The sequence below is a fragment of the Streptomyces sp. NPDC045998 genome (genome assembly GCF_056430285.1).
Genome location: NZ_JBWKLJ010000004.1, coordinates 1 through 110,010, shown reverse-complemented (window position 1 = coordinate 110,010; position 110,010 = coordinate 1). Strand labels below are relative to the sequence as shown.

Here is a 110,010-nt window from a genome sequence, read left to right as displayed (position 1 = left end):
CTCACCGGCACCGAGCGCAGGCGGTTCGTCGCCGCCGTGCTGGAGCTGAAGCGCGCCGGCCGGTACGACGACTTCGTCCGTACGCATGTCGCGTACTACCGCTCGGACGGCGACAAGGGGCTGCGGGTCGCCCACATGGCGCCGTCCTTCCTGCCCTGGCACCGGCAGTACCTGCTGGAGTTCGAGCGGGCGCTGCGGGAGATCGACCCGAAGGTGACCGTCCCGTACTGGGACTGGACGCGGGACAACACCCCCTCGGCCCGGCTCTGGGGCGAGGACTTCATGGGCGGCAACGGGCGCCGGCGTGATCTGCAGGTGATGACCGGCCCGTTCGCGTACGCCAACGGGAACTGGACCATCAAGGTCGGGGTGACCGAGAACCGGTTCCTGACGCGCGACTTCGGCAATCCGGCCGACCCCGTCGACCTGCCCACCCGGCGGGAGCTGGCCGACGCGATGGACGAGACCGTCTACGACTCGTATCCCTGGAACTCCACGAGCCGTACGGGCTTCCGCAACAAGCTGGAGGGCTGGACGCGGGAGCGCGGCAGCGGACGGTGGCGCAACCACAACCGCGTCCACCGGTGGGTCGGCGGGCTCATGCTCGGCGGTGCCTCCGTCAACGACCCGGTCTTCTGGCTGCACCACGCCTTCGTCGACCTCCTCTGGTCGCGCTGGCAGTCCCAGAACCCGAAGGCCGGTTACCTGCCCGACACCCCGCCGCCGCGCGGCTCGGACCAGTACCGGCGCGTCGTCGCACGGAACGAGCGGATGCCCCCGTGGGACGTCACGCCCGCCGAGCTCGCCGATCACCGGGGCATCTATCGGTACGGATGACGGTCCGGACAGCGGTACGGACCAGGGGGAGACAGCCGAAGGTCCCCCGGCCGGTGTAGCGCCGGGGGACCTTGACGGGGTGGAACGCGGTGGAGCGGAGCGCGGCTGGGGCGCGGTCGGGCGCGGGTGGAGGTCAGCGCATGTGGCTGTCGCCGCCGTAGCCGTTGTCGCCGTTGTTGTAGTCGCCGTGGCCCTTGCCGTTGTCGCCGTTGTTGTAGTCGTCGCCGGCGTCCTTCTTCTTGTCGCCGCTCTTGTTGATGCAGACGTTGCCGAAGGTCGGGTTCAGGAGGCCGATGATGTCGATCGTGTTGCCGCAGAGGTTGATCGGCACGTCGATCGGCACCTGGATGACATTGCCGGAGATGACACCGGCGCTGTTGACGGCGGCCCCATCGGCCTCCGCAGCGACGGCCATACCGGCTCCGCTGAGGGCGACAGCGCCCGTGCCGGCGATGATGACGGCAGCCTTCGCGATGCGAGACATCACAAACTCCTCGTACAGGGGGAAAACGGACCGCGGGCCTGCGGTCGTCACTTCTCTTACAACGTGGCCGTTATGGGGAGGTAACGGCCGAATTCGCGGGAAGAGCGCATAACGCGCTCAATGTCCCTCTTTTGGACGCGTTCGGTTACAACGGCGTCAGCTCGTGGATTCCGAGGCGGCGCCGGTCAGACCGAGGTGAGACTCCAGGATCCCGGTCACGGCCGGCGGCAGCACGCCGACCTGGGGCAGCTCGACGTTCGGCAGGCCCAGCGCCTCGGGGCGCGGCAGCGTGATCGGGGCCTCGACCTTCGCGCCGGGGGTCGTGGTCTGCAGGTCGGAGGCGGGCGCCGAGAACAGCGCCTTCGTCACCGGCTGGTTCTCGACGACCTCCGGGAGCGAGGCGGTGATGAGCGTCTCCGGCAGCGTGCTCGTGAACGGCACCTGCGGCAGGTGCAGCGGCTGAACCCGGCCCTGGGCGGCCGAGGTCGGCCCCATGGGAGCGCCGGGCATGGGGATCGGTACGCCGGTGCTCACGGTCGGAGGCGCCATGGGGAGCACCATGCCGAGCGGCTGGAGCGGTACGTCCACGGGGGCCGACGGCGCGGCGGCCGCGGGAGTCGCCAGGGCTGCCGACGCGGCCGAGGCCAGGGCCGTGACGACCATTCCCATGCCGACCTGAGTTTTCGGGTTCATGTGCTGCGTACGCCTTCCCGGGCTTGTGAGTACGTTGCTGACTGAATGAACGAGCACGCGCCGACAAACGCGTCAGAATTCGCCTGGTTGCAGCAATGGCAATCACGGCGCGGGCGCGCATTTCGGCGCCGGACATGCGACGGGGGCCGGGGCCGGAACGACGTCGTTCCCGCTCCGGCCCCCGTACGGTGCCGCGTGCGACGCTTACTTGCCGCCGAGCGGAAGTCCGCCCAGCAGGTCCTTGTTCTTCGGCTTGAGGTCGCCGGCGGTGTCGGTCACCTTGCCGACGAGGTTGCTGTCGGCCGCCTTGCTCACCGCGTCGCCGGGCACGGCCTCGGACAGGCCGCGCTTGCCCAGCGTGTCGACCGCGCCGTTCAGGCTGGTGGGGGTGAGGCTGTCGGCGGCGAAGGCCGGGGCGGCAGCGCCCAGAGCCATCACGGAACCGGCGACGACGGCGGCAACCTTCGTGGGCTTCATGGGTGGTGAGTCCTTCCTGGAGTGGCGTCTGATCACGACAACTCGCGCCTGGCGCAGGTCACTTGGCATTCCCGCTGTGTGGCGCCCTGTCCTCTGTAACGAGCCCTCCGCGCGGCGGAAACTCCAGAAGGAAGGAATTCTTGGTACTGCACCCGAATGATGAGGAGCGGTCGTATTCTCCGATCAAAGGGCAAGAGGAAAACAACAGGAGAACCCTGTTGGCTCAGCGTTACTGGGCCAACAGGGTTCATCCGGTGCGGCGACGCGTCAGACCATCGGCGTCTGCGTCATGTCGTTGGGCGCCGGAAGGTTGGTCGCGGGCGTGCCCTGCATGTTCTTGGCGGTCGCCGCGAGGAAGTCGGCGACGGCCTTCAGGGTCGACTGGACCTGGTTCGAGACGGCGGCCGTCTGGCCCTCGGTCGAGACCTTGATCAGCTCGTCGACCCGCTTGTCGATGTCGGTGAGCGCCTGGTCCATCGCGTCCATGGCCAGGTCGATCTGCGTGTCGTCGGCGGTCGTCTCGTCGACCGGGGCCTGCGGCGCGGCCGGCTGGGCGGGCTGGCCCGGCTGGTTCGGCTGAGCGGGCTGACCCGGCTGGTTGGGCTGGCTCGGCTGGCCCGGCTGGTTGGGCTGGCTCGGCTGGCCGGGCTGGTTGGGCTGGCTCGGGGAGGCCGGGGCCTCCGCCGCGTTCGCCTTCTTGATCGCCTCGATGACGGCGTCGATGTCGGCGTTGTACTTCGAGGCGACGGTGGTGCTCAGCTTGCCGCCGTCCGCCTTGATCACGGCGTTGAGCAGGTCCGTGACCGGGATGACGAGGTCGCCCGTGTTGTCGAGCGGCTGGACCTGCTTGAGCAGCGACGGCGCCTGCGGCAGCGGGGCGGCGGAGTCGGAGTGGGCGGAGGCGGCCCCGGCCGTACCGAGGGTGAGGGCGGCGCAGATGACCGAGGCCGCCGTACGGCGGGATGTCAGGAGACGCATGTGTTGTCCTTCCGGTGAGGATGCGTCGGGAACGTGACATCACCGTGTGTCGAGCCAACGCGGTTCGCAATCGCATCCGTTACGGAGGGTGACTCGGCTCCGTGGGTGAATCGGTGCGCCTGACCTGCGGGAAAGGCGGCGGAGGCGCCGCGCGGGGAATCGGGCGGAGCGCCGCCGATAGGGGGAAGGAACCCTCGACGAGGGCGGTGGCACGGGCCGGAAACGCACGGTGCGCCGCCCCGGAGGGGGCGGCGCACCGAATGCGTGACGCGGAGAGGCGTCGACGCGGCTGACGACGGACGCGGACGCGTTCGTGGCTGCGGCTGCGGCTGCGGCTGCGGTTCGTGGGTCAGTCGTTGATGCAGACGTTGCCGAAGGCGGGGTTCAGCGCACCGATGATGTCGATGGTGTTGCCGCAGAGGTTGATCGGGATGTGGATCGGAACCTGGATCAGGTTGCCGGAGATGACACCGGGGGACCCCACGGCCGCGCCCTCCGAGACGGCATCGGCCGACGCGACACCGGCGGTGCCGGCCACGGACGCGGCGATGGCGGAGGTCAGGACGGCGGCCTTCGCGATACGGGACATGGTGAAGAGCTCCTAGTTCGATGATGCTGCGGGTCGACGTGCCCGGCTACATCAACAACGCCTCACCATTTCCCCGGTTGCGCTACCGAACGGGTGAACCGTCGGACCGGCACGCGGGTGACGCGGCACGCCGCGCGTGGTGAAAAGCGCCTGGAAAGTCGGACGTTGGGGTGACCGTGTTTCACGTCCTTCGTCAGTCCGGTTGTTGAGTTATAACGTTCTTGCTCGAATCCTTCCCGGATCCTCCATATTCGGCGCGCTTTGACATGGTGCAGCGGAGCAGCTCGCCGATCTCGCGAAATTCGCGCGCGCTTCGACAGCGCCGACCCCCTCACTGCCACCCGATTCGTCAAAAGGCTTCGTAGAAAGGGTCACGCGTGCGTCTTCCTTTCACCGCACTGCATGTTGTCCAGCCCGGCGACGGTGGGGTGGCCCGGGTGGTCACCGACGTGGTCGGCGCGCAAGTGGCCCGGGGAATGCGGGTGGCCGTGGCGTGCCCGCCCGACGGGCCGCTGGCGGTGGCGGTACGCGCCGCGGGCGGCGAGGTGCACCCCTGGCGCGCGGGCCGGGACCCGGGGTGGCGGCTGCCCGCCGAATGCCGCCGCGTCGCGGAGATCGTCGAGCTCGTACGGCCGGACCTGGTGCACGCGCACAGCGCGAAGGCGGGGCTCGCGGCCCGGCTCGCCGTACGCGGCCGCGTCCCCACCGTTCACCAGCCGCACGCCTGGTCCTTCGAGGCGGTCGGCGGACTGACGGGTGCGCTCGCCCGGCACTGGGAGCGGTGGGCGGCCGCCCGTTGGACCGACCGCGTCGTCTGCGTGAGCGAGGCCGAGCGGGAGCGGGGCGTCCGGGCCGGGGTCCGGGCGTCGTGGTGCGTGGTCCGCAACGGCGTCGACGTGGCGAGGTTCGCCGGCGGCGCCGGCACGCCCGGGTGCGCCGGCGGCGCCGACGAGGAGGATCGATTCAGCCCAAGTGACGGCGGTGTGCGGGACGGTGGTGTGCGGGACGGTGGTGTGCGCGGCGACGCCACGCGGGGCGGCGGTTCGCGGCAGGTGCCCGTGCCGCCACCCGTCACGGCGTCGCCGCTCGTCGTGTGCGTGGGGCGGCTCTGCCGGCAGAAGGGGCAGGACGCGCTGCTCCAGGCCTGGCGGACGGTGGTCGAACACGTCCCACGCGCCCACCTCGCCCTCGTCGGTGACGGCCCGTCCGGGCCCGCGCTGCGCGCCGCCGCGCCGCCCGGGGTCACCTTCGCCGGAGCCGTCGACGACCCGGCGCCCTGGTACCGCGCCGCCGACCTCGTCGTCCTGCCGTCCCGCTGGGAGGGCATGGCCCTCGCGCCGCTGGAGGCCATGGCGAGCGGGCGCCCCGTCCTCCTCACCGACGTCGACGGCGCCCGCGAGAGCCTGCCGCCCGGCCAGGAGGCGCACTGCCTCGTACCGCCGGACGACCCCGACGCGCTGGCCGCCGCCCTGATCAGGCTCCTCCAGCGGCCGCTCCTGCGCCGGACCCTGGCCCGCCGGGCCCAGCACCACGTACGCGACGCCTTCGACGTGCGCCGCGTCGGGGCCGCCCTCGCGGACGTGTACGACGAGGTGACCGCGCGGCGCTGCCCGCCCGTGCTCCGAGAGCCGGTCGCCCGGTGACCGCGGAGACCGAGAGCACCCGTTCCGCCGCCCCCGTCACCGTCGGGCCGCCCCGGGCGGCGGCCGACCGCGTACCCGTCGGCGGGCCGCCCCGGCGGCTCCGCGCCGAGCCGCCGTTCACGGCGTCGCTGGTCGCCGTGGACTGCGTCGCCGTCCTGCTGGGCGCCCTGCTGCTCACCGCCGAGCAGCGCGACTCCGCCCTCCTGATGCAGCTCACCCTCGGCGTGGCGGCGCTCAACGCGCACGCCGGGCTGTACCGGTCCGCCGCCTTGGCCCCCGTCCCCTCCGTACTCGACGAACTGCCCGCCCTCGCCGCGCGCGCCGCCGTCGCGTGGTGCGCGGCCGCCGCGCTGCTCGCCGCGCAGGCGCCGGACCGCGCCCTCGGGCCGGCGGCGCTGACGTCGGCGTACGCCCTGCACCTGGCGTGCGTGACCGGGTGCCGCGCCGCCCTCCACCACCGGCGGCGCCGCGCCGCGCGCGCCCACCCGCGCTCCGTGCTCGTCGTCGGGCCCGCCGCGGCCGCGCGGCGCCTCGCGGGCACGCTGGCCCGGCACCCGGAGTACGGCATCCGGCCGGTCGGCATCGTCGCCACCGGCGGCATCGGCGGCGGTGCCGACGGTGCGCAGCACGAGCTGTCGCCGCTCCCGGAGCTCACCACGACCGAGGAGATCCACCGGGCCGTCATCCAGAACGGTGTCGGCGACGCCGTCTTCACCGGCCCGGCGGCCGAGCTCGTCGCGCTCTTCAGCCGGTACGGCTGCGCCAGCTGGCAGGCCGCGGCCGACCCCGGCCGCGACACCGCGATGCACCGGCACCTGTGGGGCTTCGCCTGCCGCCGCCTCGACGTGCCGCACGAGCGCCGCGCGCCGCTCGCCAAGCGGATCCTGGACGTGTCCGTCGCCGCGCCGATGCTGCTCGTCCTGGCGCCGCTCCTGCTGCTGTGCGCCGCCGCCATCCGGGTCTCGGACGGGCCCGGGGTCCTCTTCCGCCAGGAGCGGGTCGGCAAGGACGGCCGGCTGTTCACGCTGCTGAAGTTCCGCACCCTCCGCCCGGCCGACGAGATCGAGGCCGCCACCCGCTGGAGCGTCGCCGACGACGAGCGGATGAGCGCCGTCGGCGCCTTCCTGCGCCGCACCTCGCTCGACGAGCTGCCGCAGCTGTGGAACGTGCTGCGCGGCGACATGAGCCTGGTGGGCCCGCGTCCCGAGCGGCCGTACTTCGTCGCCGAGTTCAGCCGCGCCCACCCCGGTTACGCGGCACGCCACCGGATGCCCGTGGGGCTGACCGGCCTCGCCCAGGTGCACGGGCTGCGCGGGGACACCTCCATCGAGGACCGGTGCCGCTTCGACAACCACTACATCGACCACTGGTCCCTCTGGCAGGACGTGTGCATCCTGCTGCGCACGGCGGCCTCCCTGTTCCGCCCGGCGGGCAGCTGATGCCGGTACCCGGGTGGGCACCGCTCGTGCCGCTGCCGGCCGTCGTCGCGCTGCTCGTCGTACCCCCCGGCGCCCGCGAGGGGGGCACGCTCGCCGACCTGGCGTCCGCCGTCCTCGTCGTCTTCTGCGTCGTCCGCGTCGTACGCGCCCGGGCGCGGCCGCTGGACCGGGTGGCGGCCGTCGTCCTCGGGCTGCCCGTGGTGGGCGTGTGCGCGGCGGCCGTCACGGCCCACGACCCGGTCGGCGCGCTGCCCGGCGTCGTCCGCTACCTCCAGGTCTTCGTGCTCGTACCGGCGGCCGTGGTGCTGCTCGTACGCGACCGCCGGGACTTCGCGCTCGTCGGCTGGGCGATGGTCGGGCTCGCGCTCGTGGAGGGCGCGGTCGGCGTCGTCCAGTACGCGACCGGCACCGGCGCCTCGTACCAGGGCGAGGACGTACGGGCGGTGGGGACCTTCGGGCCCACGGACGTGATGGGCATGGCGACGGTCGTCGCGTACGGGCTGGTGGTCGCGCTCGGCATCGCGCTCGGGGCGCCGGACCGCCGGGCGCGCGTCGCCGCGGGGGTCTGCTGCGGGCTGCTGGTGGTGCCGCTCGCGGTGTCGTTCAGCCGGGGCGCGTGGATCGCGACCGTACTCGCCTGTGGGCTGCAGCTGGCCCTGGCCGGCGTACGCAGGGCCGTGCGGATCGGGCTCGCGGCGGCGGCGCTGGGCGTGGTCCTGGTCGCGGGGTTCGGCGTCGGGTCGCGGATGCTGGAGGAGCGGGTGGCGAGCATCTCGCAGGTCGCGGCGGCGCCGGACCAGTCCGTCACCGACCGGTACGCCCTGTGGGCGGCGGCGGCCTCGATGTGGCGCGACGAGCCGGTCACGGGGGTGGGGCTGAAAGGCTTCCCGGAGTACCGCGACGGGCACGCCTCGCTCGCGCTCTCGTCGGGGAGCGACACCGCGGGTGCGGGCCAGGGCTTCACCCGGCAGCCGCTGCTGTCGCCGCACAACATGTACCTGCTCGTCCTCGCCGAGCAGGGGCTGCTGGGCGTGGTGACCGTGGTGGGGAGCTGGCTGGCGCTGCTGGTGTGCGCGCTGCGGAGGAGCGCCGCGCTGGCCGGGGCCGCCGCCTGCCGGTCGGTCGCGGTCGGGCTGCTGGTCTGGCAGCTCGTCGACTTCGCGTACGCCGACATCGGCGGGCCCTCGACGGTCCTGACGGCGGTGGCGCTGGGGCTCGCCGCCCGGTGGGCGCTGAGGCCCTTCCAGGATGCCGGAGGGGCGGCCGGCGGGGTGGGCGGCGGAGCCATCGGCGGGGCGGTCGGCCGGGCGGTCGGCGGGGCGGTGGTGGCGCGTGGCTGACGACGCACCGCGCCCCCAGGCCGTCGCGCTCGCCGGGCCCGAGACCGAGATCGAGACCGAGGCCGGGCCCGAGACCGGGACCGAGGCCGGGCCCGCGGACCCCGCCCCGTGGCGGCCGTCGAACCGCCTGCTCGCCCGCGCGGCGCTGCTCACGGCCGTGCTGACGGCGGCGGGCGCGGTCTTCGGGCTGGTCCGGGACCAGCTGCTCGCGCACACCTTCGGGGCCGGCACGGACACGGACGCGTTCCTCGTCGCGTGGACGGTGCCGGAGTTCGCCGCCACGCTGCTCATCGAGGACGCGATGGCGCTCATCCTGGTGCCGGCCTTCAGCGGCGCCCTGGCCCGGCGCGCCCTCGGGCAGGACACCGATCCGGTCCGCGCGCTGGTCCGGGCCACCCTGCCGAAGGCGGTCCTCGGCATGGGCGTGGCCGCCGGGCTCACGGTGCTGGCGGCGCCCTGGCTCGTACCCGTACTGGCCCCCGGGCTGCCGCAGCAGGCGCTCGCGGTCGACTGCACGCGGCTCACGGCGACGTGCGTGCTCACCTTCACGCTGGCCGGGTACTGCAGCGCGGCCCTGCGCGCCCACGGGCGGTTCCTGCCGCCGGCCGCGATCAACGTCGCGTACAACGCCGGCATCATCACGGCGGTCGTGCTGCTCGGCGCCCGGTGGGGGGTGCGCGCGGCGGCGTTCGGCGTCGCGGCGGGCGGGGCGCTGATGGTGCTGGTCCAGGGGCCGTCGCTGTGGCGGCAGTTGTGGGGGAAGGCGAGCGGCCGCACCGCTTCCACGGGGCGTACGACCGGTGCGCGCGCCGGCGGGCTCGTCGTCGCGCTGCTCGCACCCGTGATCGTCTTCGCGGTGACCCGCCAGTCGCAGGTCCTGGTCGAGCGGTTCCTCGCCGCGCCGCTGCCCGCCGGGGCGATCTCGCACCTCAACTACGCGCAGAAGGTCGCGCAGTTGCCGATGGTCCTCTCGCTGATGATGTCGACCGTCACCTTCCCCGTCGTGGCGCGCGCGATGGCGGCGGGCGACACCGGCACCGCGCGCCGCCGGGCCGAGCACGACCTGCTGCTCGCGGGCGTCATCGTGCTCGCCGGGGCCGCGACCGTCATCGCCGCCGCCCCTCAGATCGTGGAACTGCTCTTCCAGCGGGGTGCGTTCGACCACGCGGACACCGCCGCCACCGCCGCCGTCATGCGGGTGTACGCGCTGGGGCTGCTCGGCCACACGCTCGTGAGCGCGCTGGTCCGGTGCTACTTCTCCGCCTCCGTGCCCCTCTGGTACCCGGCCGTCGTCATGACCGTCGGCGTCACCGTGACCGCCGCCGCCGGGCTCGTCCTCGTCGGCCCCTGGGGCGCGGCGGGCATCGCCGCCGGCAACGCCCTCGGCATCACGCTCTCCGCCGCCCTCCTCCTGCTCGGGGTCCGCAGGCAGAGCATCCCGCTCGACACCGCCCGCCTCGTACGGGGCCTCGGCAGGCTCACCGCGGCCGCCGCCGTCGCCACCGCGGCGGGGTGGTCGTGCGCGGCCGGCCCGCCGCTCCTGGCGGCCCCGCTGGCGCTCGTCGCCACCGCCGCCGTCTTCCTCGCCACCGCCGGCCTGCTGCGCGCGCCGGTGGTCCCGTCCCTGATCCGCTCCCTGACCCGAACCGTCCGTACCGCTGCGCGGAGGCCCGCCCATGCCCCCTCGGAAACCCCGGAGCCCCCGGAACCCACGCCCGTGGATCGCGATGTACCACTCCATCGACGACACCACCGATGACCCGTACCAGATCACCGTCTCCCCGGCCCGTCTCGACCGCCAGCTGCGCTGGTTGCGCGACCGCGGCCTGCGCGGCGTCGGCGTGCGGCAACTGCTGCTGTACGCCGCCCGGCACGGTGACACGCGGGGCCTGGTCGGCCTGACCTTCGACGACGGGTACGCCGACTTCCTGGAGCACGCCGTCCCGATCCTGCGCCGCCACGACTGCACGGCCACCGTCTTCGTCCTCCCCGGGCGGCTCGGCGGCGACAACGCCTGGGACCCGCGCGGCCCGCGCAAGCCGCTGCTCACCGAGGCGGGCATCCGCCGCTGCGCCGCCGCCGGGATGGAGGTCGCCTCGCACGGGTTGCGGCACGTCTCGCTGACGTCCGCCCGCGACGCCGTCGTGCGCGAGGAGGTCGCCGACAGCAGGGAGCTGCTCCGTACGATCACGGGCAGGGCCCCGGAGGGCTTCTGCTACCCGTACGGCCACCTCGACGTCCGCGTGGCGGCGGCCGTACGGGAGGCGGGGTACGCGTACGGCTGCGCCATCGACCCGCCGGCGGAGCCGGCCGGCGTGCTCGCGCTGCCCCGGGTGCACATCGGGGAGCGGGACGGCGGCTGGCGGCTGCACGCCAAGCGCCGCCTGCACGCGGTACGGCGCGCCGCGGTGGACCTCGCGGAGCTCACCACCCTCGCCGACCCGGTCCCGGTGCCGTGACCGGCCCCGCCGCCCGGCCCCTCAAGGTCCTCCACGTCATCACCGGCCTCGGCATCGGCGGCGCCGAGCAGCAACTGCGCCTGCTGCTCCCGCACATGCGCCACGCCGCCACCAGCCGTGTCGTCACGCTCACCAACCCGGGCCCGGTCGCCGACGCCCTGCGCGCCGACGGCTTCCCCGTCGCGCACCTCGGCATGCGCGGCAACCGCGACCTGACCGCTCTGCCGCGCCTCGCCCGGCTGATCCGGCACGGCGGGTACGACGTCGTCCACACGCACCTGTACCGGGCGTGCCTGTACGGGCGGATCGCCGCCCGGCTGGCCGGGGTGCGCACGGTCGTCGCCACCGAGCACTCGCTGGGCGCGGACCAGATCGAGGGCCGGCCGCTCAGCGCCGGCGCCCGGACCCTGTACCTGGCCGGCGAGCGGCTCGGCACGGCGACGGTCGCCGTCTCCGACGCGGTCGCGCGGCGCCTGACCGCGTGGGGCGTGCCCCCCGCGCGCGTGCGGACCGTGCCGAACGGCATCGACGCCGCCCGCTTCGCCTTCGACCCGCGCGCGCGGCGGGCGGCGCGGCGGCGGCTGGGCCTGGCGCCGGACGCGTACGTCGTCGGCGGGGTGGGCCGCCTGGTGCCGGGCAAGCGGTTCGACACGCTGATCCGCGCACTGGCCGACCTGCCGCCGGAGGCCCGGCTGCTGCTGGTCGGCGAGGGGGAGCAGCGGGCGGCGCTGGAGCGGCTGGCCGGGGAGTGCGGGGTCGCGGAGCGGGTGGTCTGGGCGGGGGCGGTGTCCCGCGGGCTGCCGGAGCTGCTGTCGGCGATGGACGTCTTCGTGTCGGTGTCGGCGGACGAGGCCTTCGGGCTCGCGTGCGTCGAGGCGCTGGCCGCCGGGCTGCCCGTGCGGTACGTGGCGTGCCCCGCGCTGGACGGCCTGCCGCCCGGCGAGGCGCCGGGGGCGCGGCGGATCGGCGGGTCGGTCGCCGAGGTGGCCGCCGAGGTGGCCGCCGCGCTGGACGTCCGTCCCCGGGAGCGGCTCCCCGTACCCGCCGCCGTACACCGCTACGACATCGCGCGCACCGCGCGGAGGCTGCTGTCCCTGTACGACGAACTATCGCGAAGTGAGTGAACGATGACCCCTCATTCCCTTGTCGTACGCCGGGTGATCGGCTGGCTGACCAGACTGAGGAGCACCGTCCTGAGGAGCACCGTGGCGAAGGCCCGCAGCCGCCGGTGGTTCGTTCCCGCGGCCGTGCTGCTGGGCATCGCCTTCGGTGGCGCGTACGGCCTGCTGAAGACGCCGGAGTACGCGGCGACCAGCCATGTCGTCGTCGTGGCGACCGAGGGGTCCGACCCGGCCGGGGCGATGGGGCTCGCGCAGGCGTACGGGCGGGTCGCCGCCGACATCGCGGTCACCGGCGACGCCCAGGTGGAGGCGGGCGTGACGGCGGGCACCCTGCGCGCGAGCGTCCAGGCGGCGACCTCGCCCGACGCGCCGATGATCTCGCTGACGGGACGGGCGGCGGACCCGGCGACCGCGGCCGCCCTCGCCGACAGCGTGGCGAGGGCCCTCGTACGGAAGGGCGGCCACACCGAGGAGAGCACCGGAGTGAAGGTGCTGCAGTTCACCCGGGCGGCCCGGCCGACGAGCCCGGTCTCGCCGTCCGCGCCGCTCGCCGCGCTCGTCGGCGGCTGCGCGGGCGGGCTGCTGGGCGGGCTGGCGCTGCTGACCCGGCCGCGCGGGGGCCGGGGTGCGGGGCGCGACCGGCACCCGGCCCTGCCCGGCCCGGTGCCGCCGCCGGCGCCGCATCCGTCGGCCGCCACGCGGCCGGAGGCGGTATGAGCTGGGAGACGACCGTCTGCCGGGACGGCGAGGAGTTCGGCCGGCTCGCGGACGAGTGGGCGGACCTGTACCGGCGGTGCGAGGCCGCCACCCCGTTCCAGGCGCACTCCTGGCTGCACTCGTGGTGGGTGTCGTACGGCACCCCGGGCCGCCTCCGCCTCGTCCTGGTACGCCGGCACGGGCGGCTCGTCGCGGCGGCGCCGCTGCGGCTGGTGCCCGGCCCGGTGCCGGTGCTGACCCATCTGGGCGGGACCATCACCGACTTCTCGGACGTCCTGGTCGACGACGCGTGCGCGCAGGCCGTGCCCGAGCTGGCCCGGGCGCTCGGCGCCCTCACCCGTACCGCCGTGCTGGACCTGCGGGAGGTACGCGCGGGGGCGGCCGCCGAGCGGGTCTACGCGTGCTGGCGCGGCCCGCGGCGCAGGCTGCCCGACTCCATCTGCCTGGAGCTGCCCGCTCTCACCATCGACGGATTGGTCGAGCGCCTCCCGTCGGCACGGGCGCAGCGGTCCCGTTCCAAGCTGCGCAAGATCGACAGGCTCGGCGTCCAGCAGCGTGTCGTCCCGGCCGCGGAGGTACCGGTGGCGCTGCGGCGGCTCCTGCTCCTGCACCGGCGGCAGTGGGCGGGGCGCGGGGTGACGGCGGAGCACCTCAGCGCCCGGTTCGCCGAGCACCTCGAACGGGCCGTGCGGCCGATGGTCGAGTCGGGCAACGCCATGGTGACGGAGTTCCGCATCGGCGGTGACGTGGTCGCCGCCGACCTCACCCTGATGTCGCCGCGCCTGTGCGGCGCCTATCTGTACGGGGCCGATCCCGCGCTGCGCGCCGGCAAGGTGGACGTGACGACGATGCTGCTGCGCAACTGCGCGACCGAGTGCAGCGCGAACGGCCGGGCCACGCTCAGCCTGCTGCGCGGCACGGAGCCGTACAAGCGCCAGTGGCGCCCGGCGCCCGTCCGCAACCAGCGGCTGCTGCTGGCGCGCCGCCGGATGGCCCCCGCCCTGCTGCTGCGGGCGGCGTACGCGGGCGTCCGCGGCTGGGCTGCGGACGTGGCGCGCGAGCGGCGCGGCGAGGGCTGAGCGGGCGTCCGGGCGTCAGGCCCGGCTGAAGTGCACCCACTCGACGGGGACGCAGAGCGTGGTGCCGAGCCATTGGCGGATCCACGGGCCGAGGTCCATCACCCGGCACGGGGGCGGGGCCGGTGTCACGGGCGGTCCCGGTTCGACGGGCACCGGCTTGGGCTCCACCGGCTCCGGCGGGGGCGTCGCCCCGCCCCCGGGCTCGGTCTCGTCGGGCTTCGGCTGAGGCCTGGGCAGCGACAGCTTCGTACGGAACACCTCCGACGACCTCGGATTGTCGTCACACTGCCAGACGCCGTGCGGGCAGTAGTCCGTGATGGTGTGGTACAGCGGTTTGTGCTCGTCGATCCACTCCAGCATCCGCCGCATGAACTCGGGATTGTCGCCGTTGCGGAACAGGCCCCACTCGGGGTATGAGATCGGCTTTCCGTGAGCGGCGGCGAATTCCACGTGATGGCGCAGCCCGTAAGGCTGCTCGACCATGTCGTCGAAGGTCTCGCCGGGCGGCTGGTCGTAGGAGTCCATCCCCACGATGTCGACGACGTCGTCGCCGGGGTAGCACGCGGTCCACGGAACGGCGTCCGTCCCGCGGCTCGGCGCGAAGTCGAACCGGAACCGCTGGCCCGGCACGGCCCGCATGGCGGTGACGATGCGGCGCCAGTACGTCTTCCACGCCTCCGGGTCCGGCCCGCACCGGTGCGTGTACGTGATGCCGTTCATCTCCCACCCCACGACGAGGACGGTGTCCGGCGCCCCCAGCCGGACGAGCCGCTCGGCGAGCGTCCGGAAGTGGTGGTCGAACGCCCCGGCCGCGCCGAGCCGCAGCATCTGCCGCACGACCGGGTCCGGCAGGTGGTCCTCGTTGCGGGGCAGCATGGGGACGTTGAGCACGAACAGCCGGTCCTCGCGGGCGCGCCGCCACTCCGCCCACGGCTGCAGGAACCCGGGAAGGCCCTCGATGTTGCTCCACAGGTCACCCGGCAGGTAAGTGTGCCCGACCCGCAGCTCGGTGCCGCCGAGCCACCGCTGCAGCTCCGTCATCCGCCGGATCCCGGGCGGCCCGTAGTGCAGGTACGCGCCCAGCGCCGGGGCCGGTGCCGGAGAGGGGGCCGGCGGCTCGGCGGCGTGGGCCGGAGGCGTCACGAAGGCTCCCGAGAAGACTCCTGGGACAAGGAGACCGGCGGCGAGCGCCGTCGGCCATGTACGCGTTCTCCGCTTTTTCCGATCGGCCATGTCTGCTCCTTCGCGCGGCACGGTACCGGGGCCGTCCGTCGGATGGATCAAAAGTATGACCAAGGGGCCGATCGGGAATGCGGGTCCGCCTTTCCGTAGACCGTTGGTGGAATTCATCGCCCGCTTGGGGCAGCGGAGCCCCGCGGACGCACGAAGCCGGCCCCGGATCAAGCGTCCGGGACCGGCTTCGGATCTCGCTGACCGATCGGGGCAGAGGCGCTACATCACGCCCGCCGCGCTCACTTCTCCTTGTCGGAGCCGTCCTTCGAGGAGTTGATGCAGACGTTCCCGAAGGCCGGGTTGAGCAGGCCGACGATGTTGATCGTGTTGCCGCAGATGTTGATCGGCACGTGAATCGGCACCTGGACGACGTTGCCAGAGAGGATCCCCGGGCTGTTGGCGGCGACACCGTTGGCCTCGGCGTCAGCGGCGGCGGGCGCGGCCGCGCCCAGCGCCATGACCAGACCGACGATGGCCACCGCAGCCTTCTTGCACTTCATAGTTCGGCTTCCTTTCCGCAGGAGGAAGTCATGCCACGGATCTCGTGACGATCGAGCCCGTGATGAGGGGCTCGGCTTCCACTGCGAAAATCAGAACGAATGTGAAAGCGGAAAGGCGTCATTGAGGCTGATTTCCGCACTGATTCACTCGAATGCGAACCATGTGCCCCGACGAATGGCTCAACGACTGGGCCAGACGGGGCGGGAGATCAGGGCCTGCCATTCGTGGTCCGGTACTCCGGGCACCGCACGCCCCTGTGCTCTCCACTCACGCATCAGCGTGGAATAGAGGGGCGACGGTTCGGTCCCCGCCGCCTGCCTGCTCTGCGGAATGAGGGGTACGCGCTGCCATTTCCCGGAGCGAGGAGCCATGCCGGACCTTTCCGTTCACAGCCGTGGCGAGGCTCTCGCATCATGTCACAGCCACCCGCGCGAAATGTGCGGAAGTGCCACAAAGCGCAGGCCGAAGTGGTCGAGGGTGCGGGGCAGCGGCCGGTCGGGCCGCAGCAGGCCGGGCCGGTACGGCAGGTAGGCGTGGCGCTCCAGCAGCGCGGCGAGCGTCGTCGAGGCGACCAGCAGCACCAGGTCCTGGCCGGGGCACTCGCCGGGGCCCGCGCTGAACGGCATCAGCGCCTCGGTGTCCTGCGCGGTCCCGTCCAGCCAGATCTCCGGCGTGAAGCGGTCGGAGTACGGCAGGGCCTCGTCCCGGTGGAAGAGCGGCGCGTAGATGAGGAACTCCGTCCCGCGCGGCAGGGTCTGGCCACCCCAGACGGTGTCGCGGACCGACTCGCGCACGAGGAACGGCGTGGTCGGCCACAGCCGTACGGACTCCAGGACGCAGGCCCGCGTGTACGGCAGCAGGTGCGGCTCCGTGAGGTCGGTGACGGCCAGTTCGCCGCGGACCTGTCCCGTCTGCGGCTCGTGCGTGGCGAGCACGGCGAGGGTGCGGAACGCCGCGACGCCCGCCGCGTCGAAGGCCGACAGCCAGTGCGGCACCTGCCCCACCGGGTCCGCGGCCCCGGCGCCCGCGCCCTCCGCCGCCCTCGCGATCTCCACGGCGAGGCTGCCGGGTTCCGCGTGGTCCAGGTGGTCGCGCAGCCGGCGCTCGAAACGGTCCCGGAGCCCGGCCGGCGCCCGGGTGGAGCGCAGCCGCCCCAGCGCCGCGCCGAGGCCGGTGTCGTCGCGGGCGGCGTCACCGAGCACGACGCGCCGCGCGGTGCGGTCCCACGCCTCCCGGAACGCGCTCCAGCCGATCTCGCCGTCCCCGGCGGTGGTCGCGCCGAGCAGCCGCCCGGTCTCCTCCCGTACCGCCCGTACGAAGTGCGGAGCCAGGCTGTGCAGCTGCTGGCCGTACTCCAGGACGCCTTCGTTGAACGCGCGCCGCTCGTAGCGCCGCGTCCCGTGCGAGGTCAGCACCCCGTGGGGCTGGAAGTGCGCCGCCGCGGCGCTGCCCGGGCGGCCGGCGGGGGAGTACGGGTCCGGCGTGCCGTCCAGGACGTGCCGGGCGTCCCCGGCGTCGAGTACGACCGCGAGGCGCCGCCCGGCCAGGTCGAGCCGCAGGGGGCCGGGGCCGTAACGGTCGCGCAGCGCGGTGAGGAGCCCGGTCGCGCGCCGGTCGACGGCGTACCGCTCGGCCAGCGCCATCCCGGCGCGGCGCCGGACGGCGAGGCCCGTGGCGAGGGCCGGTGCGATGACCTGCGCGGCGATCCGCGCGGCGTCCCGCCCGTCGGCCCGCGCGGGCGGGTGCGCCGGGCGCGCCCCGACGTCCGTACCGGGGCCGCGGGCGGGGTCCGTGCTGGGCATGCCCCCCGGGTGCCCGTGCGGGCCACCGCGAAACGATGCCGGATCGACCCCGCCCGCGGTGGTCCGGGCGGGGTCGATCCGAGGTGGCCGGAGGCCGGACGGCCGGGAGGGGGAGCGGTCAGCCGCCCGTGGTGGGGCCGCCGCTGCCGAAGCCGCCGCTGGGCGCGCCGCGCCACTTGTGGTCGTGCTCGGTGCGCGGTGACGTGTCCGGCTCCGTGTTCTCGTGCTTCAGCTCGTACGGCATCACCCGGTCCTCACGCTCGGCCAGCTCGGCGGGCTTGCGGTAGCCCTCGGCCTCGCCCGGCAGGCCCGCGTCCGCCGGCCGGTGCGGCTGGTCGGCCGGGTTGGGCGGGGCCGGCTCCCGCGACCGGATGCGCCGCCCCAGCCAGAAGGCGCCGATCAGGAAGCCGACGAGGATGATCCCGGCGACCAGCGGGCCGATCCCCACAAGATGGTCCCTCTCGGCCAATTCCATGCTGTGCGTGATGAGAGCGTCCATACCGGATGTGTACCCGCTGAGGACGGGGTCAGACAAAGACAAAACTATGGTCGTAAAAACGGTGAGTCCGTCTTTTCGTGATTGAGCTCTTCGAGTGACAACGCGCAACTGAAACCGCGCTGGGCTGTTGATCAGGGCGACCCAAGTACACGGGTCTCTCGACGAGAAGGATGGACCATGATCAAGAAGGTTCTGGCTACCGCCGGCGTGGCTGCGGCCGTCCTGGGCGCCTCCGCGCCGATGGCCGCCGCCGTGGGTGACCGCGGGGTCGACACGCAGAACGGCAACTTCGCCACGCAGTCGTACGGCAACACCTACACCGGCGGTTACATGAGCCCGCAGATCGGGCTCATCCAGGGGTCGCTCAACAAGCCCTGCATCGCTGTGCCCATCGAGGACGTGCAGAACATCGTGGCCCTCATCAACATCGGTGTTCAGGACATCCTCAGCGACCAGCAGAACCAGCAGTGCGCGGAGAACTCCACGGCGGTCAAGGGCGACGCCCCGCTGTCGCACATCCTCGAGGACGTGCTCTCGGAGAACGCCTCCGCCTCCGTCGACTAAGAGTGTGGCCACCGGCCCGCGCGACGTCCGCGCGGGCCGGTCCCCTCTGCGGCCACCACGGCCGCACTCCCGAAGACTTCAGCAACCGCATGGCGCCCTCCCCGAGTGGGCGCGGCAGGACGACCCGAGCAGCGGGTCTCTCGACGAGAAGGATGGACCATGATCAAGAAGGTTCTGGCTACCGCCGGCATGGCCGCGGTCGTCCTGGGCGCCTCCGCGCCGATGGCCTCCGCCACGGGCGACCGCGGGGTCGACACGCAGAACGGCAACTTTTCGAAGCAGGTGTACGGCAACACCGTCACCGGTGGCCACATGAGCCCGCAGGTGGGCCTCATTCAGGGGACGCTCAACAAGCCCTGCATCGCCGTGCCCATCGAGGACGTGCAGAACATCGTGGCCCTCATCAACATCGGTGTTCAGGACATCCTCAGCGACCAGCAGAACCAGCAGTGCACGGAGAACTCCACGGCGGTCAAGGGTGACTCCGCTCTGTCGCACATCCTCGAGGACGTCATCTCCGAGAACTTCAGCGCGTCCGTCGACTGACGCAGGCGCAGCCTTCCGGTGTGACCACCAGGGCGGGCCCCGCATCCGAATCCACGGATGCGGGGCCCGCCCCGTTGCGCAACCCGGTGTACGACCCGGGCCGACGGCCGGGCGCGGTGCTCACTTCGCGTCGGCGTAGCACTCCACCGTCGCCGTCGTGAACGGAAACCGCACCGGTGTCTCCCCGAAGGCGACCCGCCCGGCCGTGTCCCCGGCCGCGCGGATCGCTTCCGCGACCGCCGGGGCCTCCTCGGCCGGGCAGTGCACGATCACCTCGTCGTGCTGGAAGAACACCAGCTCGGCCCGCATGCCCGCCAGCGACCGGCGCAGCGCGGCCAGCATCAGCAGCGCCCAGTCGGCGGCGCTGCCCTGCACCACGAAGTTCCGGGTGAACCGGCCGCGCGCGCGGGCGTTCACCGAGGCGTAGCCCGGGGTGAACTCGCCGTCGGACACCGGTTCCTCGGTGCCCTCCTGGGGGAGGCCCGCCTCGTCCGCCTCGGCCGCGCCCGCCGCGCGGGGGCTCGTCCGGCCGAGCCAGGTGCGCACCAGCCGCCCCTCCTCGCCCGCCTTCGCCGCGTCGTCCACGTACGCCACCGCCCGGGGGAAGCGGCGGCGCAGCGCCGCCAGGTTCTTCAGGCCGTCGCCGCTGGTCTGTCCGTAGATCGCGCCGAGCAGCGCCAGCTTGGCGTGCGTCCGGTCGCCGGAGAAGGCGCGGTCGGACAGGCGCGTGTAGAGGTCGTCGTCGTGGCCCGCCACCTCCATCAGGCCCGGGTCGCGGGAGATGGCCGCCAGCACGCGGGGCTCCATCTGGTCCGCGTCCGCCACCACCAGCCGCCACCCCTCGTCGGCGACGACCGCGCGGCGGATCACCCGGGGGATCTGGAGCGCCCCGCCGCCGTTGGTCGTCCAGCGGCCGCTGACCGTGCCGCCCGGTACGTACTCCGGGCGGAAGCGGCCATCGTGCACCCAGTCCTGGAGCCAGCCCCAGCCGTGGGCCGTCCAGATCCGGTACAGCTTCTTGTACGCGAGGAGCGGCTCGACCGCCGGGTGGTCGAGCTTCGCGAGCTCCCAGCGGCGCGTCGAGCGCACCTTGATCCCCGCCTCCGCGAACGCCTTGACCACCTCGGCGGGCAGGTCCGGGCGCACCCGGCGCCCGAACGCCGCCGACACCTCGTCCGCGAGCTCCGCCAGCCGGCGCGGCTCGCCCCCGCCCGCGTACCGCTCGCCCAGGAGCTCACGCAGCAGCGCCCGGTGCACGTCGGCCCGCCACGGCAGGCCGGCCCGGGGCATCTCCGTGGCCACCAACCACCCCGCCGACTCGGCCGCGGTCAGCAACCGCATCCGGCCCGGGTGCTCGGCGGCCTCGTGTCGTCGCCCCTGGTCCGCGTACACCTCCAGCAGGGCCTCGAAGGGGAGCGCCGACGGCCGCGGCTCGAACAGCGGCGCCTGCGAACCGGGCTCGGCGGCCCTCGGCGGCGGATCGGACGGCACGGGCAGGCCGTGCAGCCGCGCCCACGCCGCGGCCGCGGAGCGCGGCTCCCCGAGGCGCCCCTCGTGGCCGAGCAGCAGCTGCTCGGCGGCCTCGATGTCGTAACACCGCTCCACCCGGACGCCGGCGGCCAGCAGCCGGGGGTGGAGCGCGGACGTGGAGCGCCACACCCAGCGGCCGACGTGCGGGCGCGAGCGCACCGCCTCGACGAGGTCCGGCTCGGTCAGCACGGGCCCGGCGGGCAGGCCGTCGCGCCCGAGGGGGGCGAGCCGCGCCCCGCCGCCCTCGGTGCCGTCGACGAGCCAGCGTTCGTTCACACCGGCGAGTCTCGCACCCGGCACCGACAATCCCGGGTGCCGGTAAGGTGGCGCGGAATTCCGGGACGGACGAAGGGTGACTCATGGCGCGTGCCGGGCTGACGGCCGACCGGCTGACGCGGGCGGCGGCGGATCTGGCGGACGAGGTGGGCCTGGACAAGGTCACCGTGTCGGCCCTGGCGCGGAGCTTCGGAGTCAAGGACGCGAGCCTGTACTCGCACGTCAAGAGCCTCGCCGACCTGCGCACGCGGGTCGCGGTCCTCGCCGCACGCGAGTTCGCCGACCGTCTCACGGCCGCGGTGGCCGGCCGCGCGGGCGGCGACGCGCTGCGGGCCTTCGCCGACGCGTACCGGGCCTTCGCCCTGGAGCACCCCGGGCGGTACGCGGCGTACCAGCTGCGGCTGGACCCGGCCGTGCTCGCCGAGTCGCCCGGCCACCTGCGCTCCATCGAGACCACCACCGCCGTGCTGAGCGGCTACGGGCTGACCGAGCCGGACCTCACGGACGCGGTCCGGCTGCTGCGCAGCACCTTCCACGGCTGGGCCGGCATCGAGGCGGCGTCGGGCTTCGCCCACCCGCGCGACGTCGACGCGTCCTGGCGGCGCGCGGTCGACGCGCTGGACGCGGTGCTGTCCCGCTGGCCGGCGCCCGCGGCCTGACGGCGGTTGTCAGTGGTGGCTGCGACCATGGTGTCCGGTGGTGAAGCGGCTGGTGAGGAGGCGCGTCGATGGCGGTGGGGCACACGGGCGGACGGGCGCGGGTGAGCCGGGCCGTCGGTGAGCGGCGGCCATGAGCACCGCGGTCGACAAGGCGCTGGCCGCCGCCCTGTACGCCGAGGGTGACGCGGCCCTCGACACCGGCGCGTCCCTGCTCGCCGCCGAGCCCGCCGCCGACGCGGAGCTGGCGCGGCGCGGCGAGGAGTTCGTACGCCGGGCCTGGCAGCGCGGCTGGCAGCCCGCCGACGTCGTCCGGCTGGTGCGGCGTGATCTCGACGAGCACCATGTGCGGCTGGTGTCGGAGCTGATCGCCGCCGAGGCCCGGGCGTACGCCGACCCGCCGCCCCGCTGGGCCGCGCAGCTCGCCGAGCTGCCCGCCGGCCCCGCGTGGCGCGCCGACCGCTTCTCGTACGCCACGGCCGTGCTGGAGCTGTACCGGCTGCTGGCCCGGCTGCCCGCGATCGAGCCGGTCGGCCCCGCGCCGGGCGCCGCCGTGCCACACACGGTCCCGGTGCACGGCGAGCCGCGCATGCTCGCCCGAATCCGGGCGCTGCTCGCCAAGGCGGAGGCGACGGGGTACCCGGAGGAGGCGGAGGCGTTCACCGCGAAGGCGCAGGAGCTGATGGCGCGCCACAGCCTCGACGAGGCGGCGCTCGCGGCGCGCACGCACAGCGCGGACGCGCCCGCCGCGATACGGATCGGCGTCGACGCGCCGTACGAGACCGCGAAGGCGATCCTGCTGGACGCCGTCGCGGCGGCGAACCACTGCCGGGCCGTGTGGAACGAGGCCTTCGGCTTCTCGACGGTCGTCGGCTACGAACCGGACCTGGACGTCGTCGAGCTCCTCTACACCTCGCTGCTGGTGCAGGGCACGGGCGCGATGACGAAGGCGGAGGCCGGGCAGAGGGCGGGCGGACGGAAGCGGACGAAGACGTTCCGGCAGGCGTTCCTGCTGGCGTACGCGCAGCGGATAGGCGACCGGCTGGCGGCCACGTCGCGCCGCGTCGCCGCCGGCGAACCGACGCTGCTGCCGGTCCTGGCCGCGCGGGACGTGGCGGTGACGGCGCAGACGGACCGGATGTTCCCGGCGACGACGACCACGCGCGTGCGCGGTGCGGTGGACGCGGCGGGCTGGGAACACGGCCGCGACGCGGCCGACCGGGCCCGGACCGACCCTCCGGGAGGCGCGCTGCCCCGCTAGGCGTGCCTGGTGTGTGGTGGCACGCGTCCGGTGGGGCTTCGCCTGGTGTGGTGGCTTGCGTCCGGTGGGGCTCTGCCTGGGGTGTGGTGGTTCGCGTCCGGTGGGGTTCTGCCTGGGGTGTGGTGGTTCGCGTCCGGTGGGGTTCTGCCTGGGGTGTGGTGGTTCGCGTCCGGTGGGGTTCTGCCTGGGGTGTGGTGGCTCGTGCCGGTGGGGTTCTGTCTGGCGTGGCGGCACGCGTCCGGTGGGGCGCTGCCTGGTGTGTTCGCGCCGCCGCGGCGCTGTCCCTGTCGCGCCGCGCTTGCTGCCCGGTGGCTGGGTTTCCGCTGCGCGGTGGCTTGCGTCCGGTGGGCTTCGGGCGGGTGCCGGGGGTTCCGGTGGGGGGTGGTCGGACTCTCGTTCACCGCGCTTCGCGCGAGTTCGGTCGTTTGACGTCCGACCGCCCCCCACGCTCCACCCCCGACCCCTCACGCGGGGGGTCGTTTCCGCCGCGGGTGCGTGTGTCCGGTATATGGCGGTATGCCGTTACCCTCGTCCCCATGACCTGGCTCCGCGCGCTCAAGGCGACCGCCCGTGCGGGGCTCACGGTGGAGCGGCGCAGGCTGGAGCCGCTGATCGCGCTGCGGGGAGCCGCCGGGCTGGCGCTGGTCGTCGGGGCGAGCCTCGCGGCGTTCGGGACCACCGTGGCGGTGAGTTCGGCGTTCGGGGCGTTCCAGGCCGCGGTCGCCACGTTCCAGCGCAGCTGGCGGCCGCGGCCGACGCTGGCGCTCGCGTCCGGGGTGAGCCTCGCCGTGTCGACCTTCGTGGGCTACCTGACGGCCGCTCACCCGGTGCTGTTCCTCTGCCTGCTGGTCGCGTGGACGTTCCTCGCCGGTCTCGCGTGGGTCGCCGGGCCCACGGCCGGGGTCATCGCGTCGTCGAACGTCGCCATCATGCTGGTCACCGTCACCCTCCCCACCTCCGTCGCCGCCGCGGCCGGCCACGCGCTCGTCATCGCCGCCGGCGGGCTCGTCCAGGCCGCGCTCATCGTGCTCGTGCCCCTCCGCCGCTGGGGCCCGCACCGCGACGCGCTCGCCGACGCGCTGGCCGCCGAAGCCGACTACGCGCGGCGGCTGCGGCACGATCCGCTGGCGCCCTTCGACCCGGTGCCGCTCATGACGGCCCGCAGCGCCGCCGCCGTCACCCGCCGCCAGGCCCGCCGCCGGCCGGCCGAGCTGCACGGGGCGCGCGGGCTCGCCGAGCGCATTCGGCCGGTGCTCGCCTCGCTCGCCGACCCGGCGATCGGCGTCCCGCGCGAGGGTCCGCAGCGCGCGCGGGTGCGCGAGCTCCTCGACGCCGCCGGGGCCGTGCTCGACACCGCCGCCGGCGCGATCCGCCACGGCCGCCCGGCCGCCATCCCGCCCGCCGCCCTCGCCGCGCTCCGCACCCCCGACACCGGGGCGATCCTCACCGGACCGGCCCGCCGGGCGGCCGTCCGCCTCGCCGCGCTCCTGGAGGACGTCGTCGAGACGGCGGCGCCCAGCGGCCGGGCCGAACCGGGCGAGGCGCGCTCGCGCCCCTCGCTCCTGAGCCTGCTGCCCGGTGTCCTGCGCGACCTCCGGGGCGAACTGCGCGGCGGCTCGCCCGTCTTCCGGCACGCCGTGCGCGTCTCGGCCGTCGCCGGGCTCGGGTACCTCCTCGGTACGGCGCTGCCCCTCGGGCACGGCTACTGGGCGCCGATGGCCGCCGTCATGGCCATGCGCCCCGACTTCACGCAGACCTACGCCCGCGCGGTGGCCCGCTTCTGCGGCACCCTGCTCGGCGTGGCGCTGGCCACCGCCGTCGTGCGGACCACGACCCCGGGCACGTACACCTCCGCCGCGCTCGCCGTGGCCTGCGCCTTCGGGATGTTCCTGCTGATGCGCACGGGCTACGCCGCCGCGCAGGTCTGCGTCTCGGCGTACGTCGTCTTCCTACTCGGCATGGGCGGCGAGAGCTGGGACCAGACCGTCCCGGAGCGGGTGCTGCTGACGCTGCTCGGCGGGGTGCTGGCGATGGTGGCGTACGCCGTGTACCCGGCGTGGGAGACGCCCCGGCTGCGCGCCCGGCTCGCCGACTGGCTGGCGGCGGACGGGCGGTACGCCGCCTGCGTGCTCGCCCACTACGCGCACCCGGCCGCCGGCCGCGACGCCGCCGACGTACGCGAGGCCGTGCTCGCCACCCGTACCGCCCGGGTCGCCTGGCAGGAGGCCCATGCGCGCGCCACCCACGAACCGGTCAGGCACCGGGGCCTGTCCCACACCGCCGCCGACGGCGCGGAGCAGGCCCTCGCGCAACTGGGCCGGGCCACGATGCTGATGGAGGCCCACCTCCCGGACCGCGACGCCGCCCCGCTCCCCGCGGCCGCCGCCCTCGCGGACGCGCTGCGCCGCGCGACCGAACGCGGCGCCAAGGACATCCGCGAGGGCCGCGTACCGCGCTGGGACGAGGTCCGGGCCGGGGACGACGAGGTCCCCGAGCCGGTGGTACGCGAGGGGGTGCGCCTGCTGCGCGAGGCGCTGGAGTCGCTCTCCGACGCCCTGCGCGCCCCCTAGGGCTGTGGCGGCAGGGACGGCAGTGACGTCGGGACGTTCTCCCCGGTCGGCGCCTTGGTGAGGGTGTCCGTCGTGCCGCTCTCCCACGTCACGACGAGCTTCCCGCCCCCGGCCTCCCGCGCGGTGCCGCGCGCCCGGCCGGTGTCGCCGTCCCGGCACTTGACCGTCAGGGACACCGCGCCCGGCCCCGCGTCCCTCGCGGAGCCCTGACAGAGCCGGGACTCCGCGAGGACGACGACGTGACCCTTCTTGACGGTGAGGTTCACGGCCTTGCCGTCGGTGACGCCGAGCCACGCGCCTTCGAGGGCCGGGGCGGGCGGGGGCGTGTCCGGGGACGCGGCGGGGGAGGACGGCGTGGTGGCCGCGTCGCCGTCGGCCTTCCCCTGGCCGTCGCCCGTGTCCGCGCCGCCGCCGCCGCCGCAGCCGGTCAGGGCGAGCGCGGCCACGCAGCCGGTCGCCGTGACGGCCGTGTTCCGTACGAGCCTCTGTACGTTCACGCCGTCAAGCTACCAGCCGGTACGCGCCGTTGGCGTGCTACCAGGAGGACTTGCGCACCCCCGGCAGGAACCCGGCGTGCGCCTGCTGCCGCACGTTCACCCGCGACATGCCGAACTTCCGCAGGTGACCGCGCGGCCGCCCGTCCACGCTGTCCCGGTTGCGTACGCGCGTGGCGCTGGCGTCGCGCGGCTGGCGGCGCAGCTCCGCCTGGGCGGCGAGGCGGTCGGCCTCCGGCGTCGAGGGGCGGCGGATGAGCGCCTTCAGCTCGGCGCGCCGGGCCGCGTACCGCTCGACGACCGTCTTGCGCTGCTCGTTGCGCGCGATCTTGCTCTTCTTCGCCATCAGACCTTCACCCCGCGGGCGCGGATGCGGGCCACCGCCGCCTCGATGCCGATGGCGTCGACGGTCTTGATGCCCTTGGTGGACAGGGTCAGCCGGACGTACCGGCCCTCGCTCGGCAGCCAGTAGCGCTTGCGCTGGATGTTGGGGTCGAAGCGGCGTGACGTACGCCGGTGCGAGTGCGAGATGCGGTTGCCGAAGCCCGGCTGGGCGCCGGTCAGCTGGCAGTGGGCGGACAAGGTGACCTACCTCTCGTGAGCCTTCCAAGACTGTGGCTTGGTAATGGAAACCATTTTCACATACTCTCGCCGCATGGCCCGCAACGAACTCCGACCGGTCATCAAGCTCCGGTCCACCGCCGGCACCGGCTACACCTACGTGACCCGCAAGAACCGCCGTAACGACCCCGACCGCATGACGCTGCGCAAGTACGACCCGGTCGTCGGGCGGCACGTCGACTTCCGAGAGGAGCGCTGAGCCCAGCGATGAAGCCCGGAATCCACCCCCCGTACGAGCACGTCGTCTTCCGTGACAAGGCCGGCGGCTTCGCCTTCCTGACCCGGTCGACCGCCACCAGCGACAAGACGGTCGAGTGGGAGGACGGCAACACCTACCCCGTCATCGACGTCGAGATCTCCTCCGCGAGCCACCCCTTCTACACGGGCCAGGCGCGCGTGCTGGACACGGCCGGGCGCGTGGAGAAGTTCCAGAAGCGCTACGGGGCCGACGGCCGCCGCGGGGCGCGCTGATGCTGTCCGTCGCGATCGTCGGCGGGCTGCACGCGGACGCCCGCGCCGCCGCCGTGGAGCGGCTGCTCGCCACCGTCCCCGGCAGCGTGGCGCTCCACCACGACCTGTCGACGGCGCCCGAGGGCACGGTGACGCGCACGGTCCGGGACGCCACCGGCGTGCTCTCGACGGGCGAGACGCCGCTGGTCAACGACTGCGCCTGCTGTGCGCTCCGCGAGGACCTGGTGCCGGAGCTGGAGCGGCTCGCGGACGCCGGGCTCACCCGGCTCGCGGTCGTCGAGCTGTGGGACTCGGTCGAGCCCAAGGCGATGGCCGAGGTGGTCGCGGCGGCCGGACTGCGCGTCACCTCCGTCATCACCGCCGTGGACCCGGCGCTCCTCCTGCCGTACCTCGGCAACGGCGACGACCTGATGGACGCGGGTCTCGCCGCGGCCGCCACCGACCAGCGCACCGTCGCCGACACCTGGGCGCGCCAGCTGGAGTACGCGCCCGTGCTCGCCGTCCTCGACAGCCCCGAGGCCGACGACGAGGACCGCGCGCTCCTCGCCCAGTTGCACCCGACCGCCCGCCGGGTCCCGGTGGAGGGCGACCTGGCGGCGGCCGCGCTGGGCGGCTTCGACGTGGAGGCCGCGGCGGCCGCGCAGCACCCGGCGTGCGCGCTGCTGCCGCAGGACGCGGACGCGCACGGCGTCGGTACGTACGTGTGGCGGCGGCGCCGGCCGTTCCACCCGGGGCGCCTGTACGCGGCGCTGGAGGACCTGTGCTGCGCGGCCGCCCGCAGCCGGGGGCGGTTCTGGCTGGCCGACCGGCCCGACACGCTGCTGGCCTGGGACGCGGCGGGCGGCGCGCTGTGCGTCGAGCCCGCCGGGCCGTGGCTCGCCTCGCTGCCCGACGCCGCCTGGGAGATGGTCCCGCCGGTGCGCCGGGCGGCGGCCGCGCTGGACTGGGACCCCGAGCACGGGGACCGCTGCCAGCACCTCGTCTTCACCTCGCCGGGCCTGGACCGCGAGGGGCTCGCCGAGCTCCTCGACTCCTGCCTGCTCACCGACGCGGAGTACGCCGCGGGCCGCGAGGCCTGGCAGCGGTTGCCGTCCGCCTTCGACTCCCTCCTGGAGGTCTGACCCCATGTCCCCCCGCCGCTCGGCCGCCGACCGCAAGCCCGCGAAGAACCGGCCGAACCCGCTGGACCGCGACGGCATCACGTACATCGACTACAAGGACACCGATCTGCTGCGGAAGTTCATCTCGGACCGCGGCAAGATCCGCAGCAGGCGTGTGACGCGCGTCTCGGCCCAGCAGCAGCGGATGCTGGCGCGGGCCGTCAAGAACGCCCGCGAGATGGCGCTGCTGCCGTACTCGTCGTCCTCGCGCTGACGTCCCGCCGCCCGCGTGACAGGCCCCCCGCCCATCGGCGGGGGGCCTTCGTGTGCGTACCGGGGCAGGTGCGGGAGCCGGAAAGGCCTTTCGCGCGTCTCTACTCCTGGACGGGGGCTGTAACGGAGGGGCCACCCGGCGTGCACGTGCATCTGCTCATGCAGTTGCACAGGAAAGAAAGCTATGATCGCGCATAGTTGACACCTGCACCATGTATCTCGGGGGAGCGTCCTGTGCACCACGTGTACAACGGCATGGCGGCCACAGAGCTTCACGGGGTCGTCTGGCAGAAGAGCAGGCACAGCAACTCGCAGGGCTCCTGCGTGGAGTTCGCCAAGCTGCCGGGAGGCGACGTCGCCGTACGCAATTCACGGCACCCGGACGGGCCCGCGCTGGTCTACACGCCGGCGGAGATAGAGGCGCTGTTGCTGGGTGTGAAGGACGGGGAGTTCGACCACCTGGTCGGCGGCTGAGGCGCGGCGGCCGAGCCGCCGCCCTCGTTGCGGTGCCGCCCTCGTTACGGCGGGTCGTTACGGCGCCGGGGTCGCGCCCGCGGCGCCCGCCCCGCCCGCCGGCGTGTCCGGGAGCCGGAACAGCGCCCAGACCACCTTCCCGCGCAGCGTCCCGGCCAGCGGGTGCCAGCCCCAGCTGTCGCTGAAGGACTCGACCAGGAGCAGGCCCCGGCCCGACTCGGCCGAGAAGTCCTCGGCGGACTCGCGCGCGGCGGGGCTGTCCGGGCTCGGGTCGCGGACCGCGCACACCAGCCGGCTCGCCCAGCGCATCAGGTGCAGCCGGACCGAGGGCGACTCGCCGGGGGAGACGGTGTCCCGGCCGGACGCGTCCGCGGGCAGCGCGTGCCGCAGCGCGTTGGTGACGAGTTCCGAGACGACGAGCGAGACGTCGTCGAAGCGGTCGCCCAGGTGCCACTGGTCGAGCGTCGCCCGGGTGAACTGGCGTGCGCCGCGCACCGCTTCGTAGCGGGCCGGCAGTGCGCAGGAGGCGGACGTGGAGACGGAAGCGGCATCGATCGGAGGAAGCCCCTGCCTTAACGGCTCGAGCATGGTCGATCCATTCGTCCCCATGCGAGGCACTCCCGGGATTCGCGGCTGTGGTGCGACAACACGAACGAGTACGCAGGTGCGCGGGGACCATGGTTCCGAATGCGACCACCTGATGCAAGGGCAGATGCACGTGCACGCGCCCGACCTGTCCACCCCCGTGACGGTTACTGGCCATATCTTCCGGCGACGGATTTCACTTCGGCGCTCGTCACGGGGGCTCCGCACGGTCAGGGCTTCGCCTATCAGTAATCGAATGAGTACACGCTGAAGCGTTTGGTGGCAGAATCCGGCATCTCGGGGCTCGGGGGTGCTCCGTCGTACACATCAGCGATGGGGAGGGTTGGAGACGTGACCGCAAGTGAATCGAGCGGTTCCGTGGTGCGGCGCATCCTGCTGGGCTCGCAGCTGCGACGGCTGCGCGAGTCGCGCGGCATCACCCGTGAGGCCGCCGGCTACTCGATCCGGGCGTCCGAATCAAAGATCAGCCGCATGGAGTTGGGACGGGTGAGCTTCAAGGCGAGGGATGTCGAGGACCTGCTCACCCTCTACGGGGTCACCGACGAGACCGAGCGGGAGTCGCTCCTCGGGCTCGCCCGCGAGGCCAACATGGCCGGCTGGTGGCACAGTTACGGCGACGTGCTGCCGGGCTGGTTCCAGACGTACATCGGACTGGAGAGCGCCGCCTCGCTCATCAGGATCTACGAGGTGCAGTTCGTGCACGGCCTGCTGCAGACCGAGGAGTACGCGCACGCCGTCGTCACGCGCGGCATGCCCGACGCCCCGCGCGCCGAGATCGACCGCCGGGTCGCGCTGCGCCTGGAGCGGCAGAAGATCCTCGTCTCCGAGCGGGCACCGCACTTTCACGCCGTTCTCGACGAGGCCGCCCTGCGCCGCCCGTACGGCGACCGCGCCGTGATGCGCGACCAGCTCAAGCACCTGATCGAGGTCTCGGAGCGGCCCAACGTCACCCTCCAGGTCATGCCGTTCAGCTTCGGCGGCCACGCGGGCGAGAGCGGCGCCTTCACCCTGCTGCGCTTCCCCGAGTCCGACCTCTCCGACATCGTCTACCTGGAGCAGCTGACGAGCGCGCTGTACCTCGACAAGCGCGAGGAGGTGGCCCAGTACGAGCGGGTCATGGGGCGGCTGCATCAGGACAGCCCGGGGCCGGAGGAGAGCCGGGATCTTCTCAGGGGTCTCCTCCAACTCACGTGACTCATCAGTACGATGACGACGCGTCAACGCAGCGGAACTGACCACCCCCTGAGCCTGCACGCCCGCACGCCTACGCGCCTGCCTGCCTGCCGGAAGGAATGGCATGTCGTACTTCACAGACCTGGCCCTGCAGTACATAGACGGTGAGTGGCGGGCCGGCGGCGGCTCGTGGGACATCATCGACTTCAACCCGTACAACGAGGAGAAGCTCGCCTCCATCACCGTCGCCACCGTCGACGAGATAGACCAGGCCTACCGCGCGGCCGAGCGGGCCCAGCGCGCGTGGGCCGACACCAACCCGTACACGCGCCGCGGTGTCTTCGAGCGGGCGCTGCGGATCATCGAGGAGCGCGAGGGCGAGATCACCGAGGCGATCATCGCCGAGCTCGGCGGCACGCGCACCAAGGCGGCCTTCGAGCTCCACCTCGCCAAGGAGTTCCTGCGCGAGGTGATCCACCTGGCGCTCGCCCCCGAGGGCCGCATCGTGCCGTCGCCGGTCGACGGCAAGGAGAACCGCCTCTACCGCGTCCCGGTCGGGGTCGTGGGCGTCATCAGCCCCTTCAACTTCCCCTTCCTGCTGTCGATCAAGTCCGTCGCCCCGGCCCTCGCGCTCGGCAACGCGGTCGTCCTCAAGCCGCACCAGAACACCCCGATCCTCGGCGGCACCCTGGTCGCGAAGGTCTTCGAGGACGCGGGCCTGCCGCCCGGCCTGCTCAACGTCGTGATCACCGACATCGCCGAGATCGGCGACGCGCTCATCGAGCACCCGGTGCCCAAGGTCATCTCCTTCACCGGTTCCGACCGGGTCGGCCGCCACGTCGCCACCGTCTGCGCCGCGAACTTCAAGCGGTCCGTCCTGGAGCTCGGCGGCAACAGCGCCCTCATCGTCCTGGACGACGCGGACGTCGACTACGCCGTGGACGCGGCGGTCTTCAGCCGCTTCGTGCACCAGGGGCAGGTCTGCATGGCCGCGAACCGGATCCTGGTGGACCGGTCGGTGGAGCGGGAGTTCACCGAGAAGTTCGTCGCCAAGGTGCGCACCCTCAGGGCCGGCGACCCGGCGGACCCGGCCACCCACCTCGGGCCGCTCATCAACTCCACGCAGGCGGAGGCGGTCTCCTCGCTCGTCGACCAGACCGTCGAGGCGGGTGCGACCGCGCTGGTGCGCGGCACCGTCGAGGGCAACGTCGTGGCGCCGACCGTCCTGACCGGCCTGCCGGCCGACTCCCCGGTCCTGAGCCAGGAGATCTTCGGCCCGGTGGCGATCCTCATCCCCTTCGACGGGGAGGAGGAGGCCGTACGGATCGCCAACGACACCCCGTACGGCCTGAGCGGCGCCGTCCACACGGGCGATGTGGAGCGCGGGGTGCGGCTCGCGCAGCGCGTCCACACCGGCATGATCCACATCAACGACGGCACCGTGCACGACGAGCCGATCGTGCCGTTCGGCGGCGAGAAGCACTCGGGCGTCGGGCGGCTGAACGGCGAGGCGACGGTGGACGCGTTCACCACGTACAAGTGGATCTCGATCCAGTACGGCCGCAGCCGGTTCCCGTTCTGAGTAGAGGACACGAACTGTCCTCAACCGACCGTAGTGTGACGGGTGTTGGAGGGGCGCAGCCGGCGCCCCTCCCCCTGGCCGGAAGGCGGACGGATCATGGTCACTCACGTTCCCGCGGAGGCTCACGGCGACGAGCGCGGCGCACTGCTCGCCTTCATCGAGGCGCAGCGCGGCGGGGTCCGGCGCGCGGTGCTCGGGCTGACCGAGGAGCAGGCGGCGTCCCGCCCCAGCGCCAGTGAGCTGTCGTTGTCGGGGCTGGTCAAGCACGTCGCGGAGGCGGAGCTGGCCTGGCTGCGGATGGCCCAGCAGGTGCCGAACGAACGGCAGCGCACCCAGGAGACCTGGGGGGACAGCTTCCGGCTGGTCGAGGACGAGTCCGTCGAGGACGTGCTGGCGTTCTGGGACCGGGTGGCGAAGGAGACCGAGGAGTTCCTGCGGACGGTGCCGAGCCTGGACGACACCTTCCCGCTGCCGGAGGCGCCCTGGTTCCCGAAGGACGGGCGGGTGTCGATGCGCTGGATGGCGCTGCACCTGGTGGAGGAGATCGCCCGGCACGCGGGTCACGCCGACATCATCCGGGAGTCGCTGGACGGGAAGACGGCGTTCGAGCTGGTGGACATGGAGCGCGAGGCGTAATCCCCGCGGCTCCGGCTGCGTAGCCTGGTCGAGGTCGACTAGGAGGTGTACGCGATGTCACCGATCCGGCTGCTCGTCCTCGGGGCCGTGCGCCAGCACGGGCGGGCGCACGGCTACCAGGTACGCAACGACCTGGAGTACTGGGGCGCCCACGAGTGGTCCCACGCCAAGCCCGGCTCGATCTACCACGCGCTCAAGCAGCTGGCGAAGCAGGGGATGCTGCGCGCGTACGAGACGGCGCCCAGCACGGCCGGCGGCCCGCCGCGCACCGAGTACGAGATCACCGAGAAGGGCACCGAGGAGTTCTTCGCGCTGCTGCGCGCGTCGCTGACCTCGTACGACCAGAAGACGGACGTCCTCTCCGCGGCGGTCGGCTTCATCGTCGACCTGCCGCGCGAGGAGGCGGTCGCGCTGCTGCGGCAGCGGCTGGCCGCCATCGAGCGCTGGAAGGCCGACGTCCTGGAGCGCTACACCCCGGAGGAGGGGCCCGAGGCGCTGGGCCACATCGGCGAGATCATGAACCTCTGGGTGCACTCGGCGGTCGCGGGGGCCGCGTGGACCCGCGGCCTGATCGAGCGGATCGAGCAGGGCGCGTACACCTTCGCGGGCGAGGGACCGCCCTTCATCGGCGTCCTCCCGGATCAGGACTTGCACCTCACGTCGCGTGAGCCCCGAGGCTGAGGGACGTACCGATTCAGCGAGGGAGCGGGAAGCGATGAGCTACTCCGTGGGACAGGTCGCCGGTTTCGCCGGGGTGACGGTGCGCACGCTGCACCACTACGACGAGATCGGGCTGCTCTCCCCGAGCGGCCGCAGCCACGCGGGGCACCGGCGTTACGACGACGCCGACCTCGACCGGCTGCAGCAGATCATGTTCTACCGGGAGCTGGGCTTCCCGCTCGAGCAGGTCGCGGCCCTCCTCGACGACCCCGACGCGGACCCGCGGGAGCACCTGCGGCGCCAGCACGAGCTGCTGACCGCGCGGATCGCCGAGCTGACGAGGATGGCCGAGGCCGTCGAGCACGCCATGGAGGCGAGGAAGATGGGCATCAACCTCACGCCCGAGGAGAAGTTCGAGGTCTTCGGGGACCACGATCCGGAGCAGTACGCCGAGGAGGTCGAGCAGCGCTGGGGCGACACGGACGCGTACCGCGAGTCGCAGCGCCGCGCCGCCCGCTACACCAAGGCGGACTGGCAGCGCATGCAGGACGAGAACGCCGACTGGGGCGCCCGCTACCAGGCCCTGATGGCGGAGGGCGAGCCGCCGACGGGTGAGCGCGCGATGGACCTGGCGGAGGAGCACCGGCGGCAGATCGAGCGGTGGCACTACGCGTGCTCGCACGAGATGCACCAGTGCCTGGCGGAGATGTACGTCACGGACGAGCGGTTCACGGCCTACTTCGACGCCATGACGCCGGGCTTCGCGGCCCACCTCCGCGAGGCCATCGTGGCGAACGCCGCCCGGCAGGGGTGACCCGTCACGCGCGCCCGCGGCCGGCCGTCGCGGGCGCGCGTGACGACCCACCGGCGAGAGGCGGGGCAACAACCGGAATGGCTTCCTCCGTTTTGGGCACCTCGTCGGCTACGGCCATCGGTACCACCCTCGGTACCGCCGGAAAGGAGTCACCATGGTCATCAGGAAGCTGCACGACATGGGCGTACGCAGCGAACACGCCTACCTGGCCGCCTTCGCCTCCATCGGCCTCTCCGTCGCCAGCTGGGCCGCGTCCCTCAACATGGAGCCCGGGACGGGGCTCGCCCGCGCCGACCGGTGGGGCATATTCGTCGGTGAATGGGCACCCACCTTCTTCGGCCTCGGCCTCGCCCTCTCCCACTACGAGCAGCACGACGGCACCCTGATCGTCGACACCCGGGAGTACCGCGAGCAGTCCGTGTAGGCGCGGGAGCGACCTTGGGGGGGCGGTGGAACCGGGACGGGGGCCGGAAGCGTTGATAGCTTTGGGCAGCCGTCCCGCCCACCGACCCAGGAGCCCCGGAACCGTGAATACGCTTGCGCTCGGACCGAGCTGGCTGGACCCGGACTATTTGATCCAGACCTTCGGTCTGATCGGCGTCCTGGTCATCGTCTTCGCCGAGTCCGGCCTTCTCATCGGCTTCTTCCTGCCGGGTGACTCCCTGCTGTTCACCACCGGCCTGCTGGTGACCACCGGCAAGCTCGACACCCCGCTGTGGCTGGTGTGCACGCTCATCGTGGCCGCCGCCATCATCGGCGACCAGGTGGGATACCTCTTCGGCCGCAAGGTCGGCCCCGCGCTCTTCAAGCGGCCCGACTCCCGGCTCTTCAAGCAGGAGAACGTCGAGAAGGCGCACGAGTTCTTCGAGAAGCACGGCCCCAAGTCGCTGATCCTGGCCCGCTTCGTGCCGATCGTGCGGACGTTCACGCCGATCATCGCCGGTGTGAGCCGGATGAACTACCGCTCGTTCATCACCTTCAACATCATCGGCGGCGTCCTGTGGGGCGCCGGTGTGACGCTCCTCGGCGCCTCCCTCGGCAAGATCGAGTTCGTGCACCAGCACATCGAGAAGATCCTCGTGCTGATCGTGCTGATCTCGGTCGTCCCGATCGTCATCGAGTACCTGCGGGCCCGCTCCCAGGGCAAGAAGGCCCGCAACGAGCAGGCCGTCGCCGACGGGCAGGAGGGCGCCCTGCCCCCGGCCCCGCGCGGCCGCCACGCCAAGCGCTGACCCCGCCGGCGCGGCGCCGGGGCCTCACCGCTCCCGTACGAGCGGGGCCAGCACCATCCCCAGCGCCGTCGCCGTGGCGATCGCGCTCAGCGCGATGCCCCAGGCGACCGGCCCCAGCGGCGTACAGCCGAAGAACTGGCTCACGCCCGGCGTCTGGATGACGGCGGCCAGCACCGCCGCCGACCCCAGGCTCGCCGCCAGCACGTTCCGGTCGAGCCCGCCCGTCGCGAGCGTCTGCGCCAGCTGCGTACCGACGACCGCGGCCAGCGCGACCGTACTGGCCCGCTTCCCGCGCCCGGTGAGGCGGGCCCCGGTCCACGCCAGCCCCGCGCCGGTCGCGGTGATGGCCCCGCGCAGCAGCATCTCGTTGGTCAGGGCGCTGCCGAGCGAGCGGCTCGGCCCCTCCGACATCAGGCGCTCGGCGTTCTGGCCGGCGGGTTCGCGCACCGCGATGGCCAGCGAGGGCGCCAGGTCGGTCAGCAGGTTCACGAGCATGATCTGGCGGGCGTTCAGCGGCGTGGAGCCGGTCAGCGTGGAGATCAGCACGCTGAAGGTGACCTCGCCGAGGTTGCCGCCGATGAGGATGCCGAGCGCGGCCCGGACCGACGCCCACATGGCGCGGCCCTCCATCAGCGCCTCGACGATCGTCTCCAGCCGGTCGTCGCCCACCACCAGGTCCGCGGCGGCGGTCGCGGCGGGCGTGCCGCGCCGCCCCAGCGCGATGCCGATGTCGGCGAGCCGGATGGCGGGCGCGTCGTTCGCGCCGTCGCCGGTCATCGCGACGACCCGCCCCACCCGCTGGTAGGCCTGGACGATCCGCACCTTGTGGTGCGGGCTGCACCGCGCGATGACGTCCACCGTGGGCAGCAGCTCGTCGAGCGCGTCGTCGTCGAGCTCGTCCAGCTCGGCGCCGGTGCAGACCTTCGGGTCGGTGACGTCGCTGATCGTGGACGCGATGGCGTCGGCGGTGGCCGGGTGGTCGCCGGTCAGCATCACCGTGTGCACGCCCGCCTCCCGCAGCCGCGCCGTCGCGGGCGCGGCCCCGGCCCGTACCGGGTCCGCCAGCGTGAGGAAGCCGAGGAACACGAGCTCCCGCACGCTGTCGTCGGTGAGGTCCTCGTCCTCGCCCATCCGCCGCTCCGCCACCGCGAGCACCCGCCGCCCGGCGCCCGCGAGCTGCTCCGCCTCGGCGGTCAGCGCCGCGTGCCCCGCCTCGTCGAGCGGGCTCTCGCCGTCCGGGCCGCGGCGGCGGTCGCACCGCTCCAGGACGTTCTCGGGCGCGCCCTTCACGCTGAGCAGCAGGCCGTGCGTGGTCCGGCCCGTGGTCGCGTGGTACGCCCGCGACGGCTCGAACGGCAGCGTGTCCTGCCGCCGCCAGCGCGCGGCCCCGTGCCGTACGGTCACCTTCCCGGTGCGCGCGCCGGCCGTCACGGCGCGGTCGGTCTGGTGGGCCATCGGCTCGGACTGCCGGGCGGGCGGGGTGGCCCGCAGCGCGGCGGCGAGGACGTCCTTGCGCCGGGCGTCCAGCCGGTCCGGCGCCAGGGTGCTCTCGCCGTCGCTGACGCCCGCCAGCTGGAGCTTGCCCTCCGTGAGCGTGCCAGTCTTGTCGAAGCACAGCACGTCGGCGCGGCCGAGCGCCTCGATGGTGCGCGGGTTGCGCACCAGCGCCCCGACGTCCGCGAGCCGCCGCGCCGCGGCCAGCTGGGCGGCGTTCACCAGGAAGGGCAGCCCCTCCGGTACGGAGGCGACGGCGAGGTTCACGGCGGAGGCGAGGTTGTCCGCGAGCGGCCGCCCGTGCACCAGGCCCGCCGCCGCGACCGCGGTCGCCGACCCGAGCGCGATGGGCAGGCTCGTACGGGTGAGGGAGGCGAGCCGCGCCTCCACGCCGGTCTCGGGGGCGGCCTGCCGCGCGGTGGCGAGGCTGCGCCCCACCTCGGTGCTGGAGCCGGTCGCGACCACGACCGCCACGCCCCGCCCGGAGGAGACGGTGGTGCCCTCGTAGACCATGGAACGGCGGCCGGTGAGGTCCGTGGCGACCACCGGTGCCGGGTCCTTGTGGACCGCGAGCGACTCACCGGTCAGCGACGACTCGTCGACCTCCAGCCCCTCGGCCTCCAGCAGCCGGCAGTCCGCCGGTACGACGTCCTCGGGCCGCAGCAGGATGACGTCGCCCTCCACCAGGTCACCGGCGGTCACCAGCCGCTCCTTGCCGCCGCGGCGTACGCGCGCGCCGATCGCGGAGCGGCGGAACAGCTCGGCGAGGGCGCGCTCGGTCCGCACCCGCTGGAAGCCGCCGATCAGGGCGGAGGTGCCGGTGATGGCGGCCACCAGCATGGCGTCGGTGCGCGAGCCGACGGCGGTGGCGAGCGCGGCGCCACCGGCGAGGACCGGCGTCAGCGGGTTGGACAGTTCCTCGATGAAGGCCGACGGGAGGGTCAGGCGCGCGGGCTCGTTGCCGCCGCGCGGACCGCCGCTGCGGTCGGCCGCCTCGTCGGGCTCAAGTCCCTCGGTGGTGGTGTTCAGCCGCTCCAGGACCCGCTCGGTGGGCATCAGGTGCCACGGCACGGTGGTCACGGGGGGCGCGAGGGGCCGGGAGAGCAGCTGGTGGGCGCGCCAGCTCCCGAGGCAGAACGCCACGCTCGCGGCCGTGGTGCCGGCCGTCATGCCCCGCGCGGTGGCCTGCGCGGGCGGCCCCTGCAGCGCGGCGACCGCGCCGACGCCGCTGCCGCCGGCGGCGAGCACGGCGCTGTCGCGGTCCACCCGCGCGGCCATGCCGACGGCGTCCACGATGATCCCGGCCGATTCGAGGTCGGATCCGACGATCAGGTGCGCGCCCCAGGCGGGCGGCTCGCCGTCCCGGTGCACGCCGACGCCGCAGTCGGCGGCCCCGAGCGCGCGCCGGTTGCCGGAGACCAGCAGCACGACCGCGCCGTCGGCCTGGAGGCCGCGTACGGACGCCACCAGGCGCTTGCCCGCCGGGACCACGGCGTCGGCGAAGGTGAACGCCGGTGCCTCGCGGTCGGTGGCCAGCACCACCCGGGCGCCCGCCCGGCGGGCCGCCGCCGCGACCGCCTCGGCGCCGGGCGCCGTCTGCGTACCGAGCCCGGCGACCGCCTGGAGGCGGCGGCCCTTGGCCAGGCCCAGCGTGCGCTCGGCGCCCCGGCGGCGCAGCCGGGCGTCGGCCTGCCTGCCGGTACGGCCGGTGAGGTCGAGTTCGTCCAGCGGGCCCAGCACCCAGCCGTCGTCGTCGCGTACGGCCTTGAGCGGCGCGTCCGCGTCGAAGAGCGCGAACAGCCGCCCGGCCGTCGCCTCCGGGTCCGCGCCGCTGAGCAGCTCCAGGTCGACCGGCTCGTACTGTTCGCTGCGCAGGGCGTCCTCCTCCAGGACGACGGTGTCCACCTGGCCGAGCCGCCGCAGGGCGCTGCGGTCCATGGTGACCACGCCCCGCAGCGCCAGGGCCCGGCCCAGGCTGGTCGCGAAGCCCTCGCGCCCGGCCTCCGGCGCCTTCGGCACGGCGGAGAGCGCGACGGCCAGCCCCCGGCGCAGCCCGGCGAACGGCACCGTGAGCGCTCCGGCCGCCAGCCCGGCGATCATGGCCCGCTCGGCGTACCGGTCGACCGAGTCCTTGGGCGTCGGGCCGGCGCGGTCCACGACGAGCGGATCCGCCTGCGCGTCCTCCGGGCCCCGGACCAGGTCCGGTTCGGCGTCGGCCCACGCCTTGCGCTCGGCGGTGGCCTCCCGCCACTGGGCGACCCGCTCGAAGACATCCAGGGCGAGCCCGCCGCCCCGGGTGGCGACGCCCTGCGCCAGGGCGCTCACCACGGGCAGGACGGACTCGGCCTGTTCGGGACTGCTGAGGTCGGCGACCAGGTGGCGCAGCTTCGGGTGGTGCTGGAGGGCGCCGAAGACGGCCGCCACCTCGGGCGGCAGCCGGATCCAGGGCGTGAGCTGCCGTACGGCGGCGATGCCGAGCCCCACGGTGTCCGCCGCCAGGGCGGGGACCGACTGGCGGGTCCGGGGGCCCTCGCTGGGGTGGTGCGGTTCGGGGCACCACTCGTCGAACTCCTCCGGGTGCGTGTCGCCCTCCGCCTGTTTGACCAGCGCGACCAGCTCGCGCTCGGCGGGCGGCGGCGCGGAGACGGCCACGACCACGCGCTCGGAGGGGGCGTTCACCCGCGCCCACAGGACGCCGGGGTGGCCCTCCAGGGCCCGCTCCACCCGGGCGGCGACCCGCTCGCCGCCGACGCCGTGCACCCCGTGGACCTCGATGTAGCAGCGGCCGGGCCGCCACCACACGTCGCGCTGCGGCAGGCCGATCAGCCGGCCGGCGACATCGGCGGCACCGCGGACCCCGGCGGCGACTCCGTACGTCACACCCGACGCCACCGGCGCGAGCAGACCGGGGGACCACAGGTGCGGGCTGGGCAACGGTGACATGGGCAGTGCCTCCGGTCCGTTAGGTCCGTCCGTCATTCCGATTCAACCGTCCCGAAATGGCTACCCTAAATATAGACAAACTGCCCATACCAGAAGTGTGGATGTGAGACCTGTGGCCACATCTTCAACGCCTCGTAAGCGCTCTTCCTCGACGAAGTCCGGTACGACGAAGTCCGCCGGTGCGACGAAATCCGCCACGGCGAAGTCGCGCTCGACCGCACGCGCCAAGAAGGTGGCCGCGGAACCCCCCAAGGAGCGGCAGACCGCCACCGAGGCGCCCGAGACGCCCGCGAAGACCTCGGCCGGCGGCGGTGGCGGGCGCACGGTCACCTTCACCGTGCCGTCGATGCCGTCCTTCGACCGCGTCGCGAGCGGCGCCGCCAACGCGGCCATGCTCCCGGTGGCGGTCGCCCGCCAGGTCCTCCCCGCCAAGCGGGGCCTCCCGGTCTACGTGGGCCTCGGCGTGCTCGGCGTGGCGGACGTCCTCGAATGGCCGGTCGCCATCGGCCTCGGCGTCGGGTACGCCGTCCTGCGCCGCACCGGCGTGATGCCCCAGGGGAGCCCGGGCTTCCAGAAGCCGCGCGCGGCCTGAGGCCCCCCGAGGGGGATCCGGGGTCAGAAGCCGCGCGTCCGCTTCGCCGCGCGCCGGGCCGCCGCCGACCCCGGCGCGCGGATGAACATGCGCGCCATCTCGCCCCCGAGGTTCACCCCGATCGCGATCGCCAGCGCGAGCGCCGCCGCCCGCGCCAGCGACGCGAAGCCGGCGTCCAGGTTGTTCTGCGCGATGTTGAGCACGCCCAGGTACGTCGCGGAGCCCGGCAGCAGTGGCCCGATCGCGGCCGTCACGTACGGCATCGACGAGGTGTGCTCGTACCGCGCGAACAGCTGCCCGAAGAGGCCCACCAGCCCCGCCGCGACCGCCGTCGCGAGGACCGTCGGCCCGTCCGCGGTCACCGCGATCGACGCGTACACCACCCACGCGACACCGCCGTTGAGCGCCACGAAGAGCACGGTGGAACGATCCTGCTGCAGCAGCACCGCGAAGGTCACCGACAGCAGCACCGCCGCCAGGATCTGCGTCCACGGCCGCTCCACCGCCTGGAGCGCCCCCTCGGGGTTCAGCTTCGCCTGGAAGAACTGCACGCCCACGTACAGCACGGTCAGCACGCCCACCACGATGGCGACGAAGAAGTACGCCACCTCCAGCAGCCGCGCCGAGGCGGTGATGTAGAAGCCGGTCAGGCCGTCCTGGACGGCCGCCACCAGCGCCCGCCCCGGGATCAGCGCGAACAGCCCACCGGTGATCACGGCGTTCGGCTGGAGCCCCGCGTGCAGCAGGCTCACCACCACACCCAGCGCCGCCGGCGGCACCGCCGCCACCGCGAACTGGTAGAACTCCGGCAGCCCGCGCCCCGCGCACAGCCACGCCAGCCGGTCGCCGAGCATCGCGCCCGCCGCCGCCACCGCGAAGACGGCCATGTCACCGCCGAGCAGCATCGACGCCGCCCCGGCCAGCAGCCCCGCCGCCAGCGTCAGGACCCACCCCGGATACGGGTGCCGGTTGCGCCGGATCTCCGCGAGGCGCCGGTAGGCCTCCTCCAGCGTGACGTCGTAGTCCTCGGCGTTGATGTCGGCGACGAGCGCGTACACCGCCGCCAGCCGCGTGTAGTCGGTGCCGCGCCGCCGCACGGTCCGGTTCGCCGTCACCGGGTCGTCCACCAGCGAGGGCTGGTACGTGATCGTCAGCAGCGTGAAGGTCACGGTCGGCTCGCAGCGGTCGAGACCGTACGCCCGGCCGATCGCGAACATCGCCGCCTCGACGTCCTCCGCGCCCTCGCCGCCCGCGAGCAGCAGCTCGCCGATGCGCAGCGTCAGGTCGAGCACGCGCGGTACCGCCGGGCGGACCTCCTCGTGCCGCTGCGCCGTCTCCGGCACCGGCCGCTCGCTCACCGGCATCCGCAGCATGGTGCGCATCCGGTCCTGCCAGGGCGCGTCCCGCGCCAGCTTCACCTCCGGGAAGCCGTGTGCGGGGGTGAACGCGGGCGGCGAGTGCTTCGCCCCGTACGTGGAGGGCGGGGCGAACGCGGAGCCCTCCGGCTCCGCCGGCGTCTCCGGCGCCAGGCCCTGCGGAACGGCGAACTCCGAGGTCGGCTGGTCCTCCTCGGGCACGACGGGCTGCTCCACCCCCGGTGGCGGAGTGAAGGCGCTGCGCGCCTCGTCCGACTGAGGCTTCCGGTCCTCCGGAACACCCGCTTCCTCCGCCGCCACAGCCCTGTCCCTCACTCCCATCCGACCCGTCTGCCCAGTATGCGCATGAGCAAGGGCGCGAACGCACGATGGGCGGCGCACCCGTGAAGGTGCACCGCCCGTGCGCGTACCGCGTGGGGTACGGGGCTCAGTGAGCGCCGCCCTGCGCCTCCAGGCGCTTGATGGAGGCCTCGATCTCGGCCTCGGCCTCGGCGCGGCCGACCCAGTTGGCGCCCTCGACCGACTTGCCGGGCTCCAGGTCCTTGTAGACCTCGAAGAAGTGCTGGATCTCCAGGCGGTCGAACTCGGACACGTGGTGGATGTCCCGCAGGTGCTCCATGCGCGGGTCGGAGGCCGGCACGCACAGCAGCTTGTCGTCGCCGCCCGCCTCGTCCGTCATGCGGAACATGCCGATGGCGCGGCACTTGACCAGGACACCCGGGAAGGTCGGCTCGTCCAGGATGACCAGCGCGTCCAGCGGGTCGCCGTCCTCGCCGAGGGTGCCCTCGACGAAGCCGTAGTCGGCCGGGTAGACGGTCGACGTGAAGAGGTGGCGGTCCAGTCGGATACGACCGGTCTCGTGGTCCACCTCGTACTTGTTCCGCGACCCCTTCGGGATCTCGATGGTGACGTCGAACTCCACGGGTGGCTCCTCCAAGATCAACACAAAGCGGGGGTGCCGTGCTCACGGCACAGCTCAGTGATTAAGTGTCCCTCACGCTACTGAGTGCTTGCGAAAGGGGCTGGTCGGCCGTGCCGGAGCCGAAGGTCTTGCAGCTCGCCGCCGGCTCGGCCCTGCTCGGCCTCGTCCTCTCGGCCGGCGCGGCGGGCCTCGCCGGTCCCTGGGACTCGGGTCAGCGTACGGCGGAGCGCGCCCGCGCCGCCGCCGGGGCCCGCGCGGGTGGCGCAGATCACGGTGCGGCCGCCCCCGGAGGCCCGGCCGCCCGCCCGGACCACGCCGACCGGCCCGAGGCCCCCGCGCCCGCCCCGAGCGCCCCCGGCGTCCTCACCGCCCTCGCGGTCCCGGCCGCGCGCGACAAGGGCGCCGCCCTGCCGCCCGCCACCGCGCGCACCGCCCTCGCGGCCGCCCTGGAGCCGCTGCTCGCCTCCCCGGACCTGGGGCCGCTGCGTACGGCGGCGGTCGTGGACGTCGCCACCGGGGAGCAGCTGTACGGGAACGGGGCCGTGGCCCCGATGACGCCCGCCTCCACCGTCAAGATCGCCACCGCGGCCGCCGCGCTCTCCGCCCTCGGCCCGGACCACCGCATCCCCACCACCGTGGTCGCCTCGCAGGACTTCCGGACCGTCACCCTGGTCGGCGGCGGCGACCCGACGCTCGACGCGAAACGGCTCGGCGCCCTCGCGCGGGACACCGCCCGCGCCCTGCGTGACCGCGGCATCACCACCGTCCGGCTCACCTACGACACCTCCCTCTACTCCGGCCCGGAGCGCCACCCCATCGGCGTCAACGACAACATCGCCGCGGTGACGCCTCTGATGACGGACGAGGGCCGGGCCGAGGGCGCCACCGCCACCGGCCCCGCGCCCCGCTCCGCCGACCCGGCGGGGGACACCGCCCGCGCCTTCGCCGGGCTCCTCGCCGACCTGGACGTCACCGGTGAGGGGGCACCCGCCCGCGCCAAGGCGCCCAAGAAGGCCACCCCGGTCGCGAAGACCTACTCCCGGCCGCTCGCCGCGCTGGTCGAGCACACCCTGACCCACAGCGACAACGACCTCGCCGAGGCCCTCGCCCGCCACACCGCCCTCGCCACCGGAAAGCCCGCCAGCTTCGACGGCGCCGGCCGCGCCGTCCGCGAGCGGCTCGACAAGCTCGGCGTCCCGCTCGCGGGCGCGCGGTTCGCCGACGGCAGCGGCCTCGACCGGCGCGACAAGGTCTCCGCCGCGCTCCTGACCGCCCTCCTCTCCCGCGCCGCCGACCCCACCCGCCCCGAGCTGCGCCCCGTCCTCACGGGCCTCCCGGTCGGCGGCTTCAGCGGCACCCTGAAGGACCGTTACGCCGACGGCTCCCCGGGCGCCGGGCTGATCCGCGCCAAGACCGGCACCCTGACCGGCGTGAACTCCCTCGCCGGGACGGTGGTGACCGCGAACGGACGACTCCTCGCCTTCGCGTTTCTCGCCGGCGAGACCCCGTCCGCGCACGCCGCCCAGCCCGCCCTGGACCGCCTCGCCGCCGCGCTGACCCGCTGACGGGTCCGGCGAGCGGCTCGGAAGGGTGCCGTCCCATCCCTCACCCTCCACGCGGCCGAGCACGTACGGTTGACGCATGACGAGCATCGGTGGTGCGGAGATGGTCGACTGGAACCTCGCGGTGGCGACCGCGACCCGGCTGGTACGCCCCGGGCCCGAGGTGAGCCGCGAGGAGGCGCGGGCGGTCGTCGCCGAGCTGCGGCGGCACGCGAAGGCGTCGGAGGAGCACGTCCGGGCGTACACCCGGATGATCCCCGAGGGCCACCGGCCGGAGGACACCCCGATCCTGGTCGTCGACCGGCCGGGCTGGATCAGGGCGAACGTCGCGGGCTTCCGCGAACTGCTCAAACCCCTGCTGGAGAAGATGCGGGAGCGCCGCTCCACCTCTCCGGGCGGGGCCGTGCTGGGCGCGGTGGGCGGCAAGGTGACCGGCGTCGAGCTCGGCATGCTGCTGTCGTTCCTGGCCTCCCGGGTGCTCGGCCAGTACGAGACCTTCGCCCCGGCCACGCGCGAGCTGCCCGCGGGGGAGAACGGCGGCGGGCGGCTGCTGCTCGTCGCGCCGAACATCGTCCACGTCGAGCGCGAGCTGGACGTGGCCCCGCACGACTTCCGGCTCTGGGTGAGCCTGCACGAGGAGACCCACCGCACGCAGTTCACCGGCGTGCCGTGGCTGCGCGACCATCTGCAGGGCGAGATCCAGTCATTCCTGAACGCCACCGACGTCGATCCGGCCACCGTGCTGGAGCGGCTGCGCGAGGCCGCCCAGACGCTCGTGGGGGCCCGCCCCGAGGGCGAGGAGGACGAGGGCCGCTCCCTGGTCGAGCTCGTCCAGACGCCCGAGCAGCGCGAGATCCTGGGTCGGCTGACGGCCGTCATGTCGCTCCTCGAAGGGCACGCGGACTACGTGATGGACGGCGTCGGGCCGCAGGTCGTGCCGTCGGTGGCCGAGATCCGCGAGAAGTTCCAGCAGCGCCGGGCGCGCGGCGCGTCCCGGCTCGACCTGGCCCTGCGCAAACTGCTCGGCCTGGACGCCAAGCTGCGCCAGTACCGGGACGGCGAGAAGTTCGTCCGGGCGGTGGTGGGCGAGGTCGGCATGGACGGCTTCAACCGGGTGTGGACCTCCCCGAACACCCTCCCCACCAAGGCGGAGATCGCCGCACCGGCGGACTGGGTCGCGCGGGTGCACCGTTAACGGCGGCGAGCAGAGGGAGCACCGTAAAGGAGAGTGACGAGTCCGATCCGGCCGACGGCAGAAGAACGCCCCTCCAATCACCCATCCGAGGGACCGTGGGCGGTGGGTAGGCGTGCGATGCTCGGGTATCGGCCGGGTTCTGTCACGATCGATGCACCGTGAGTGACCGAACCCTCCGGTCCGACCGTTAAGACTCCGACCGAGGCACCCCCCAAACTTCACACGAAGGGCACCGGACATGGGTCCCCATCCTGCGGTCGCGGCGATACGCCTGGCGGTCCGCCGCGTTCTCCACGACGTTCTCACCGAGCACACCGCGCAGCACACCGCCCCCGAGCTCAGCACGACCGCATCGGGCGCGCCGAGGCCGTCGGGCGCGCCGGCCGCACCGAGCGCACCCCCGGGCGCTCCCCGCGTCGAGCCGCCGACGCCGCTCGTGCTGGTCGCCTGCTCCGGCGGCGCCGACTCCATGGCGCTCGCCTCCGCCCTCGCCTTCGAGGCCCGCAAGCTGCCCGTCCGCGCCGGTGGCATCACCGTCGACCACGGGCTCCAGGACGGCTCCGGCCTGCGCGCCACCGAGGTCGCCGCCCGCCTCACCGCCATGGGGCTGGAGCCGGTCGAGGCCGTCACCGTCACCGTCGGCCGCGACGGCGGCCCCGAGGCCGCGGCCCGCGACGCCCGGTACGCCGCGCTGGACGAGGCCGCCGAGCGGCTGGGCGCCGCCGCCGTGCTGCTCGGGCACACCCGCGACGACCAGGCCGAGACGGTGCTGCTCGGCCTCGCCCGCGGTTCCGGCATCCGCTCGCTGTCCGGGATGGCCGCCGTCTCCGGCGCCGAGGGCCGCTACCGCCGCCCCTTCCTCCAGCTCGACCGCCAGACGGCCCGCAAGGCCTGCATGGTGCAGTCGCTGCCCGTCTGGGACGACCCCATGAACGCCGACCCGGCCTACACCCGGTCGCGGCTGCGCCACGAGGGGCTGCCCGCCCTGGAGAAGTCGCTCGGCAAGGGCGTCGTCGAGGCCCTCGCCCGTACGGCCCAGCTCTGCCGGGACGACGCCGACGCGCTCGACACCTGGGCCGCCGACGTCGAGGCGTCCGTACGGGACGAGACCGGCCAGCTGGTCTGCGCCCGGCTGTACGCGCTGCCGCCCGCCGTCCGCCGCCGCGTACTGCGCCGCGCCGCCATCGCCGAGGGCGCCCCGGCGGGCTCCCTCTTCGCCCGGCACATCGAGGAACTCGACCGGCTGATCACCAGCTGGCGCGGTCAGGGGGCCATCAATCTGCCCGGCCGCGTCGAGGCACGCCGGCAGGGTGGCAGACTGGTCATTCGGCAAGGCTGACGCAGGCTGCAACGAAAGTGACCCGGGTGAACGAGAAAGACATGGGCGCCGACCTCCAGTCGGTGCTCATCACCAAGGAAGAGATCGACGCGAAGCTGGCCGAGCTGGCCGCGAAGATCGACGCTGAGTACGCGGGCAAGGACCTGCTCATCGTCGGCGTCCTCAAGGGCGCCGTGATGGTGATGGCGGACCTGGCGCGCGCGCTGTCCACCCCCGTCACGATGGACTGGATGGCCGTCTCCTCGTACGGGGCGGGCACCCAGTCCTCCGGCGTGGTCCGGATCCTCAAGGACCTGGACACCGACATCAAGGGCAAGCACGTCCTGATCGTCGAGGACATCATCGACTCCGGCCTGACCCTGTCGTGGCTGCTGTCGAACCTCGGCTCGCGCGAGCCGGCCTCCCTGGAGGTCTGCACCCTGCTGCGCAAGCCCGAGGCGGCGAAGGTCGCGATCGACGTGAAGTGGATCGGATTCGACATCCCCAACGAGTTCGTCGTCGGATACGGCCTGGATTACGCGGAGAAGTACCGCAACCTCCCCTTCGTCGGGACGCTGGCGCCGCACGTCTACGGCGGCTAGTGCGTGAGGTCCCGGCGCCGTACGGGAACCCCGGCCTCCTTCCCGCCGTTGGAGCATGGGAAGGCGGTCGCGGGTGACAATGCTGGGGTACCGTCCGAAGAACAGTCTTTTCTCATAGCAGCATTTACCTACGGGCAGGAGGGACGGGGCGTCATCGCTCCGTATGGATGGACGTGAAGCGATACTTCCGTGGGCCGGTCATGTGGATCGTGCTGGCCGTCCTCGCCGTGGTCGTGTTGATGCAGGTCGTCGGCTCGTCGGGCGGCTACAAGACGGTGGACACCGGCAAGGTCGTCCAGGCCATCGACAAGAACCAGGTCGAGCAGGCCAAGCTCACCACCGGCGACGAGCAGATGATCAAGATCGACCTGAAGGACGGCTTCAAGGTCGACAACTCCGACAAGGTCCAGGCGAGCTACATCGGCACGCAGGGCTCCGACCTGGCCGCCACGCTGCAGAAGAAGTTCGCGGCGGGTGAGATCGAGAAGAGCTACACGGTCTCGCCGTCGAAGCAGTCGCCGTTCGTCTCGGTGCTGCTCTCGCTGCTGCCCTTCGTGCTGATCGTCGTGGTCTTCCTGTTCCTGATGAATCAGATGCAGGGCGGCGGCTCCCGGGTCATGAACTTCGGGAAGTCCAAGGCCAAGCTGATCACCAAGGACACCCCGAAGACGACCTTCGCCGACGTGGCGGGGTCCGACGAGGCCGTCGAGGAGCTCCACGAGATCAAGGAGTTCCTCCAGGAGCCGGCGAAGTTCCAGGCCGTCGGCGCCAAGATCCCCAAGGGCGTGCTGCTGTACGGCCCGCCCGGTACGGGCAAGACGCTCCTTGCGCGCGCCGTCGCGGGCGAGGCCGGCGTGCCGTTCTACTCGATCTCCGGCTCCGACTTCGTCGAGATGTTCGTCGGTGTCGGTGCCTCGCGTGTGCGCGACCTCTTCGAGCAGGCCAAGGCGAACGCCCCGGCGATCGTCTTCGTCGACGAGATCGACGCCGTCGGCCGGCACCGCGGCGCGGGCCTCGGCGGCGGTCACGACGAGCGCGAGCAGACCCTCAACCAGCTGCTCGTCGAGATGGACGGCTTCGACGTGAAGGGCGGCGTCATCCTGATCGCCGCCACCAACCGGCCGGACATCCTCGACCCGGCGCTGCTGCGCCCGGGCCGCTTCGACCGGCAGATCGCCGTCGACCGCCCGGACATGCAGGGCCGCCTGGAGATCCTCAAGGTCCACCAGAAGGGCAAGCCGGTCGCCCCGGACGTCGATCTGGCCGCCGTGGCCCGTCGTACGCCCGGCTTCACCGGTGCCGATCTGTCCAACGTCCTGAACGAGGCGGCGCTGCTGACCGCCCGCTCGGACAAGAAGCTGATCGACAACCACATGCTGGACGAGGCGATCGACCGGGTGGTCGCGGGCCCGCAGAAGCGGACCCGGATCATGTCGGACAAGGAGAAGAAGATCACCGCGTACCACGAGGGCGGTCACGCCCTGGTCGCGGCGGCCTGTCCGAACTCCGACCCGGTCCACAAGATCACCATCCTGTCCCGTGGCCGGGCCCTGGGCTACACCATGGTCCTGCCGGACGAGGACAAGTACTCCACCACGCGCAACGAGATGCTCGACCAGCTGGCCTACATGCTGGGCGGGCGCGCGGCCGAGGAGCTGGTCTTCCACGACCCGACCACGGGCGCGGCCAACGACATCGAGAAGGCGACCGCGACCGCGCGGGCCATGGTCACGCAGTACGGCATGACCGAGCGGCTCGGCGCGATCAAGTTCGGCGGCGACAACAGCGAGCCCTTCCTGGGCCGCGAGATGGCGCACCAGCGCGACTACTCGGAAGAGGTCGCCGCGCTCGTCGACGAAGAGGTCAAGAAGCTCATCGAGACCGCGCACAACGAGGCGTGGGAGATCCTGGTCGAGAACCGTGACGTCCTCGACAACCTCGTCCTGCGGCTGCTGGAGAAGGAGACGCTCGGCAAGGAGGAGATCGCCGAGATCTTCGCCCCGATCGTCAAGCGCCCGGCCCGCCCGGCGTGGACCGGCTCCTCGCGGCGTACGCCGTCGACGCGGCCGCCGGTGCTGTCGCCGAAGGAGCTGGCGCTGACCAACGGCGCGGCGGGTACCGCCGGGACGAACGGCTCCGGCCCCTCCGACACCACCACCGCCCCGGCGGCGGAGCCGGTCACGGAGGACCGCCCCGAGGCGTAAGCCCCGGTACGGCCGGGAAGCTCCCGGAAGCCCCGGAATGAAAGCCGCGCCCCCCAGGTTCTAGCCTGTGGGGGCGCGGCTTTTCACGTACGCGCGTACTCAGGCAATACGGAACGAGGCACACATGACCGACCCGGTGACTCTGGACGGCGAGGGCACGATCGGCGTGTTCGACGAGAAGCGCGCCGAGAACGCCGTACGTGAACTCCTCATCGCGGTTGGCGAGGACCCGGACCGCGAAGGCCTGCGGGAGACCCCCGCCCGGGTGGCGCGGGCGTACAAGGAGATATTCGCGGGGCTGTGGCAGGAGCCCGAGGACGTCCTGACGACCACCTTCGACCTCGGTCACGACGAGATGATCCTGGTGAAGGACATCGAGGTCACGTCCTGCTGCGAGCACCACCTGGTGCCCTTCCGGGGCGTCGCCCACGTCGGGTACATCCCGTCCACCAGCGGCAAGATAACGGGCCTGTCCAAGCTGGCCCGGCTCGTGGACGTCTACGCCCGCCGGCCGCAGGTGCAGGAGCGCCTCACCACCCAGATCGCCGAATCGCTGATGAAGATCCTGGAGCCCCGGGGCGTCATCGTCGTCATCGAGTGCGAGCACATGTGCATGTCGATGCGCGGCATCCGCAAGCCCGGCGCGAAGACGATCACCTCGGCGGTGCGCGGCCAGCTGCGCGATGTGGCGACGCGCGCGGAGGCGATGAGCCTCATCATGGCCGAGTAGGCGTCCTGCCGGCCGCGCCGGAGGGGGCGCCGGAGTGGTCAACTCCCTTGTTTTCAGCCATCTTTCATGCCGGACAGATGGTGGACGCGGTCCGTCGTGCCGTGAAGACTCTCGGCATGACGATCACGAACGAGCAGTCGACGCCGTTGCCCACGCGCTCGCTCGGCGGGCTGGAGGTGTCCGCCCTCGGGTTCGGCGCGATGGTGCTGTCCCCGGGTGTGTACGGCGAGATCGACGACGAGCGCGGCGAGCGGGCGCTGCTCGCCGCCGTCGACGCGGGCGCCACGCTCATCGACACCTCCGACGGGTACGGCGCCGACGGCCACAACGAGCGGCTCATAGGCAAGGCGCTGCGCGGGCGGCGCGACGAGGTGGCCCTCGCCACCAAGTTCGGCTTCCGGCTGCCCGAGGGCGTCGAGCCGCACCCCTTCCCGGTCGGCTTCGCCTTCGGTGAGCTGGCCGTCAACGCCGACCCCAAGCACGTACGGGGCTACGCCGAGGCGAGCCTGCGGGAGCTCGGCACCGACCGGATCGACCTCTACTACCCGCACTTCCCCGACCCGCAGGTGCCGCTGGAGGACACCGTCGGCGCGGTCGCGGACCTGATCCGGGCGGGTCTGGTCCGCCACCTCGGCCTGTCGAACGTCACCGCCGAGCAGCTGCGCGCCGCGCACGCCGTACACCCGGTGGCCGCCGTCCAGACCGAGTGGTCCATGTGGCGCCCGGTCGACCCCGAGCTGCTCGCCGCCGCCCACGAGCTCGGCGTGGGCCTGGTGGCCTGGTCCCCGCTCGGCGCGGGGTTCCTCACCGGCACGGTCGGCGAGGTGAAGGAAGGCGACTTCCGGCAGCAGATGCCGCGCTTCAGCGCCGCGAACCACCAGGCCAACAACGACCGCTTCGCGCCCGTCCGGGGCATCGCCGCCGAGCTGGACCTCACCCCGGCGCAGCTGGCCCTGGCCTGGCTGCTGGCCCAGGACCGGCACGTGGTGCCGATCCCGGGCAGCCGCACTCCCGCCCACATCGAGGAGAACCTCGCCGCGGCGCGCGTCGAGCTCCCCTCCGACGTGCTGGACCGGCTGTCGGCGATCCTCGCCGAGACGGAGGTCGCGGGCGGCACGCTGCTGTAGCGCGGCACGCCGGCGGCCGGGTGGCTCAGCCCGGGGACGGGACCTCGTCGTCGTCCTCCGGAAGCCTGCACACCCGCTCCAGGAACATCGCCGCCGCGATCACCGCGATACCCGCCGCCACCGAGAAGCCGGCGTAGATCGCCTGGTCGCGGCGGGCCGGGACGTCGAGGGAGCCGAGCAGGAAGACGCCCGTCCCGCCGTACATGCCGCTGACCAGGGCGGTGACCAGGGCGCTTGCCTGGCCGAACACCACCGCGCGGGCCGCCATCAGCGGCTCGACGCCCTTCGCCCCCGGCCGGCGCTCGCGCTGGGCGCGCAGGCGGGAGCGGAGCGAGAGGGCCGTCGCCAGCAGGACGACGGCGATCGCGGCGAGGACGATCGGCGCGGCGAGCGGGACGCTCGGCAGGGTGCCGAACGACTCCCACAGCCGGGCGCCGCCCCAGGAGAGGATGCCGGCGACGGCGAAGAGTCCGGCCAGTACCGTGAGCCGCAGTTGCTTCACCGGGTGTCCTTACGTGGTGGCCGTGGTCGGCGCCGTACGGTCTGTGTCCTGATCAACGACTACTCCGGCAGTCGCAGTTCCAGGTCCGCCCGGGCGAGGACGCCCTCCCTGCCGACGGCCGTCAGCAGGTCGGCGACCGCGCCGGCGCCGGGAAGCTGGGCCTCCGGGTCCACGTCGTGCCACGGAGCCAGCACGAAGGCGCGCTCGTGGGCCCGGGGGTGCGGCAGGGTCAGGACCGGGTCGTCGGAGACGACGTCCGCGTACGCCACGATGTCGACGTCGAGCGTGCGGGCGCCCCAGCGCTCCTCGCGGACCCGGTGGAAGGCCTCCTCCACGGCGTGCGCCCGCTCCAGCAGGGACGCCGGGGGCAGCGTGGTCTTCAGCACGACGACCGCGTTGAAGTACGACGGCTGGGAGCTGGGGTCGACGCCCCACGGCTCCGTCTCGTACACGGGCGAGACCGCCTTGACCCGGACGCCCGGGGTGTCCTCCAGCGCGTCGATGGCGCCCTGCAGGGTCTCCAGGCGGTTGCCGAGGTTGGAACCGAGGGCGATCACGGCCCGCTTCGGGTTGGAGAGCGTGATGTCCGCGGCGTCGACCTGCTCCACCACGGAGGCGGGCACCGGCTGTACCGTCGGGTCGCTCTGCGTGCTCTTCATGCGCGCCTCCGTGTGATGGTGATGGTGACGTCGTCGAAGGGGACGGTGATCGGGGCGTCCGGCTTGTGCACGGTCACCTCGACCTCCTGGACCCCGCCGTGCTTCAGGCACTGCTGGGCGATGCGCTCGGCGAGGGTCTCGATCAGGTCCACCGGCTCCCCCTGCACGACGTCCACGACCTCCTCCGCCACGATGCCGTAGTGCACGGTCTTCGCCAGGTCGTCGTCGGCCGCCGCCGGGCGGGTGTCGAGGCCCAGCACCAGGTCGACGATGAAGGTCTGGCCCTCCTCGCGCTCCCGGGGGAAGACGCCATGGTGCCCACGGGCCTTGAGGCCGCGCAGCGCGACACGATCCACGCGAATCACTCCTGCTGTCGTTGGTCGGGCGGGCACACGGCCGGGTGCGGTCGACGCGCGTTGCCACCACTCGAATCTACCTGCGACCACCGACAGCGCCCGCCCACGGGCCTCGCTTGTGCCCGCCTACCCACTCAGGAGCCGTTTTCGTCGTCGTCCTCGTCGCCGGATTCGGCCAGAACGGGCGAACCGTGGTGCGCCCAGATCCGCCATCCGTCGGGGGTGCGGCGGAAGACGTTCGTCGCGACGACCAGCTGGCCGACGAGCGGCCCCAGCTCGGCGCCGTCCTCGGCGGGGCCGCCGCTGAGGATGTTCTCGGTGCAGGTCACCAGGGCCGTCTCGCCGGCCACGGACACCTTCACATCGGTCAGGAAGAACTGGATGTACTCGGTGTTCGCCATGATCAGCGCGTACGAGCGGAGCACCTCGCCGCGGCCGGACAGGACCGGCCAGCCCGGGTGCACGCAGGAGATCCCGCCGTACGCCTCGTCGAGCCACAGGTCGGAGATGGTCTCGAAGTCGCCGCGCTCCATCGCCTCGTAGAAGGCGGTGTTGGCCAGTTCGACCGCTTCCGTGTCGTTGGTGCGCGCGTCGCTCACAGGGCTCCCTCGACGGCGCGGGCGACCCGTACCGCGTCCGCCGTCGCCCGTACGTCGTGGACGCGTACCGCCCAGGCGCCCTCGTGCGCGGCGATGGCCGAGACGGCGGCGGTGGCCGCGTCCCGCTCGCGCGCCGGGGGCGGCGGCGCGCCCTCGGCGGCCAGGATGTGGCCGAGGAACCGTTTGCGCGAGGCGGCCACCAGCAGCGGGCGGCCCAGAGTGCGCAGGTCGGCCAGGTGGGCGACGAGGGCGAGGTCGTGCGGCGCCTGCTTGGCGAAGCCCAGGCCCGGGTCGACGATGATCCGCTCCGGTGCGACACCTGCCTCGACGACTGCCTCCAGGCGCGCGCGGAGCTCGGCGAGGACCTCGGCGACCACGTCGTCGTAGACGGCGAGGCTGTTCATGGTGTCGCTGAAGCCGCGCCAGTGCATGACGACGAACGCCACCTCGGCGGCGGCCACGGACGGCACCATCTCGGGGTCGGCGAGGCCGCCGCTGACGTCGTTGACCAGGACGGCGCCCGCCTCGACCGCCCGGCGGGCCACGGAGGCGCGCATGGTGTCGACGGAGACCGTCACCCCCTCGGCCGCCAGGCCGCGTACGACGGGGACGACCCGCCGCAGCTCCTCGTCCTCGTCGACGCGCGTGGCGCCGGGGCGCGTGGACTCACCGCCCACGTCCACCAGGTCGGCGCCCTGGGCGACCAGCTCCAGGCCGTGCTTGATGGCGGCCGTGGTGTCGAACCAGCGGCCGCCGTCGGAGAAGGAGTCGGGCGTCACATTGACGACCCCCATGACCGCACAGCGGTCCCACTCCGGCAGGCCCCGGGCCGTGCCACGCGCGCGCAACGTACTCATGCGTCCAGCCTAGGGGGTGTCTTGTCGATCAGGCCGGGCCCGCTGCGGCTCAGGCGGCGCGGACCTCGTGTTCCGCGCCGGGGCGGGGCAGGTGCGCGCAGGGGCGGGGCGCGGCGGCGGCGCGGCGGCGGAAGGGCCGGGGCAGGGCGAGGTTCACGAAGCCCTCGGCCTGCATCGCGGCGAAACCGATGCGCGGCAGGTCGCGCGTGTTGCGGTACACCACGAAGCGGGGCTCCCAGCGGGGCCGGAACTTCGCGTTGAACTTGTACAGCGACTCGATCTGGAACCAGCGGGAGAGGAACACCAGCAACCCCCGCCACACCCGCAGCACCGGGCCGGCGCCGAGCTTCTCGCCGCGCGCGAGGGCGGAGCGGAACATGGCGAAGTTCAGCGAGACCCGCTTGACGCCCAGCGTGGGCGCGGCCTGGAGGGCGGCGACGATCAGCAGCTCGTTCATGCCGGGGTCGGCGGACCGGTCGCGGCGCATCAGCTCCAGCGACATGCCGTCCGTGCCCCACGGCACGAAGTGGATGATCGCCTTCAGGTCGCCGTACGGGGAGCCGGCCGAGTCGTCGTCGTCCTTGTGGGCGGTGGCGATCACCGCCTCGCCGTCCGCCGGGTCGCCGATCCGGCCCAGGGCCATGGAGAAGCCGCGCTCGGTGTCGGTGCCGCGCCAGTCGGCCGCGGCGTGCCGTATGTGCTCCAGCTCGCCTTCCGTCAGGTCACGGGCGCGCCGGACCCGGGTCGTGTAGCCGTTGCGCTCGATGCGCTTGACCATCTGGCGCACGTTGCGCATGGCGCGCCCGGTGAGGGAGAAATCCGCGACGTCCACCACCGCCTCGTCCCCGAGTTCCAGCGCGTCCAGGCCGGTCTCGCGGGTCCAGACCTCGCCGCCCGTCTCGGAGCAGCCCATCACGGCCGGGGTCCAGGAGTGGGCCTTGGCCTCGTCCATGAACCGCTCGATGGCGCCGGGCCAGGCCTCGACGTCGCCGATCGGGTCGCCGCTGGCCAGCATCACGCCGGAGACGACCCGGTAGCAGACGGCCGCCTTGCCGCTGGGCGAGAAGACGACGCCCTTGTCGCGGCGGAGCGCGAAGTGGCCGAGCGAGTCCCGCCCGCCGTGCCGCTCCAGCAGCGCGCGCAGCCGGGCCTCGTCGTCCTCGGTGAGCCGGGCGACCGGGTGCTCGGGACGGAAGGCCAGGTAGATGGTGGTGATGGCGGTGAGCAGGCCGAGCGCGCCGAGCGAGTAGCCGACCGTCCAGTCCACGCCGCCGCGGTAGCCGACGGGGCCCTCCACGCCGAGCAGGCCGTACAGGACGTGCTCCAGGCGGTCGCTCAGGCTCGGGCTGCCGACGACCTTCCCGGGGTGGGCGCTGACGATGACCAGGCCCAGCGCGATGGAACCGGCGCCCATCAGGACGAAGTTGGCCAGCGCCTTCCAGCGGCTGCGCGGGTCGGGCAGGGCCGCGAACTCGCTGCGGTGGCGCAGCAGCAGCGCCAGCAGGACGAGCGAGAGCAGGCCGCCGATGACCGAGTGGCGGTAGACGAACTGGGCCACCGCGCCGACCGGCAGCAGGACCACCGCGGCGCGCCAGGCGCGGCGCTTGTGCCGCTTGAGGCCGTGCGCGAGCAGCAGGAGCAGCACACCGGCGCTGAGGGAGAGCGCCGCCGACAGCGGGCCCAGGGTGCCGGGGAGCACCTCGGCGATGGCGTGCATGCGGCTGGCCCGGAAGCGGGGGAAGACCCCGGCGGCGATGTCGATCAGGCCGATGGCCGTACAGGCCGTGCCCACCAGGGAGGGAACCTTCTCGGCGCGTGGTCCGCGCAGGACACGGCGCACCCGGCTCGGAACCGATCCCGACTTATCCCCATCTTTCGTGACAGACATCGTTTCCCGTAGCTCCGCGAGAGATTCCAGTGTTCCTTTCGGCCGCAGAATCGGTCGGCCGGAGACGTGCGCTCTCTAGGACGGCGGCCGGGGGAGGCGGGTTCATTCATCTCCGGGAAATTCTCGACGAAGAGGACCAGAACGACTCATGGGTCTGACCAGCAACAAGGTTCTGGCGCTGGCCGCGGTGGTCGCCGTGGGGCTGTTCGCCGCCACGGTGTGGCTGTGGCCCCGGCTGTCGCGCCGGGGCCTGCGCCCGGTGCTCGGCAGGGTCGGCCTGCTGCTCGCGACCCAGCTGGCGCTGTTCGCGTCGGTCGGCCTGGCCGCCAACAACTACTTCCTCTTCTACGGGTCCTGGGCCGACCTCTTCGGCCAGGAGCAGCAGATGGGCGTGGTCGTCGACCACTCGGCGGGCGGCAGGGCCGGCAAGTCCGTCAAGGTCGTCGCCGAGCTGAAGCCGGAGGGCGTGCCGGGCGGCGGGCGCCCCGCGGCGGCAGGGCAGGTCCAGAAGGTCCTCGTCGCCGGGGAGAAGTCGGGGATCACCAGCCCGGCGTACGTGTACCTGCCGCCGGAGTACTTCCAGCCGGCGTACGCGGACAAGACCTTCCCCGCGGCGGTCGTCCTGACCGGCTACCCGGGCACCGCCGAGAACCTCCTCAAGGGCCTGAAGTACCCGCGCACCGCGTACGAGCAGGTCAAGAGCGGGAAGATGCGGCCGATGGTGCTGGTGATGCTGCGGCCGACCGTGGCACCGCCCCGGGACACCGAGTGCGTCGACATCCCCGGCGGCCCGCAGACCGAGACCTTCTTCGCCGAGGACCTCCCGAAGGCCGTGTCGGGCGCGTACCGCGTGGGCACGCAGCCGCGGAACTGGGGCTTCATCGGCAACTCGACCGGCGGCTACTGCGCCCTGAAGATCGCCCTGCACCACCCCGAGCGGTACGCGGCCGGGGCCGGCCTCTCCGCGTACTACAAGGCGGCCGAGGACGTCACCACCGGCGACCTCTTCAAGGGCGACCGGCGGCTGCGTGACCGCGCCGACCTGCTGTGGAGCCTGGACCACCTGCCGCAGGGCCGCTCGTCCTTCCTGGTGACCACGTCGAAGCAGGGCGAGGGGAACCTCAAGGGCACGCGCGCGTTCATCGCCAAGGTGAAGGCGCCCGCACGCGTGTCGTCGATCACCCTCGACAGCGGCGGGCACAACTTCACCACCTGGAACCGCGAGATCCCGCCCGCCCTGGTGTGGCTGAGCGGCCGGCTGAGCGCTAGCTGACCGTCTCCACGTCCACGTCCGTACGGGGGACGTCCCGCGCGTCCGCGGCGGTCGAGCGGCGCAGCGCCTCGTGCAGCCGGGCCGGGGTCAGCACGCCGAGGAAGCGGCCCCGCTCCTCGCGGTCGATGACCGCGATCCAGCCCGCGTCGTGCTGGAGCATCGTGGCGAACGCCTGCTTGAGCGAGGCGCCGACGGGCAGCCACGCCTCCATGCGGCGCGCGTGGTCGCGTACGGAGCCCTCGCCGCGCGCGGCCTGCTCGGCGGAGATCCAGCCGTGCAGGTTGTCCTCGCGGTCCAGGACGACGGCCCACCGCGAGTCCAGCGTGCGGGGGAGCGGGTCGTCCAGGTGGACCACCGGCGGCTGTTCGAGGTCGCCCGGCTCGATCGGGGTGACGGAGAGCCGCTTGAGGCCCCGGTCCGCGCCGACGAAGTCGGCGACGTACGGCGTGGCGGGGGCGCCGAGCACGGTGGCCGGGGTGTCCAGCTGCTCGATCCTGCCGTGCCCGTAGACGGCGATGCGGTCGCCGAGCCGGACGGCCTCCTCGATGTCGTGCGTGACGAACAGGACCGTCTTGCGCATCTGCGACTGGAGCTTGAGGAACTCGCTCTGCAGCCGCTCCCGCACCACCGGGTCGACCGCCCCGAACGGCTCGTCCATCAGCAGCACCGGCGGGTCGGCGGCCAACGCCCGGGCCACGCCGACGCGCTGGCGCTGGCCGCCGGAGAGCTGGTCGGGGTAGCGGTCGCCGTACGTGGCCGGGTCGAGCCCCACGAGGTCGAGCAGTTCGGCGGCGCGGGCGCGGGCCCGGTCGCGCCGGGTGCCGAGGAGGTGGGGCACGGTCGCGGTGTTCTCCAGCACCGTCTTGTGCGGGAAGAGGCCCACCTGCTGGATGACGTAGCCGATCCGGCGGCGCAGCCGGACGGGGTCGACGGCGGCGATGTCCTGGCCGTCGACGAGGATGCGGCCCCCGGTCGGCTCGATGAGCCGGTTGACCATCTTCATCGTGGTGGTCTTGCCGCAGCCGGACGGGCCGACGAGCGTGACCAGTTCGCCCTCGGCCACCTCGAACGACAGGTCGTCGACGGCGGTCGTGCCGTCGGGGTACCGCTTCGTCACACGCTCGAATCGGATCATGGTTCCCCCATTGTGGCCGGTGCGGTGTGAAGCCCATGTTGCCGTGGTGTGGCGGTGCGGGGTGATTGTCGGTGGCGGGGGTTAGGGTCGTTGGCGGATCGAACTGGCGAACGGGGGTGAGCGGGTGAGCACGGCGTCGAGCTGCTTGGCGGCCAACGACTGGATCTGCGCGGAGTACGTCCGCTCCCGCGCCCAGGAGCTGACCGACGCGACCGTCCAGCACGTGTGGATCACCGTCGTGTCGGTGCTGATCGGGCTGGCCGTGGCGTTCCCGCTGGCGCTGCTGGTGCGCGCCCGGCCGCGGTGGGCGGGGCCGGTGCTCGGGCTGACGACCGTGCTCTACACGATCCCGTCGCTGGCGATGTTCTCGCTGCTGCTGCCGCTCTTCGGGCTGTCGGCCGCCCTGGTGGTGACGGGCCTGGTGCTCTACTCGCTCACGATCCTCGTACGCAACATCCTGGCCGGGCTCGCGGCCGTGCCCGACGAGACGCGCGAGGCGGCCCGCGGCATGGGGTACGGGCGCGGGCGCCTGCTGTGGGAGGTCGAATTGCCCCTGGCGCTCCCGGCCGTGATGGCGGGCGTGCGGATGGCGACGGTGTCCACCATCGCCCTGACGACGGTCGGCGCCCTCGTCGACTACGGCGGGCTCGGCACGCTCATCACGGGCGGGCTGAAGAGCTACTTCAAGGCGCAGGTGCTCACGGCGTCGGTGCTGTGCGTGCTGCTGGCGGTCGTGGCGGACCTGCTGCTGCTCGGCGCGCAGCGGCTGCTCACCCCCTGGGCGCGTCCCCGTACGGGAAAGGCGGGCTGAGGCGTGGGCGCGGTGGCCGACTCCTGGACGTGGCTGACGACCGGGGCCAACTGGCAGGGCGAGAGCGGGGTGTGGCACCGGCTCGGCGAGCACCTGTACTTCAGCGGGGTGTCCCTGCTGATCGCGTGCCTCGTCGCCCTGCCCCTGGCGCTCTGGCTCGGGCACATCGGCAAGGGCGGGACCCTCGCCGTCAACCTCTCCAACGTGGGGCGGGCGGTGCCCACGCTGGCGGTGCTCGTGCTGCTGACGCTCACTCCGCTGGGGCGCCACGGCGACCTGCCGGTGATCCTCGCCCTGGTGCTCTTCGCGGTGCCGCCGCTGCTCACCAACGCGTACCTCGGGATGCGCGAGGTCGACCGGGCGGTGGTGGAGGCGGCGCGCGGCATGGGGATGTCCGGGGGCCAGCTCTTCCGGAAGGTGGAACTGCCGCTCGCCTTCCCGATGGTGATGACCGGTCTGCGGTCGGCGACGGTCCAGGTGATCGCCACCGCGACGCTCGCCGCGATGGCCGGCCAGGGCGGCCTCGGCCGGATCATCACCGCGGGTTTCAACACGTACGACACCGCGCAAGTGGTCGCGGGGGCGCTGATCGTCGGGGGGCTCGCCCTGGCGGTCGAGGGCCTGCTGGTGCTCGCCGGCCGGGTCCTGGACCCGGTGCGGCGGAGCGACGTATCCCTATCCGGACGGAGAACGTGATGAGTAGGACCTCGCGCCTGGCGGGTGCGGTACTGGCCGTGGCGGCGCTGACCGGGGGGCTCGCCGCGTGCGGGGGCGACAGCCTGGAGAAGCGGAAGGGCGGCGCGGACGCCGCCTCGGCCCGCGGCGGCGGCGACAAGGGCACGCTGGTCGTCGGCTCGGCCGGCTTCACCGAGTCCAGCGTGCTGGCGGAGCTGTACGCGCAGGTGCTGAAGGACGCCGGATACACCACCTCCATCAGGACCGTGGAGAACCGGGAGCTGTACGAACCCGCCCTGGAGAAGGGCGAGATCGACGTCGTACCGGAATATGCGGCTACGCTTGCGGAATTCCTCAACGCGAAGGTGAACGGACCGAAGGCGTCGGAGGAGAAGCCGGTCGCCTCCAGCGATGTCACCGCCACCGTCGCGGCGCTGGAGAAGCTCGCCTCTCCGCGCGGACTGAAGGTGCTCCCGGCCGGCGGCGCGGTGGATCAGAACGCCTTCGCCGTGTCCAGGGAATTCGCCGAGAAGAACAAGCTCAAGACCCTTTCCGACCTCGGCGCCTCGAAGCTGAAGGTGAAGATCGCGGCGGGCGACGAGTGCGAGATCCGGCCGTTCTGCGCGCCGGGCCTGAAGAAGACGTACGGCATCGACGTGGCGGGCATCGACCCCAAGGGCGTCGGTACGACGCAGGCCAAGCAGGCCGTCAAGGACGGCATCGACCACATGGTGCTGACGACCACGACGGACGCCACCCTGGAGCAGTTCGGGCTGGTGCTGCTGGAAGACGACAAGAAGCTGCAGAACGCCGACAATGTGCTGCCGGTCGTCAATGCGAAGGACGCCGGTTCGGCGGAGATAGCCGCCGCGCTCGACAAGATCACGAAGGTGTTGACGACCGAGGATCTCGTGGAGTTGAACCGGAAGGTGGACGCCGAGCGGGCAAAGCCGGTGGACGCGGCCCGGGCTTACCTGGAGGAGAAGGGGCTGATCGGGAAGTAGACCGAGAGGAAAGGCCGGCCGGTGGCGAAACAATGCCGGGCCTGTCCCCCAAACGGAGTCTACGCACGGTAAATTTCAGGCCATGCCACGTGGACGCCACCGCCATTCCCCACCCCTGCACCGGCTGCTGCCGCCGTCGGCGGTCGCCGGCGCGTCGGTTCTCTGTGCCGGAGGCGCCTGGCTCTTCGCGGATCCGCTGGTCCTGCGGCTGCTGGCGGCCGCCGCCGCCGTGGGGGCCGTCACCGGAGCCGTCCTGATGCGCAGTTGGGACCGGGCGGCCGGCCGGCGTGTCGCCGAGCTGACCCGGGCCCGGGCGGGCGACCAGTGGCGCACCGAGGAGCGGATCGCGGAGCTGGAGGCGGACCTGGAGGAGTCGCGCGAGCTGCGCGTCCGGCTGGAGGCGAAGCTGCGGGCCAAGCGCGTCGAGCTGGCGGGGCTGCGCAACGAGCACGCCGGGCTGCTGCGCCGGTACGCCACCGCCGAGACCGAGCGGGCCAGCGCGCTGGAGGGCCGCCGGCAGCTCGCGCTGGAGGCCGCGGCACCGGCCGCCCGGACCGCCCGGGAGCTGCCCGCCGCGGCCTCGACGCCGACCCCGGCCGCGTACCTCCAGGCCGCCAGGGCGCTGGAGAACCTCGCGCGGAACGCCGCCGCCCAGGAGGCCGGGCACGCCGGGCGGCGGTCCCCGGAGGCACCCGCGGCCGAGGCACCCGTGTCGGAGGCGCCCGCCGCCGCCGACGAGGCCGCCGCCGACACACCCACCGCCGCCGACGCCCACCAGCCCGCCACCCACGAGGCCGAGGCCCCGGAGGCCGCCGCCCACGAGGCCGAGGCCCCGGATGCCGAGGAGCCCGAGGGCCCCGGTGCCGCGTCCGCGATGCGCCCGGTCCCGCCGACCGCCGCGATCGCCCCGCAGGCGGCGCAGTGGCGTCCGGCGCCGCGCCTCCAGGGCGGCTTCGACTTCTTCGGCACCCAGACGCGGAAGAAGGCCCCGGCGGCCATCGAGGCCGTCCAGCACGAGGACCTGGCCGACGTCGTCGGCGAGGAGGCCCTCGCCGTACGGCGGCGGGAGGAGCGCGCGGTCGGCAAGGTCATCGACCTGACGGCGCACGACGAGACCGAGCAGCTCGACGTGGTGGAGCTGCGGCGCGACGCCGCCTCCTGACCGCCGGTCCGGCCCCGGCCACTCGACCGCCGGTCCGGCCCCGGCCGCCCGGCCGGGCTACTTGTCGATGTCGCCGACGACGAAGAAGAACGACCCCAGGATCGCCACCATGTCCGCGACGAGCGTCCCCGGCAGCAGCTCCACCAGCGCCTGGATGTTGTTGTACGACGCCGAGCGCAGCTTCAGCCGGTACGGGGTCTTGTCGCCCTTGGACACCAGGTAGTAGCCGTTGAGCCCGAGAGGGTTCTCGGTCCAGGCGTACGTGTGGCCCTCCGGCGCCTTCAGGACCTTCGGCAGCCGCTGGTTGATCGGCCCGGGCGGCAGCTCCGCGAGCCGGTCGAGGCAGGCGTCGGCGAGGTCCAGGGAGTTGTGCGTCTGCTCCAGCAGGCACTCGAAGCGGGCCAGGCAGTCGCCCTCCTCGCGGGTGACGACCTTCAGGGTGTCCTGGAGGTCGCCGTACGCGAGGTACGGCTCGTCGCGCCGCAGGTCGAAGTCGACACCGGACGCGCGGGCCAGCGGGCCGCTGACGCCGTACGCGTGCACGATCCCGGGCGCCATGACGCCGACGCCGCGGGTGCGGCCGCGGAAGATCTCGTTGCCGAGGACGAGGCGGTCGTACACGTCCATGCGGGAGCGGATCGCCGCCACCGCCTGCCGGGCCCGGCCGAGCCAGCCGGCGGGCAGGTCCTCCTTGAGACCGCCCACCCGGTTGAACATGTAGTGGATCCGGCCGCCGGAGACCTCCTCCATCACGTGCTGGAGGTCCTCGCGCTCGCGGAAGGCGTGGAAGATCGGGGTGATACCGCCCAGTTCGAGGGGGTACGAGCCGAGGAACATCAGGTGGTTGAGCACCCGGTTCAGCTCCGCGAGCAGGGTGCGCGTCCACACGGCGCGCTCCGGGACCTCCATGCCGAGCATCCGCTCGACGGCCATGACGACACCGAGCTCGTTGGAGAACGCCGACAGCCAGTCGTGGCGGTTGGCCAGCATGATGATCTGACGGTAGTCGCGCGCCTCGAAGAGCTTCTCCGCGCCGCGGTGCATATAGCCGACGACCGGCTCGGCATGCTGGATCAGCTCGCCGTCCAGCACGAGCTTCAGGCGCAGCACGCCGTGCGTGGAGGGGTGCTGGGGCCCGATGTTCAGCACCATGTCGGTGCTTTCCGCGGCACCGCCGATGCCGACCGTGGTCTCCGTCATGCCGGACAGTATCCCTCCCCGGGCACGTGCTGGAGCAGCCAGGTGAAGTCCCCGAGTCCGCCCCGCGCCGTGAGCTCCGCGGCCTCCCCGGCAGCGGCGAGGGCGCGTACGTACCCGGCGGGGTCGCTCCGCGCCAGGTCGAGGGCGGGCCGGCCCCCGGCGACCCCGAGCCGCCGCAGCGCCTCCCGCTGCGAGACCAGCTCCACCGGGCCCGCTCCGCACGTCGCCGCGCAGGCGTCCAGCGCCACGTGCGCCGTGATGTCGCACGAGCCGTCCGGCACCGGCTCCACCTCGCGGCCCGCGCGGAAGCCGGTCAGCGTGCCGAAGGGCGGCCGGGCCTCCCGCACGTGGGCGTAGTCGACCGCCACCGCCAGGCCGGCGTCGAGGCGGCCCACCGCGCGTGCCCAGGCCTCGTCGCGCGGGCGGCCGATCTCGGCGCGCTCGCCCGGCTCCCGCAGCGGCCACCAGCGGGCCAGCCACTCCGCATCGGCCCCCCCGACCGGCGGGCCCAGCCGCTCGGTGCCGTCCGGCGCCACCTCCACGTACCGGGGCGTGCCCGCATCGTCCACTTCGGCGACGTCCACCGGCACGTTGTCGAGCCACTCGTTGGCGAACAGCAGCCCGCGCACCCCGGACGGCAGGTCCGGCCCCCACTCCACGCGCGGGTCCAGTCCCTCGGGCCGGGCCGCGCGCTCGACGGCGTACGCCCGTACGCGAAGGTCCGCCGCCGAAGCCGGCAGCGCCGCCAACACCCCCGTCAGCAGCTCGCCGCGCCCCGCCCCCACGTCCACCAGTGCGACCTCGTCCGTGCCGAGCTCCTCCGCGACCCGCGCCAGCAGCCGGGCGACCGCCCCGGCGAACAGCGGTGAGGCGTGCACCGACGTACGGAAGTGCCCCGCGGGCCCCTCGGGGCGCAGGTAGAAGCCGTCGGGCCCGTACAGCGCGCGTTCCGCGGCCGCCCGCCAGCCCGTCCACCGACTCGGCCCCCGGCCGGTTCCCTGACTCGTGCGAGCCGTCTCATCCGTCACGGGCACCAGTCTCCACCGGCCTCTCCGCCCCGCCCCCTCCACCCTGTCCTGCCCCTCTCCACCCTGCCCTCTCCACCCTGCGGAGTAGGGCCCCCTGCCATTGATGGGACCTCCGGTTGACCCCTGCACCTATTCCGTTTCCCTACGCTGGGTGACGTGCACCGCCTCTACGACTTCATCCGCAGACACCCGACGGGCGTCGACGGCTTCTGGGCTGTGATGCTCCTGGGGTTCTCCATGCTGTGGGTGGCCACGGTCCCCGTAGGCGCCAAGCCCGCCCTGGTGGCCGCCGGGGTCGTCCTGCTGCTCTGTCTAGCTGTGGCGCTGCGCCGCCGCTGGCCCGACAAGATGCTGCTGCTCGTCGCCGGCATCGGCGTGGCCCAGCTCGTGCTCGACATCGCGACGAACCCGGCCGACTTCGCGATGCTCGTCGTCATCTACACCGTGGCCGCGCAGAGCGACGGCCCGCGCTGGGCGTCCCGCCTCGCGCTCGTCGGCGGCGTGAGCGCGGCCCCGCTGGCGCAGCTGCGCTGGCCCGTCGAGAACGTCTCGACCGCCGGGCAGGTGTTCTTCACCGTCGTGCTGAGCGTGCCCTTCGTGCTGGCCTGGGTGCTCGGCGACTCGATGCGCACCCGTCGCGCGTACTTCGCACAGCTGGAGGAGCGCGCCACCCGCCTGGAGAAGGAGCGCGAGGCCCAGGCCAAGGTCGCCGTCGCCGCCGAACGCGCCCGGATCGCCCGCGAGCTGCACGACGTCGTCGCCCACAACGTCTCCGTCATGGTCGTCCAGGCGGACGGTGCCGCGTACGTCCTCGACACCTCGCCCGACCTGGCCAAACAGGCCCTGGAGACCATCTCCACCACCGGCCGCCAGGCGCTCGCCGAGATGCGCCGGCTGCTCGGCATCCTGCGCACCGGCGAGCCGCAGGACTCCGAGGACTACGTGCCGCAGCCCGACGTCCAGCAGATCGGGGACCTGGTGGAACAGGTCCGCAGCGCGGGCCTCGCCGTCGACTTCCGCATCGAGGGCACCCCGCGCCCGCTGCCGAGCGGCGTCGAGCTCACCGCGTACCGCATCGTCCAGGAGGCGCTCACCAACACCCGCAAGCACGGCGGCCCGGACGTCGGGGCGAGCGTGCGGCTGGTCTACTTCGACGACGGACTCGGTCTGCTGGTCGAGGACGACGGCCGGGGCGCGTCGCACGAGCTGTACGAGGACGGCGGCGCCGACGGCCGGGGCCACGGCCTGATCGGCATGCGCGAGCGCGTCGGGATGGTCGGCGGCACGCTGGACGCCGGGCCCCGGCCCGGCGGCGGCTTCCGGATCAGCGCCCTGCTCCCCCTCAAGCCCGCCCACTGAAGCCCACTGAAGCCCACTGAAGCCCGCTGAAGTCCACTGAATCCGTACGGACCTAAGGAATCGCATGTCCATCCGCGTGATGCTCGTCGACGACCAGGTGCTGCTGCGCACCGGCTTCCGCATGGTGCTGGCCGCCCAGCCGGACATGGAGGTCGTCGCGGAGGCGGGCGACGGGGCCGAGGCGATCGACGTCCTGCGGTCCACGGCCGTGGACGTCGTCCTCATGGACGTACGGATGCCCCGCCTGGACGGGGTGGAGGCCACGCGCCGCATCTGCGCCGAGCCGGGCGCGCCGCGCGTGCTGATCCTGACCACCTTCGACCTGGACGAGTACGCCTTCTCCGGCCTGAAGGCGGGCGCCAGCGGCTTCATGCTCAAGGACGTGCCGCCCGGGGAGCTGCTCAGCGCCATCCGGGCCGTGCACAGCGGCGACGCGGTGGTCGCGCCGTCGACGACCCGGCGGCTGCTGGACCGTTTCTCCCCGATGCTGCCCTCCGCCGCCAAGGACCCGCGCGACAAGACCCTGGAGAAGCTCACCGAGCGGGAGCGCGAGGTGATGATGCTCGTCGCGCAGGGCCTGTCCAACGGTGAGATCGCGGGGCGGCTGGTGCTCTCGGAGGCCACCGTCAAGACGCACGTCGGCCGCATCCTCACCAAGCTCGGGCTGCGGGACCGGGTGCAGGTGGTGGTCCTCGCGTACGAGACGGGCCTGGTGCGGGCCGGGGGCCGCTGAGCGCCGTCCCGCGCGCGCCCGCCCGTCAGCGCAGCACCGTCTCCAGGAAGTCACTGCCGATGCGGGCGACGGCGGCCACGTCCAGCTGGTGCAGGACGTACCGGCCGCGGCGGCGCACGGTGACGAGCTGGGCCTTCTTCAGGACGGCGAGGTGGCGCGAGACCTCCGGCGGGGTGATGCCGTACAGCTCGGCCAGCTCGCCGTTGGTGTACGCGGCGCGGGCCAGCTCGCGGCACATGCGCATGCGCAGGGGGTGGGCCAGCGCCTCCATGCGCAGGTGGAGCATCTCGACCGAGGCGGGCCCGGGCAGCTCCGGCGCGCCGACGGGGTAGTGGACGACGGGGCGCCAGCCGGGGGAGTGCAGCACCCACAGGTGGGGCCAGCCGAAGCTGGACGGCACGAAGGTGACCCCGGTCCCGGCGGCGGTGGTCCGGCCGTCGGTGAGCTTGTCGACCACGATGCGCCGTGCGCCCGCGCCCCTGCTCCCGCCCGCGCCCGCGCCCCCACCCGCGCTCGCGCCCCCGCCCCCACCCGCGTTCACGCCCCCGCCCTCGCCCTCGTCGAGCCGCACCGCGGGCGACACGGCGCGCAGGGCCTCCGGCAGGCCCTTGCGGCGCAGCAGCTCGGTCTTGTGGCGGGCGTCGGCGGCGAGGGAGGGCTGGACGCGGCGCCAGGTGTCGGCGAAGAAGGCCTGGTCGCAGTCCTCGAAGAGGCGGCGCAGCCAGGCGCGTACGCCCCCGGGGTCGGCGAGCAGGCGGCGGGTGAACTCCAGCTGCCGGGGGCCGCGGCTGGCGGCGAGTTCCAGGGCGCGTTCCGGGCGGACGGCGCCGTCGGCCGGGTACTGCGCGGAGCAGGTGAACTCCAGGGCGGCGGTCAGGAAGCGGTCCTCGTCCAGCGCGTCGAGCAGGTCGAGCTCCTCGGCGAGCGTGGCGCCGGTGCGGCCGTCGCCGCCCCGCACTCCGGCGAACGGCAGGTGGACGTCCGAGAACGTCGTCGTCCACAGGAAGTTCGCCTCGTGCAGCCGGTCGGCGAGGTCCGGCTTGAGCGCGGCGGCGGTGGCGGTCGCCCAGCCGTGCAGCCCGGGGTGGTGCCCGGGCTCGGACAGGACGTGCAGGGCCTCGCCCAGCTCGGCGAGGGGCGAGATGTCGAAGACGATGCGCTCGGGCGGCAGGCCCGTGATGTCGATGCTCACGCTCACGCCCCCATGGTGAGGGCTGACCCGCCCTGCATCGCGCCAGTTGACGTCCCTCGTCAATCGATACGCCTCAGCGGGGCGGGGTGCGGACCCTGGAGCCCATGAACGCCCTGCACCAGCACCTCCTGGACACCTACCGCTCGGCCCAGCTCGGCACCCCGCCCCCGCCGCTCCCGGGCGCGCACGACTGGCGCGCCCTGCGCGCGGCCCGCGAGCACCGCCGCTTCCTCAAGGTGCTCAGGGGCGTGCCGGTGCACCTGTCGCGTGCGGCCCGGACGGCGGCCCGGACGTCGGGCCGGACTACCGCCCGGACACCCGCCCGATGAAGTCCCGCGCCGCGTCCACCACGTCCTGGCGCGACCACTCCAGGCCCGGTGCCGCGACCATGACCTCCGTGACCGCGACGCCCGGCGGACCGGCCGGGCCCGGGTCCGCCCAGGCGCGGAAGAGGGTGACGCCCGTCTCCTCGGCCTGGCGGACGCCCGCCTCCGTGAGGGCCTCCGGCTCGTACGGCAGCCACACCTGGAACTGGTGCGTGTGCGGGGTCTCCGGGTGCACCCGGAACCACGGCGCCGCCCCCGCGAAGCCCTCCCGCAGCGCCTCCGCCACCACGCGGGCGTGCGCCACGTACGACGGCAGCCGCGGCAGCTCCCGCTCCAGGCCCAGCAGCGCCGACAGCGCCGCCGGGAACTGCTGGAACAGCTGGCCCCCGTACCGGTGGCGCCACGCCTGGGCCTCCTCCACCAGCGGCTCGGGCCCGGCCAGGACGGCGCCGGACAGCCCGCCGAGCGACTTGTAGAAGGAGACGTACACGCTGTCGGCGAGTCCCGCTATCTCGGAGAGCTCCCGCCCGAACCAGGGGGCGCACTCCCACAGCCGCGCGCCGTCGAAGTGCACCACCGCATCCCGCTCCCGCGCGGCCTCCACCACCGCCACCAGCTCGTCCCAGTGCGGCAGTACGAAGCCGGCGTCGCGCAGCGGCAGCTCCAGCATCAGCGTGCCGAAGGGCTCGTCGAGGTCCCGGACCTCCTCGGCGGTGGGCAGCCGGGGCGCGCGCGTCGGGTGGACGGTCCGCAGCCCGGTGAGCGCCGTGAGGGCGCGGCGTTCGTGCACCTCGGGGTGCGCCAGCGGGTGGAGCGCGACGACCGGGTTGCCGGTGCGCGCCGCCCAGCACCGCAGCGCCACCTGCTGCGCCATGGTCCCGGTGGGGAAGTACGCCGCGGCCGGGAACCCCAGCAGCGCCGCCACCCGCCGCTCCAGGGTCTCGACGACCCGGTCGCCGTACACGTCGACCGGCTCGGACAGGTCGTGGACGCCGCCCGCGTCCCGCGCGAGCGCGCTCAGCCGCTCCGCGAGCGTCGTCTCCGAGGCGTACCGCCACAGGACCTTCTCGGACGCCCGCCACGCGGCGGTCCGCCGCGCCTTCTCGTCACCTTGATCGCTCATGGTCCGATCATCACACCGCCGGTCACGCCCTGTGGACAGTCGGCAAGCGGAACGAAACGCTGGCGTAGCATGACCAGAAATCGTCCGGTACCCCCCGCGGACTGGAACGGAAGGCCGTCGCCCGCGTGAACGCTTCGCAACCCCGCCCCGCCCGGCTCACCGTCGGCGTCGTAGGCGCCGGCCGGGTGGGCCCCGCCCTCGCCGCGGCCCTGCGGCTCGCCGGACACCGCCCGGTGGCCGTCTCGGGCGTCTCCGACGCGTCCGTGCGGCGCGCCGCCGAGTTCCTGCCCGACGTGCCGCTCGTCCCGCCCGCGCAGGTCCTGGAGCGGGCCGACCTGGTGCTGCTGACCGTCCCCGACGACGTCCTGCCCGGCCTGGTGCAGGGGCTGGCCGAGACCGGAGCCGTACGCCCCGGGCAGCTCCTGGTGCACACCTCCGGGCGGTACGGCACCGCCGTGCTCGACCCGGCCCGCCGCGCCGGAGCGCTGCCGCTCGCCCTGCACCCCGTCATGACCTTCACCGGCACCGCCGTCGACGTCCAGCGGCTGGCCGGCTGCTCCTTCGGCGTCACCGCCCCCGAGGAGCTGCGGCTCGCCGCCGAGGCGCTCGTCATCGAGATGGGCGGCGAGCCCGAGTGGATCGACGAGGCCGCCCGCCCCCTCTACCACGCGGCCCTCGCCCTCGGCGCGAACCACCTCGTCACCCTGGTGGCCCAGTCCATGGAGCTGCTCCGCAAGGCGGGCGTCGGCGCCCCCGACCGGATGCTCGGCCCGCTCCTCGGCGCCGCCCTGGACAACGCCCTGCGCTCCGGGGACGCCGCCCTGACCGGCCCCGTCGCGCGCGGCGACGCCGGCACGGTCGCGGCCCACATCACCGAGCTGCGCGCGCACGCGCCCGCCGCCGTCGCCGGATACCTCGCCATGGCGCGTACGACGGCGGACCGGGCACTCGCGGCCGGCCTGCTCAAGCCCGAGCTCGCCGAGGACCTGCTGGACGTCCTCGCGGACGGGTCCGCGGACGGTCCCACCGGCCAGGAAGGCGCCGAGGGCGCGGAAGGAGACAGCGGCCGATGAGCCAGGACTTCGAACTGATCACCACCCGCGACGAGCTGGGGTACGCCCTCGACCACTTCGCGCCCCGGGGCCGTACGGCCGTCGTCATGACCATGGGCGCCCTCCACGAGGGCCACGCCACCCTGGTCCGCGCCGCCCGCAGGCACGTCGGCAAGCAGGGGTACGTCCTGGTCACCGTCTTCGTGAACCCGCTCCAGTTCGGCGCGGGCGAGGACCTCGACCGCTACCCCCGCACCCTGGACGCCGACCTCAAGACCGCCGAGCAGGCGGGCGCCGACGCCGTGTTCGCCCCCTCCGTCGAGGAGATGTACCCCGACGGACGGCCCGAGATCCGGATCACCGCGGGCCCCATGGGCGAGCGGCTGGAGGGCGCCTCCCGCCCCGGCCACTTCGACGGCATGCTCACCGTCGTCGCCAAGCTCCTCCACCTCACCCGCCCCGACGCGGCGTTCTTCGGCCAGAAGGACGCCCAGCAGCTCGCCCTGATCCGCCGCATGGTCCGCGACCTGAACTTCCCGGTGGAGATCGTCGGCGTGGAGACCGTCCGCGAGCCCGACGGCCTGGCCCTCTCCAGCCGCAACCGCTACCTGTCGCCCCCCGAGCGGCGCACCGCCCTCGCGCTCTCCGCCGCGCTCTTCGCCGCCCGCGACCGGCTCGCCGCCCAGGTGGCGCTGCGCGCCCGCGCCGAGACGCTGCCCGCCTCCGAGAGCCGCGCCGCGGCCCTGTCCAAGCTGGGCGAGTCACGCGCGGCGGCCGACGCCCACGCGGTGGCGGCGCTGGCGGCGGCGGGTCCGGGCGGCGCGGACGCGGTTCGGGCGGCGGCCCGCGCGGTACTCGACGAGGCGGCCAAGCGCACCCCGCCCCTCGTCCTCGACTACCTCGCCCTGGTCGACCCGGCCGACTTCACCGACGTCCCCGACGAGTACACCGGGGAGGCGATCCTGGCCGTGGCCGCCAAGGTCGGCACGACCCGGCTCATCGACAACCTTCCCCTCACCTTCGGAGCCCCCGCATGACCGGCATACGCCTCCAGGCCCCCGCCCCCGGCTGGGCCATCGACGCCGACGTCGTCGTGGTCGGCTCCGGCGTCGCGGGCCTGACCGCCGCCCTGCGCTGCACGGCCGCGGGCCTGCGTACGGTCGTCGTCACCAAGGCCCGCCTCGACGCCGGCTCCACCCGCTGGGCCCAGGGCGGCATCGCCGCGGCCCTCGGCGAGGGCGACACCCCGGAGCAGCACCTCGACGACACGCTCGTCGCGGGCGCGGGCCTGTGCGACGAGGAGGCCGTCCGCGCCCTGGTCACCGAGGGCCCCGACGCCGTACGCCGCCTGATCGCCACCGGCGCGCGGTTCGACACCGACGAGGCCGGCACCATCGAGCTCACCCGCGAGGGCGGCCACCACCGCCGCCGCATCGCGCACGCGGGCGGCGACGCGACGGGCGCCGAGATCTCCCGGGCCCTGGTCGACGCGGTCCGCGACCGCGCCGTCCGCACCATCGAGAACGCGCTCGTGCTGGACCTCCTCACCGACGCCGAAGGCCGTACGGCCGGGGTCACGCTCCACGTCATGGGCGAGGGCCAGCACGACGGCGTCGGCGCCGTCCACGCCCCGGCGGTCGTCCTCGCCACCGGCGGCATGGGCCAGGTCTTCTCCGCCACCACCAACCCCGCCGTCTCCACCGGCGACGGTGTCGCCCTCGCGCTCCGCGCCGGGGCGGAGGTCAGCGACCTGGAGTTCGTCCAGTTCCACCCCACCGTCCTCTTCCTCGGACCCGAGGCGGAGGGCCAGCAGCCCCTCGTCTCCGAGGCGGTACGCGGCGAGGGCGCGTACCTGGTCGACGCCGACGGCGTCCGCTTCATGGTCGGGCAGCACGAGCTGGCCGAGCTCGCCCCCCGCGACATCGTCGCCAAGGGCATCATGCGCCGCATGCGCGAGCAGGGCGCCCACCACATGTACCTCGACGCCCGCCACTTCGGTGCCGAGATGTGGGCCTCCCGCTTCCCGACCATCCTCGCCGCCTGCCGCTCCCACGGCATCGACCCGGTCACCGAGCCGATCCCGGTCGCCCCGGCGGCGCACTACGCCTCCGGCGGCGTCCGCACCGACCTGTCCGGCCGCACCACCGTGCCCGGCCTGTACGCGTGCGGCGAGGTCGCCTGCACCGGCGTCCACGGCGCCAACCGCCTCGCGTCGAACTCCCTCCTGGAGGGCCTGGTCTTCGCCGAGCGCATCGCCGACGCCGTCGCGAAGGACCGCGCCGCGCACGCCGGGACCGGGTCGCGCACGCCGGTCCCGCACCCCGCCCCCACCCTGCTGCCGCTGCTCGACCCCACCCGCCGCGCCACCCTCCAGCACGTCATGACGGCGGGCGCCGGAGTGCTGCGCTCCGCCGCGAGCCTCGCCGAGGCGGCCGAGCGGCTGGACGCCATCCACGGCGAGGCGGTGAGCGGCGGCCACAAGGCCGCCGAGCCCGGCGTCGAGTCCTGGGAGACCACGAACCTCCTCTGTGTCGCCCGCGTGCTCGTCGCCGCCGCCCGCCGTCGCGAGGAGACCCGCGGCTGCCATTGGCGCGAGGACCACCCGGACCGCGACGACACGGCGTTCCGCCGCCACCTCGTCGTACGGCTCGGTCCCGACCGGACCCTGGACGTCCGCCCCACCGACACCCAAGACTTCCCTCCGACCGTCGCCGAAGCCCCCCAGGAGCCGTAACCGTGAGCACGCCCGAAGAACGCCCGCAGCCCGTGGACGTCCCCCTGATCAACATCGGTGCGCCGGCCGCGTCCGGCGGTGGCTGCGGCGACGGCTGCGGCTGCGGCGGTGACGACGAGGTCTACGAGTGCGGCCTCGACCCCGCGCTCGCCGCGCTGCTGGTGAACGCCGGTCTCGACCCCGTACTCGTCGAGGACGTCGCCTACCGCGCGATCGAGGAGGACCTGGACGGCGGCGTGGACGTCACCACCGTCGCGACGGTCCCGGAGGACGCGGTCGCCACCGCCGACTTCACCGTGCGCGAGGCGGGCGTGGTCGCGGGCATCCACATCGCCGAGGCGATCATGTCCGTGGTCTGCACCCAGGAGTTCGCGGTCGAGCGGCACGTCGAGGACGGCGACCGCGTGGAGGCCGGGCAGAAGCTGCTGTCCGTCACCACCCGCACCCGCGACCTGCTCACCGGCGAGCGCTCCGCCCTCAACATCATGTGCCGCCTCTCCGGCATCGCCACCGCCACCCGCGCGTGGGCGGACGCCCTGGAGGGCCACAAGGCGAAGGTCCGCGACACCCGCAAGACCACGCCCGGACTGCGCGCCCTGGAGAAGTACGCCGTGCGCTGCGGCGGCGGCGTCAACCACCGCATGTCGCTGTCCGACGCCGCGCTCGTCAAGGACAACCACGTCGTCGCGGCCGGCGGCGTCGCGGAGGCGTTCAAGGCCGTGCGCGAGCAGTTCCCCGACGTGCCGATCGAGGTCGAGGTGGACACCCTCCACCAGGTCCGCGAGGTCCTGGAGGCGGGCGCCGACCTGATCCTGCTGGACAACTTCACGCCGGCCGAGACCGAGGAGGCCGTCACCCTCGTCGGCGGCCGCGCGGTCCTGGAGTCCTCCGGCCGCCTCACCCTGGAGAACGCCGCCGCGTACGCCGCGACCGGCGTGGACTACCTCGCGGTGGGGGCCCTCACGCACTCGTCCCCGATCCTCGACATCGGCCTCGACCTGCGAGAGGCGGAGCAGGGCTGATGCTGCTCACGATCGACGTCGGCAACACCCAGACCGTCTTCGGCCTGTTCGACGGCGAGGAGATCGTCGAGCACTGGCGCATCTCCACGGACGCCCGCCGCACCGCCGACGAGCTGGCCGTGCTCATGCAGGGCCTGATGGGCATGCACCCGCTGCTCGGCGACGAGCTCGGTGACGGCATCGAGGGCATCGCGATCTGTTCGACGGTCCCGTCCGTCCTGCACGAGCTGCGCGAGGTGACGCGCCGGTACTACGGCGACGTGCCGGCCGTGCTGGTCGAGCCGGGCATCAAGACGGGCGTCCCGATCCTCACGGACAACCCCAAGGAGGTCGGCGCCGACCGCATCATCAACGCGGTCGCGGCGGTCGAGCTGTACGGCGGCCCGGCGATCGTCGTCGACTTCGGCACGGCGACGACGTACGACGCGGTCAGCGCGCGCGGCGAGTACGTCGGCGGTGTGATCGCCCCCGGCATCGAGATCTCCGTCGAGGCGCTCGGCGTCAGCGGCGCCCAGCTCCGCAAGATCGAGCTGGCCCGCCCGCGCAGCGTGATCGGCAAGAACACGGTGGCGGCGATGCAGGCGGGCATCGTGTACGGCTTCGCGGGCCAGGTCGACGGCGTCGTGCAGCGCATGAAGCGCGAACTGGTCGGCCCCTCCGGCGACCCGGCCGACGTCACGGTCATCGCCACGGGCGGCCTGGCCCCGATGGTCCTCGGCGAGTCCACGGTCATCGACGAGCACGAGCCGTGGCTGACCCTGATCGGCCTGCGCCTGGTGTACGAGCGCAACGTCTCGCGGATGTAGCCCGCATCGGCCCCCGGCCCGCAGGCGGACGGGGGCCTGCAGGGGCACGCCGTGACCATCGACTTAAACGACTTTCGTCCCAATTGCGCATATCGTCACCTCATGCCCACGCCATACGGATCCCGCGGCGGCCTGGCGTTCGGCGCAGACGAGCTGCGTGTGCTCCGACGCGCCCTCGCCCATGCCCTTCACCCCGCCCCGCTCGACGACGAGGACGTACAGGACTGCCACCGCCTCGCCGGCTCGGTCGACGAGGCGGTCCGCGAGGCCCGGCGGCTGCGCGCCTTCCTGCTCGCGGACCTCGCGCGGTACCGCGATGCCCTCCCCGGCTCGGCGACCGGATACCTGGAGCTGCTCCAGGACGCCCTGGCGGCCGGGTACGAGCCGGGGCCCGAGGACCTCGCCGCGCTGCGCGGCCTGCGCCACGGCGCCGTGGCCGCCGCGCTGCTGGAGCGCTGCCGGCGCCTGGCCGAGCAGTCCGTACGCGCCCGCCTCGCCGGGCAGCGCACCGCGCCGGCCCCGCGCACCCGGCTGCTCGCGCTGCCCGGCGGCCGGGGCCGGACCGCCGCCGCGGCGCAGCAGCCCTCCCCGAAGCCGGCCCCGGACCCCGCGCCCAAGCCCGTCCCCAAGCCCTCCGAGGTCTTCCCGCCGCGCCGGCGACCCGCGGCGCCCCCGCCCGAGAAGCGGGCGGCGAGCTAGTTACCCTGGACGCCATGGACTACGTATCCGCGCTCCTGCCCCCGGTGGTGATGGCCGCCTTCTTCATCGCCCTCATCGTGGTGATCGTCAAGAGCCAGGGCGGCCAGAACAAGGCCAAGGAGGACGCGGCCGTCGACGCGGCCCTCGCCCGCGCCGAGGCCGCCCGCCAGGCGGACGGCTCCGCCTGACACGTACCCGCCGGGCCCGGGCCTCGGGCCGGAAACCAAGGGCGTACGACCGCTTACGCGTCGTACGCCCTTTTTGTTACCTTTGATACGTCAATAGCCAGTCATTCCGACATCCCCCACTATGGTGGCGACGTGCCCCGTCAATTGGGAGAGCTCGAAGACGCCGTCATGACCCGCGTCTGGCAATGGAACCGGCCTGTCACCGTCCGGGAAGTCCTGGAGGATCTCCAGCAGGAACGGTCCATCGCCTACACCACCGTCATGACCGTAATGGACAATCTCCATCAGAAGGGCTGGGTGCGCAGGGAAGTCTCCGGCCGCGCCTATCGATATACCGCGGTCTCCACCCGCGCCGCCTACTCGGCCGCACTGATGAACGAAGCCTGGTCCAAGAGCGACAACCCCGCCGCGGCGCTCGTGGCGTTCTTCGGCATGATGTCGCAGGAGCAGCGCGAGGCGCTGAATGACGCCATCCGGATCCTGCAACGCGACATCCCGGAAGAGACCGCCGAAGAACCGCCGCAAGGCGAACAGGAACGGGCGGAAGTGGAAGGCGCCGCGCACACCGGGGAGAGCCGGGGTGCCGACGGCGAGGACACCGCCGGGCGATAGCGTCCCCTCATGTCCTCCACCGACCTTCCGTCCCCGCCGCCCAATCCCGCCGCGAAAGCCGTGACCGTACGCCGGGCCAGGACCAGCGATGTGGCGGCCCTGCGACGCCTCGTCGATCCGTACGTCACCGAGGGCATCCTGCTCGACAAAGCGACGGTGACGCTTTACGAGGACATCCAGGAGTTCTGGGTGGCGGAACGCGACGAGGACGGCACGGTCGTCGGCTGCGGCGCTCTCCACGTGATGTGGGAAGACCTCGCCGAAGTGCGCACTCTCGCCGTCGACCCGCACTTCCGGGGGGCGGGTGTCGGCCATCAAGTGCTGGGGAAGTTGCTGGACACGGCCCGCTGGCTCGGCGTGCGCCGGGTTTTCTGCCTGACCTTCGAAGTCGACTTCTTCTCCAAGCACGGCTTCGTCGAGATCGGTGAGACGCCGGTCGCCGGAGATGTCTACGCCGAGCTCCTGCGTTCCTATGACGAGGGCGTCGCCGAGTTCCTCGGTCTCGAACGAGTGAAGCCGAACACCTTGGGCAACAGCCGGATGCTTCTGCACCTGTGATCGGAGGATGAGCCTCACCGATCCCTATGTCCGAATCGCGTATGTTTCCCGCCTGTCCCGGGTTCCGAACCTCTCCCGGGGGTTTGTGTTTTCCAGGGAAAAGCGGTTTCCTTTCCGCGTACTGCATTTTCGATGAAAGGAAATCCGGTGGCACAGAAGGTTCAGGTCCTTCTTGTTGACGACCTCGACGGTGGCGAGGCGGACGAGACGGTGACGTTCGCTCTGGACGGCAAGACCTACGAGATCGACCTCACCACCGCCAACGCGGACAAGCTCCGCAGCCTGCTCGAGCCGTACACCAAGAGCGGCCGGCGCACCGGTGGCCGCGCCGCGGGCGGCCGTGGCAAGGGTCGCGTCGCCGCCGGCGGCAGCCCCGACACCGCGAAGATCCGCGCGTGGGCCAAGGAGAACGGTTACAACGTGAACGACCGCGGTCGCGTGCCGGCCGAGATCAGGAAGGCGTACGAGGACGCCAACCACTGAGTGCGGCCCCGTCGCCCGCACCCAGCAGCCGGACCCGGTGGCACGCCGTCGCCGCCGAGTCCACGAGCCGTACGAGACAGGGGGCGTTCCCCCTGTCCCCCGGAGCCGTCCCGGCGGCCGGCCCCGCCCCGGGCGAGGGCAGCGCCGGAAGCGTCGGCTCCACCTCACGCCCCGGCAGGGGAGGGCGCAGCCACACGGCGGCGCCGGGCGAGCCGGAGCCACTCCGCCTCGGGGGCAGCCCCGGGGGGACGGGAGCGGGCATCCGGCCACCGGCGCCGAGCACCGTCAGGTCCAGGGCGATCCCGCCCCACTCCAGCCACTGGAGCAGCCCCGGCAGCTCCTCCGCGCTTCCCGCGGCGACGAGCATGCGCATCCGGCGCCCTTCGACGGCGACCGGCCAGTGCCCGCCCAGGCGCCGCAGCACGGCGGCCCCCGCGGCGGCCGGCAGCTCCAGCACGTCGAAGCGGAGCCCCGTCAGCAGCTCCACCCCCGCCGGGCCGCGGGCGGCGGCCCAGCCGAGCTCGTGCGCGTACCACCGCGCGTGGCCGCCGTCGTCGCCGTCGTCGGCCGGCACGCGCGGGAGGGGGACGGTGAAGGCCATACCGGGGGAACTCCCTGCCGCCCGCTCGGGTTACGCACCGTAGGAGAACGATCACGGAGCGTGCCGTTCCGGGGGGCGCCCAGACGTGGGGGTGGGCGCAAGAGTGTTCGCCCTTAGCGGAGGGAACCGGGGTTCACCGCATGGAGTGTCAGTGGCTGCGGGTAAGACATTCCTAGTGGGGAGGGGCGACACGCACGGTCCGGGCGTCTCACGTTCGCCATCGGCGTACTGCCGGTGAGGGTAAGTACCTGGCCTGCGGGAACATCGTCTCGCACCATCGGGTTGGAGCATTTGTCGGCGTTCGGGTCAGGAGGCCACAGACGGGTGTCGGCAGTTGGAATGAGCGGTCCCCGCTTGCGGGACTAAGCTGCGGAAGGACAGGGAGGGGACCGACCCCTCTACTGCCTGACCGCTCTGAGGAGCGATTAACGATGTTCGAGAGGTTCACCGACCGCGCGCGGCGGGTTGTCGTCCTGGCTCAGGAAGAAGCCCGGATGCTCAACCACAACTACATCGGCACCGAGCACATCCTCCTGGGCCTTATCCACGAGGGTGAGGGTGTCGCCGCTAAGGCCCTGGAGAGCCTCGGGATTTCGCTCGAGGCGGTCCGCCAGCAGGTGGAGGAGATCATCGGCCAGGGCCAGCAGGCCCCGTCGGGTCACATCCCCTTCACTCCCCGTGCCAAGAAGGTCCTGGAGCTGTCGCTCCGCGAGGCCCTTCAGCTGGGCCACAACTACATCGGCACCGAGCACATCCTGCTCGGCCTGATCCGCGAGGGCGAGGGTGTCGCCGCCCAGGTCCTCGTGAAGCTGGGCGCCGATCTCAACCGGGTGCGGCAGCAGGTCATCCAGCTGCTCTCCGGCTACCAGGGCAAGGAAGCCGCCACCGCCGGTGGCCCTGCCGAGGGCACCCCCTCCACGTCCCTGGTCCTCGACCAGTTCGGCCGGAACCTCACCCAGGCCGCCCGTGAGTCCAAGCTCGACCCGGTCATCGGGCGCGAGAAGGAGATCGAGCGGGTCATGCAGGTGCTGTCCCGCCGCACCAAGAACAACCCGGTCCTCATCGGCGAGCCCGGCGTCGGCAAGACGGCGGTCGTCGAGGGCCTGGCGCAGGCCATCGTCAAGGGCGAGGTGCCCGAGACCCTCAAGGACAAGCACCTCTACACCCTGGACCTGGGCGCGCTGGTCGCCGGCTCCCGCTACCGCGGTGACTTCGAGGAGCGCCTGAAGAAGGTGCTCAAGGAGATCCGCACCCGCGGCGACATCATCCTGTTCATCGACGAGCTCCACACCCTGGTGGGTGCGGGTGCCGCCGAGGGCGCGATCGACGCGGCGTCCATCCTGAAGCCGATGCTCGCCCGTGGTGAGCTGCAGACCATCGGTGCCACGACGCTCGACGAGTACCGCAAGTACCTGGAGAAGGACGCGGCCCTGGAGCGCCGCTTCCAGCCCATCCAGGTCGCGGAGCCGTCGCTGCCGCACACCATCGAGATCCTCAAGGGCCTGCGCGACCGGTACGAGGCCCACCACCGGGTCTCCATCACGGACGAGGCGCTGGTCCAGGCCGCCACCCTGGCCGACCGGTACATCTCGGACCGCTTCCTGCCGGACAAGGCGATCGACCTGATCGACGAGGCCGGCTCCCGGATGCGCATCCGCCGGATGACCGCGCCGCCGGACCTCCGCGAGTTCGACGAGAAGATCGCGGCCGTCCGCCGGGACAAGGAGTCCGCGATCGACTCCCAGGACTTCGAGAAGGCGGCCTCTCTCCGCGACAAGGAGAAGCAGCTGCTGGCGGCGAAGGCCAAGCGGGAGAAGGAGTGGAAGGCCGGCGACATGGATGTCGTCGCCGAGGTCGACGGCGAGCTCATCGCCGAGGTCCTCGCGACCGCCACCGGCATCCCGGTCTTCAAGCTGACCGAGGAGGAGTCCTCGCGTCTGCTCCGCATGGAGGACGAGCTCCACAAGCGCGTCATCGGCCAGAAGGACGCCATCAAGGCCCTGTCGCAGGCGATCCGCCGTACGCGCGCCGGCCTGAAGGACCCGAAGCGCCCGGGTGGCTCGTTCATCTTCGCCGGCCCGTCCGGTGTCGGTAAGACCGAGCTGTCCAAGACGCTCGCCGAATTCCTCTTCGGCGACGAGGACGCGATGATCTCCCTCGACATGTCGGAGTTCAGCGAGAAGCACACGGTTTCCCGCCTCTTCGGTTCCCCGCCCGGATACGTGGGTTACGAAGAGGGCGGCCAGCTCACCGAGAAGGTGCGCCGCAAGCCGTTCTCCGTCGTCCTCTTCGACGAGGTCGAGAAGGCCCACCCCGATATCTTCAATTCCCTTCTCCAGATCCTGGAGGACGGTCGCCTGACCGACTCCCAGGGCCGGGTCGTGGACTTCAAGAACACGGTCATCATCATGACGACCAACCTCGGGACCCGGGACATCTCGAAGGGCTTCAACCTGGGCTTCGCCGCACAGGGTGACGTCAAGACCGGTTACGAGCGGATGAAGGCGAAGGTCAACGAAGAGCTGAAGCAGCACTTCCGGCCCGAGTTCCTCAACCGTGTCGATGACACGGTCGTCTTCCACCAGCTCAGCCAGGAAGACATCATCCAGATCGTCGACCTGATGGTCGCCAAGGTGGACGAGCGTCTGAAGGACCGCGACATGGGCATCGAGCTCAGCGGTGACGCCAAGAAGCTGCTGGCGAAGAAGGGCTACGACCCGGTCCTGGGCGCCCGGCCGCTGCGCCGGACGATCCAGCGCGAGATCGAGGACATCCTGTCGGAGAAGATCCTCTTCGGCGAGCTGCGCCCCGGTCACATCGTGGTCGTGGACACCGAGGGCGAGGGTGAGGAGAAGAAGTTCACCTTCCGCGGTGAGGAGAAGTCGGCGCTGCCCGACGTTCCCCCGATCGAGCAGGCGGCCGGCGGCACCGGCCCGAACCTCTCGAAGGACGCGTAAGCGGTAAGAGCTGAAAGAAGGGGCTGTCCCGTACGGGACAGCCCCTTCGGCGTTTCCGGTCAGCAGACCCGCGGCTTGCGCCAGGAGCATTCGAGGTCGCCGGGCGCCTCGGCGGTTCGCAGCCGCCCCGGCGTCGCCGTGGCGATCGTCCCGGCGGCCGTGTCGGAGCGGGCCAGGGTCACCACGATCGCGTCCTCGACGCCCTTCACGGACGGCGCCAGATAGTTGTTGAGGATGATCGAGTAGACCAGGCGCCGGCCGCCCGCGTCGGTCACGTACCCGGAGAGCGCCGAGGCGCCGGTCAGCGAGCCGGTCTTGGCGTGGGTGTTCATCGCCGCCGGGGTACCGCACATCCGGGTGCGCAGGGTGCCGCCCGTGGCGCGGTCCGGGGCGCAGGCGACCGGCAGGGACGCGTACCAGTCGGCGTACCAGGGGGCGTCCTGGACGGCGAGGAGCAGCCGGCTGATCTGGGCGGCGGGGAAGAGGTTCATCCGCGACAGCCCGGACCCGTCGGCCTGCCGCACCTGATCCGGCTCCACGCCCTCCGTCTTCAGGTACGCGCCGATGGCGGTGAGGCCCGCGCTCCACGAGCCGCGGCCCGAGGTCTCGTACCCGATCGTCTTCGTGAGCGCCTCGGCGTGCATGTTGTTGGACAGCTTCATGAACGGCCGCATGAGCTCCTTGAGCGGCATGGAGGTGTGCGAGGCGAGGACCGTCGCGCCGTCGGGCGTCGGCACCCCCAGGCGCGGCCGGCCGCCCGCGACGCGTACGCCGTGGGCCGCGAGGGCGTCGGCGAAGACGGCGGCGGCGTAGCCGGTCGGCTCCCAGACGGTGATCCACTCCTTGGTGGCCGCCGCGCCCAGGGGGATCTCGCCGCTGACGACGATCGTGTTGGTGCCGTGCTCGCGCTCGACGGCGAGGGTGTCGGGCCGGCCGGCGGCCACGGTGGTGGCGCGGTTGTCGACGCGTACGTAGTCGGTGCGGGGTGCCACGCTCACCCGCGGCCTGGCGCCCGCCGCGCCGCCCGGGGCGGCCTCGACGACGACCGTGCCCGCGTCGTAGTCGGTGTCCGGGGCGACCGTGAGGGCGGAGGTCTGCGCGGAGTAGTACGACGACTCGTCGTCGGCGGCCCAGGAGCGCCCCAGCCGGTGGGCGTCGAAGCGGGTGTCGTCCGCGACGAGCCGCCCGGCCACCCACCGGACGCCGGACGCGGCGACCCGGGCGGCGAGGGCGTCGTAGTCCTTGGCGAGGGTGGTCGGGTCGCCCGTACCGCGCAGGTACAGGTCACCGCGGAGGACGCCGTTCCGGGGGCGGGCGGTGGCCAGTACGTCCGTACGGAACCGGTACTCCGGCCCCAGGAGCTCCATGGCGGCGGCGGAGGTGACGAGCTTGGTGTTGGAGGCGGGCATCAGCCGGTCGCCGCCGTCGCGCTGGTAGAGGGTCTCCCCGGTCCCGGCGTCGGCGACGACGACGCTCGCGGCGCCGCCGTCCAGCCGGGGGTCGGCGAGGATCGTGTCGATGGCCCCTTTGAGGCCGGTGTCGGAGGGTCCCGCGCCGGCGGGAAGGGCGCTCCCCCCGAGGAGTCCGGCGAGCCCGAGGGCGAGGGCGGTCACGCGCATCACGTGTCTGCTCATGGAGAGGAGGATGGCGGAGCCGGGTGGGGCTGGGAAGGACGCCCGGGGCCGCCACGTCACCGCGTTGACGCCCGGGACCCCCGGGCCTTTGGTCCCGAAACGGACACGCGTACGACCCGCCGCCCGTGACAAGCCGCACAGGCGGTGGGCGCGGTACTAGGCGGAATAGTGCGGTCCGCGGCCTTTCCCCGGCCACCCCTCGGCGGGCGGGCGGCGGCCGTACGGGGTCGGGGGCGGGTGCGGCCACCGAGGCCGTCGGGAAAGCCCCAGCTCAAGGGCACCCTCATCCGGACAAACCTCGCTTTCCAAGGACATTCCGCCCTCTCGCCCTGCCTTTTGCCGCGCCGTCAAGAGTCCACGTCACACCCCCACCGCTACGACGGCATGTCGTAGATGGGTGGTTTGAGGCGGGATGGGGGTCCGGGTTACCAAGGATGAGCACCCGCCCGGCGCACCGCTCGCGTCGGGTCCGTTCTTGTCCGGAGGTCTTTCCCCGTATGTCGAAGCGCATCAAGCACCCCACCCGTAACGCCGCCGTCGCCCTCGCCGCCGTCGGCATGGGAGCGTCGCTGGCGTTCGGATCCGGTGCTGCGTTCGCGGCCGGGGCGCAGGCGGCCCCCGCCATCGACACCGCGACCGCCGTCGCCGCGCAGGCCGCAGCCCAGTCGAAGGTCGCCCAGCAGGCCGAGGCCGCCAAGCAGGCCGCGGCCGCGCAGCAGGCGGCGCAGGCCGCGCAGGCGGCGAAGGTCGCCGAGGTCGCGAAGAAGGCGGCCGCCACGAAGAAGGCCGCCGCCAAGAAGACGGCCTCCTGGGTCAAGCCGGTCAACGGCTACACCCTGACCGCCTCCTTCAACCAGGGCGGCGCCATGTGGTCCCACAAGCACTCCGGCCAGGACTTCGCCGTGCCGGTCGGCACCCCGGTCAAGGCCGCGCACAGCGGTGTCGTCGTGAAGGCCGGCCCGAACGGCGGCGGCGACGGCCCCGCGTACGGCAACGCCATCGTGATCAAGCACGCCAACGGCACGTACTCGCAGTACGCCCACCTGTCGAAGATCGACGTCTCCGTGGGCGCGAAGGTGAAGACCGGCCAGCTCATCGCCAAGTCCGGCAACACCGGCAACTCCTCCGGCCCGCACCTGCACTTCGAGATCCGTACGACCCCGAACTACGGCTCCGCGATCAACCCGGCGTCGTTCCTGCGCTCGGCGGGCGTCACCATCTGACCCGCGCGTTACGAGCGGCCCTGATGGGCCTGGGTCAGCAGATCGACGGCGACCTCGAGGATGGCTTCGCGCTTCTCCTCGGGGTCGCCTTCGACGTGCTGCATGAAGAAGACGCCGGCGTGCATGGTGAACAGCGCGCTGATGCACCGCACCCGGTCGGCCATGGCGAAGCCGGGCTCCTGCACCAGCCCGGACAGGGTGAGCATCCGCTCCTTGAAGGTCTCCCCGATGCTCAGGTCGCGCACGGTGGCCTGGTTCTCCTGCATGAAGCGGAAGAGCGGGGCCGCGCCGAGCAGGGCCGCGTGGTACCGGCGCAGGATCTCCTGCTTGGTCTCCAGGGTGCGGGGCTGCCCCTCGGCCCAGGCGATCAGGTCGTCGATCGGCCGCGTCATGTCCTGGAAGAGGCTGATGACGATGTCTTCCTTGGTCTTGAAGTGGTAGTACAGCGCCGCCTTGGTGACCCCGAGCCGCTCGGCGATCTCCCGCAGCGAGGTCTTCTCGTAGCCCTGCTCGGCGAAGAGGCCGAGGGCCACGTCCTGGATCCGCTGGCGCGTGTTGCCTCTGGCCATGGTGCTCGGTCCTCTCGAAAACTTACTTGACGCCCGGCTAGTGCCACGTCTACCGTCACCAGTGTAGAACTAGCCGGGCGGCAAGTAAGTGGAGCGGGGAACATGAAGGACATCGACATACGACAGCGGCGCGAGCCGCGTACACGCAGCGTGCGCGTGGTGCTGCTCGCGCTGATGATCGCCATCCTGCTGGCGATGCTCGACAACATGATCATCGGAACGGCGATGCCCACCATCGTCGGAGAGCTCGGCGGCCTGGCGCACCTCTCCTGGGTCGTCACCGCCTACACCCTCGCCACCGCCGCCTCCACCCCGATCTGGGGCAAGCTCGGCGACCTCTACGGCCGCAAGGGCAGCTTCCTCACCGCGATCGTGATCTTCCTGATCGGCTCGGCGCTCAGCGGCATGGCCCAGGACATGGGCCAGCTCATCGGCTTCCGCGCCGTCCAGGGCCTGGGCGCCGGCGGTCTCATGGTCGGCGTCATGGCGATCATCGGCGACCTGATCCCGCCGCGTGAGCGCGGCAAGTACCAGGGCATGATGACCGGCGTCATGGCCCTCGCGATGATCGGCGGTCCGCTGGTCGGCGGCACCATCACCGACCACTGGGGCTGGCGCTGGTCCTTCTACATCAACCTGCCGCTCGGCGCGGTCGCCCTCGCGATGGTCAGCGCCGTCCTGCACCTGCCGAAGCGGGAGCGCGACCGCCGGCCGCGCATCGACTACCTCGGCACGGCGCTGCTGACCATCGGCATCACCGCGATCGTCCTGGTCACCACCTGGGGCGGTACGGAGTACGCCTGGGACTCCGCCACGATCCTGGCGCTGAGCGCCGTCGGCGTGGCCTCCACCGCCGGGTTCCTCTTCGTCGAGACCCGTGCCGCCGAGCCCGTCGTGCCGCTGCACATCTTCCGCAGCCGCAACTTCACGCTCATGTCGGTGATCGGCTTCCTGACCGGCTTCGTGATGTTCGGCGCCATGCTCTTCCTGCCGCTGTTCCAGCAGTCGGTGCAGGGCGCCTCGGCCACCAACTCCGGGCTGCTGCTCCTGCCGATGCTGATCGCCATGATGATCGTGTCGCTGTACGCGGGGCGCGTCACCACCAACAGCGGCAAGTACAAGATCTTCCCCATCGTGGGCGGCGGGCTGATGGTCCTCGGCCTCTTCCTGCTGGCGCAGATGGACACCGGCACCTCCCGCTTCACCTCCGGGGCGTACATGGCGGTCCTCGGCGCGGGCATGGGCTTCCTGATGCAGATCACCATGCTGGTCGCGCAGAACAGCGTCGAGATGAAGGACATGGGCGTGGCCTCGTCCACGACGACGCTCTTCCGCACGCTCGGTTCGTCCTTCGGCGTCGCCATCATGGGCGCGCTGTTCACGGCCCGGGTGCAGGACGAGATGGCGGCGCAGGGCGGCGGCGCGGCCACCGCGCAGACGGCCCAGCTCGACGCGGCGAGCCTGGCGCGGCTCCCGGAGCACGTGCGCGAGGCGTACCAGGTCGCGGTGGCGTCCGGTACGCACACGGCCTTCCTGCTGGGCGCGGCGGTCGCCCTGATCGGCTTCGTGGCGGCGTTCTTCGTCAAGGAGGTCCCGCTGAAGGGAGCCGGGCCGCAGCGTCCGGAGCCCCCGCAGGCGGAGCCCCCGCAGACGGAGGTCCCGCCGAAGCTGGCGGCCTCCAGCAGCTGAGGGCGGGGGCGCGGGGGTCCGTACCCGCGCCCCGGCTACCGGCCTCGGGCCAGCGCCCCGGCTACCGGTCCTCGGCCGACGGCCGCAGGACCGGGAAGCTGCCCGTCGACGTCGGGGCGTGCTCCGGAAGCCAGAGGACCGCGATCGCCCCGCCCGACGGGGAGGCGTTGCGGAAGGTGAGGCGGGCGCCCAGGACGCGGGCCTGGCCCGCCGCGATGGTCAGGCCCAGGCCGTGGCCGTGCCCCGCGCGGTCGCTCGCGCCCGTGCGGAAGCGGCTCGGCCCCTCGCGCAGCAGCGCCTCCGGGAAGCCCGGCCCGTGGTCGCGCACCCGCAGCACGCGGCCCTCGACGGTGACCTCCACCGGGGGCTTGCCGTGCTTCGCGGCGTTCGCGAGCAGGTTGCCCAGGATGCGCTCCAGCCGCCGCGGGTCGGTGTTCACCCACGACTCGTGCACCACGCGGATCTCGGCCTCCGGGTCCAGCGCCCGCACCCGCCGCTCGACGAACTCGCCGAGCGCGATCTCCTGGAGCTCGGCCCGCTCGGAGGCGCTGTCGAGCCGGGCCACCTCCAGCACGTCCTCGACCAGCGTGCGCATCGCCTGCGCCCGGTCCCGTACGAGCTCACTCGGCCGCCCGGGCGGCAGCAGCTCGGCGGCGGTGAGCAGCCCGGTCACCGGCGTGCGCAGCTCGTGCGCGATGTCCGCCGTGACGCGCCGCTCGGCCTCGATCCGGTCGTTGAGCGCGTCGGTCAGCGCGTCCACCGCACGCGCCAGCTCGTCCGTCTCGTCCCGTACGCGCCCGCCGATCGCGTCCCGGACCCGTACGTCCGTGTTGCCCTGGGCGACCTTCCCGGCCGCCGCGGCCGCCTTCCGCAGCCGCCGCGACAGCTGCCCGCCGATCAGCACGCCGAGCGCGCACCCGCCGAAGACCACCGACACCGAGCCGGCCACCAGCGCCTGGTCCAGCGCCTTCATGATCGTCGTGGACCGTCCGGCGAACTGCGTGCGCAGCGACAGCACGTCGCCGTTGGCCAGCGGCACGGCGGCCCAGACGTCCGGGGCGCCGGAGTGCCGCTCCTCCACGTACGTGCCGCGGTGCCGCTGCCGCATCAGCTTCTCCAGCTCGGGCGGCAGCGCCGGGTCGTTGACCTTCGTGCCGAACTTCGGCTCGCCCTTCGGCTTGGCCGACTCGTACATCCGCTGCGCGAAGACGAGCCGCTCCATCTGCACCTCGCGCGCGTTGTCCAGCATGGAGACGCGGGCGGCGTTGTGGACGACGAGGCTGAGCGCGGCCGTGATCAGGGCGCCGACCCCCGCGATGGCGATGGCGATCTTCCAGCGGACGCCGGTGCGCACGGCGAAACGACGGCGGCTCATGCCTTGAGCTTGTAGCCGAAGCCGCGGACCGTCTCGATCCGGTCCTGGCCGATCTTCGTACGGAGCCGCTGGACGTGGACGTCGACGACGCGCGTGTCCCCGCCCCACCCGTAGTCCCACACCCGCTCCAGCAGCTTGTCGCGGGACAGCACCGTGCCGGGCGCCGACGAGAACTCCAGCAGCAGCCGCATCTCCGTCGGGGTCAGCCCGACCGGGGCGCCGGCCCGGCGCACCTCCATGCCCTCCGTGTCGATCTCGATGTCACCGAAGACGAGCACGCCGCCCTGGTCCGGGCCGCCCTGCGAGGCGTCGGCGGCGGCGCCGCCCGCCCCGCCCGAGGCGTGCCCGAAGCGCCGCAGCACGGCGCGGATCCGGGCCACGAGCACGGCGCCGTCGAACGGCTTGGTCACGTAGTCGTCGGCGCCGGCCTCCAGGCCCAGCACCACGTCGATGGAGTCGGCCCGGGCGGACAGCATGATGACCGGCACCGTCGACTCGTCCCGGATGCGCCGGCAGAGGCTGACGCCGTCCATGCCGGGCAGCATGACGTCGAGCAGCGCGATGTCCGGCCGCCGGGCCCGGAACGACTCCAGCCCGGACAGTCCGTCCGGCATGGCGGTCACCGCGAAGCCGTCCCGCTCCAGGGCGAGCTGCGTGGCCTCGCGGATGACGTCGTCGTCCTCGACGAACAGGACATGGGTCTCGGCCATCGCCATCCCGCGCTTCTCTCGGTCCTCGGTCGGTTCTGGGTCTCAGTTCTCGGGCGGCGGGCTCGGCGCGGGCCCGTCGATGCCGCCGTCGCCGATCGCCTTGCTGTAGTCGTTGTGCACCCGGTCGTGCTCGCTGAACCGGTTGCCCACCCAGCGGTACGTGATCACGTCCTCGCCGGACGGATACGCGACCGGGTCGCCCTCCTCGTACACCTGCCGGGTGAGGACGAGGTCGCCCCGGTCGATCGTGGAGTACACGGCCGGTTCCTCCACCGCGAAGACATTCTCGTACGCGTTGTCCACCAGGCGGTACACGTACGTCCCGACCCCCACGGCATCCCCGCACGTCAGCACGTTCACCACCACGTCCGGGCGGCCGTTGCCGGTGAGGTTCCCGTACGACGTGTCGACCGGGTACGCGTCGGCCGTGCACGGCTTCAACTCGTCCTTGACCTGATCGCTGACCTTGGGATCGTCCTTGATCAGCCGGACCGGGTCGACCTTCTTGACGGGCGAGGACCCGACGGGCGCCGTCGGCGCGGACGTCGGGGTCGTCTGGTCGGTCCGGGCCGCGCCCTCGTCGCGCGTGCCCGTACCGCCGGTGGAGCAGCCGGCCGTGAGCAGGCCGAAGGCGGCGAGCACGGCCGTCGCCGTGGTACTCGCCGCCCGGATCCTGCCGGTGCCGCCGACGTCGTTTCTCAGGCCGCGCACCGTTCCCGCCCTCGTTCGTGACCGCGTTCCGTACGCTCCGGGGAGCGGGCGCCGGTGTCGACGGCCCGGCTCTCCAGCTCCTGACGGAGCCGGGCGAGCGCCCGGTGGAGCGTGCTCTTCACCGTACCGGTCGACATGCCGAGCGCGGCGGCCGTCTCCTCGGTGCTCATCTGCTCCCAGTGCCGCAGCACGACCACGCTGCGCTGCTTGGGCGCCAGCACCTTGAGCACGTCCATCAGCAGGGCCCGGTCGGCGTGCTGCTCGGTGGCGTCGTCGACGGACGCGTCGGGCAGCTGCTCGGTGGGCACCTCCTCCAGCTTGCGGGCGCGCCACCACTCGGTCCGCGTGTTGATCATCACGCGGCGCAGGTACGCGTCGGCGAGGGCCTTGTCCGCTATGCCGTCCCAGCGGCCGTACGTACGGGCCAGCGCCGTCTGCAGCAGGTCCTGGGCGTCGACGGGGTCCGGGACGAGACGGCGCGCGCTGCGCAGCAGCGCGTCCTGCCGAGTGCGTACGTACTCCTCGAATTCGAGCACCTCGCCGTGCGACATCCGAACCGCCTCCATCCCCGTGACGAGCACCCCCCGTGGGCACCCCTGTGGTCTTACGGCAGGAGACGCTACGGAGCTGTTGTCACGGGGTTGTCCGAGGCAGCCGTCGGCGGACGCACGGCTGTCCATCGGTTGTGTAACAGCGGAGGTGTGACGGCCCCGGATCAGGGGAAGGTGATCACGTTCGGCCCTCGCCGCGAGTGCCGGAGATGTCGGGAGTGCCGGGAACGCCGGGACCGGCCGGAGCGGCCGGCGCCGCCGGGCCGGCCGGGAGCCGGTAGCGGCCGCCCGCCAGGGGCTCCACCAGCCCGTCCGCGACCAGCCCGTCCAGCGCCCTCGCCCGCTGCACCGGCTCGTCCCACACGGCGTCCAGCGCGGCCTGCTCCACCGGCGCCACCGCCTCGCGCAGCACGGCGAGGAGCTTGCCGCGCACCTGGCGGTCGGTCCCCGCGTACGTCTGGCCGCGCCGCGCCGGGCCGTCGTGCGCGGGCTTGCCCGCCAGCCGCCAGGCGCAGTGCCCGGCGATCGGGCAGCGCGCGCAGTCCTCGTTCTTCGCGGTGCACACCAGCGCGCCGAGCTCCATGGACGCCGCCGCCCAGCGGGCCGCGGTCGTCTCGTCCTCGGGCAGCAGCGCACGGGCGAGCTTGCGCTCGGCGGCCGTGGTGGCGTTCGGCGGGTACTGCACGCCCGTGACGGACCGGGCGAACACCCGGCGCACGTTGGTGTCCAGGACGGCGTGCCGCTGCCCGTACGCGAACGACGCCACCGCCGCGGCCGTGTACTCGCCGATGCCCGGCAGCGCCAGCAGCTGCGCGTGGTCGCGCGGTACGTCGCCGCCGTGCCGCTCCGTTATGGCGACGGCCGCGCCGTGCAGCCGCAGGGCGCGGCGCGGGTAGCCGAGGCGGCCCCAGGCGCGCACGGCCTCGCCGGGGGCCTCGGCGGCTAGGTCGGCGGGGCGCGGCCAGCGGGCCAGCCACTGCTCGTACACCGGGAGGACCCGGCTGACCGGGGTCTGCTGGAGCATGAACTCGCTGACCATCACGCCCCAGGCGCCCGCCTCGGGGCGGCGCCAGGGCAGGTCGCGGGCGTGCTGCTCGAACCAGGCGAGGACGGGTGTGTGCAGCCGCGCGTGCGCGTCGGCGCCGGCTGAGGAGGGGGTGGACGAAGGGACGGAGGAGGGGGCGGAAGCGGCGGCGGAGAGGCTTTCGGTCGCAGTCATGGCACCCCCGATCCTGGCACGTTCCTCAGCCGCGGCGGTGCATCGGCTCCCGGCGCCGCCGCGCCACATGCCGTCCGGTCGCGGCCGCGGGGACCACCGGACCGCGCCCCGCCAGCCAGGTCGCGGCGCCCGACCGGCTCGTACGCATCGTGTCGACCAGCGCGCCGGTCGGGCGGGTCAGCAGCTTGACGAAGAGGACGGCGACCAGCGCGCCCAGGACCAGCCCGGCGGCCACGTCGTGCGGGTAGTGCACGCCGACGAAGACCCGCGAGAACGCCATGAGCAGCGCCATCGGCACCGTCAGCCAGGCGATCCCCCGCCAGGCGAGGGCGAGCGCGAGGGCCGCCGCACCCGCGATGGCGGAGTGGTTGCTCGGGAAGGACCAGTCGCCGTACGCCGGGCACTCCACCAGCGAGGCGGCCGCGCCCGCGACCGCGCGGCACGGCCGCTCCTCGTCGATGACCGACTTCAGCAGCTCGCTGACGACGTAGCCGAAGGCCGTGCCGAGCGGCGCGAGGACCGCGAGCGCCATGGCCCGGGAGGCGTCGGGCCGCGCCCGCCACCAGCCGACGATGAACAGCACGCCGAAGAGCAGCAGCCCGGCCTCCGTCCACAGCTCGGCGATGAGGTGTACCCAGCCGGGGGTGGTGTGGGCGAAGTCGGTGATGTCGAGGTAGAGGTCCTGGCTCATGGTTACGGACGGTACCTGGCTGCCGGACGGTCTCACGCGCCGCCGTCCACATCCCCGGCCCTGGAATGTGATCATCAGCAAAACTTGGTGCATGAGCGGCGGGTGGGACGGGAGTTGGCGGCCGATCTCTCGTACAGTTTGCGCGTGGGATCTCTGCGCAATCCGGTCGGGCCGCTTCCCTCCTCCATCTACTGGCGACGGAGGGCAGTCGCGGCGAGCCTGGTCGCGCTGCTCGCGCTGCTGATCGTATGGGTCGTCACCTCGGGTGGGGACGGCGGCGGCAAGGACGGCGGGGGCGACAGCGCCAACGGAGCCACGCCCGCACCCTCCATCACCCCGGGCCCCTCCCAGCCGGGCCCGGCGATCAGCAACCAGCCGGGCGGCCGCGACGAGTCCGGCGCCTCCGGTGACTCCGGCGGCGGCACGGCCCAGGGGGCCGGCGACGACGGCAAGAACGGTGACACGGCGTCAGGCGGCGCCGCCGGTACGGGCACGAGCGCCGGAGCGGGCTCCGGCGGCTCCGCCGGCACGGGCTCCTCGGCCGGTTCCGGCTCCGCCGGCTCCGTCGCGAACCAGGTCCCGGCGGACTCGCCGCTGCCCGACTGCGCCCCCGGCGCCCTGCGATTGACCCTGCGCAGCACGAAGGTGTCGTACGAGCCCGGCGAGAAGCCGCGGTTCGAGCTCGTCGTCCGCAACACCTCGGGCACCACCTGCAAGGCGGACTTCGCGCCCCGCACGGTGGTGCTGACCATCAAGAACAGCGACGCCGACACCGTCTGGTCCTCGAAGGACTGCCCGCGCGGCGCCGGACCGCTGATGCTGCGCGTCCCGGCGGGCGGCAGCGTCACGCACACCGTCGAGTGGGACCGCCTGCGCAGCGCGCCGCAGTGCGCGACGCCCTCCGGGGCGCGGGCCGCCGGAGCCGGGACCTACCTGGTGGAGGCGGCGGTGCCGGGCGCGAAGGTGCTCCCGGCGTCGTTCACCCTCGCCAAGGACTGAGGCCCACGGGCTGAGGCCCAAGGACTGACGCCCCAGGGCGACGCGGCGGACCCGCCCCGGGCCCGCCGCGGACTACACGTACCGCTCGAGGATCGACGACTCGGCGAGCCGCGACAGTCCCTCGCGCACGCTGCGGGCGCGCGCCTCGCCGACGCCGTCGACGGTCTGGAGGTCGTCGACGCTCGCCGCGAGCAGCTTCTGCAGACCGCCGAAGTGCTCCACGAGCCGCTCGATGATCGCGCCGGGCAGCCGCGGCACCTTGGCCAGCAGCCGGTAGCCGCGCGGGGAGACGGCCGAGTCCAGCGCCTCCGGCGAGCCGGTGTACCCGAGGGCACGGGCCACGATCGGCAGCTCCAGCAGCTCCGCGTGGCTCAGCGCGTCCAGCTCGGTGAGGGCCTCGGCGACCGTGCGCGACCGCTTGGCCGTGGGCTCCGGTACGTAGTCGCGGACGACGAGCTCGCGCTCGGGCTCGACGCCCGCGATCAGCTCGTCCAGCTGGAGGGCGAGCAGCCGGCCGTCGGTGCCGAGCTCCACCACGTACTCGGCGATCTCGGTGGCGATCCGGCGGACCATCTCCAGGCGCTGGGCGACGGCCGTGACGTCCCGGACGGTCACCAGGTCCTCGATCTCCAGCGCGGAGAGCGTGCCGGCGACCTCGTCGAGGCGGAGCTTGTACCGCTCCAGGGTCGCGAGGGCCTGGTTGGCGCGCGAGAGGATCGCCGCCGACTCCTCCAGGACGCGGCGCTCACCGTCGACGTACAGCGCGATCAGCCGCATCGACTGCGAGACGGAGATGACGGGGAAGCCGCACTGCTTGCTGACCCGGTCGGCCGTGCGGTGGCGGGTGCCGGTCTCCTCGGTGGGGATCGACGCGTCCGGGACCAGCTGGACACCGGCCCGCAGGATCTTGGTGATGTCCTTGTCGAGGATCAGCGCGCCGTCGAGCTTGCACAGCTCGCGCAGGCGGGTGGCGGTGAACTCCACGTCCAGCACGAACCCGCCCGTGCACATCGACTCGACGGTCTTGTCCATGCCGAGGACGATCAGACCACCGGTGTTGCCGCGGAGGATGCGCTCCAGGCCGTCCCGCAGGGACGTACCGGGAGCGACCGCGCTCAGGGAAGCGCGCATCAGTGCTTCGTTGCCGGAGCCTCCGCCGGACTTTCCGGGTGCTGCTGCCCGGTCGTTGGCTGCCACTGCACTCCTCCGGCTCGTACGGATGGGCGAGACCAGGGCAAAGTCTAGCGACCCCGTCCCCGGGCGGTCCCCGCAGCGCTACGAGGTCGGCTCCTCGGCGGCGGGAGCGGTGGTCCGGCGGCGGGAGCGGGGGAGGACCCGCAGGGCGTCGGACATGTCGGCCACCTCCGTGACCTTCATGCCCGGCGGGACCTTGCCCGGGTCACCGGGCACCAGCGCGTGCGTGAAGCCCAGCCGGTGCGCCTCGGCCAGGCGGCGCTGTACGCCGGTCACGCGGCGGACCTCGCCCGCGAGGCCCACCTCCCCGATGGCCACGAGGTTCTTCGGCAGGGGGGTGTCGCTGGCGGCCGAGGCGAGCGCGAGCGCGATGGCGAGGTCGGCGGCCGGTTCGGACAGCTTCACCCCGCCCACGGTGGCGCTGTAGATGTCCCGCTTGCCGAGGGCGCTGATCCGCCCGCGCTGCTCCAGCACCGCCAGCATCATCGACACCCGCGAGGTCTCCAGGCCCGAGGTGGTGCGCCGGGGGGAGGGGATCTGCGAGTCGACGGTGAGGGCCTGGACCTCGGCGACCAGGGGGCGGCGGCCTTCGAGGGTGACGGTCAGGCACGTGCCCGGCACGGCCTCGGCGCGGCGGGTCAGGAACAGCCCGGAGGGGTCGGCGAGGCCGATGATCCCCTCGTCGTGCAGCTCGAAGCAGCCGACCTCGTCCGTCGCGCCGTACCGGTTCTTGACGCCGCGGACCAGGCGCAGGCGGGCGTGGCGGTCGCCCTCGAAGTGCAGGACGACGTCCACGAGGTGTTCGAGCAGCCGGGGCCCCGCGATGGCACCGTCCTTCGTCACGTGGCCGACGAGGAGCGTGGACATGCCGCGCTCCTTGGAGGCGCGGATCAGCGCGCCGGCGACCTCGCGGACCTGCGCCATGCCGCCCGGGGCGCCGTCGATCTCCGGCGAGGCCACCGTCTGGACGGAGTCGAGGACCAGGAGGGACGGCTTGACGGCGTCCAGGTGCCCGAGGACGGCGGAGAGGTCCGTCTCGGCCGCGAGGTAGAGGTGGTCGTTGAGGGCGTTGATCCGGTCGGCGCGCAGCCGCACCTGGCTCGCGGACTCCTCGCCCGTGACGTAGAGGGTGCGGTGCTCGTCGCTCGCCGCCTTCGCCGCGACGTCGAGGAGGAGCGTGGACTTGCCGACCCCGGGCTCGCCCGCGAGCAGCACGACGGCGCCCGGCACCAGGCCGCCGCCCAGGACGCGGTCCAGCTCGTCCACGCCGGTGGAGCGGGCGGTGGCCTGCCGTCCGTCGACCTGGCCGATGGGCAGCGCGGCGGTGGAGACCCGCCCGGCGGCGGTCGTGCGCACCGCGGGCGTGCCGTACTCCTCCACCGTCCCCCAGGCCTGGCACTCGGGGCAGCGGCCGAGCCATTTGGCGGTCGTCCAGCCGCATTCGGTGCAGCGATAGGAGGGCCTGTCCTTGGTGGATTTCGTACGGGCAGCCATGCGCAAACCGTAGCGGCCCCCACTGACAACGCCCGCCTTCCAGCGGCGCGCGGAGCCGCTGGCATATACCGCGTGTCACGTGGCGGGGGCAAAACGCCCTGTCCTCTTTTGAGGGATACGTTCACCCGTAAGGGTTAAAAGAGCGGAAGCGGTACGAGGAGTGTGCCTTCGCCCGCCTACGGTCGCCGGGTGATGAGCAGCAGGCTGGAGCCCCCCACGTACACCACCGGCGCACACCGGTCGCGGCGCGGTGCGCCGCTGGACGCCGGGGCCGAGGAGCGGACCACCGCCGGAGCCGGCGCCCGGTCCCCGGGCCGGACCCTCGCCCAGCGCCCGCCCGCGCGGTACGAGCCGTACCTGGACGGGCTGTTCACGTACTGCCTCTCCGTGCTGTGCGACCACGACGTGGCCACGGCGGTGCTCGGCGACGTCCTCGCCATCGCCGAGCGGCACTCCGGGCGGCGCCCCGCCGGCGAGACCGAGCGCAAGGCGTGGCTGTACGCGCTCGCCCGCTGGGCCTGCCTGCGCGAGCTCGGCGAGCAGCGCGAGAAGCGCCGCCGGCAGGGCGCGCACACCGGCCGCCCGGCCCCGGCCCACGCCCCCGCCCCCGGGGAGGCGCCGCCGGCCCAGGTCACCGACGAGACCGCCGAGCACCGCCGCCGCGAACTGGCCCTGCTCGCCTGGCCCGAGGCGGCCGGCACCACGCCCCAGCAGCGCGAGGCCCTGGAGCTGGCGGTCCGCCACCAGCTCGGCGCCCGCGAGGTGGCCGCGGTACTCGGCATGGAGCCGCTCGCGGCGCGCGAGCTGCTGTCGGCGGCGGCGTGCGAGGTGGAGCGCACCCGCGCGGCCCTCGCCGTCGTGGAGACCGGTTCCTGTCCGGCCGTCGCCCGGCTCGCCGGCGACCACCAGGTGCTGCTCTCCGCGGCGCTGCGGCGCGAGCTCGTCCGGCACGTCGACGACTGCCCGCGCTGCCGCCGCGCCGCCGAGCGCGCCGGGGCGGGCGGCCCCTGGCCCGGCGCGTCCGTCACCCCCGCGAGGCTCCCGCTGGTCGAGGCGCCGAGGGCGGCGGCGTACGTGGCGATGCTGCACGTCCGGCGGGCGCGCGCGGCCGGGCCCCGGTTCGGCCGCGACGGCTTCCCCCTCGACCCGAAGGACCACGCCGCCCGGCGCGACCGGATGCGGGCGCGGGCGGTGACGACCACCGTGGTCGCCACGGTGGTCGCGGCGCCGGTGCTGGCGCTGTGGGCGGCGTACCGCGGCGCGCCGATGACCGGCGAACCGCGCGACGGGACGGCCATCAGCGCGAGCGAGGCCGACGAGCGGGGCGCCGCCGACGGCGCCCCCGACCCGTCGCAGGACGGGTACAACCGGTACGACCGGTACGCGAACGCGGGCAACGCCCGCAGCGAGCCCGGCGGCCGCGGCGCGGTCTCCGTCGAGGTGATCAGCACGGGCACGCCGGCCCCGCCCGCGAGACCCGGCCGCCCGGCCCCCGGGCGCATCACGGTCACCGCTCAGCCGGCCAGCGACGACACGACGATGCTCACGCTCACGGCGTCCGGCGGCGAGCCGGTCACCTGGTCGCTGTGGACGGACGCGCCCTGGCTGTACGCGAGCCGCTCCACCGGCACGCTCTCACCGGGCCAGTCCCTCGCGGTGTACGTCTCCGTCGACCACGCCCGCGAGCCGTCCGGCCCCTGGACCGCGCGGGTGGGCGTGGACCCGGCGGGCGCGATCGTCGAACTCGACGGCGAGGGCACGCCCCGGCCGCCGGCTCAGGACCCGACGCCGACGCCGCCGCCCACCCCGCCGGCCTCGACCCCGCCGCCGTCCCCGGACCCGAGCCCGACGCCGTCCGCACCCTCTTCCCCGCCACCGGACCCGGCCCCCTCGGACACCGCCTCACCGTCGGAGCCCCCGTCGACGGAAGCGCCGCCACCGTGAGGAACGCCGGGGATCAGGGCCGCGGATCCGCCGGGTGCGGCGCGACCAGCGGCAGCTGGGAGGAGAGCCGCGCCTCGCACAGCTCCACCAGCACGTCGTACGCCGCCTTGCCCATCAGCTCCGTCAGCTCCGGCCGGTACGTCACGTACACCGGTTCGCCCGCCCCGTGCGCCGACGTCGCCGAGGTGCACCACCAGTGCAGGTCGTGGCCCCCGGGGCCCCAGCCCCGGCGGTCGTACTCGCCGATCGAGATCTGCAGGACCCGCGTGTCGTCGGGGCGGTCGATCCAGTCGTACGTACGCCGGACCGGCAGCTGCCAGCAGACGTCCGGCTTGGTCTCCAGCGGCTCGCGCCCCTCCCGCAGCGCCAGGATGTGCAGGGCGCAGCCCATGCCGCCCGCGAAGCCGGGGCGGTTCTGGAAGATGCAGGAGCCCTCCCAGCGGCGGGTCTGCCGCTCGCCGTCCTCGTCGAGCTGCGTCCAGCCCGACTCCGTACCGACGTCGTGGAACTGCCACAGCTCCGGTGTGAGACGTTCCACATGGCCGGCCACCCGCTGCTCGTCCTCCTCGTCCGAGAAGTGCGCGCCCAGCGTGCAGCAGCCGTCGTCCGCGCGCCCGGCCTGGATGCCCTGGCAGCCGCTGCCGAAGACACAGGTCCAGCGCGAGGTGAGCCAGGTCAGGTCGCAGCGGAAGACCTGCTCGTCGTCGGCGGGGTCCGGGAACTCCACCCAGGCGCGGGGAAAGTCCAGCCCCTTCTCGTCCCCGGCCACCGGCAGGGCCGGTACGGGGGGAGCGGGCTTCGCCTTCTTCGCCTTCTTCGTCTTTGGCACACACCAAGCGTATGCGCCGCGCGCAGTAGCGTTCCTTCCATGAGACTCGGAGTCCTCGACGTCGGTTCGAACACGGTGCACCTGCTGGTCATGGACGCGCACCCCGGCGCCCGCCCCCTTCCCGCCCACTCGCACAAGGCGGATCTGCGCCTCGCGGAACTGCTCGACGCCGACGGCGCGATCGGCCCCGAGGGCATCCAGCGCCTGGTCACCATCACCGCCGACGCCGTGCACACCGCCGAGGACAAGGGCTGCGAGGACGTCCTCCCCTTCGCGACCTCCGCGATCCGCGACGCGTCCAACGCCGACGAGGTCCTCAAGCGGGTCCGCGAGGAGACCGGCGTCGAACTGACGGTCCTGACCGGCGAGGAGGAGGCCCGCCTCACCTTCCTCGCCGCCCGCCGCTGGTTCGGCTGGTCCGCCGGGAAGCTGCTGCTGCTCGACATCGGCGGCGGCTCGCTGGAGATCGCGTACGGCATGGACGAGGAGCCCGACGCGGCCGTCTCCCTCCCGCTGGGCGCCGGACGGCTCACCGCCGGCTGGCTCCCCGGCGACCCGCCGGACCCCGACGACGTGAAGGCGCTGCGCCGCCACGTCCGCACGGAGATAGCCCGCACGGTCGGCGAGATCGCCCGCTTCGGTCCGCCGGACCACGTCGTGGCGACGTCGAAGACGTTCAAGCAGCTGGCCCGGCTCGCCGGTGCGCCCGGCTCCGGCGAGGGCCTGTACGCGCAGCGCGTGCTGTCCCGTACGTCACTGCAGGAGTGGGTCCCCAAGCTCGCCGCCATGACCGCCGTGCAGCGCTGCGCCCTGCCGGGCGTGTCCGAGGGCCGGGCCCGCCAGCTGCTGGCCGGGGCGCTGGTCGCGGAGGGCGCGATGGACCTCTTCGGCGTCGAGGAGCTGGAGATCTGCCCGTGGGCGCTGCGCGAAGGCGTGATCCTGCGCCGCCTCGACCATCTCCCGACCTAGGGCCTGGCTTCCGGATCAGGCCGGGCCCGCCCTCCGGGCGGACGTCCCTACTCCGCGGACGCTCCCCATCCGCGCCCCGTACCCTGTCACTCGTGGCAGATCCGTCGGAGACAGTGGTGCGCATCCCGGAGGCGAAGGTCGCGCTCTCGACGGCCTCGGTGTATCCCGAGTCGACGGCGACGGCCTTCGAGGTCGCCGCGCGCCTGGGGTACGACGGCGTCGAGATCATGGTGTGGACCGACCCGGTCAGCCAGGACATCGAGGCGCTGCGCCGGCTCTCGGACTACCACCAGGTGCCGATCCTCGCCGTCCACGCGCCGTGTCTGCTCATCACCCAGCGGGTCTGGTCCACCGACCCGTGGGTGAAGCTCCAGCGCGCCCAGGCGGCGGCCGAGAAGCTCGGCGCGTCGACCGTGGTCGTCCACCCGCCGTTCCGCTGGCAGCGCCAGTACGCCCGTGACTTCGTCAGCGGCATCTGGCGGATGGCGAACGAGACCGACGTGCGCTTCGCCGTCGAGAACATGTACCCGTGGCGCTACCGGGACCGCGAGATGCTCGCGTACGCGCCCGAGTGGGACGTCACCAAGGACGACTACCGCCACTACACCGTCGACCTCTCGCACACCGCCACCGCCCGCGTGGAGGCGATGGACATGGTGGCCCGCATGGGCGACCGCCTCGGGCACGTGCACCTGGCCGACGGGCGCGGTTCGGCGAAGGACGAGCACCTGGTGCCGGGGCGCGGCACGCAGCCGTGCGCCGAGCTGCTGGAGTACCTGGCCCGGTCCGGCTTCGACGGCCACGTCGTCATCGAGGTCAACACGCGGCGCGCGATGTCCGCCGCCGAACGCGAGGCCGACCTGGCGGAGGCCCTCGCCTTCACCCGGCTCCACCTGGCCTCCTCCGCGCGCACCTCATGACGGAGCGGCCCAGGCGGCGCGGGCGCCCGCCGCGGGACGCCGCCGCCGAGGGACCCGGCGCCCGCGAGCGCATCCTCGAAGCCGCGCGCGCCGAGTTCGCCGCCCGCGGGTACGACAAGACGTCGGTACGCGGCATCGCCAGGACGGCGGGCGTGGACCCGGCCCTCGTCCACCACTACTTCGGTACGAAGGACGACGTCTTCGCCGCCGCCATCGAGATCTCCTTCGAGCCCGCCCTGGTCGTCCCGGCCGTGCTCGGCGCGGGCCCCGAAGGCGTCGGCGAACGCCTCGCCCGCACCTTCCTCGGCGTCTGGGAGAACCCCGCGACCCGCGCGCCCCTCCTCGCGATCCTCCGCTCCGCGCTGACGCACGAGGCCGCCGCCACCGTGCTGCGCGGCTTCGTCCTGCGGCGGCTCCTGGAGCGGGTGGCCGGGGAGCTGCGCGTACCGGACCCGAAGCTCCGGGCCGAGCTGGCGGCCTCCCACATGATCGGGATCGCGATCCTGCGGTACGTCGTCCGCGTCGAGCCGCTCGCCTCGGCGGACCCCGAGCAGATCGTGGCCATGGTGGCGCCCGCGCTCCAGCGGTACCTGACCGAGGCGTGAGCCGGCCGTCCCACTACCCGGACGGCATGTCCAGATCTTGGAGCCACCGCGTACGCTCGAAGAAGACACCTCTTTGTCCTCTTCGTTAAGGAGCGAGCGACGATGCCCGAGCTGAGGTCCCGCACCGTCACCCACGGCCGCAACATGGCGGGCGCCCGCGCCCTGATGCGCGCCTCCGGTGTACCCGGTGCGGACATCGGTCGGAAGCCGATCATCGCGGTCGCCAACTCCTTCACGGAGTTCGTGCCCGGCCACACCCACCTCCAGCCGGTCGGCCGGATCGTCTCCGAGGCGATCACGCAGGCGGGCGGCATCGCGCGCGAGTTCAACACGATCGCCGTCGACGACGGCATCGCCATGGGCCACGGCGGCATGCTCTACTCGCTGCCGTCCCGCGACCTGATCGCGGACAGCGTCGAGTACATGGTCGAGGCGCACTGCGCCGACGCCCTGATCTGCATCTCCAACTGCGACAAGATCACCCCGGGCATGCTGATGGCCGCCCTGCGCCTCAACATCCCGACCGTCTTCGTCTCCGGCGGCCCGATGGAGGCCGGCAAGGCCACGCTGGTCGACGGCACGGTCCGCACGCTCGACCTGGTCGACGCCATCTCGGACGCCGCCAACGACAAGATCTCCGATGCCGACATCCTCCGCATCGAGGAGAACGCCTGCCCGACCTGCGGATCCTGTTCCGGCATGTTCACCGCCAACTCGATGAACTGCCTGACCGAGGCCATCGGCCTCTCCCTCCCCGGCAACGGCTCCACCCTGGCCACCCACACGGCCCGCCGCGCCCTGTACGAGAACGCCGCCCGCACGGTCGTCGAGCTGACCGACCGGTACTACGCCCAGGGCGACGAGTCGGTCCTGCCGCGCAACATCGCCACCGTCGCGGCCTTCGAGAACGCCATGGCCCTCGACATCGCCATGGGCGGCTCCACCAACACGATCCTGCACCTGCTGGCCGCCGCCCAGGAGGCGGGCGTCCCCTTCGGCCTGGAGGAGATGGACGCCGTCTCGCGCCGCGTCCCGTGCCTGGCCAAGGTCGCGCCCAACGTCGGCAAGAACCGCACGTACTACATGGAGGACGTGCACCGCGCCGGCGGCATCCCCGCCCTCCTCGGCGAGCTGCACCGCGCCGGGCTGCTCAACGAGGACGTGCACTCCGTCCACAGCCCCTCCCTCGCCGACTGGCTCAAGACCTGGGACGTGCGCGGCGGCTCCCCGTCGCCCGAGGCCGTCGAGCTGTGGCACGCCGCCCCCGGCTGCCGCCGCTCCGCCGAGGCGTTCTCGCAGTCGGAGCGGTGGGACTCCCTCGACACGGACGCCGCCGAGGGCTGTATCCGCTCCGCCGAGCACGCGTACTCCAAGGACGGCGGTCTGGCCGTCCTCCGGGGCAACCTCGCCGTGGACGGGTGCGTCGTGAAGACCGCCGGCGTCGACGAGTCGATCTGGACCTTCGAGGGCCCGGCCGTCGTCTGCGAGTCGCAGGAGGAGGCCGTCGAGAAGATCCTCAACAAGCAGGTCAAGGAAGGCGACGTCGTCGTCATCCGCTACGAGGGCCCCAAGGGCGGCCCCGGCATGCAGGAGATGCTCTACCCGACGTCCTTCCTCAAGGGCCGCGGCCTGGGCAAGACCTGCGCCCTGGTCACCGACGGCCGCTTCTCGGGCGGCACCTCCGGCCTGTCGATCGGCCACGCCTCGCCCGAGGCGGCGAGCGGCGGCACGATCGCCCTCGTCGAGGACGGCGACCGGATCCGCATCGACATCCCGAACCGCGGCATCGAGCTGCTCGTCGACGACGCCACGCTGGCCGCCCGCCGCGAGGCGCTGGGCGGCGTGTACGCGCCGAAGAACCGCGAGCGGAAGGTGTCGGCGGCGCTGCGCGCGTACGCCGCGATGGCGACCAGCGCCGACAAGGGCGCGGTGCGCGACGTCACCAAGCTCGGCTGATCGCCGGAGCCGAGCCTCACCAGCGGGTCGGGTCCTTCGCCGCCACGGCGAAGACCGACCCGTCCGGCGCGGTCGCCACGACCGCGCCGCCGTCGGCGGTGACGAGCGGCGCGGGCAGGGAGGCGGCGTAGCCGAGCCTCCCGCCGCGCAGCCTCGGCCCGGTCTGGCCCAGCACCGCCGCGCGCGCCGTGTCGACGGCCAGCAGCCTGCCGTCGGCCGCCGTGAAGTACAGCCGCTCGCCGCGGGCGGCCACCACGGGCCGGGACACCCGGCCGGTGGAGGTCTCCAGCTGCCACAGCTCCTTCGCCGCCTTCGTGTCGACGGCGACGAGCGTGCCGTTGCGCGCCAGCAGGTACGCCCGGTCCCCGTCCACCGCGACCCGCGGCTCCGCCATGGGGAACGGCAGCGGTACGCGGTGGACGGCGCGCCCCTCCGGCTCGTACCGCACCAGCGCGTCCGTCTGCGAGTCGCGGTCCCGCGACGTCAGGTGCAGTACCCCGCCGGACGTCGTGCCCACGGGTGTCAGGTGCCCGTCCAGCCGCCGCTGCCACACCACGGTGCCGTCCCCCGGCCGTACCGCGCTGACGAGGGTGCTCGCCCCCGACCCCGCGACCTCGAAGGCGTACACCAGCCCCGTCTCCGCGCTGTACGGGCCGAAGCGCGGCTGGTCGTGACCGCGCAGCGCGTGCTGCCAGCGCGTGCGCCCCGTCGCCCCGTCGACGCCCGTGACCCTGCCGGAGGGCGCCGTGAGCAGCACGGTGTCCCCGGCGTGGTGGACGCCGCCGCCGTACGCCGAGAGGTCGGTGCTCCAGGCGGGTGTGCCGTCGTCGGCCGCGTACGTATGGAGAGTGCCGTCCGCGACGGTGTGCACCAGGCCCCCGGACACGACGGGCTCGGACGCCTCGCCGTCCACCGCCGCCGTCTTCCGCGACCAGACGACCCGCCCGTCGCGCGGGTCGAGCCGGGCGAGGCCGCTGCCGGACGCCGCGCAGTACAGGGCGCCGTCCGCGTACGCGCACACGGGCGCCGCGTCACCACCGGACGTGCCCAGCGGCGTGCGCCACGGCGAGAAGGAGGCCACCGCCCCGGCGGCCCCGGCCGTCCGCGGCGCCGGGCTCTCTCCCCTACCGACGCTCAGGCCCCACACCGTGCCGCCGCCGCCCGCGGCGAGCGCCACGAGGGCGGCCGCGGCCAGGGGCCACCGGGCGCGCCGGCGACGCACCGGGGCGGTCGGAACAGGTTCATCCGGAACGGGTTCCGCTGAAACCAGCTCCGCTGAAACCGGCTCCGTGAACGCCGTCTCCCGGCGGCGCTGCGCCGGTATGAACGCGGTCGCCTCGTACGACGGCGGCCGCAGCTCCGCCATGATCTCGTCCGGCGTCGGGCGGTCGGCCGGCTCCTTGGCCAGGCAGCGGCCCACGAGCGGCACGAGCTCGGCGGGCACCCCGCTCAGGTCCGGCTCGTCGTGGACCACCTGGTACGCCACGATGTACGGGCTGCCGTCGTCGAACGGCCCCTGCCCGGTCGCCGCGTGCACCAGGACCGAACCGAGCGCGAACACGTCCGCCGCCGGGCCCACCTCCCGGGGCCGCTGGAACTGCTCGGGCGCCATGTACGGCGGCGAACCGATCAGCTTGCCGGTCTCCGTGCGCAGGTCACTGTCCACGGGCCGCGAGATGCCGAAGTCGATGACGCGGGGGCCGGTGTCGGTGAGCAGGACGTTGCCGGGCTTGAGGTCGCGGTGCACGACACCGGCGCGGTGGATGTCGCGCAGCGCCTCCGCGAGACCGGCGGTCAGCCGGCGCAGCTCGGCGGGGGCCAGCGGGCCGTTGCGCTTCACCTGGTCGGCGAGCGTGGGACCCGGCACGTACAGGGTGGCCATCCACGGCCGCTCGGCGTCCGGGTCGGCGTCCACGACCGGCGCCGTGAAGGCCCCGCTCACCCTGCGGGCTGCGGCCACCTCCTGCCGGAAGCGGGCGCGGAACTCCGGGTCGGCGGCGTACTGCTCGTGGACCACCTTCACCGCGAGGCGCAGTCCGGAAGCCGATCGGGCGAGGTGTACGACGCCCATCCCGCCCGCTCCGAGCCGTGCCTCCAGGCGGTACTGACCGGCGTATCCCGGCACCGGCGGCATCGCCCACCCCCGTGGTCCCCGTCGATTTTCGGTCGCGCGTGCGACGCTCGGAGCCTAGTCGATGGTGCGTCCGATGTCGGTGGGGCTTGCTAGCCTGCGCGTCGCACACAGTGAAGCCCGGCGCACCGCCGGCTCACCACAACGGGGGAGGGCCACAGCCCATGGAAGACACCACTACGACCGCCCAGACCACCACGGCCACCGGGGAGGCGGACACCGCGGCGTTCGCCGCCGCCGACGTCGTCCGCTACCCGGTCGCGCCCGGCCACCGGGTCAACGTCCGGTCCGGCCCGGGCACCCAGTACCGCATCGTCCGGACCCTCCCGTACGACGTGCGGGTCCCGGTCTACTGCCAGAAGCCCGGCGAGCGCATCACCGGCCCGTACGGCACCACGGCCCTCTGGGACAACATCGCGGACGGCGAGTTCGTCTCCGACGCGTACGTGAAGACGGGCACCGACGGGTACGTCGCACCGCGCTGCTCCTGACCGCCTCACCCGTCGCCACGCCGCTCCGGCGATAATCGGGCTTGTGAGCGACGACCAGACGGACAAGGCCGACCAGTCAGGCAAGACGGGCAAGACGGCGGACACGACGACCGGCACCGGCACTGGCACCGGCACCGGCACGGGCACCATCGCCGGGCCGCGGCCCGAGTCCCTCCGTTTCTTCGGCACCACCTGGGTCGATCACGACGGCGGGTACGGGCTGCGGCGCGCCGGTGTCGCCGCCGGCTCGCTCGCGGCCGCCGTCGCGGGCGCCCTCGTCCTCCGCTTCGCCTACCAGGGCCTGGCCATCGCCGACGTCGGCGGCTTCGTCAACACCCTGGTCGTCGCCATGTTCGCCGTCTGCACCGCCATCGCGTTCAGCAGGACGTGGCAGGGCTTCACGCGCCGCCCCGCCGACCCCTCCCGCGAGGACGCGCTCCGCAGCCTGAAGGCCATCGGCTTCATCGGCTCCCTCCTCGCCTACTTCGTCCGCTCCCTCACCGAGGCGCCCGGCGAGAAGCTGCTGCGCGCCGAGTACGAGACGGCCCGCGCCCAGTACGAGAAGCGCCGCGCCAGCCGCGCCACCCGCGCCGGCAACCCGGCCGCCCGCAAGCGGAAGCGGAAGTAGCACAGCACCGGCTGCCCTTGACGCGCCCTCCCGCGCGCGCAACTATTCATCACATGGTGAATAACCACTCCGGTGCTGCCGTCCAAGCCCGTGGCCTCACCGTCGTACGCGGCCCCCGCACCGTCCTCCGCGACCTCGACTTCGCCGTGCCGCCCGGCCGGATCACCGGCCTCCTCGGCCCCTCGGGGTGCGGCAAGTCCACCCTCATGCGGGCCATCGTCGGCACCCAGGCCAAGGTCACCGGCACGCTGACCGTCCTCGGCCGCCCCGCCGGCGACCCCGCCCTCCGCGCCCGCGTCGGCTACGTCACCCAGGCCCCTTCCGTCTACGACGACCTCACCGTCCGCCAGAACCTCGACTACTTCGCCGCCGTCCTCCGGCCGGGCCGCACCCACCGCGACACCCGCGCCGCCTCCGTCACCCGCGCGCTCGCCGACGTGGACCTCACCTCACACGCCGACGCCCTCGCCGGCCGGCTCTCCGGCGGCCAGCGCAGCCGCGTCTCGCTCGCCGTCGCCCTCCTCGGCACCCCCGACCTGCTCGTCCTCGACGAACCGACCGTCGGCCTCGACCCCGTCCTCCGCCGCGACCTGTGGCGGCTCTTCCACCGCATCGCCGCCGAGCGGGGCACCACGATCCTCGTCTCCTCCCACGTCATGGACGAGGCGGAACGCTGCCACCGCCTGCTCCTCCTGCGCGACGGCGAACTGCTGGCCGACGACACCCCCGACGCCCTGCGCCACCGCCACGACACCCCGACCGTCGAGGAGGCCTTCCTCCGCCTCGTCGACGCGGCCACCGCCCGCCAGGAGGCCCCGCGATGAACGGCTCCCGCACCCTCGCCACCGCCGCCCGCGTCCTGCGCCAGCTACGCCACGACCCGCGCTCCCTCGCCCTGATGCTGCTCGTCCCGTGCGTGATGCTCGTCCTGCTCCGGTACGTCTTCGACGGCAGCCCCCGCACCTTCGACTCCCTCGGCGCCTCGCTGCTGGGCATCTTCCCGCTGATCACGATGTTCCTGGTGACCTCCATCGCCACCCTGCGCGAACGCACCTCCGGCACCCTGGAGCGCCTCCTCGCCCTGCCGCTCGGCAAGGCGGACCTCATCGCCGGCTACGCCCTCGCCTTCGGCCTGCTCGCCGTCGTCCAGTCGGCCCTCGCCACCGGCCTCGCGCTCTGGCTCCTCGGCCTCGACGTCGTCGGCTCCCCCTGGCTCCTGCTCCTGGTCGCTCTCCTCGACGCCCTGCTGGGGACCGCGCTCGGCCTGTTCGTCTCGGCGTTCGCCGCCTCCGAATTCCAGGCCGTCCAGTTCATGCCGGCCGTGATCTTCCCGCAGCTCCTGCTCTGCGGTCTGTTCACCCCCCGCGACCGCATGCAGCCCGCCCTGGAGACGCTCTCGAACCTGCTCCCCATGTCGTACGCCGTCGACGGCATGGCCCAGGTCCTCCGCCACACCGACATGACCGCCGACTTCGTACGCGACGCGCTGGTCGTCGCCGCCTGCGCCCTCCTCGTCCTCACCCTCGGCGCCGCCACCCTCCGCCGCCGCACCGCTTAGGGGGCGGACGGCGACGGCGCCCGGTGGGGAGCCGGGTGCGGGGGCCGCGGCGTCACGGGAGGCGCATGAGGAGTGGCCGTACGGGTCGGTGGAGGCGGCGGCGGGGAATGCGGCGCGGGCTGCGAGCCCACCGCCGCCGCGCCCAGCACCGCCACCGTGACCAGCCCGGCCCCCACCGCGCGCCGGTGTCTCGCCCGCACCTCGTGCGGCCGCCGCACCTCACCACCCGTACGGCCCAGATCCCGCAGTACGAACCGCAGTTCGCCCCGCTCGCCGTCCTCCGGCACGCCACCCGACAGGTCTCCGGACACGACCGTCCTCCTTCCCGCCCACCAGCCGCCCGGTAGGACCGCCACCGCGATCATTCGGTTCCGACCGGCCCGGGCGCCGCCGCCGTACCGCTCCTCGGACACCCCACCCGCCACACCGCTCCTGGTGCGAGGATGGCCCCACGTACTCCCCGGCGAGGTGAACAGAGCCATGACCCAGACAGTCGCAGTCCTCGGCACCGGCAAGATCGGTGAAGCCCTGCTCAGTGGCATGATCCGCGCCGGCTGGCCGGTCGAGCACCTCCTCGTCACCGCCCGCCGCACCGAACGCGCCGAGGAGCTGCGCACCCGCTACGGAGTCGAGCCGGTCGGCAACGCCGACGCCGCCAAGCGTGCCGACACCCTCATCCTCGCCGTCAAGCCCCAGGACATGGGCAAGCTCCTCGACGAGCTCGCCCCCCACATCGCCCCCGACCGCCTGGTCATCAGCGCCGCCGCCGGCATCACCACCACCTTCATCGAGGAACGCCTCGCCGCCGACACCCCCGTCGTCCGCGTCATGCCCAACACCCCCGTCCTCGTCGACGAAGGCATGTCCGTGATCTCGGCCGGCAGCCACGCCACCCAAGACCACCTGGTCCACGCCGAGGAGATCTTCGGCGGCGTCGGCAAGACCCTCCGCGTCCCCGAGACCCAGCAGGACGCCGCCACCGCCCTCTCCGGCTCCGGCCCGGCGTACTTCTACTACCTGGTCGAGGCCATGACCGACGCCGGCATCCTGCTGGGTCTGCCCCGCGCCCAGGCTCACGACCTCATCGTCCAGGCCGCCATCGGTGCCGCCGTGATGCTCCGCGACAGCGGCGAGCACCCGGTCAAGCTCCGCGAGGCCGTCACCTCCCCCGCGGGCACCACGATCAGCGCCATCCGCGAACTCGAGAACCACGGCGTACGCGCCGCCCTGATCGCGGCCCTGGAGGCGGCCCGCGACCGCAGCCGCGAGCTCGCCTCCGGCAACGGCTGAGTCCGCCGAAGCCCGGGCGGCCCCGTCAACCGGCGGGCAGCAGCCCGATCGCCCGATAGGCCCGGTCCACCACCGGCCTCGCGATCGCCCGGGCCCGCTCAGCCCCCTCCCTCAGGACCCCCTCCACATATCCGGGATCGGCCACCAGCTCCGCGTGCCGCTGCCGCAGCGGTCGCAGGATCTCCACGACCGCCTCGGCCGTGTCCTTCTTGAGCGCCCCGTACGACGTGTACGCACCGGCCAGCGCCTCCGGGTCCCCACCGGTGCACGCCGCCAGCACATCGAGCAGGTTCGCCAGTCCCGGCTTGGCGTCCCGGTCGTACGCGACGTCCTGACCGCCGTCGGTCACGGCCCGCATGACCTTCCGCCGCACCACCTCCGGCTCATCGAGCAGATAGACGGTCCCGGCCGCGTTCCCGCGTGACTTCCCCATCTTGGACGTCGGGTCCTGAAGGTCCCGCACCCGAGCCGCGACCTGCGGCAGGACCGCCTTCGGCACGGTGAACGTATGCCCGTACCGCTGGTTGAACCGCACGGCCAGATCCCTGGTGAGCTCCACATGCTGCGCCTGGTCGTCACCCACCGGCACTTCGTCGGTCCCGTACGCGAGGATGTCGGCCGCCATGAGCACCGGGTACGTCAGCAGCGACACCCGCACGCTCTGTCCGGCCGCCCGCGCCAGCGCCCCCTTCTCCTTGTACTGGATCATGCGCCGCAGCTCGCCGTCCGAAGCCGTGCACTCCAGCAGGTACGACAGACGAGCGTGCTCGTCCACATGACTCTGTACGAAGAGGACGCACCGCTGGGGGTCGAGCCCGGCGGCCAGCAGGAGCGACGCCGTCTGCCGACTGAGCCGCCGTACCCGTGCCGGGTCGTGCTCGACGGTCAGCGCGTGCAGGTCCACCACGCTGAACAGGGCCTCCGCCCGGTGCTGATCCACCTCGACCCACCGTCGCACGGCGCCGAGGTAGTTGCCCAGCGTCAGGTGGCCCGTCGGCTGGATGCCGCTGAAGATCCGCGTCATCGCGTTCTCCCCTTCTCTTCCTCGATGGAGGCCGCCACCACCTGCGGCCGACCCCCACCGGGAGGGAGAAACGCGAACGGCCGCCGAGGCGGCGGCCGTTGAGTGCACGCGTGTGTGCCGGCCGCCGTCAGGCGGCCCACCACTGGAGGTTGCACACGCGCGTTGTCATGCCTCCAGGCTACCCAGGCGGCCGCGGGTTGACATGGATTTGCTGGATCCGTAGTGTTCTCCGAGTTGTCCGACGTGAGCGCCGACCCCGGTCGGTCCCCGGACAGCCATTCCGCAAGAACCACTCCAGGCGAGCGACGCCGTACCCACGTCGTCGTTTCGTTTTCTCGTGCGCTTTTGCGAAATGAAGGATCCGCGTTCGAATGAGCGCAGCCCGATTAGCGTCGGGCCAACGGATTCGCTAAAGTCTCACTCGTCGGAACGGCCCAACGGGTCGGGAAGACAAGCCCGCTGACTGGGAATCAGGCCCGAAAGGATCTGATAGAGTCGGAACCGCCGGAAAGGGAAA

108 protein-coding genes and 1 pseudogene (1 of these 109 only partly in view) are annotated in these 110,010 nt (G+C 73.3%); 66 read left to right on the top strand and 43 right to left on the bottom strand.

Features of this window, described 5'->3' with window-relative positions; translation table 11 throughout:
* Positions 1 to 837 carry the 3' portion of a tyrosinase family protein gene (locus tag AC07FJ_RS13515; RefSeq protein ID WP_479048544.1) on the top strand. 30 nt of this gene lie to the left of the window's left edge, so only the last 837 of its 867 coding nucleotides appear in the window; the start codon falls outside the window, past its left edge; it ends in the stop codon at positions 835 to 837.
* Between the two features lie 133 nt (positions 838 to 970).
* Here the strand turns inward: AC07FJ_RS13515 and AC07FJ_RS13510 are convergent, their stop codons facing one another.
* From AC07FJ_RS13510 to AC07FJ_RS13490, 5 genes are all read right to left on the bottom strand, one after another.
* Positions 971 to 1,321: a chaplin gene (locus AC07FJ_RS13510; RefSeq protein ID WP_479048542.1), complete on the bottom strand. Its 351-nt coding sequence runs from the start codon at positions 1,319 to 1,321 to the stop codon at positions 971 to 973.
* Positions 1,322 to 1,477: 156 nt separating this feature from the next.
* Complete coding sequence (locus tag AC07FJ_RS13505) at positions 1,478 to 2,014, bottom strand: hypothetical protein (RefSeq protein ID WP_479048540.1); 537 nt, start codon at positions 2,012 to 2,014, stop codon at positions 1,478 to 1,480.
* Positions 2,015 to 2,218: 204 nt separating this feature from the next.
* Positions 2,219 to 2,491, bottom strand: coding sequence for a hypothetical protein (locus AC07FJ_RS13500; RefSeq protein ID WP_479048538.1), 273 nt, complete (start codon positions 2,489 to 2,491; stop codon positions 2,219 to 2,221).
* Positions 2,492 to 2,758: 267 nt separating this feature from the next.
* A complete protein-coding gene (locus AC07FJ_RS13495) occupies positions 2,759 to 3,469 on the bottom strand; it encodes a hypothetical protein (protein ID WP_479048537.1) in 711 nt (236 codons plus the stop codon).
* A 349-nt stretch (positions 3,470 to 3,818) separates the two neighbouring features.
* Positions 3,819 to 4,058 carry a chaplin gene (locus AC07FJ_RS13490; protein ID WP_479048535.1) on the bottom strand — a complete coding sequence of 80 codons (240 nt, stop codon included), beginning with the start codon at positions 4,056 to 4,058 and terminating at the stop codon, positions 3,819 to 3,821.
* Positions 4,059 to 4,435: 377 nt separating this feature from the next.
* On the opposite strand from AC07FJ_RS13490, the gene AC07FJ_RS13485 reads away from it, so the two are divergent.
* The 8 genes from AC07FJ_RS13485 to AC07FJ_RS13450 are packed head-to-tail and all read left to right on the top strand — an operon-like array spanning position 4,436 to position 13,856.
* Positions 4,436 to 5,701, top strand: coding sequence for a glycosyltransferase (locus AC07FJ_RS13485; protein ID WP_479048533.1), 1,266 nt, complete (start codon positions 4,436 to 4,438; stop codon positions 5,699 to 5,701).
* The gene (locus tag AC07FJ_RS13480; protein ID WP_479048531.1) at positions 5,698 to 7,140 is read left to right on the top strand and encodes an exopolysaccharide biosynthesis polyprenyl glycosylphosphotransferase; all 1,443 of its coding nucleotides are present in this window, start codon (positions 5,698 to 5,700) and stop codon (positions 7,138 to 7,140) included. Before AC07FJ_RS13485 ends, AC07FJ_RS13480 begins: the two co-directional genes overlap by 4 nt.
* Positions 7,140 to 8,480 carry an O-antigen ligase family protein gene (locus tag AC07FJ_RS13475; protein WP_479048528.1) on the top strand — a complete coding sequence of 447 codons (1,341 nt, stop codon included), beginning with the start codon at positions 7,140 to 7,142 and terminating at the stop codon, positions 8,478 to 8,480. The genes AC07FJ_RS13480 and AC07FJ_RS13475 overlap by 1 nt, the downstream gene beginning before the upstream one ends.
* Positions 8,389 to 10,239 (top strand): lipid II flippase MurJ, encoded by a 1,851-nt coding sequence (locus AC07FJ_RS13470; protein WP_479048526.1) that lies wholly within the window; start codon positions 8,389 to 8,391, stop codon positions 10,237 to 10,239. Before AC07FJ_RS13475 ends, AC07FJ_RS13470 begins: the two co-directional genes overlap by 92 nt.
* Positions 10,208 to 10,939 carry a polysaccharide deacetylase family protein gene (locus tag AC07FJ_RS13465; protein ID WP_479048524.1) on the top strand — a complete coding sequence of 244 codons (732 nt, stop codon included), beginning with the start codon at positions 10,208 to 10,210 and terminating at the stop codon, positions 10,937 to 10,939. Before AC07FJ_RS13470 ends, AC07FJ_RS13465 begins: the two co-directional genes overlap by 32 nt.
* Entirely contained in the window at positions 10,936 to 12,063 is a 1,128-nt protein-coding gene (locus AC07FJ_RS13460; protein ID WP_479048522.1) for a glycosyltransferase, read from the top strand. The genes AC07FJ_RS13465 and AC07FJ_RS13460 overlap by 4 nt, the downstream gene beginning before the upstream one ends.
* Positions 12,064 to 12,066: 3 nt before the next feature.
* Complete coding sequence (locus tag AC07FJ_RS13455) at positions 12,067 to 12,777, top strand: YveK family protein (protein ID WP_479048520.1); 711 nt, start codon at positions 12,067 to 12,069, stop codon at positions 12,775 to 12,777.
* Positions 12,774 to 13,856 carry a GNAT family N-acetyltransferase gene (locus tag AC07FJ_RS13450; protein ID WP_479048518.1) on the top strand — a complete coding sequence of 361 codons (1,083 nt, stop codon included), beginning with the start codon at positions 12,774 to 12,776 and terminating at the stop codon, positions 13,854 to 13,856. Before AC07FJ_RS13455 ends, AC07FJ_RS13450 begins: the two co-directional genes overlap by 4 nt.
* A gap of 15 nt (positions 13,857 to 13,871) precedes the next feature.
* Here the strand turns inward: AC07FJ_RS13450 and AC07FJ_RS13445 are convergent, their stop codons facing one another.
* The 4 genes from AC07FJ_RS13445 to AC07FJ_RS13430 form a co-directional block, all read right to left on the bottom strand.
* Positions 13,872 to 15,089 (bottom strand): glycoside hydrolase family 26 protein, encoded by a 1,218-nt coding sequence (locus AC07FJ_RS13445; RefSeq protein WP_479048516.1) that lies wholly within the window; start codon positions 15,087 to 15,089, stop codon positions 13,872 to 13,874.
* Positions 15,090 to 15,328: 239 nt separating this feature from the next.
* Positions 15,329 to 15,589 carry a chaplin gene (locus tag AC07FJ_RS13440; protein ID WP_479048514.1) on the bottom strand — a complete coding sequence of 87 codons (261 nt, stop codon included), beginning with the start codon at positions 15,587 to 15,589 and terminating at the stop codon, positions 15,329 to 15,331.
* 417 nt (positions 15,590 to 16,006) lie between these two features.
* Complete coding sequence (locus AC07FJ_RS13435) at positions 16,007 to 17,392, bottom strand: cytochrome P450 (RefSeq protein ID WP_479048512.1); 1,386 nt, start codon at positions 17,390 to 17,392, stop codon at positions 16,007 to 16,009.
* 118 nt (positions 17,393 to 17,510) lie between these two features.
* The gene (locus AC07FJ_RS13430) at positions 17,511 to 17,891 is read right to left on the bottom strand and encodes a DUF6479 family protein (protein WP_479048511.1); all 381 of its coding nucleotides are present in this window, start codon (positions 17,889 to 17,891) and stop codon (positions 17,511 to 17,513) included.
* A 177-nt stretch (positions 17,892 to 18,068) separates the two neighbouring features.
* Here AC07FJ_RS13430 and AC07FJ_RS13425 point away from each other — a divergent pair, with 177 nt between their 5' ends.
* Positions 18,069 to 18,455 carry a rodlin gene (locus AC07FJ_RS13425; RefSeq protein ID WP_073756949.1) on the top strand — a complete coding sequence of 129 codons (387 nt, stop codon included), beginning with the start codon at positions 18,069 to 18,071 and terminating at the stop codon, positions 18,453 to 18,455.
* 159 nt (positions 18,456 to 18,614) lie between these two features.
* The gene (locus AC07FJ_RS13420) at positions 18,615 to 19,001 is read left to right on the top strand and encodes a rodlin (RefSeq protein ID WP_479048508.1); all 387 of its coding nucleotides are present in this window, start codon (positions 18,615 to 18,617) and stop codon (positions 18,999 to 19,001) included.
* Between the two features lie 120 nt (positions 19,002 to 19,121).
* Here AC07FJ_RS13420 and AC07FJ_RS13415 read toward each other — a convergent pair whose 3' ends face one another.
* Complete coding sequence (locus AC07FJ_RS13415; protein ID WP_479048506.1) at positions 19,122 to 20,807, bottom strand: bifunctional 3'-5' exonuclease/DNA polymerase; 1,686 nt, start codon at positions 20,805 to 20,807, stop codon at positions 19,122 to 19,124.
* A gap of 83 nt (positions 20,808 to 20,890) precedes the next feature.
* Between AC07FJ_RS13415 and AC07FJ_RS13410 the strand changes: the two genes are divergently transcribed.
* The 3 genes from AC07FJ_RS13410 (at position 20,891) to AC07FJ_RS13400 (ending at position 25,294) form a co-directional block, all read left to right on the top strand.
* Positions 20,891 to 21,466: a TetR/AcrR family transcriptional regulator gene (locus AC07FJ_RS13410; RefSeq protein ID WP_361425853.1), complete on the top strand. Its 576-nt coding sequence runs from the start codon at positions 20,891 to 20,893 to the stop codon at positions 21,464 to 21,466.
* A gap of 130 nt (positions 21,467 to 21,596) precedes the next feature.
* Positions 21,597 to 22,724 (top strand): DUF2786 domain-containing protein, encoded by a 1,128-nt coding sequence (locus AC07FJ_RS13405; protein ID WP_479048504.1) that lies wholly within the window; start codon positions 21,597 to 21,599, stop codon positions 22,722 to 22,724.
* A gap of 536 nt (positions 22,725 to 23,260) precedes the next feature.
* Positions 23,261 to 25,294 carry an FUSC family protein gene (locus AC07FJ_RS13400; RefSeq protein ID WP_479048502.1) on the top strand — a complete coding sequence of 678 codons (2,034 nt, stop codon included), beginning with the start codon at positions 23,261 to 23,263 and terminating at the stop codon, positions 25,292 to 25,294.
* Here AC07FJ_RS13400 and AC07FJ_RS13395 read toward each other — a convergent pair.
* The 3 genes from AC07FJ_RS13395 to rpmB are packed head-to-tail and all read right to left on the bottom strand — an operon-like array spanning position 25,291 to position 26,370.
* Complete coding sequence (locus tag AC07FJ_RS13395; RefSeq protein ID WP_479048500.1) at positions 25,291 to 25,791, bottom strand: hypothetical protein; 501 nt, start codon at positions 25,789 to 25,791, stop codon at positions 25,291 to 25,293. The two genes, AC07FJ_RS13400 and AC07FJ_RS13395, sit on opposite strands and share 4 nt — an antisense overlap.
* Positions 25,792 to 25,828: 37 nt before the next feature.
* On the bottom strand, positions 25,829 to 26,134 hold the full coding sequence (gene rpsN / locus AC07FJ_RS13390; RefSeq protein WP_361428625.1) for a 30S ribosomal protein S14: 306 nt from the start codon (positions 26,132 to 26,134) through the stop codon (positions 25,829 to 25,831).
* Positions 26,134 to 26,370, bottom strand: a complete 237-nt coding sequence (gene rpmB / locus AC07FJ_RS13385; protein WP_361428623.1) for a 50S ribosomal protein L28 — start codon at positions 26,368 to 26,370, stop codon at positions 26,134 to 26,136. Before rpmB ends, rpsN begins: the two co-directional genes overlap by 1 nt.
* 73 nt (positions 26,371 to 26,443) lie before the next feature.
* On the opposite strand from rpmB, the gene rpmG reads away from it, so the two are divergent.
* The 5 genes from rpmG to AC07FJ_RS13360 all read left to right on the top strand — a co-directional run bounded on the left by rpmG (position 26,444) and on the right by AC07FJ_RS13360 (position 28,727).
* The gene (gene rpmG, locus AC07FJ_RS13380; protein WP_003999141.1) at positions 26,444 to 26,608 is read left to right on the top strand and encodes a 50S ribosomal protein L33; all 165 of its coding nucleotides are present in this window, start codon (positions 26,444 to 26,446) and stop codon (positions 26,606 to 26,608) included.
* An 8-nt stretch (positions 26,609 to 26,616) separates the two neighbouring features.
* A complete protein-coding gene (locus AC07FJ_RS13375) occupies positions 26,617 to 26,880 on the top strand; it encodes a type B 50S ribosomal protein L31 (RefSeq protein WP_479048495.1) in 264 nt (87 codons plus the stop codon).
* The gene (locus AC07FJ_RS13370) at positions 26,880 to 28,001 is read left to right on the top strand and encodes a CobW family GTP-binding protein (protein ID WP_361428619.1); all 1,122 of its coding nucleotides are present in this window, start codon (positions 26,880 to 26,882) and stop codon (positions 27,999 to 28,001) included. Before AC07FJ_RS13375 ends, AC07FJ_RS13370 begins: the two co-directional genes overlap by 1 nt.
* 4 nt (positions 28,002 to 28,005) lie before the next feature.
* Positions 28,006 to 28,254 carry a 30S ribosomal protein S18 gene (gene rpsR / locus AC07FJ_RS13365; protein ID WP_361428617.1) on the top strand — a complete coding sequence of 83 codons (249 nt, stop codon included), beginning with the start codon at positions 28,006 to 28,008 and terminating at the stop codon, positions 28,252 to 28,254.
* Between the two features lie 233 nt (positions 28,255 to 28,487).
* A complete protein-coding gene (locus tag AC07FJ_RS13360; RefSeq protein WP_355363110.1) occupies positions 28,488 to 28,727 on the top strand; it encodes a DUF397 domain-containing protein in 240 nt (79 codons plus the stop codon).
* 57 nt (positions 28,728 to 28,784) lie between these two features.
* Here AC07FJ_RS13360 and AC07FJ_RS13355 read toward each other — a convergent pair whose 3' ends face one another.
* Positions 28,785 to 29,336 carry an ATP-binding protein gene (locus AC07FJ_RS13355; protein ID WP_479048492.1) on the bottom strand — a complete coding sequence of 184 codons (552 nt, stop codon included), beginning with the start codon at positions 29,334 to 29,336 and terminating at the stop codon, positions 28,785 to 28,787.
* A 309-nt stretch (positions 29,337 to 29,645) separates the two neighbouring features.
* Here AC07FJ_RS13355 and AC07FJ_RS13350 point away from each other — a divergent pair, with 309 nt between their 5' ends.
* The 7 genes from AC07FJ_RS13350 (at position 29,646) to AC07FJ_RS13320 (ending at position 35,430) form a co-directional block, all read left to right on the top strand.
* Positions 29,646 to 30,527 (top strand): helix-turn-helix domain-containing protein, encoded by an 882-nt coding sequence (locus AC07FJ_RS13350; RefSeq protein WP_479048489.1) that lies wholly within the window; start codon positions 29,646 to 29,648, stop codon positions 30,525 to 30,527.
* A 103-nt stretch (positions 30,528 to 30,630) separates the two neighbouring features.
* Positions 30,631 to 32,088 (top strand): aldehyde dehydrogenase family protein, encoded by a 1,458-nt coding sequence (locus AC07FJ_RS13345; protein ID WP_479048487.1) that lies wholly within the window; start codon positions 30,631 to 30,633, stop codon positions 32,086 to 32,088.
* A gap of 96 nt (positions 32,089 to 32,184) precedes the next feature.
* Positions 32,185 to 32,724: a DinB family protein gene (locus AC07FJ_RS13340; protein WP_479048485.1), complete on the top strand. Its 540-nt coding sequence runs from the start codon at positions 32,185 to 32,187 to the stop codon at positions 32,722 to 32,724.
* A 54-nt stretch (positions 32,725 to 32,778) separates the two neighbouring features.
* Positions 32,779 to 33,405: a PadR family transcriptional regulator gene (locus AC07FJ_RS13335; protein WP_479048482.1), complete on the top strand. Its 627-nt coding sequence runs from the start codon at positions 32,779 to 32,781 to the stop codon at positions 33,403 to 33,405.
* Between the two features lie 34 nt (positions 33,406 to 33,439).
* On the top strand, positions 33,440 to 34,198 hold the full coding sequence (locus AC07FJ_RS13330) for a MerR family transcriptional regulator (RefSeq protein WP_479048480.1): 759 nt from the start codon (positions 33,440 to 33,442) through the stop codon (positions 34,196 to 34,198).
* Positions 34,199 to 34,352: 154 nt separating this feature from the next.
* On the top strand, positions 34,353 to 34,622 hold the full coding sequence (locus tag AC07FJ_RS13325) for a hypothetical protein (protein WP_479048477.1): 270 nt from the start codon (positions 34,353 to 34,355) through the stop codon (positions 34,620 to 34,622).
* Between the two features lie 103 nt (positions 34,623 to 34,725).
* Complete coding sequence (locus AC07FJ_RS13320; RefSeq protein WP_479048475.1) at positions 34,726 to 35,430, top strand: DedA family protein; 705 nt, start codon at positions 34,726 to 34,728, stop codon at positions 35,428 to 35,430.
* Between the two features lie 24 nt (positions 35,431 to 35,454).
* Here the strand turns inward: AC07FJ_RS13320 and AC07FJ_RS13315 are convergent, their stop codons facing one another.
* Positions 35,455 to 39,867 carry a cation-translocating P-type ATPase gene (locus tag AC07FJ_RS13315; protein ID WP_479048473.1) on the bottom strand — a complete coding sequence of 1,471 codons (4,413 nt, stop codon included), beginning with the start codon at positions 39,865 to 39,867 and terminating at the stop codon, positions 35,455 to 35,457.
* A gap of 232 nt (positions 39,868 to 40,099) precedes the next feature.
* On the opposite strand from AC07FJ_RS13315, the gene AC07FJ_RS13310 reads away from it, so the two are divergent.
* On the top strand, positions 40,100 to 40,459 hold the full coding sequence (locus AC07FJ_RS13310) for a hypothetical protein (RefSeq protein ID WP_479048471.1): 360 nt from the start codon (positions 40,100 to 40,102) through the stop codon (positions 40,457 to 40,459).
* Between the two features lie 23 nt (positions 40,460 to 40,482).
* On the opposite strand, the gene AC07FJ_RS13305 is transcribed toward AC07FJ_RS13310, so the two are convergent.
* A complete protein-coding gene (locus AC07FJ_RS13305; protein ID WP_479048468.1) occupies positions 40,483 to 42,135 on the bottom strand; it encodes a threonine/serine exporter family protein in 1,653 nt (550 codons plus the stop codon).
* A gap of 127 nt (positions 42,136 to 42,262) precedes the next feature.
* A complete protein-coding gene (locus AC07FJ_RS13300; protein ID WP_031077398.1) occupies positions 42,263 to 42,757 on the bottom strand; it encodes an inorganic diphosphatase in 495 nt (164 codons plus the stop codon).
* 110 nt (positions 42,758 to 42,867) lie between these two features.
* Here AC07FJ_RS13300 and dacB (AC07FJ_RS13295) point away from each other — a divergent pair, with 110 nt between their 5' ends.
* From dacB (AC07FJ_RS13295) to AC07FJ_RS13265, 7 genes are all read left to right on the top strand, one after another.
* Positions 42,868 to 44,322 (top strand): D-alanyl-D-alanine carboxypeptidase/D-alanyl-D-alanine endopeptidase, encoded by a 1,455-nt coding sequence (dacB, locus tag AC07FJ_RS13295; RefSeq protein ID WP_479048465.1) that lies wholly within the window; start codon positions 42,868 to 42,870, stop codon positions 44,320 to 44,322.
* A gap of 76 nt (positions 44,323 to 44,398) precedes the next feature.
* The gene (locus AC07FJ_RS13290) at positions 44,399 to 45,514 is read left to right on the top strand and encodes a zinc-dependent metalloprotease (RefSeq protein WP_479048463.1); all 1,116 of its coding nucleotides are present in this window, start codon (positions 44,399 to 44,401) and stop codon (positions 45,512 to 45,514) included.
* A gap of 238 nt (positions 45,515 to 45,752) precedes the next feature.
* Positions 45,753 to 46,853, top strand: coding sequence for a tRNA lysidine(34) synthetase TilS (gene tilS, locus AC07FJ_RS13285; RefSeq protein ID WP_479048460.1), 1,101 nt, complete (start codon positions 45,753 to 45,755; stop codon positions 46,851 to 46,853).
* Between the two features lie 41 nt (positions 46,854 to 46,894).
* Positions 46,895 to 47,434 carry a hypoxanthine phosphoribosyltransferase gene (hpt, locus tag AC07FJ_RS13280; RefSeq protein ID WP_031077393.1) on the top strand — a complete coding sequence of 180 codons (540 nt, stop codon included), beginning with the start codon at positions 46,895 to 46,897 and terminating at the stop codon, positions 47,432 to 47,434.
* A gap of 167 nt (positions 47,435 to 47,601) precedes the next feature.
* Positions 47,602 to 49,638, top strand: coding sequence for an ATP-dependent zinc metalloprotease FtsH (ftsH, locus tag AC07FJ_RS13275; protein ID WP_479048457.1), 2,037 nt, complete (start codon positions 47,602 to 47,604; stop codon positions 49,636 to 49,638).
* A 124-nt stretch (positions 49,639 to 49,762) separates the two neighbouring features.
* Positions 49,763 to 50,368 carry a GTP cyclohydrolase I FolE gene (gene folE / locus AC07FJ_RS13270; RefSeq protein ID WP_468287265.1) on the top strand — a complete coding sequence of 202 codons (606 nt, stop codon included), beginning with the start codon at positions 49,763 to 49,765 and terminating at the stop codon, positions 50,366 to 50,368.
* 116 nt (positions 50,369 to 50,484) lie between these two features.
* Complete coding sequence (locus AC07FJ_RS13265) at positions 50,485 to 51,495, top strand: aldo/keto reductase (RefSeq protein ID WP_479048454.1); 1,011 nt, start codon at positions 50,485 to 50,487, stop codon at positions 51,493 to 51,495.
* Between the two features lie 25 nt (positions 51,496 to 51,520).
* Here AC07FJ_RS13265 and AC07FJ_RS13260 read toward each other — a convergent pair whose 3' ends face one another.
* From AC07FJ_RS13260 to AC07FJ_RS13235, 6 genes are all read right to left on the bottom strand, one after another.
* A complete protein-coding gene (locus AC07FJ_RS13260; RefSeq protein WP_479048452.1) occupies positions 51,521 to 51,997 on the bottom strand; it encodes a DUF3180 domain-containing protein in 477 nt (158 codons plus the stop codon).
* A 59-nt stretch (positions 51,998 to 52,056) separates the two neighbouring features.
* On the bottom strand, positions 52,057 to 52,656 hold the full coding sequence (gene folK, locus AC07FJ_RS13255) for a 2-amino-4-hydroxy-6-hydroxymethyldihydropteridine diphosphokinase (protein ID WP_479048450.1): 600 nt from the start codon (positions 52,654 to 52,656) through the stop codon (positions 52,057 to 52,059).
* Positions 52,653 to 53,012: a dihydroneopterin aldolase gene (gene folB, locus AC07FJ_RS13250; protein ID WP_355363069.1), complete on the bottom strand. Its 360-nt coding sequence runs from the start codon at positions 53,010 to 53,012 to the stop codon at positions 52,653 to 52,655. Before folB ends, folK begins: the two co-directional genes overlap by 4 nt.
* Positions 53,013 to 53,146: 134 nt before the next feature.
* A complete protein-coding gene (locus tag AC07FJ_RS13245; RefSeq protein WP_468287503.1) occupies positions 53,147 to 53,545 on the bottom strand; it encodes a nuclear transport factor 2 family protein in 399 nt (132 codons plus the stop codon).
* A gap of 62 nt (positions 53,546 to 53,607) precedes the next feature.
* The gene (folP, locus tag AC07FJ_RS13240) at positions 53,608 to 54,468 is read right to left on the bottom strand and encodes a dihydropteroate synthase (protein ID WP_479048448.1); all 861 of its coding nucleotides are present in this window, start codon (positions 54,466 to 54,468) and stop codon (positions 53,608 to 53,610) included.
* A gap of 49 nt (positions 54,469 to 54,517) precedes the next feature.
* Positions 54,518 to 56,356, bottom strand: a complete 1,839-nt coding sequence (locus AC07FJ_RS13235) for a phosphatidylglycerol lysyltransferase domain-containing protein (protein ID WP_479048446.1) — start codon at positions 56,354 to 56,356, stop codon at positions 54,518 to 54,520.
* A gap of 148 nt (positions 56,357 to 56,504) precedes the next feature.
* Between AC07FJ_RS13235 and AC07FJ_RS13230 the strand changes: the two genes are divergently transcribed.
* Complete coding sequence (locus AC07FJ_RS13230) at positions 56,505 to 57,629, top strand: alpha/beta hydrolase (protein ID WP_479048444.1); 1,125 nt, start codon at positions 56,505 to 56,507, stop codon at positions 57,627 to 57,629.
* Here the strand turns inward: AC07FJ_RS13230 and AC07FJ_RS13225 are convergent.
* Positions 57,622 to 58,764 carry an ABC transporter ATP-binding protein gene (locus AC07FJ_RS13225; protein ID WP_479048442.1) on the bottom strand — a complete coding sequence of 381 codons (1,143 nt, stop codon included), beginning with the start codon at positions 58,762 to 58,764 and terminating at the stop codon, positions 57,622 to 57,624. The genes AC07FJ_RS13230 and AC07FJ_RS13225 overlap by 8 nt on opposite strands.
* 124 nt (positions 58,765 to 58,888) lie before the next feature.
* Between AC07FJ_RS13225 and AC07FJ_RS13220 the strand changes: the two genes are divergently transcribed.
* The 4 genes from AC07FJ_RS13220 to AC07FJ_RS13205 all read left to right on the top strand — a co-directional run bounded on the left by AC07FJ_RS13220 (position 58,889) and on the right by AC07FJ_RS13205 (position 62,416).
* Positions 58,889 to 59,575, top strand: a complete 687-nt coding sequence (locus AC07FJ_RS13220) for an ABC transporter permease (RefSeq protein WP_479048439.1) — start codon at positions 58,889 to 58,891, stop codon at positions 59,573 to 59,575.
* Positions 59,576 to 59,578: 3 nt separating this feature from the next.
* Positions 59,579 to 60,271 carry an ABC transporter permease gene (locus AC07FJ_RS13215; RefSeq protein WP_479048437.1) on the top strand — a complete coding sequence of 231 codons (693 nt, stop codon included), beginning with the start codon at positions 59,579 to 59,581 and terminating at the stop codon, positions 60,269 to 60,271.
* Complete coding sequence (locus tag AC07FJ_RS13210) at positions 60,271 to 61,254, top strand: ABC transporter substrate-binding protein (protein ID WP_479048435.1); 984 nt, start codon at positions 60,271 to 60,273, stop codon at positions 61,252 to 61,254. The genes AC07FJ_RS13215 and AC07FJ_RS13210 overlap by 1 nt, the downstream gene beginning before the upstream one ends.
* Positions 61,255 to 61,336: 82 nt before the next feature.
* Positions 61,337 to 62,416: a hypothetical protein gene (locus AC07FJ_RS13205; protein WP_479048433.1), complete on the top strand. Its 1,080-nt coding sequence runs from the start codon at positions 61,337 to 61,339 to the stop codon at positions 62,414 to 62,416.
* Positions 62,417 to 62,473: 57 nt separating this feature from the next.
* Here AC07FJ_RS13205 and AC07FJ_RS13200 read toward each other — a convergent pair whose 3' ends face one another.
* Complete coding sequence (locus tag AC07FJ_RS13200; RefSeq protein ID WP_361428558.1) at positions 62,474 to 63,616, bottom strand: NADH-quinone oxidoreductase subunit D; 1,143 nt, start codon at positions 63,614 to 63,616, stop codon at positions 62,474 to 62,476.
* Positions 63,613 to 64,650, bottom strand: coding sequence for an SAM-dependent methyltransferase (locus AC07FJ_RS13195; RefSeq protein WP_479048431.1), 1,038 nt, complete (start codon positions 64,648 to 64,650; stop codon positions 63,613 to 63,615). Before AC07FJ_RS13195 ends, AC07FJ_RS13200 begins: the two co-directional genes overlap by 4 nt.
* 150 nt (positions 64,651 to 64,800) lie before the next feature.
* Between AC07FJ_RS13195 and AC07FJ_RS13190 the strand changes: the two genes are divergently transcribed.
* Entirely contained in the window at positions 64,801 to 66,003 is a 1,203-nt protein-coding gene (locus tag AC07FJ_RS13190) for a sensor histidine kinase (protein ID WP_479048429.1), read from the top strand.
* A 64-nt stretch (positions 66,004 to 66,067) separates the two neighbouring features.
* Positions 66,068 to 66,736, top strand: coding sequence for a response regulator transcription factor (locus AC07FJ_RS13185; protein ID WP_361428554.1), 669 nt, complete (start codon positions 66,068 to 66,070; stop codon positions 66,734 to 66,736).
* Positions 66,737 to 66,761: 25 nt separating this feature from the next.
* On the opposite strand, the gene AC07FJ_RS13180 is transcribed toward AC07FJ_RS13185, so the two are convergent.
* Positions 66,762 to 67,928 (bottom strand): DUF5937 family protein, encoded by a 1,167-nt coding sequence (locus AC07FJ_RS13180; RefSeq protein WP_479049486.1) that lies wholly within the window; start codon positions 67,926 to 67,928, stop codon positions 66,762 to 66,764.
* Positions 67,929 to 68,032: 104 nt separating this feature from the next.
* Here AC07FJ_RS13180 and AC07FJ_RS13175 point away from each other — a divergent pair, with 104 nt between their 5' ends.
* Entirely contained in the window at positions 68,033 to 68,257 is a 225-nt protein-coding gene (locus tag AC07FJ_RS13175) for a hypothetical protein (protein ID WP_479048427.1), read from the top strand.
* On the opposite strand, the gene AC07FJ_RS13170 is transcribed toward AC07FJ_RS13175, so the two are convergent.
* Positions 68,232 to 69,377 (bottom strand): threonine aldolase family protein, encoded by a 1,146-nt coding sequence (locus AC07FJ_RS13170; RefSeq protein ID WP_479048425.1) that lies wholly within the window; start codon positions 69,375 to 69,377, stop codon positions 68,232 to 68,234. The two genes, AC07FJ_RS13175 and AC07FJ_RS13170, sit on opposite strands and share 26 nt — an antisense overlap.
* A gap of 125 nt (positions 69,378 to 69,502) precedes the next feature.
* Between AC07FJ_RS13170 and AC07FJ_RS13165 the strand changes: the two genes are divergently transcribed.
* From AC07FJ_RS13165 to AC07FJ_RS13120, 10 genes are all read left to right on the top strand, one after another.
* Positions 69,503 to 70,450, top strand: coding sequence for a Rossmann-like and DUF2520 domain-containing protein (locus AC07FJ_RS13165; RefSeq protein WP_479048423.1), 948 nt, complete (start codon positions 69,503 to 69,505; stop codon positions 70,448 to 70,450).
* Entirely contained in the window at positions 70,447 to 71,466 is a 1,020-nt protein-coding gene (gene panC, locus AC07FJ_RS13160) for a pantoate--beta-alanine ligase (RefSeq protein WP_479048420.1), read from the top strand. The genes AC07FJ_RS13165 and panC overlap by 4 nt, the downstream gene beginning before the upstream one ends.
* Positions 71,463 to 73,163, top strand: a complete 1,701-nt coding sequence (locus AC07FJ_RS13155; protein ID WP_479048418.1) for an L-aspartate oxidase — start codon at positions 71,463 to 71,465, stop codon at positions 73,161 to 73,163. The genes panC and AC07FJ_RS13155 overlap by 4 nt, the downstream gene beginning before the upstream one ends.
* A gap of 2 nt (positions 73,164 to 73,165) precedes the next feature.
* Positions 73,166 to 74,185, top strand: a complete 1,020-nt coding sequence (gene nadC, locus AC07FJ_RS13150; protein WP_479048417.1) for a carboxylating nicotinate-nucleotide diphosphorylase — start codon at positions 73,166 to 73,168, stop codon at positions 74,183 to 74,185.
* Positions 74,185 to 74,991: a type III pantothenate kinase gene (locus AC07FJ_RS13145; protein ID WP_361428542.1), complete on the top strand. Its 807-nt coding sequence runs from the start codon at positions 74,185 to 74,187 to the stop codon at positions 74,989 to 74,991. Before nadC ends, AC07FJ_RS13145 begins: the two co-directional genes overlap by 1 nt.
* 132 nt (positions 74,992 to 75,123) lie before the next feature.
* On the top strand, positions 75,124 to 75,690 hold the full coding sequence (locus AC07FJ_RS13140) for a hypothetical protein (protein ID WP_479049484.1): 567 nt from the start codon (positions 75,124 to 75,126) through the stop codon (positions 75,688 to 75,690).
* A gap of 14 nt (positions 75,691 to 75,704) precedes the next feature.
* Positions 75,705 to 75,878: a hypothetical protein gene (locus AC07FJ_RS13135; RefSeq protein WP_361428540.1), complete on the top strand. Its 174-nt coding sequence runs from the start codon at positions 75,705 to 75,707 to the stop codon at positions 75,876 to 75,878.
* A 132-nt stretch (positions 75,879 to 76,010) separates the two neighbouring features.
* Positions 76,011 to 76,490, top strand: a complete 480-nt coding sequence (locus AC07FJ_RS13130; RefSeq protein WP_479048414.1) for a BlaI/MecI/CopY family transcriptional regulator — start codon at positions 76,011 to 76,013, stop codon at positions 76,488 to 76,490.
* 9 nt (positions 76,491 to 76,499) lie between these two features.
* The gene (locus tag AC07FJ_RS13125; RefSeq protein ID WP_468287330.1) at positions 76,500 to 77,048 is read left to right on the top strand and encodes an amino-acid N-acetyltransferase; all 549 of its coding nucleotides are present in this window, start codon (positions 76,500 to 76,502) and stop codon (positions 77,046 to 77,048) included.
* 147 nt (positions 77,049 to 77,195) lie between these two features.
* Positions 77,196 to 77,531, top strand: coding sequence for a histone-like nucleoid-structuring protein Lsr2 (locus AC07FJ_RS13120; protein WP_361428534.1), 336 nt, complete (start codon positions 77,196 to 77,198; stop codon positions 77,529 to 77,531).
* Here the strand turns inward: AC07FJ_RS13120 and AC07FJ_RS13115 are convergent.
* The gene (locus AC07FJ_RS13115; protein ID WP_479048411.1) at positions 77,500 to 78,132 is read right to left on the bottom strand and encodes an SCO3374 family protein; all 633 of its coding nucleotides are present in this window, start codon (positions 78,130 to 78,132) and stop codon (positions 77,500 to 77,502) included. The genes AC07FJ_RS13120 and AC07FJ_RS13115 overlap by 32 nt on opposite strands.
* A 431-nt stretch (positions 78,133 to 78,563) precedes the next feature.
* Between AC07FJ_RS13115 and AC07FJ_RS13110 the strand changes: the two genes are divergently transcribed.
* Positions 78,564 to 81,089 (top strand): ATP-dependent Clp protease ATP-binding subunit, encoded by a 2,526-nt coding sequence (locus tag AC07FJ_RS13110; RefSeq protein ID WP_468287336.1) that lies wholly within the window; start codon positions 78,564 to 78,566, stop codon positions 81,087 to 81,089.
* Between the two features lie 59 nt (positions 81,090 to 81,148).
* Here the strand turns inward: AC07FJ_RS13110 and dacB (AC07FJ_RS13105) are convergent, their stop codons facing one another.
* Complete coding sequence (gene dacB, locus AC07FJ_RS13105) at positions 81,149 to 82,723, bottom strand: D-alanyl-D-alanine carboxypeptidase/D-alanyl-D-alanine endopeptidase (RefSeq protein ID WP_479048409.1); 1,575 nt, start codon at positions 82,721 to 82,723, stop codon at positions 81,149 to 81,151.
* Positions 82,724 to 83,220: 497 nt separating this feature from the next.
* Here dacB (AC07FJ_RS13105) and AC07FJ_RS13100 point away from each other — a divergent pair, with 497 nt between their 5' ends.
* Positions 83,221 to 83,946 carry a M23 family metallopeptidase gene (locus AC07FJ_RS13100; protein ID WP_479048407.1) on the top strand — a complete coding sequence of 242 codons (726 nt, stop codon included), beginning with the start codon at positions 83,221 to 83,223 and terminating at the stop codon, positions 83,944 to 83,946.
* Positions 83,947 to 83,954: 8 nt separating this feature from the next.
* Here AC07FJ_RS13100 and AC07FJ_RS13095 read toward each other — a convergent pair whose 3' ends face one another.
* Positions 83,955 to 84,515: a TetR/AcrR family transcriptional regulator gene (locus tag AC07FJ_RS13095; protein ID WP_479048405.1), complete on the bottom strand. Its 561-nt coding sequence runs from the start codon at positions 84,513 to 84,515 to the stop codon at positions 83,955 to 83,957.
* Positions 84,516 to 84,617: 102 nt separating this feature from the next.
* Between AC07FJ_RS13095 and AC07FJ_RS13090 the strand changes: the two genes are divergently transcribed.
* Positions 84,618 to 86,204, top strand: a complete 1,587-nt coding sequence (locus AC07FJ_RS13090; RefSeq protein WP_479048402.1) for an MDR family MFS transporter — start codon at positions 84,618 to 84,620, stop codon at positions 86,202 to 86,204.
* 61 nt (positions 86,205 to 86,265) lie between these two features.
* Here the strand turns inward: AC07FJ_RS13090 and cseC are convergent, their stop codons facing one another.
* From cseC to AC07FJ_RS13060, 6 genes are all read right to left on the bottom strand, one after another.
* Complete coding sequence (gene cseC, locus AC07FJ_RS13085) at positions 86,266 to 87,579, bottom strand: two-component system sensor histidine kinase CseC (protein ID WP_468287351.1); 1,314 nt, start codon at positions 87,577 to 87,579, stop codon at positions 86,266 to 86,268.
* Positions 87,576 to 88,289 carry a two-component system response regulator CseB gene (gene cseB, locus AC07FJ_RS13080; protein WP_361428520.1) on the bottom strand — a complete coding sequence of 238 codons (714 nt, stop codon included), beginning with the start codon at positions 88,287 to 88,289 and terminating at the stop codon, positions 87,576 to 87,578. The genes cseC and cseB overlap by 4 nt, the downstream gene beginning before the upstream one ends.
* Before the next feature lie 42 nt (positions 88,290 to 88,331).
* Positions 88,332 to 89,000 (bottom strand): hypothetical protein, encoded by a 669-nt coding sequence (locus AC07FJ_RS13075; protein ID WP_479048399.1) that lies wholly within the window; start codon positions 88,998 to 89,000, stop codon positions 88,332 to 88,334.
* A complete protein-coding gene (locus AC07FJ_RS13070; RefSeq protein ID WP_361428518.1) occupies positions 88,988 to 89,551 on the bottom strand; it encodes a SigE family RNA polymerase sigma factor in 564 nt (187 codons plus the stop codon). The genes AC07FJ_RS13075 and AC07FJ_RS13070 overlap by 13 nt, the downstream gene beginning before the upstream one ends.
* A 178-nt stretch (positions 89,552 to 89,729) precedes the next feature.
* A complete protein-coding gene (locus AC07FJ_RS13065) occupies positions 89,730 to 90,770 on the bottom strand; it encodes an HhH-GPD family protein (protein WP_479048397.1) in 1,041 nt (346 codons plus the stop codon).
* A gap of 25 nt (positions 90,771 to 90,795) precedes the next feature.
* Positions 90,796 to 91,461, bottom strand: coding sequence for a phosphatase PAP2 family protein (locus AC07FJ_RS13060; RefSeq protein ID WP_479048394.1), 666 nt, complete (start codon positions 91,459 to 91,461; stop codon positions 90,796 to 90,798).
* Between the two features lie 144 nt (positions 91,462 to 91,605).
* On the opposite strand from AC07FJ_RS13060, the gene AC07FJ_RS13055 reads away from it, so the two are divergent.
* On the top strand, positions 91,606 to 92,460 hold the full coding sequence (locus AC07FJ_RS13055; protein WP_479048393.1) for a hypothetical protein: 855 nt from the start codon (positions 91,606 to 91,608) through the stop codon (positions 92,458 to 92,460).
* A gap of 72 nt (positions 92,461 to 92,532) precedes the next feature.
* On the opposite strand, the gene disA is transcribed toward AC07FJ_RS13055, so the two are convergent.
* Positions 92,533 to 93,657, bottom strand: coding sequence for a DNA integrity scanning diadenylate cyclase DisA (gene disA / locus AC07FJ_RS13050; protein ID WP_479048390.1), 1,125 nt, complete (start codon positions 93,655 to 93,657; stop codon positions 92,533 to 92,535).
* Between the two features lie 78 nt (positions 93,658 to 93,735).
* Positions 93,736 to 95,148: a DNA repair protein RadA gene (gene radA, locus AC07FJ_RS13045; RefSeq protein ID WP_361428508.1), complete on the bottom strand. Its 1,413-nt coding sequence runs from the start codon at positions 95,146 to 95,148 to the stop codon at positions 93,736 to 93,738.
* A gap of 189 nt (positions 95,149 to 95,337) precedes the next feature.
* Between radA and AC07FJ_RS13040 the strand changes: the two are divergent.
* Positions 95,338 to 97,089 (top strand): annotated as a pseudogene (locus AC07FJ_RS13040) (BACON domain-containing protein); the annotation flags it as partial.
* Between the two features lie 16 nt (positions 97,090 to 97,105).
* On the opposite strand, the gene AC07FJ_RS13035 reads toward AC07FJ_RS13040, so the two are convergent.
* Positions 97,106 to 97,921: a DUF3109 family protein gene (locus AC07FJ_RS13035; protein ID WP_479048387.1), complete on the bottom strand. Its 816-nt coding sequence runs from the start codon at positions 97,919 to 97,921 to the stop codon at positions 97,106 to 97,108.
* A 39-nt stretch (positions 97,922 to 97,960) separates the two neighbouring features.
* On the opposite strand from AC07FJ_RS13035, the gene AC07FJ_RS13030 reads away from it, so the two are divergent.
* From AC07FJ_RS13030 to ilvD, 4 genes are all read left to right on the top strand, one after another.
* Positions 97,961 to 98,890: a Ppx/GppA family phosphatase gene (locus tag AC07FJ_RS13030; protein WP_479048385.1), complete on the top strand. Its 930-nt coding sequence runs from the start codon at positions 97,961 to 97,963 to the stop codon at positions 98,888 to 98,890.
* A 92-nt stretch (positions 98,891 to 98,982) separates the two neighbouring features.
* Positions 98,983 to 99,810: a sugar phosphate isomerase/epimerase family protein gene (locus AC07FJ_RS13025; protein WP_361428502.1), complete on the top strand. Its 828-nt coding sequence runs from the start codon at positions 98,983 to 98,985 to the stop codon at positions 99,808 to 99,810.
* Positions 99,807 to 100,415, top strand: coding sequence for a TetR/AcrR family transcriptional regulator (locus AC07FJ_RS13020; RefSeq protein ID WP_479048382.1), 609 nt, complete (start codon positions 99,807 to 99,809; stop codon positions 100,413 to 100,415). Before AC07FJ_RS13025 ends, AC07FJ_RS13020 begins: the two co-directional genes overlap by 4 nt.
* A 102-nt stretch (positions 100,416 to 100,517) precedes the next feature.
* On the top strand, positions 100,518 to 102,371 hold the full coding sequence (ilvD, locus tag AC07FJ_RS13015; RefSeq protein WP_479048380.1) for a dihydroxy-acid dehydratase: 1,854 nt from the start codon (positions 100,518 to 100,520) through the stop codon (positions 102,369 to 102,371).
* Positions 102,372 to 102,387: 16 nt separating this feature from the next.
* On the opposite strand, the gene AC07FJ_RS13010 is transcribed toward ilvD, so the two are convergent.
* The gene (locus tag AC07FJ_RS13010) at positions 102,388 to 104,505 is read right to left on the bottom strand and encodes a protein kinase domain-containing protein (RefSeq protein ID WP_479048378.1); all 2,118 of its coding nucleotides are present in this window, start codon (positions 104,503 to 104,505) and stop codon (positions 102,388 to 102,390) included.
* A gap of 161 nt (positions 104,506 to 104,666) precedes the next feature.
* Here AC07FJ_RS13010 and AC07FJ_RS13005 point away from each other — a divergent pair, with 161 nt between their 5' ends.
* The 4 genes from AC07FJ_RS13005 (at position 104,667) to AC07FJ_RS12990 (ending at position 107,179) form a co-directional block, all read left to right on the top strand.
* Positions 104,667 to 104,993: an SH3 domain-containing protein gene (locus AC07FJ_RS13005; protein WP_479048375.1), complete on the top strand. Its 327-nt coding sequence runs from the start codon at positions 104,667 to 104,669 to the stop codon at positions 104,991 to 104,993.
* A gap of 148 nt (positions 104,994 to 105,141) precedes the next feature.
* Positions 105,142 to 105,621: a hypothetical protein gene (locus AC07FJ_RS13000; RefSeq protein ID WP_479049483.1), complete on the top strand. Its 480-nt coding sequence runs from the start codon at positions 105,142 to 105,144 to the stop codon at positions 105,619 to 105,621.
* Between the two features lie 53 nt (positions 105,622 to 105,674).
* Entirely contained in the window at positions 105,675 to 106,445 is a 771-nt protein-coding gene (locus AC07FJ_RS12995; protein ID WP_479048373.1) for an ABC transporter ATP-binding protein, read from the top strand.
* Positions 106,442 to 107,179: an ABC transporter permease gene (locus AC07FJ_RS12990; protein ID WP_479048370.1), complete on the top strand. Its 738-nt coding sequence runs from the start codon at positions 106,442 to 106,444 to the stop codon at positions 107,177 to 107,179. The genes AC07FJ_RS12995 and AC07FJ_RS12990 overlap by 4 nt, the downstream gene beginning before the upstream one ends.
* Here the strand turns inward: AC07FJ_RS12990 and AC07FJ_RS12985 are convergent.
* Entirely contained in the window at positions 107,176 to 107,490 is a 315-nt protein-coding gene (locus AC07FJ_RS12985; protein ID WP_361428488.1) for a hypothetical protein, read from the bottom strand. The genes AC07FJ_RS12990 and AC07FJ_RS12985 overlap by 4 nt on opposite strands.
* Before the next feature lie 169 nt (positions 107,491 to 107,659).
* Here AC07FJ_RS12985 and proC point away from each other — a divergent pair, with 169 nt between their 5' ends.
* Positions 107,660 to 108,469, top strand: a complete 810-nt coding sequence (proC, locus tag AC07FJ_RS12980; RefSeq protein ID WP_479048367.1) for a pyrroline-5-carboxylate reductase — start codon at positions 107,660 to 107,662, stop codon at positions 108,467 to 108,469.
* Positions 108,470 to 108,494: 25 nt separating this feature from the next.
* Here the strand turns inward: proC and trpS are convergent, their stop codons facing one another.
* Positions 108,495 to 109,493: a tryptophan--tRNA ligase gene (trpS, locus tag AC07FJ_RS12975; RefSeq protein ID WP_479048364.1), complete on the bottom strand. Its 999-nt coding sequence runs from the start codon at positions 109,491 to 109,493 to the stop codon at positions 108,495 to 108,497.
* Positions 109,494 to 110,010: the final 517 nt, after the last annotated feature.

Excerpts from the sequence above, each read along its gene's own strand:
- AC07FJ_RS13510 (WP_479048542.1), bottom strand. The coding sequence starts at position 1,321 with ATGTCTCGCATCGCGAAGGCTGCCGTCATCATCGCCGGCACGGGCGCT.
- AC07FJ_RS13505 (WP_479048540.1), bottom strand. The coding sequence starts at position 2,014 with ATGAACCCGAAAACTCAGGTCGGCATGGGAATGGTCGTCACGGCCCTG.
- AC07FJ_RS13500 (WP_479048538.1), bottom strand. The coding sequence starts at position 2,491 with ATGAAGCCCACGAAGGTTGCCGCCGTCGTCGCCGGTTCCGTGATGGCT.
- AC07FJ_RS13495 (WP_479048537.1), bottom strand. The coding sequence starts at position 3,469 with ATGCGTCTCCTGACATCCCGCCGTACGGCGGCCTCGGTCATCTGCGCC.
- AC07FJ_RS13490 (WP_479048535.1), bottom strand. The coding sequence starts at position 4,058 with ATGTCCCGTATCGCGAAGGCCGCCGTCCTGACCTCCGCCATCGCCGCG.
- AC07FJ_RS13475 (WP_479048528.1), top strand. The coding sequence starts at position 7,140 with ATGCCGGTACCCGGGTGGGCACCGCTCGTGCCGCTGCCGGCCGTCGTC.
- AC07FJ_RS13470 (WP_479048526.1), top strand. The coding sequence starts at position 8,389 with ATGCCGGAGGGGCGGCCGGCGGGGTGGGCGGCGGAGCCATCGGCGGGG.
- AC07FJ_RS13465 (WP_479048524.1), top strand. The coding sequence starts at position 10,208 with ATGTACCACTCCATCGACGACACCACCGATGACCCGTACCAGATCACC.
- AC07FJ_RS13455 (WP_479048520.1), top strand. The coding sequence starts at position 12,067 with ATGACCCCTCATTCCCTTGTCGTACGCCGGGTGATCGGCTGGCTGACC.
- AC07FJ_RS13450 (WP_479048518.1), top strand. The coding sequence starts at position 12,774 with ATGAGCTGGGAGACGACCGTCTGCCGGGACGGCGAGGAGTTCGGCCGG.
- AC07FJ_RS13445 (WP_479048516.1), bottom strand. The coding sequence starts at position 15,089 with ATGGCCGATCGGAAAAAGCGGAGAACGCGTACATGGCCGACGGCGCTC.
- AC07FJ_RS13440 (WP_479048514.1), bottom strand. The coding sequence starts at position 15,589 with ATGAAGTGCAAGAAGGCTGCGGTGGCCATCGTCGGTCTGGTCATGGCG.
- AC07FJ_RS13435 (WP_479048512.1), bottom strand. The coding sequence starts at position 17,392 with ATGCCCAGCACGGACCCCGCCCGCGGCCCCGGTACGGACGTCGGGGCG.
- AC07FJ_RS13430 (WP_479048511.1), bottom strand. The coding sequence starts at position 17,891 with ATGGACGCTCTCATCACGCACAGCATGGAATTGGCCGAGAGGGACCAT.
- AC07FJ_RS13425 (WP_073756949.1), top strand. The coding sequence starts at position 18,069 with ATGATCAAGAAGGTTCTGGCTACCGCCGGCGTGGCTGCGGCCGTCCTG.
- AC07FJ_RS13420 (WP_479048508.1), top strand. The coding sequence starts at position 18,615 with ATGATCAAGAAGGTTCTGGCTACCGCCGGCATGGCCGCGGTCGTCCTG.
- AC07FJ_RS13410 (WP_361425853.1), top strand. The coding sequence starts at position 20,891 with ATGGCGCGTGCCGGGCTGACGGCCGACCGGCTGACGCGGGCGGCGGCG.
- AC07FJ_RS13405 (WP_479048504.1), top strand. The coding sequence starts at position 21,597 with ATGAGCACCGCGGTCGACAAGGCGCTGGCCGCCGCCCTGTACGCCGAG.
- AC07FJ_RS13400 (WP_479048502.1), top strand. The coding sequence starts at position 23,261 with ATGACCTGGCTCCGCGCGCTCAAGGCGACCGCCCGTGCGGGGCTCACG.
- rpsN (WP_361428625.1), bottom strand. The coding sequence starts at position 26,134 with ATGGCGAAGAAGAGCAAGATCGCGCGCAACGAGCAGCGCAAGACGGTC.
- rpmG (WP_003999141.1), top strand. The coding sequence starts at position 26,444 with ATGGCCCGCAACGAACTCCGACCGGTCATCAAGCTCCGGTCCACCGCC.
- AC07FJ_RS13375 (WP_479048495.1), top strand. The coding sequence starts at position 26,617 with ATGAAGCCCGGAATCCACCCCCCGTACGAGCACGTCGTCTTCCGTGAC.
- AC07FJ_RS13370 (WP_361428619.1), top strand. The coding sequence starts at position 26,880 with ATGCTGTCCGTCGCGATCGTCGGCGGGCTGCACGCGGACGCCCGCGCC.
- rpsR (WP_361428617.1), top strand. The coding sequence starts at position 28,006 with ATGTCCCCCCGCCGCTCGGCCGCCGACCGCAAGCCCGCGAAGAACCGG.
- AC07FJ_RS13355 (WP_479048492.1), bottom strand. The coding sequence starts at position 29,336 with ATGGGGACGAATGGATCGACCATGCTCGAGCCGTTAAGGCAGGGGCTT.
- AC07FJ_RS13350 (WP_479048489.1), top strand. The coding sequence starts at position 29,646 with ATGGGGAGGGTTGGAGACGTGACCGCAAGTGAATCGAGCGGTTCCGTG.
- AC07FJ_RS13345 (WP_479048487.1), top strand. The coding sequence starts at position 30,631 with ATGTCGTACTTCACAGACCTGGCCCTGCAGTACATAGACGGTGAGTGG.
- AC07FJ_RS13340 (WP_479048485.1), top strand. The coding sequence starts at position 32,185 with ATGGTCACTCACGTTCCCGCGGAGGCTCACGGCGACGAGCGCGGCGCA.
- AC07FJ_RS13335 (WP_479048482.1), top strand. The coding sequence starts at position 32,779 with ATGTCACCGATCCGGCTGCTCGTCCTCGGGGCCGTGCGCCAGCACGGG.
- AC07FJ_RS13330 (WP_479048480.1), top strand. The coding sequence starts at position 33,440 with ATGAGCTACTCCGTGGGACAGGTCGCCGGTTTCGCCGGGGTGACGGTG.
- AC07FJ_RS13325 (WP_479048477.1), top strand. The coding sequence starts at position 34,353 with ATGGTCATCAGGAAGCTGCACGACATGGGCGTACGCAGCGAACACGCC.
- AC07FJ_RS13315 (WP_479048473.1), bottom strand. The coding sequence starts at position 39,867 with ATGTCACCGTTGCCCAGCCCGCACCTGTGGTCCCCCGGTCTGCTCGCG.
- AC07FJ_RS13290 (WP_479048463.1), top strand. The coding sequence starts at position 44,399 with ATGACGAGCATCGGTGGTGCGGAGATGGTCGACTGGAACCTCGCGGTG.
- tilS (WP_479048460.1), top strand. The coding sequence starts at position 45,753 with ATGGGTCCCCATCCTGCGGTCGCGGCGATACGCCTGGCGGTCCGCCGC.
- hpt (WP_031077393.1), top strand. The coding sequence starts at position 46,895 with ATGGGCGCCGACCTCCAGTCGGTGCTCATCACCAAGGAAGAGATCGAC.
- ftsH (WP_479048457.1), top strand. The coding sequence starts at position 47,602 with ATGGACGTGAAGCGATACTTCCGTGGGCCGGTCATGTGGATCGTGCTG.
- folE (WP_468287265.1), top strand. The coding sequence starts at position 49,763 with ATGACCGACCCGGTGACTCTGGACGGCGAGGGCACGATCGGCGTGTTC.
- AC07FJ_RS13265 (WP_479048454.1), top strand. The coding sequence starts at position 50,485 with ATGACGATCACGAACGAGCAGTCGACGCCGTTGCCCACGCGCTCGCTC.
- folK (WP_479048450.1), bottom strand. The coding sequence starts at position 52,656 with ATGAAGAGCACGCAGAGCGACCCGACGGTACAGCCGGTGCCCGCCTCC.
- AC07FJ_RS13245 (WP_468287503.1), bottom strand. The coding sequence starts at position 53,545 with ATGGAGCGCGGCGACTTCGAGACCATCTCCGACCTGTGGCTCGACGAG.
- folP (WP_479048448.1), bottom strand. The coding sequence starts at position 54,468 with ATGAGTACGTTGCGCGCGCGTGGCACGGCCCGGGGCCTGCCGGAGTGG.
- AC07FJ_RS13235 (WP_479048446.1), bottom strand. The coding sequence starts at position 56,356 with ATGTCTGTCACGAAAGATGGGGATAAGTCGGGATCGGTTCCGAGCCGG.
- AC07FJ_RS13230 (WP_479048444.1), top strand. The coding sequence starts at position 56,505 with ATGGGTCTGACCAGCAACAAGGTTCTGGCGCTGGCCGCGGTGGTCGCC.
- AC07FJ_RS13225 (WP_479048442.1), bottom strand. The coding sequence starts at position 58,764 with ATGATCCGATTCGAGCGTGTGACGAAGCGGTACCCCGACGGCACGACC.
- AC07FJ_RS13210 (WP_479048435.1), top strand. The coding sequence starts at position 60,271 with ATGAGTAGGACCTCGCGCCTGGCGGGTGCGGTACTGGCCGTGGCGGCG.
- AC07FJ_RS13205 (WP_479048433.1), top strand. The coding sequence starts at position 61,337 with ATGCCACGTGGACGCCACCGCCATTCCCCACCCCTGCACCGGCTGCTG.
- AC07FJ_RS13200 (WP_361428558.1), bottom strand. The coding sequence starts at position 63,616 with ATGACGGAGACCACGGTCGGCATCGGCGGTGCCGCGGAAAGCACCGAC.
- AC07FJ_RS13185 (WP_361428554.1), top strand. The coding sequence starts at position 66,068 with ATGTCCATCCGCGTGATGCTCGTCGACGACCAGGTGCTGCTGCGCACC.
- AC07FJ_RS13175 (WP_479048427.1), top strand. The coding sequence starts at position 68,033 with ATGAACGCCCTGCACCAGCACCTCCTGGACACCTACCGCTCGGCCCAG.
- AC07FJ_RS13170 (WP_479048425.1), bottom strand. The coding sequence starts at position 69,377 with ATGAGCGATCAAGGTGACGAGAAGGCGCGGCGGACCGCCGCGTGGCGG.
- panC (WP_479048420.1), top strand. The coding sequence starts at position 70,447 with ATGAGCCAGGACTTCGAACTGATCACCACCCGCGACGAGCTGGGGTAC.
- AC07FJ_RS13155 (WP_479048418.1), top strand. The coding sequence starts at position 71,463 with ATGACCGGCATACGCCTCCAGGCCCCCGCCCCCGGCTGGGCCATCGAC.
- AC07FJ_RS13145 (WP_361428542.1), top strand. The coding sequence starts at position 74,185 with ATGCTGCTCACGATCGACGTCGGCAACACCCAGACCGTCTTCGGCCTG.
- AC07FJ_RS13135 (WP_361428540.1), top strand. The coding sequence starts at position 75,705 with ATGGACTACGTATCCGCGCTCCTGCCCCCGGTGGTGATGGCCGCCTTC.
- AC07FJ_RS13125 (WP_468287330.1), top strand. The coding sequence starts at position 76,500 with ATGTCCTCCACCGACCTTCCGTCCCCGCCGCCCAATCCCGCCGCGAAA.
- AC07FJ_RS13115 (WP_479048411.1), bottom strand. The coding sequence starts at position 78,132 with ATGGCCTTCACCGTCCCCCTCCCGCGCGTGCCGGCCGACGACGGCGAC.
- AC07FJ_RS13110 (WP_468287336.1), top strand. The coding sequence starts at position 78,564 with ATGTTCGAGAGGTTCACCGACCGCGCGCGGCGGGTTGTCGTCCTGGCT.
- dacB (WP_479048409.1), bottom strand. The coding sequence starts at position 82,723 with ATGAGCAGACACGTGATGCGCGTGACCGCCCTCGCCCTCGGGCTCGCC.
- AC07FJ_RS13100 (WP_479048407.1), top strand. The coding sequence starts at position 83,221 with ATGTCGAAGCGCATCAAGCACCCCACCCGTAACGCCGCCGTCGCCCTC.
- AC07FJ_RS13095 (WP_479048405.1), bottom strand. The coding sequence starts at position 84,515 with ATGGCCAGAGGCAACACGCGCCAGCGGATCCAGGACGTGGCCCTCGGC.
- AC07FJ_RS13090 (WP_479048402.1), top strand. The coding sequence starts at position 84,618 with ATGAAGGACATCGACATACGACAGCGGCGCGAGCCGCGTACACGCAGC.
- cseC (WP_468287351.1), bottom strand. The coding sequence starts at position 87,579 with ATGAGCCGCCGTCGTTTCGCCGTGCGCACCGGCGTCCGCTGGAAGATC.
- cseB (WP_361428520.1), bottom strand. The coding sequence starts at position 88,289 with ATGGCCGAGACCCATGTCCTGTTCGTCGAGGACGACGACGTCATCCGC.
- AC07FJ_RS13070 (WP_361428518.1), bottom strand. The coding sequence starts at position 89,551 with ATGTCGCACGGCGAGGTGCTCGAATTCGAGGAGTACGTACGCACTCGG.
- AC07FJ_RS13065 (WP_479048397.1), bottom strand. The coding sequence starts at position 90,770 with ATGACTGCGACCGAAAGCCTCTCCGCCGCCGCTTCCGCCCCCTCCTCC.
- AC07FJ_RS13060 (WP_479048394.1), bottom strand. The coding sequence starts at position 91,461 with ATGAGCCAGGACCTCTACCTCGACATCACCGACTTCGCCCACACCACC.
- radA (WP_361428508.1), bottom strand. The coding sequence starts at position 95,148 with ATGGCTGCCCGTACGAAATCCACCAAGGACAGGCCCTCCTATCGCTGC.
- AC07FJ_RS13030 (WP_479048385.1), top strand. The coding sequence starts at position 97,961 with ATGAGACTCGGAGTCCTCGACGTCGGTTCGAACACGGTGCACCTGCTG.
- AC07FJ_RS13020 (WP_479048382.1), top strand. The coding sequence starts at position 99,807 with ATGACGGAGCGGCCCAGGCGGCGCGGGCGCCCGCCGCGGGACGCCGCC.
- ilvD (WP_479048380.1), top strand. The coding sequence starts at position 100,518 with ATGCCCGAGCTGAGGTCCCGCACCGTCACCCACGGCCGCAACATGGCG.
- AC07FJ_RS13010 (WP_479048378.1), bottom strand. The coding sequence starts at position 104,505 with ATGCCGCCGGTGCCGGGATACGCCGGTCAGTACCGCCTGGAGGCACGG.
- AC07FJ_RS13005 (WP_479048375.1), top strand. The coding sequence starts at position 104,667 with ATGGAAGACACCACTACGACCGCCCAGACCACCACGGCCACCGGGGAG.
- AC07FJ_RS12995 (WP_479048373.1), top strand. The coding sequence starts at position 105,675 with ATGGTGAATAACCACTCCGGTGCTGCCGTCCAAGCCCGTGGCCTCACC.
- AC07FJ_RS12990 (WP_479048370.1), top strand. The coding sequence starts at position 106,442 with ATGAACGGCTCCCGCACCCTCGCCACCGCCGCCCGCGTCCTGCGCCAG.
- proC (WP_479048367.1), top strand. The coding sequence starts at position 107,660 with ATGACCCAGACAGTCGCAGTCCTCGGCACCGGCAAGATCGGTGAAGCC.
- trpS (WP_479048364.1), bottom strand. The coding sequence starts at position 109,493 with ATGACGCGGATCTTCAGCGGCATCCAGCCGACGGGCCACCTGACGCTG.